This window comes from Paeniglutamicibacter terrestris (genome assembly GCF_012271785.1).
Taxonomy (GTDB): domain Bacteria; phylum Actinomycetota; class Actinomycetes; order Actinomycetales; family Micrococcaceae; genus Paeniglutamicibacter; species Paeniglutamicibacter terrestris.
Genome location: NZ_JAAWVT010000004.1, coordinates 110,758 through 226,100, shown reverse-complemented (window position 1 = coordinate 226,100; position 115,343 = coordinate 110,758). Strand labels below are relative to the sequence as shown.

Annotated in this window: 107 protein-coding genes, 2 tRNA genes, 1 other RNA gene and 3 riboswitches (1 of these 113 running past the window's edge); of the genes, 46 read left to right on the top strand and 64 right to left on the bottom strand. The window is 60.5% G+C overall.

What is annotated here, in order from left to right:
• On the top strand, positions 1 to 314 hold the end of the coding sequence (locus tag HED64_RS10830) for a carbon-nitrogen hydrolase family protein (RefSeq protein ID WP_168152010.1). Its footprint begins 466 nt before the window's first position; the window shows 314 of its 780 coding nt (coding positions 467-780); its start codon lies beyond the left edge, outside the window; the stop codon is at positions 312 to 314.
• 204 nt (positions 315 to 518) lie between these two features.
• On the top strand, positions 519 to 905 hold the full coding sequence (locus tag HED64_RS10825) for a hypothetical protein (RefSeq protein ID WP_168152009.1): 387 nt from the start codon (positions 519 to 521) through the stop codon (positions 903 to 905).
• Positions 906 to 1,056: 151 nt separating this feature from the next.
• Here HED64_RS10825 and HED64_RS10820 read toward each other — a convergent pair whose 3' ends face one another.
• The gene (locus HED64_RS10820) at positions 1,057 to 2,361 is read right to left on the bottom strand and encodes an MFS transporter (protein ID WP_168152008.1); all 1,305 of its coding nucleotides are present in this window, start codon (positions 2,359 to 2,361) and stop codon (positions 1,057 to 1,059) included.
• 80 nt (positions 2,362 to 2,441) lie between these two features.
• Here HED64_RS10820 and HED64_RS10815 point away from each other — a divergent pair, with 80 nt between their 5' ends.
• Entirely contained in the window at positions 2,442 to 3,059 is a 618-nt protein-coding gene (locus tag HED64_RS10815; RefSeq protein WP_168152007.1) for an ArsR/SmtB family transcription factor, read from the top strand.
• A gap of 94 nt (positions 3,060 to 3,153) precedes the next feature.
• Here HED64_RS10815 and HED64_RS10810 read toward each other — a convergent pair whose 3' ends face one another.
• The 3 genes from HED64_RS10810 to sfnG are packed head-to-tail and all read right to left on the bottom strand — an operon-like array spanning position 3,154 to position 6,221.
• Entirely contained in the window at positions 3,154 to 3,654 is a 501-nt protein-coding gene (locus HED64_RS10810; RefSeq protein WP_168152006.1) for a CoA-binding protein, read from the bottom strand.
• Entirely contained in the window at positions 3,655 to 5,028 is a 1,374-nt protein-coding gene (locus HED64_RS10805; RefSeq protein WP_168152005.1) for an O-acetylhomoserine aminocarboxypropyltransferase/cysteine synthase family protein, read from the bottom strand.
• Positions 5,028 to 6,221: a dimethylsulfone monooxygenase SfnG gene (gene sfnG / locus HED64_RS10800; RefSeq protein ID WP_132364217.1), complete on the bottom strand. Its 1,194-nt coding sequence runs from the start codon at positions 6,219 to 6,221 to the stop codon at positions 5,028 to 5,030. Before sfnG ends, HED64_RS10805 begins: the two co-directional genes overlap by 1 nt.
• A gap of 297 nt (positions 6,222 to 6,518) precedes the next feature.
• Here sfnG and HED64_RS10795 point away from each other — a divergent pair, with 297 nt between their 5' ends.
• Complete coding sequence (locus tag HED64_RS10795; protein ID WP_168152004.1) at positions 6,519 to 7,088, top strand: histidine phosphatase family protein; 570 nt, start codon at positions 6,519 to 6,521, stop codon at positions 7,086 to 7,088.
• Positions 7,089 to 7,178: 90 nt separating this feature from the next.
• Here the strand turns inward: HED64_RS10795 and katG are convergent, their stop codons facing one another.
• Both katG and HED64_RS10785 read right to left on the bottom strand, forming a co-directional pair.
• Positions 7,179 to 9,356, bottom strand: a complete 2,178-nt coding sequence (katG, locus tag HED64_RS10790; RefSeq protein ID WP_168152003.1) for a catalase/peroxidase HPI — start codon at positions 9,354 to 9,356, stop codon at positions 7,179 to 7,181.
• A gap of 90 nt (positions 9,357 to 9,446) precedes the next feature.
• Positions 9,447 to 9,872 (bottom strand): Fur family transcriptional regulator, encoded by a 426-nt coding sequence (locus tag HED64_RS10785; protein WP_168152002.1) that lies wholly within the window; start codon positions 9,870 to 9,872, stop codon positions 9,447 to 9,449.
• 144 nt (positions 9,873 to 10,016) lie between these two features.
• Between HED64_RS10785 and HED64_RS10780 the strand changes: the two genes are divergently transcribed.
• Positions 10,017 to 10,664 carry a class I SAM-dependent methyltransferase gene (locus HED64_RS10780; RefSeq protein WP_168152001.1) on the top strand — a complete coding sequence of 216 codons (648 nt, stop codon included), beginning with the start codon at positions 10,017 to 10,019 and terminating at the stop codon, positions 10,662 to 10,664.
• A 50-nt stretch (positions 10,665 to 10,714) separates the two neighbouring features.
• Here the strand turns inward: HED64_RS10780 and acs are convergent, their stop codons facing one another.
• Positions 10,715 to 12,682, bottom strand: a complete 1,968-nt coding sequence (gene acs, locus HED64_RS10775) for an acetate--CoA ligase (protein ID WP_168152000.1) — start codon at positions 12,680 to 12,682, stop codon at positions 10,715 to 10,717.
• Positions 12,683 to 12,687: 5 nt separating this feature from the next.
• Positions 12,688 to 12,777: riboswitch (SAM riboswitch) on the bottom strand.
• Positions 12,778 to 13,194: 417 nt separating this feature from the next.
• A riboswitch (SAM riboswitch) is annotated at positions 13,195 to 13,290 on the top strand.
• 6 nt (positions 13,291 to 13,296) lie between these two features.
• Here acs and HED64_RS10770 point away from each other — a divergent pair.
• On the top strand, positions 13,297 to 14,646 hold the full coding sequence (locus HED64_RS10770) for an acyl-CoA dehydrogenase family protein (RefSeq protein ID WP_168151999.1): 1,350 nt from the start codon (positions 13,297 to 13,299) through the stop codon (positions 14,644 to 14,646).
• 68 nt (positions 14,647 to 14,714) lie between these two features.
• Positions 14,715 to 16,118 (top strand): LLM class flavin-dependent oxidoreductase, encoded by a 1,404-nt coding sequence (locus tag HED64_RS10765; protein WP_168151998.1) that lies wholly within the window; start codon positions 14,715 to 14,717, stop codon positions 16,116 to 16,118.
• A gap of 73 nt (positions 16,119 to 16,191) precedes the next feature.
• On the opposite strand, the gene HED64_RS10760 is transcribed toward HED64_RS10765, so the two are convergent.
• Positions 16,192 to 16,842 (bottom strand): DUF1345 domain-containing protein, encoded by a 651-nt coding sequence (locus tag HED64_RS10760; RefSeq protein WP_245325908.1) that lies wholly within the window; start codon positions 16,840 to 16,842, stop codon positions 16,192 to 16,194.
• Positions 16,843 to 17,171: 329 nt separating this feature from the next.
• Positions 17,172 to 17,267: riboswitch (SAM riboswitch) on the top strand.
• Positions 17,268 to 17,373: 106 nt separating this feature from the next.
• Here HED64_RS10760 and HED64_RS10755 point away from each other — a divergent pair.
• The 13 genes from HED64_RS10755 (at position 17,374) to HED64_RS20185 (ending at position 34,795) form a co-directional block, all read left to right on the top strand.
• Entirely contained in the window at positions 17,374 to 19,032 is a 1,659-nt protein-coding gene (locus tag HED64_RS10755; RefSeq protein ID WP_168151997.1) for an ABC transporter substrate-binding protein, read from the top strand.
• 6 nt (positions 19,033 to 19,038) lie between these two features.
• A complete protein-coding gene (locus HED64_RS10750; protein ID WP_168151996.1) occupies positions 19,039 to 19,998 on the top strand; it encodes an ABC transporter permease in 960 nt (319 codons plus the stop codon).
• A gap of 19 nt (positions 19,999 to 20,017) precedes the next feature.
• Positions 20,018 to 20,923 carry an ABC transporter permease gene (locus HED64_RS10745; protein WP_245325907.1) on the top strand — a complete coding sequence of 302 codons (906 nt, stop codon included), beginning with the start codon at positions 20,018 to 20,020 and terminating at the stop codon, positions 20,921 to 20,923.
• Positions 20,924 to 20,937: 14 nt separating this feature from the next.
• The gene (locus HED64_RS10740) at positions 20,938 to 22,575 is read left to right on the top strand and encodes a dipeptide ABC transporter ATP-binding protein (RefSeq protein ID WP_168151995.1); all 1,638 of its coding nucleotides are present in this window, start codon (positions 20,938 to 20,940) and stop codon (positions 22,573 to 22,575) included.
• Positions 22,576 to 22,620: 45 nt separating this feature from the next.
• A complete protein-coding gene (locus tag HED64_RS10735) occupies positions 22,621 to 23,856 on the top strand; it encodes an acyl-CoA dehydrogenase family protein (RefSeq protein WP_168151994.1) in 1,236 nt (411 codons plus the stop codon).
• Positions 23,857 to 25,254, top strand: coding sequence for an NtaA/DmoA family FMN-dependent monooxygenase (locus tag HED64_RS10730; protein WP_168151993.1), 1,398 nt, complete (start codon positions 23,857 to 23,859; stop codon positions 25,252 to 25,254).
• Positions 25,255 to 25,350: 96 nt separating this feature from the next.
• Complete coding sequence (locus HED64_RS10725) at positions 25,351 to 25,779, top strand: CoA-binding protein (RefSeq protein WP_168152118.1); 429 nt, start codon at positions 25,351 to 25,353, stop codon at positions 25,777 to 25,779.
• A 285-nt stretch (positions 25,780 to 26,064) separates the two neighbouring features.
• The gene (locus HED64_RS10720; RefSeq protein ID WP_168152117.1) at positions 26,065 to 29,721 is read left to right on the top strand and encodes a DUF7927 domain-containing protein; all 3,657 of its coding nucleotides are present in this window, start codon (positions 26,065 to 26,067) and stop codon (positions 29,719 to 29,721) included.
• 111 nt (positions 29,722 to 29,832) lie between these two features.
• Positions 29,833 to 31,326 carry a SpaH/EbpB family LPXTG-anchored major pilin gene (locus tag HED64_RS10715; protein WP_168151992.1) on the top strand — a complete coding sequence of 498 codons (1,494 nt, stop codon included), beginning with the start codon at positions 29,833 to 29,835 and terminating at the stop codon, positions 31,324 to 31,326.
• Positions 31,327 to 31,464: 138 nt separating this feature from the next.
• Positions 31,465 to 32,424, top strand: a complete 960-nt coding sequence (locus HED64_RS10710) for a class C sortase (RefSeq protein ID WP_168151991.1) — start codon at positions 31,465 to 31,467, stop codon at positions 32,422 to 32,424.
• 212 nt (positions 32,425 to 32,636) lie between these two features.
• Positions 32,637 to 33,023 carry an MmcQ/YjbR family DNA-binding protein gene (locus tag HED64_RS10705; RefSeq protein WP_425351794.1) on the top strand — a complete coding sequence of 129 codons (387 nt, stop codon included), beginning with the start codon at positions 32,637 to 32,639 and terminating at the stop codon, positions 33,021 to 33,023.
• A gap of 23 nt (positions 33,024 to 33,046) precedes the next feature.
• Complete coding sequence (locus HED64_RS10700; RefSeq protein ID WP_168151989.1) at positions 33,047 to 33,367, top strand: putative quinol monooxygenase; 321 nt, start codon at positions 33,047 to 33,049, stop codon at positions 33,365 to 33,367.
• Positions 33,368 to 33,379: 12 nt separating this feature from the next.
• Positions 33,380 to 34,795 carry a DUF1990 family protein gene (locus HED64_RS20185; protein WP_168151988.1) on the top strand — a complete coding sequence of 472 codons (1,416 nt, stop codon included), beginning with the start codon at positions 33,380 to 33,382 and terminating at the stop codon, positions 34,793 to 34,795.
• Here HED64_RS20185 and HED64_RS10690 read toward each other — a convergent pair.
• Entirely contained in the window at positions 34,779 to 36,542 is a 1,764-nt protein-coding gene (locus HED64_RS10690; protein WP_168151987.1) for a lipase family protein, read from the bottom strand. The genes HED64_RS20185 and HED64_RS10690 overlap by 17 nt on opposite strands.
• Before the next feature lie 161 nt (positions 36,543 to 36,703).
• On the opposite strand from HED64_RS10690, the gene HED64_RS10685 reads away from it, so the two are divergent.
• The 3 genes from HED64_RS10685 (at position 36,704) to HED64_RS10675 (ending at position 39,853) form a co-directional block, all read left to right on the top strand.
• Complete coding sequence (locus tag HED64_RS10685) at positions 36,704 to 37,372, top strand: DNA alkylation repair protein (RefSeq protein ID WP_168151986.1); 669 nt, start codon at positions 36,704 to 36,706, stop codon at positions 37,370 to 37,372.
• Positions 37,373 to 37,462: 90 nt separating this feature from the next.
• A complete protein-coding gene (locus HED64_RS10680) occupies positions 37,463 to 38,203 on the top strand; it encodes a hypothetical protein (protein ID WP_168151985.1) in 741 nt (246 codons plus the stop codon).
• A 39-nt stretch (positions 38,204 to 38,242) separates the two neighbouring features.
• Entirely contained in the window at positions 38,243 to 39,853 is a 1,611-nt protein-coding gene (locus HED64_RS10675) for an HD domain-containing phosphohydrolase (protein WP_342590702.1), read from the top strand.
• Positions 39,854 to 39,901: 48 nt separating this feature from the next.
• Here the strand turns inward: HED64_RS10675 and HED64_RS10670 are convergent, their stop codons facing one another.
• The 5 genes from HED64_RS10670 to purS all read right to left on the bottom strand — a co-directional run bounded on the left by HED64_RS10670 (position 39,902) and on the right by purS (position 46,314).
• Positions 39,902 to 41,794: an FAD-binding monooxygenase gene (locus tag HED64_RS10670; RefSeq protein WP_168151984.1), complete on the bottom strand. Its 1,893-nt coding sequence runs from the start codon at positions 41,792 to 41,794 to the stop codon at positions 39,902 to 39,904.
• Between the two features lie 633 nt (positions 41,795 to 42,427).
• Positions 42,428 to 42,859: a DUF3592 domain-containing protein gene (locus tag HED64_RS10665; RefSeq protein WP_168151983.1), complete on the bottom strand. Its 432-nt coding sequence runs from the start codon at positions 42,857 to 42,859 to the stop codon at positions 42,428 to 42,430.
• Positions 42,860 to 42,983: 124 nt separating this feature from the next.
• Positions 42,984 to 45,269 (bottom strand): phosphoribosylformylglycinamidine synthase subunit PurL, encoded by a 2,286-nt coding sequence (purL, locus tag HED64_RS10660; protein WP_168152115.1) that lies wholly within the window; start codon positions 45,267 to 45,269, stop codon positions 42,984 to 42,986.
• A gap of 38 nt (positions 45,270 to 45,307) precedes the next feature.
• Positions 45,308 to 46,063 (bottom strand): phosphoribosylformylglycinamidine synthase subunit PurQ, encoded by a 756-nt coding sequence (gene purQ, locus HED64_RS10655; RefSeq protein WP_168151982.1) that lies wholly within the window; start codon positions 46,061 to 46,063, stop codon positions 45,308 to 45,310.
• Positions 46,063 to 46,314, bottom strand: coding sequence for a phosphoribosylformylglycinamidine synthase subunit PurS (purS, locus tag HED64_RS10650; RefSeq protein ID WP_168151981.1), 252 nt, complete (start codon positions 46,312 to 46,314; stop codon positions 46,063 to 46,065). Before purS ends, purQ begins: the two co-directional genes overlap by 1 nt.
• A 202-nt stretch (positions 46,315 to 46,516) precedes the next feature.
• On the opposite strand from purS, the gene HED64_RS10645 reads away from it, so the two are divergent.
• Positions 46,517 to 46,918 carry a YchJ family protein gene (locus HED64_RS10645; protein WP_168151980.1) on the top strand — a complete coding sequence of 134 codons (402 nt, stop codon included), beginning with the start codon at positions 46,517 to 46,519 and terminating at the stop codon, positions 46,916 to 46,918.
• A 49-nt stretch (positions 46,919 to 46,967) separates the two neighbouring features.
• On the opposite strand, the gene HED64_RS10640 is transcribed toward HED64_RS10645, so the two are convergent.
• Both HED64_RS10640 and HED64_RS10635 read right to left on the bottom strand, forming a co-directional pair.
• Positions 46,968 to 48,539, bottom strand: a complete 1,572-nt coding sequence (locus tag HED64_RS10640) for a cation:proton antiporter (RefSeq protein ID WP_168151979.1) — start codon at positions 48,537 to 48,539, stop codon at positions 46,968 to 46,970.
• Between the two features lie 156 nt (positions 48,540 to 48,695).
• Positions 48,696 to 50,117, bottom strand: coding sequence for a CitMHS family transporter (locus HED64_RS10635; RefSeq protein ID WP_168151978.1), 1,422 nt, complete (start codon positions 50,115 to 50,117; stop codon positions 48,696 to 48,698).
• Between the two features lie 214 nt (positions 50,118 to 50,331).
• On the opposite strand from HED64_RS10635, the gene HED64_RS10630 reads away from it, so the two are divergent.
• Together HED64_RS10630 and HED64_RS10625 are read left to right on the top strand one after the other, a co-directional pair.
• Positions 50,332 to 52,053: a sensor histidine kinase gene (locus HED64_RS10630; RefSeq protein WP_168151977.1), complete on the top strand. Its 1,722-nt coding sequence runs from the start codon at positions 50,332 to 50,334 to the stop codon at positions 52,051 to 52,053.
• Positions 52,050 to 52,715 carry a response regulator gene (locus tag HED64_RS10625; protein ID WP_168151976.1) on the top strand — a complete coding sequence of 222 codons (666 nt, stop codon included), beginning with the start codon at positions 52,050 to 52,052 and terminating at the stop codon, positions 52,713 to 52,715. Before HED64_RS10630 ends, HED64_RS10625 begins: the two co-directional genes overlap by 4 nt.
• A 4-nt stretch (positions 52,716 to 52,719) precedes the next feature.
• Here the strand turns inward: HED64_RS10625 and HED64_RS10620 are convergent, their stop codons facing one another.
• Together HED64_RS10620 and HED64_RS10615 are read right to left on the bottom strand one after the other, a co-directional pair.
• Entirely contained in the window at positions 52,720 to 53,181 is a 462-nt protein-coding gene (locus tag HED64_RS10620) for an SSI family serine proteinase inhibitor (protein WP_168151975.1), read from the bottom strand.
• A gap of 52 nt (positions 53,182 to 53,233) precedes the next feature.
• Positions 53,234 to 54,139 carry a 3-methyladenine DNA glycosylase gene (locus tag HED64_RS10615; RefSeq protein ID WP_168151974.1) on the bottom strand — a complete coding sequence of 302 codons (906 nt, stop codon included), beginning with the start codon at positions 54,137 to 54,139 and terminating at the stop codon, positions 53,234 to 53,236.
• 190 nt (positions 54,140 to 54,329) lie between these two features.
• Between HED64_RS10615 and HED64_RS10610 the strand changes: the two genes are divergently transcribed.
• The gene (locus HED64_RS10610; RefSeq protein ID WP_168151973.1) at positions 54,330 to 55,748 is read left to right on the top strand and encodes an HNH endonuclease; all 1,419 of its coding nucleotides are present in this window, start codon (positions 54,330 to 54,332) and stop codon (positions 55,746 to 55,748) included.
• Positions 55,749 to 55,872: 124 nt separating this feature from the next.
• Here HED64_RS10610 and HED64_RS10605 read toward each other — a convergent pair whose 3' ends face one another.
• Positions 55,873 to 57,159, bottom strand: coding sequence for an aspartate kinase (locus HED64_RS10605; protein WP_132364303.1), 1,287 nt, complete (start codon positions 57,157 to 57,159; stop codon positions 55,873 to 55,875).
• A gap of 322 nt (positions 57,160 to 57,481) precedes the next feature.
• Between HED64_RS10605 and HED64_RS10600 the strand changes: the two genes are divergently transcribed.
• Genes HED64_RS10600 through HED64_RS10590 form a run of 3 tightly spaced genes read left to right on the top strand, consistent with a single transcriptional unit; the run spans position 57,482 to position 60,462 of the window.
• Positions 57,482 to 58,462, top strand: coding sequence for an ABC transporter ATP-binding protein (locus HED64_RS10600; protein WP_342590701.1), 981 nt, complete (start codon positions 57,482 to 57,484; stop codon positions 58,460 to 58,462).
• Positions 58,459 to 59,559 (top strand): ABC transporter permease, encoded by a 1,101-nt coding sequence (locus tag HED64_RS10595; protein ID WP_168151972.1) that lies wholly within the window; start codon positions 58,459 to 58,461, stop codon positions 59,557 to 59,559. Before HED64_RS10600 ends, HED64_RS10595 begins: the two co-directional genes overlap by 4 nt.
• A gap of 42 nt (positions 59,560 to 59,601) precedes the next feature.
• On the top strand, positions 59,602 to 60,462 hold the full coding sequence (locus tag HED64_RS10590) for an IclR family transcriptional regulator (RefSeq protein ID WP_168151971.1): 861 nt from the start codon (positions 59,602 to 59,604) through the stop codon (positions 60,460 to 60,462).
• A gap of 169 nt (positions 60,463 to 60,631) precedes the next feature.
• Here the strand turns inward: HED64_RS10590 and fdhA are convergent, their stop codons facing one another.
• From fdhA to HED64_RS10575, 3 genes are all read right to left on the bottom strand, one after another.
• Complete coding sequence (gene fdhA / locus HED64_RS10585; protein WP_132364311.1) at positions 60,632 to 61,852, bottom strand: formaldehyde dehydrogenase, glutathione-independent; 1,221 nt, start codon at positions 61,850 to 61,852, stop codon at positions 60,632 to 60,634.
• 202 nt (positions 61,853 to 62,054) lie between these two features.
• The gene (locus HED64_RS10580; RefSeq protein WP_168151970.1) at positions 62,055 to 63,470 is read right to left on the bottom strand and encodes a ferredoxin reductase; all 1,416 of its coding nucleotides are present in this window, start codon (positions 63,468 to 63,470) and stop codon (positions 62,055 to 62,057) included.
• Complete coding sequence (locus HED64_RS10575; RefSeq protein WP_168151969.1) at positions 63,467 to 64,771, bottom strand: aromatic ring-hydroxylating oxygenase subunit alpha; 1,305 nt, start codon at positions 64,769 to 64,771, stop codon at positions 63,467 to 63,469. Before HED64_RS10575 ends, HED64_RS10580 begins: the two co-directional genes overlap by 4 nt.
• 161 nt (positions 64,772 to 64,932) lie before the next feature.
• On the opposite strand from HED64_RS10575, the gene HED64_RS10570 reads away from it, so the two are divergent.
• The 4 genes from HED64_RS10570 (at position 64,933) to HED64_RS10555 (ending at position 71,986) form a co-directional block, all read left to right on the top strand.
• Positions 64,933 to 65,865, top strand: coding sequence for a LysR family transcriptional regulator (locus HED64_RS10570; protein ID WP_168151968.1), 933 nt, complete (start codon positions 64,933 to 64,935; stop codon positions 65,863 to 65,865).
• 772 nt (positions 65,866 to 66,637) lie between these two features.
• Complete coding sequence (locus HED64_RS10565) at positions 66,638 to 68,518, top strand: BCCT family transporter (protein ID WP_168151967.1); 1,881 nt, start codon at positions 66,638 to 66,640, stop codon at positions 68,516 to 68,518.
• A 55-nt stretch (positions 68,519 to 68,573) separates the two neighbouring features.
• A complete protein-coding gene (gene purU, locus HED64_RS10560; RefSeq protein WP_168152113.1) occupies positions 68,574 to 69,467 on the top strand; it encodes a formyltetrahydrofolate deformylase in 894 nt (297 codons plus the stop codon).
• A gap of 26 nt (positions 69,468 to 69,493) precedes the next feature.
• The gene (locus HED64_RS10555; protein WP_168151966.1) at positions 69,494 to 71,986 is read left to right on the top strand and encodes a GcvT family protein; all 2,493 of its coding nucleotides are present in this window, start codon (positions 69,494 to 69,496) and stop codon (positions 71,984 to 71,986) included.
• A gap of 28 nt (positions 71,987 to 72,014) precedes the next feature.
• Here HED64_RS10555 and recR read toward each other — a convergent pair whose 3' ends face one another.
• From recR to HED64_RS10530, 5 genes are all read right to left on the bottom strand, one after another.
• Positions 72,015 to 72,677 (bottom strand): recombination mediator RecR, encoded by a 663-nt coding sequence (recR, locus tag HED64_RS10550; RefSeq protein ID WP_168151965.1) that lies wholly within the window; start codon positions 72,675 to 72,677, stop codon positions 72,015 to 72,017.
• 92 nt (positions 72,678 to 72,769) lie between these two features.
• Complete coding sequence (locus tag HED64_RS10545; protein ID WP_168151964.1) at positions 72,770 to 76,198, bottom strand: DNA polymerase III subunit gamma and tau; 3,429 nt, start codon at positions 76,196 to 76,198, stop codon at positions 72,770 to 72,772.
• A complete protein-coding gene (gene gluQRS, locus HED64_RS10540) occupies positions 76,195 to 77,115 on the bottom strand; it encodes a tRNA glutamyl-Q(34) synthetase GluQRS (RefSeq protein ID WP_168151963.1) in 921 nt (306 codons plus the stop codon). The genes HED64_RS10545 and gluQRS overlap by 4 nt, the downstream gene beginning before the upstream one ends.
• A 62-nt stretch (positions 77,116 to 77,177) precedes the next feature.
• Positions 77,178 to 77,274: signal recognition particle sRNA small type (ffs, locus tag HED64_RS10535), an RNA gene on the bottom strand.
• A 54-nt stretch (positions 77,275 to 77,328) separates the two neighbouring features.
• Positions 77,329 to 78,636, bottom strand: coding sequence for an HNH endonuclease signature motif containing protein (locus tag HED64_RS10530; RefSeq protein WP_168151962.1), 1,308 nt, complete (start codon positions 78,634 to 78,636; stop codon positions 77,329 to 77,331).
• A 448-nt stretch (positions 78,637 to 79,084) separates the two neighbouring features.
• Here HED64_RS10530 and HED64_RS10525 point away from each other — a divergent pair.
• The 12 genes from HED64_RS10525 to HED64_RS10470 all read left to right on the top strand — a co-directional run bounded on the left by HED64_RS10525 (position 79,085) and on the right by HED64_RS10470 (position 83,606).
• Positions 79,085 to 79,169, top strand: a tRNA-Ser gene (locus HED64_RS10525).
• Positions 79,170 to 79,460: 291 nt separating this feature from the next.
• A complete protein-coding gene (locus HED64_RS10520; RefSeq protein WP_168151961.1) occupies positions 79,461 to 79,643 on the top strand; it encodes a hypothetical protein in 183 nt (60 codons plus the stop codon).
• Positions 79,640 to 80,116, top strand: a complete 477-nt coding sequence (locus HED64_RS10515) for a hypothetical protein (protein WP_168151960.1) — start codon at positions 79,640 to 79,642, stop codon at positions 80,114 to 80,116. The genes HED64_RS10520 and HED64_RS10515 overlap by 4 nt, the downstream gene beginning before the upstream one ends.
• Positions 80,113 to 80,415, top strand: a complete 303-nt coding sequence (locus HED64_RS10510; RefSeq protein WP_168151959.1) for a hypothetical protein — start codon at positions 80,113 to 80,115, stop codon at positions 80,413 to 80,415. Before HED64_RS10515 ends, HED64_RS10510 begins: the two co-directional genes overlap by 4 nt.
• The gene (locus HED64_RS10505) at positions 80,412 to 80,648 is read left to right on the top strand and encodes a hypothetical protein (protein WP_168151958.1); all 237 of its coding nucleotides are present in this window, start codon (positions 80,412 to 80,414) and stop codon (positions 80,646 to 80,648) included. Before HED64_RS10510 ends, HED64_RS10505 begins: the two co-directional genes overlap by 4 nt.
• The gene (locus HED64_RS10500) at positions 80,645 to 80,932 is read left to right on the top strand and encodes a hypothetical protein (protein ID WP_168151957.1); all 288 of its coding nucleotides are present in this window, start codon (positions 80,645 to 80,647) and stop codon (positions 80,930 to 80,932) included. Before HED64_RS10505 ends, HED64_RS10500 begins: the two co-directional genes overlap by 4 nt.
• Positions 80,929 to 81,135 carry a hypothetical protein gene (locus HED64_RS10495; RefSeq protein ID WP_168151956.1) on the top strand — a complete coding sequence of 69 codons (207 nt, stop codon included), beginning with the start codon at positions 80,929 to 80,931 and terminating at the stop codon, positions 81,133 to 81,135. Before HED64_RS10500 ends, HED64_RS10495 begins: the two co-directional genes overlap by 4 nt.
• A gap of 23 nt (positions 81,136 to 81,158) precedes the next feature.
• A complete protein-coding gene (locus HED64_RS10490) occupies positions 81,159 to 82,349 on the top strand; it encodes a tyrosine-type recombinase/integrase (protein ID WP_168151955.1) in 1,191 nt (396 codons plus the stop codon).
• A 123-nt stretch (positions 82,350 to 82,472) separates the two neighbouring features.
• Positions 82,473 to 82,856, top strand: a complete 384-nt coding sequence (locus HED64_RS10485; RefSeq protein WP_168151954.1) for a hypothetical protein — start codon at positions 82,473 to 82,475, stop codon at positions 82,854 to 82,856.
• 146 nt (positions 82,857 to 83,002) lie between these two features.
• A complete protein-coding gene (locus HED64_RS10480) occupies positions 83,003 to 83,146 on the top strand; it encodes a hypothetical protein (RefSeq protein ID WP_168151953.1) in 144 nt (47 codons plus the stop codon).
• A gap of 11 nt (positions 83,147 to 83,157) precedes the next feature.
• The gene (locus tag HED64_RS10475; RefSeq protein WP_168151952.1) at positions 83,158 to 83,385 is read left to right on the top strand and encodes a hypothetical protein; all 228 of its coding nucleotides are present in this window, start codon (positions 83,158 to 83,160) and stop codon (positions 83,383 to 83,385) included.
• Positions 83,382 to 83,606, top strand: a complete 225-nt coding sequence (locus tag HED64_RS10470) for a hypothetical protein (RefSeq protein ID WP_168151951.1) — start codon at positions 83,382 to 83,384, stop codon at positions 83,604 to 83,606. Before HED64_RS10475 ends, HED64_RS10470 begins: the two co-directional genes overlap by 4 nt.
• A 175-nt stretch (positions 83,607 to 83,781) precedes the next feature.
• On the opposite strand, the gene HED64_RS10465 is transcribed toward HED64_RS10470, so the two are convergent.
• From HED64_RS10465 to HED64_RS10285, 37 genes are all read right to left on the bottom strand, one after another.
• Positions 83,782 to 84,012 carry a holin gene (locus HED64_RS10465; protein ID WP_245325905.1) on the bottom strand — a complete coding sequence of 77 codons (231 nt, stop codon included), beginning with the start codon at positions 84,010 to 84,012 and terminating at the stop codon, positions 83,782 to 83,784.
• 160 nt (positions 84,013 to 84,172) lie between these two features.
• Entirely contained in the window at positions 84,173 to 85,516 is a 1,344-nt protein-coding gene (locus tag HED64_RS10460) for a peptidoglycan-binding protein (protein ID WP_168151950.1), read from the bottom strand.
• Positions 85,517 to 85,567: 51 nt separating this feature from the next.
• Positions 85,568 to 85,822, bottom strand: a complete 255-nt coding sequence (locus HED64_RS10455; RefSeq protein WP_168151949.1) for a hypothetical protein — start codon at positions 85,820 to 85,822, stop codon at positions 85,568 to 85,570.
• A 4-nt stretch (positions 85,823 to 85,826) separates the two neighbouring features.
• Positions 85,827 to 86,483, bottom strand: coding sequence for a hypothetical protein (locus tag HED64_RS10450; protein ID WP_168151948.1), 657 nt, complete (start codon positions 86,481 to 86,483; stop codon positions 85,827 to 85,829).
• A 3-nt stretch (positions 86,484 to 86,486) separates the two neighbouring features.
• The gene (locus HED64_RS10445; RefSeq protein ID WP_168151947.1) at positions 86,487 to 87,371 is read right to left on the bottom strand and encodes a glycoside hydrolase family 16 protein; all 885 of its coding nucleotides are present in this window, start codon (positions 87,369 to 87,371) and stop codon (positions 86,487 to 86,489) included.
• Positions 87,368 to 89,104 (bottom strand): phage tail fiber repeat family protein, encoded by a 1,737-nt coding sequence (locus HED64_RS10440; protein WP_168151946.1) that lies wholly within the window; start codon positions 89,102 to 89,104, stop codon positions 87,368 to 87,370. Before HED64_RS10440 ends, HED64_RS10445 begins: the two co-directional genes overlap by 4 nt.
• A 6-nt stretch (positions 89,105 to 89,110) precedes the next feature.
• Positions 89,111 to 89,905, bottom strand: a complete 795-nt coding sequence (locus HED64_RS10435; protein WP_168151945.1) for a hypothetical protein — start codon at positions 89,903 to 89,905, stop codon at positions 89,111 to 89,113.
• Between the two features lie 9 nt (positions 89,906 to 89,914).
• Positions 89,915 to 90,961 carry a hypothetical protein gene (locus HED64_RS10430; protein ID WP_168151944.1) on the bottom strand — a complete coding sequence of 349 codons (1,047 nt, stop codon included), beginning with the start codon at positions 90,959 to 90,961 and terminating at the stop codon, positions 89,915 to 89,917.
• Complete coding sequence (locus HED64_RS10425) at positions 90,961 to 91,911, bottom strand: glycoside hydrolase family 16 protein (RefSeq protein ID WP_168151943.1); 951 nt, start codon at positions 91,909 to 91,911, stop codon at positions 90,961 to 90,963. Before HED64_RS10425 ends, HED64_RS10430 begins: the two co-directional genes overlap by 1 nt.
• An 83-nt stretch (positions 91,912 to 91,994) precedes the next feature.
• A complete protein-coding gene (locus HED64_RS10420; protein WP_168151942.1) occupies positions 91,995 to 92,582 on the bottom strand; it encodes a hypothetical protein in 588 nt (195 codons plus the stop codon).
• An 11-nt stretch (positions 92,583 to 92,593) separates the two neighbouring features.
• On the bottom strand, positions 92,594 to 93,757 hold the full coding sequence (locus tag HED64_RS10415) for a hypothetical protein (RefSeq protein ID WP_168151941.1): 1,164 nt from the start codon (positions 93,755 to 93,757) through the stop codon (positions 92,594 to 92,596).
• A 4-nt stretch (positions 93,758 to 93,761) separates the two neighbouring features.
• Positions 93,762 to 94,883 carry a Gp37-like protein gene (locus HED64_RS10410; RefSeq protein ID WP_168151940.1) on the bottom strand — a complete coding sequence of 374 codons (1,122 nt, stop codon included), beginning with the start codon at positions 94,881 to 94,883 and terminating at the stop codon, positions 93,762 to 93,764.
• A 2-nt stretch (positions 94,884 to 94,885) separates the two neighbouring features.
• Positions 94,886 to 95,815, bottom strand: coding sequence for a phage tail family protein (locus HED64_RS10405; RefSeq protein WP_168151939.1), 930 nt, complete (start codon positions 95,813 to 95,815; stop codon positions 94,886 to 94,888).
• Positions 95,816 to 95,824: 9 nt separating this feature from the next.
• Entirely contained in the window at positions 95,825 to 99,169 is a 3,345-nt protein-coding gene (locus tag HED64_RS10400; protein ID WP_168151938.1) for a peptidoglycan DD-metalloendopeptidase family protein, read from the bottom strand.
• A gap of 56 nt (positions 99,170 to 99,225) precedes the next feature.
• Positions 99,226 to 99,912 carry a hypothetical protein gene (locus HED64_RS10395; protein WP_168151937.1) on the bottom strand — a complete coding sequence of 229 codons (687 nt, stop codon included), beginning with the start codon at positions 99,910 to 99,912 and terminating at the stop codon, positions 99,226 to 99,228.
• Between the two features lie 12 nt (positions 99,913 to 99,924).
• Complete coding sequence (locus HED64_RS10390; protein WP_168151936.1) at positions 99,925 to 100,305, bottom strand: hypothetical protein; 381 nt, start codon at positions 100,303 to 100,305, stop codon at positions 99,925 to 99,927.
• Between the two features lie 91 nt (positions 100,306 to 100,396).
• On the bottom strand, positions 100,397 to 100,990 hold the full coding sequence (locus tag HED64_RS10385; protein ID WP_168151935.1) for a phage tail tube protein: 594 nt from the start codon (positions 100,988 to 100,990) through the stop codon (positions 100,397 to 100,399).
• A 41-nt stretch (positions 100,991 to 101,031) separates the two neighbouring features.
• Positions 101,032 to 101,208, bottom strand: coding sequence for a hypothetical protein (locus tag HED64_RS10380; protein WP_168151934.1), 177 nt, complete (start codon positions 101,206 to 101,208; stop codon positions 101,032 to 101,034).
• Positions 101,205 to 101,573 carry a hypothetical protein gene (locus HED64_RS10375; protein WP_168151933.1) on the bottom strand — a complete coding sequence of 123 codons (369 nt, stop codon included), beginning with the start codon at positions 101,571 to 101,573 and terminating at the stop codon, positions 101,205 to 101,207. Before HED64_RS10375 ends, HED64_RS10380 begins: the two co-directional genes overlap by 4 nt.
• A 4-nt stretch (positions 101,574 to 101,577) precedes the next feature.
• Positions 101,578 to 101,883, bottom strand: a complete 306-nt coding sequence (locus HED64_RS10370) for a hypothetical protein (RefSeq protein WP_168151932.1) — start codon at positions 101,881 to 101,883, stop codon at positions 101,578 to 101,580.
• A 31-nt stretch (positions 101,884 to 101,914) separates the two neighbouring features.
• Complete coding sequence (locus HED64_RS10365; RefSeq protein ID WP_168151931.1) at positions 101,915 to 102,265, bottom strand: hypothetical protein; 351 nt, start codon at positions 102,263 to 102,265, stop codon at positions 101,915 to 101,917.
• Positions 102,266 to 102,270: 5 nt separating this feature from the next.
• A complete protein-coding gene (locus HED64_RS10360) occupies positions 102,271 to 102,654 on the bottom strand; it encodes a Gp19/Gp15/Gp42 family protein (RefSeq protein ID WP_168151930.1) in 384 nt (127 codons plus the stop codon).
• A gap of 8 nt (positions 102,655 to 102,662) precedes the next feature.
• Positions 102,663 to 103,001: a hypothetical protein gene (locus tag HED64_RS10355; protein ID WP_168151929.1), complete on the bottom strand. Its 339-nt coding sequence runs from the start codon at positions 102,999 to 103,001 to the stop codon at positions 102,663 to 102,665.
• 66 nt (positions 103,002 to 103,067) lie between these two features.
• Positions 103,068 to 104,111 carry a major capsid protein gene (locus tag HED64_RS10350; protein ID WP_168151928.1) on the bottom strand — a complete coding sequence of 348 codons (1,044 nt, stop codon included), beginning with the start codon at positions 104,109 to 104,111 and terminating at the stop codon, positions 103,068 to 103,070.
• A 14-nt stretch (positions 104,112 to 104,125) separates the two neighbouring features.
• A complete protein-coding gene (locus HED64_RS10345) occupies positions 104,126 to 104,509 on the bottom strand; it encodes a head decoration protein (protein WP_168151927.1) in 384 nt (127 codons plus the stop codon).
• A 26-nt stretch (positions 104,510 to 104,535) separates the two neighbouring features.
• Entirely contained in the window at positions 104,536 to 105,177 is a 642-nt protein-coding gene (locus HED64_RS10340) for a hypothetical protein (protein WP_168151926.1), read from the bottom strand.
• Between the two features lie 119 nt (positions 105,178 to 105,296).
• Entirely contained in the window at positions 105,297 to 106,052 is a 756-nt protein-coding gene (locus tag HED64_RS10335) for a VG15 protein (RefSeq protein WP_168151925.1), read from the bottom strand.
• A gap of 8 nt (positions 106,053 to 106,060) precedes the next feature.
• On the bottom strand, positions 106,061 to 107,500 hold the full coding sequence (locus tag HED64_RS10330) for a hypothetical protein (protein ID WP_168151924.1): 1,440 nt from the start codon (positions 107,498 to 107,500) through the stop codon (positions 106,061 to 106,063).
• Positions 107,501 to 107,509: 9 nt separating this feature from the next.
• A complete protein-coding gene (locus tag HED64_RS10325) occupies positions 107,510 to 109,039 on the bottom strand; it encodes a P-loop NTPase family protein (RefSeq protein WP_168151923.1) in 1,530 nt (509 codons plus the stop codon).
• A gap of 20 nt (positions 109,040 to 109,059) precedes the next feature.
• Positions 109,060 to 109,479: a hypothetical protein gene (locus tag HED64_RS10320; RefSeq protein WP_168151922.1), complete on the bottom strand. Its 420-nt coding sequence runs from the start codon at positions 109,477 to 109,479 to the stop codon at positions 109,060 to 109,062.
• 560 nt (positions 109,480 to 110,039) lie between these two features.
• A complete protein-coding gene (locus HED64_RS10315; protein WP_168151921.1) occupies positions 110,040 to 110,408 on the bottom strand; it encodes a hypothetical protein in 369 nt (122 codons plus the stop codon).
• A gap of 14 nt (positions 110,409 to 110,422) precedes the next feature.
• Positions 110,423 to 111,064, bottom strand: a complete 642-nt coding sequence (locus HED64_RS10310; protein WP_168151920.1) for a DNA primase — start codon at positions 111,062 to 111,064, stop codon at positions 110,423 to 110,425.
• 206 nt (positions 111,065 to 111,270) lie between these two features.
• Complete coding sequence (locus tag HED64_RS10305; RefSeq protein WP_168151919.1) at positions 111,271 to 111,573, bottom strand: HNH endonuclease; 303 nt, start codon at positions 111,571 to 111,573, stop codon at positions 111,271 to 111,273.
• Between the two features lie 511 nt (positions 111,574 to 112,084).
• A complete protein-coding gene (locus HED64_RS10300; protein WP_168151918.1) occupies positions 112,085 to 112,312 on the bottom strand; it encodes a hypothetical protein in 228 nt (75 codons plus the stop codon).
• A gap of 10 nt (positions 112,313 to 112,322) precedes the next feature.
• Positions 112,323 to 113,603, bottom strand: coding sequence for a hypothetical protein (locus HED64_RS10295; protein WP_168151917.1), 1,281 nt, complete (start codon positions 113,601 to 113,603; stop codon positions 112,323 to 112,325).
• Between the two features lie 468 nt (positions 113,604 to 114,071).
• Positions 114,072 to 114,142, bottom strand: a tRNA-Trp gene (locus tag HED64_RS10290).
• A gap of 659 nt (positions 114,143 to 114,801) precedes the next feature.
• Entirely contained in the window at positions 114,802 to 115,101 is a 300-nt protein-coding gene (locus HED64_RS10285) for a hypothetical protein (RefSeq protein WP_168151916.1), read from the bottom strand.
• Positions 115,102 to 115,343: the final 242 nt, after the last annotated feature.

Here is a 115,343-nt window from a genome sequence, read left to right as displayed (position 1 = left end):
AGATTGCCCGACGCCTCGTTAACGAAGGTGCGGAACTCTTACTGGTTGCTGCCGCGTGGTTCAAAGGTGAGCACAAGATCGAGCACTGGGAAACGCTGCTGCGTGCACGTGCCATCGAAAACACTGTATGGGTAGCGGCTGCCGGAACCAGCTCGCAGCACACCATTGGACACTCCGCGATCCTTGATCCCATGGGCGTTCCCGTCGAGTACCTCGGGGACGACGATGAGGGACTTGTGACCACCGATGTCACCCGCCGCCGTATCGATGAGGTACGTGAATTCCTGCCGGTACTGGCTAACCGCCGACTCTAGTCATAATCATCGGAATCACCCGTGTCAGGATCTCTTCGAGGTCCGGACACGGGTTTTCTTTTTACCCCGGAACTCCGTTCAAGCAGTTCCTTCGGAGTAACGGCCATTGCTCAACGAACTTCACACTATTTCGGCATATACGGGTTGGGCTCGGCGCACTAATATTGGTGGTCGAAACATCTCCGAAAAGGCAGGAATAGGGTAGTGGGCAACACTGATACGCAAATGAATGAAGCCATCGTTGAGGAGTGGGCAGAGGCGACGGCGCAGGCCTACAACGACTCGCTCTCCGGACTGGATGTGGCCCGCGTGCCTCACGCCGTGCGGACATTCATTGAGCTCTATGCGCAGAGCAAGGACATGATGTTCAGCGGGGAATACTCCCCGACCGACTACTTCGAGGAACACCCTGCCTCGGCGATCGGAATGATCCTCGATACCCCCGAGGCGCTAGAACTATTGGACGATCACGAGGAAGAATCCCTCGAGGATATCCTGGGTTTTGTTGAGGCATGGGCCGAATTTGACGCTAACCAGCAGCCAGATCTGGGGATCTCAGAAGCCGACGACGAGGACGACTCCGAGTGGTAAATTGTGCCGCTTGATCCCGAGTTGCGTGACTGACTGGCACAATAGCGGGCGGGTGTAAGAATTCCCTTTCGCAGGGAGCTTGCGCACGCCCGCTGGTGCGTTCCCGATGGTTCCATCGTTTCTAGGGTCCGGGTTATGCTCGCACGGGTTTTCAAACGTCAAAGTTTGCAGCATGCCGAGACCATTCTTGTTGCTGAGGCAGGGTTCGTAGTGGCCGGTTGGCAATCGCCAGAATGGTTGCGAAAACGCAGATCCCCGCGCAAAAAAGCAACAGTCCACTCCAGCCCCAAGCGGTGTAGCCAAATCCGGCAATCAGTGGTGCCAGCGGCACCGCGGCCATGGATAACAATGCCGATGCGCTAGTGGCCCTCCCCAGCAGGGCACTGGGTATGGCGGTCATCAAGTATCCGCCCAAGCCCGCGTTGATCGTCGGCGCGCCGATAATCGATATCCCAAAGAGCGCGCAGATCCAGGGAACCGAGGTAGTGAACGGCATGAGGGACATGGCTCCGGCCGTGAAGAGCAGGCCAACGCATACCGCCACTCCGGTCGGCAGCCATTTGAGCAGGGCTGCGGCCGGCAGGCTGCCTAGCAGCATACCCACGCCAAGACTGGCCGAAACCACACCGATGATTCCTGCCGATTCCCCGCGTTGCTGCAAACCGAAAATCACCGAGGTGATCGAGGCGTTAATCCCCAGATTCAGCAGGGTCGAAATCATCAGCACTCCACGCAAATCCCTACGCCGTAGCAGCCAGGTCAGCCCGCTCAGCCCCTCGGCAAGAGACTCCTTGAGGGCACCGAGTGGCCCGTTCTTGGATTTTCCTGACGACCGTCGATCGGGTGCCGGAAGACTCAGGGGAGCGGTTGCTGGAAGGGATTTGGCGCAGGTGGCTGCAACTACGTGCGCGAGAGCCAAAGCCCCGAACGTTACGGCCTGAGAAACTGAGAGCAACAGGCCGCCTAATGGGCCACCGGCCAGTGAGATGACGGCGTCTCGGCCCTGGTTCGCGGCAAGTGCACCAGGCAGCTGGGATTCTGGGACGATGTCCTTGAGTGCGGCATCGGATGCGGACCCGAAAAGTCCGTTGCGCACTGACATCAGCAGATGCAGGATTAACAGGCTCCAAAACCCGAGGTGCCCACCGAGCGAGGTGATCATCAAGCCGACTCCACCCACCGCGCCGAGCAGCCCGCCAAGGATCATGAGTGTGCGTCGGTCTTTGCTGTCGGCGAGAATCCCTCCCGGCATGGTGCACACTACGCGACCCAGCTGGCCGATCGCGGTGATGAGGCCCGCTTGGGTGGGGGAATTGGTAACGATCAGTGCCACCAAGGGAACGGCAAACCACTGAAGGCTCATGCCAAGAGCCGATCCGGTGTCGGACCCCAGCCATAAAAGGTAGCGGCGTTGGCGCCACAGGGGAATGATCCGAGTGTTCGTTGAACTGGTCATGGCACCAACGGTAAATCCGCAAACTTATTTGCGCAATATTAGTTGTGCAACTATTTTTGTGGATTATGTAGACTGTAGGAATGAGTGAAAACGTGCCGGCGAGCGAGCAATCGCAACGTCAAACCATGACCTCGCCGATGCTCAAGGCCATGGCCAATCCGTTGCGCCGTCGCATCGTCGCGACCCTGACCGCCGTTGAGTCGGCGCGGGCCACGGATCTTGCTCAGCGCCTTGGCGTGCCAGCCAATTCACTGAGCTTTCATCTGCGCGTATTGGCTGAGGCGGGAATTATTCTGGAGGCGCCCGAACTTGCTCGTGATAAGCGGGACAGGGTCTGGAAGGTGTTACCCGGAGGGCTGAGCGTTGGATCTCCCAAGGAACCTAGTGCTATCGAAGACGCACTAGCGCTGAAGGCCTACCTCGGCCAGGAAGCAGACGATCAGATCCGGCAATTGAAGGCAGTGATCGCCTGGGGTAGCGACTACGCCACGGGCTCGGAACCGGATGCTCGTGGGCTACTAAACATCACAAGTCTGATGCTTAATGCCACGGAGACCGAAGCCTTGGAAGACGCGGTGCTAGAAGTGTTGCGGCAGGCGAAACGGGCTAGCGTCGCCGCTGCAGCGGATGGCAGTGAGCGCAAGCTCTGGAATTTTTCGATGGTCATGGCCCGCGAGGATCTGCCGGGGCTGCAATAGCTCTACGCAGCGCCCGCGCAAAAGAAGAGGGTTCGTGTTCCAAAACCACATGGTTTTTGGAACACGAACCCTCTGGCTGTCGCCGAGTTTGAAGCTAGGCGAGCAGTTGGCGCTTGGAGGAAATGACGCCGGTATTAAAGCCGGCCAAGCGCAGTCCGCCGTGGAAGCGAGCGTGTTCGATCTTCACACATCGATCCATCACGATGTTCAGGCCTGCCGCCTCGGCGCGCGCTGCAACTTCTTCGTGCCAGGATCCCAGCTGCAACCACAGCGTCTTGGCCCCAACGGCTATGGCCTCGTCCAGGACGCCGGGCAGATCGTCGTGCTTGCGGAACACCTCAACGAGGTCGGGGACCTCGGGCAGATCCGCCAGTGACTTGTAAACCGGCTCGCCAAGAATCTCGTTGAGTACCGGGTTCACGAAGTACACCTTGTACCTCGATGAAGAGAGCAGGTACGTGGCCACAAAGTAGCTGGCGCGGGAGGGCTTATTGGAGGCCCCGACGATCGCGATCGAGGTGGTGTTGCGCAAGATGTCCAGGCGCTCGGCCGCGTTGGGCCCCTCCCAGGTGCGGGCTTCTACTGCGTTGCTCATTTACTTGGCTCCCGTCACGGAGGCCGCGCGGGCGGCGTCGATGGAGCAGGCGGCCCCATCGTAGGTTTCCTCGGCCGGTGCTGCCGCGGCCTGCTGTGAGGCGGTGAGGGCCTGGTCAAGGTCCCACAGGATGTCCTCTAGGTCCTCAAGCCCCACGGAGAAGCGGATCAGGTCTTCCGGAACACCGGCTGCAACCAACTGCTCCGCGGAGAGCTGCTGGTGCGTGGTGGAGGCCGGGTGCAACACCAGGGTGCGCACATCCCCGATGTTGGCCAGGTGGCTGGCCAACTGCAGCGCCTCGATAAAGGCGTTGCCAGCGGCTCGACCGCCCTTGACGCCAAAGCTGAAGACGGAACCAACGCCGAGCGGCAACAGTTCCTTGGCACGTTCATGGTGGGGGTGCGATTCCAGACCCGCGTAGTTCACATAGGTGATGCGCTCATCCTTTTCGAGCCAAGCGGCAACGGCCTTGGCGTTGGCCAAGTGGGCGTCCATGCGCTGGGGAAGGGTCTCTACACCCTGCAGGAGCTGGAATGCGGACTGTGCCGGCAACGCCGGTCCGATGTCGCGTAGCTGTTCGGAACGCAGCTTGGTCAGGAAGCCGTATTCGCCGAAGTTATCCCACCAGGAGACGTTGCCGTAGGAGGCCACCGGCTCGGTCATCGAGGGGAACTTGCCGTTGCCCCAGTTGAAGGTGCCCGATTCCACCACAACACCACCCAAGGTGGTGCCATGGCCGCCGAGGAACTTGGTCGCCGAGTGAATCACGATGTCGGCGCCGTGCTCGATGGGACGAAGCAGGTAGGGCGGGGTGAGCGTCGAGTCGACAACCAGCGGGATGCCCGCGGCGTGGGCGACCTCGGCCAAACCCTTCAGGTCGGCGATGTCGCCGGAGGGGTTGGCCACAATCTCGGTGTACAGCGCCTTGGTGTTCTCCTGAATGGCCGCGGCGTAGGCTGCCGGGTCGGTGGAGTCAACAAACGTGGTCTCAACGCCAAAGCGACGCAGGGTCACATCTAGTTGGGTGATGGTGCCACCGTAGAGCTTGGAAGACGCCACGATGTGGTCTCCTGCGCCGGCCAATGCGGCGAAGGTGATGAATTCTGCTGCCATGCCCGAACCGGTGGCCACTGCGCCTAAGCCGCCCTCCAAGGACGCGATGCGCTCCTCGAAGGCGGCGACCGTCGGGTTGCCGATGCGTGAGTAGATGTTGCCGTACTTCTGCAGCGCAAAGAGATTTGCGGCATCGTCGGAATCCTTGAAGACAAACGAGGTGCTCTGGTAGATCGGCACGGCACGGGCACCATGCTCGGCGTCGGGGGTGCCGCCGGCGTGCAAAGCTCGCGTTCGGAATCCAAATTGGTGTTCGGCCATTAGGCGCGAGCTCCTTCGAGGTTGGTGATGGGTAGAAGATCGGTATTCAGTTCCGTGCCGTTTTTACGGGCCAAATCGGCCTCGAGCTCGCGCACCAACGGAAGCACGTCGCGGCCGAAGGCTGCAACCTCTTCCTGGAAGTGCAGGTAGCCGGTCAGCAACAGATTGACGCCGATCTTCTTGAAGTCGATGATGCGCTCGGCAATCTGTTCCGGGGTGCCGATGAGCTTGGAGCGGAAGCCGTCGTTGTACTGGACCATGTCCTCGAAGGTGGAATCGGACCACATGCCCTTGCCGTCCTTGGTGGACTGGCCGGCTTCCTTGACGGCGGCGGCGAAGCCCTCAACCGCGGGGCGGTGCGCCTTGGCAATGATCTCGCGCAGCGTCTCGGTGGCCTCGGCCTCGGTCTCCCGGGCGATGACAAAGCCATTGATGCCGAAACGCGGCTTGACCGGAGCGGTGCGGGTGCCGGCTGCTGCTGCCTTGAGCACGCCGGCGATGTTCTCCTCGAAGCCTTCCAAGCTGCGACCATTGGAAAAGTACCAATCGGCGGTGTTGCCCGCGGCGCCCTGAGCGGCCGTCGAGTTGCCACCAAAGAAGATTTCCGGGTGTGCCCGGCCCGGGATATCCAGCGGGGCGGGGGAGAGCGTGAAGTCGTTGATGTTGTAGTACTTCCCGGCGTAGGAGAAGTCCTTTTCGGTGAGCAAACCACGCAGCACGGAGATGAATTCCTCGGTGCGCACGTAGCGCTCGTCGTGCTCCAGCCAGTCCAGCCCGAAGTTCACAAATTCGTCCTTGAGCCAGCCCGAAACCACGTTCACGGCCATGCGGCCGCCGGAGATGTGGTCGGCGGTGATCAGCCATTTGGCGAGCACGCCGGGGTGCCACATGCCGGGGTGCACAGCGGCAATGACCTTCAGGCGTTCGGTCGCACCGAGCAGGGCCAGGCTAATGGCGGTGGCTTCGTGCTGTTTGTCCGCGCCATAGCTGGCCGCATAACGCGTCTGCGAGAGAGCGTATTCGAAGCCGGAGTCCTCGGCGATGCGAGCCAGCTTCTTGTTGTATTCGAAGTCCCAGCCGGTGCGCTGCTCAATGGTGGAAACAACCAGACCGCCGGAGACGTTGGGTACCCAGTAGGCAAACTTGAGGGGAGTCTCTAGATCTGCGACGGTGCTAACTGGCGTTGTGCTCATATGTTGTCCTCAGAAATGGGCGCAGTGGCGGGCGGGCGTTCGGTCATTGGCTACGGAGTGGGAGCAGCATCGATGGGCTACCGATGAGAAAACTCGCCACCAGCAGCTGCATCAGTTCCACTGGGATACGGAATAGTGCTGCTGTGTCATCGCGCGTGATCTCGCCGCCGCCCCGGGCTGGCCTTCTCTATTGTGGCAATAAATGGGCACTTCATCAAAGAATGTTGAGCCGGATTGCTTTTTGTGGGGAGTATGCCGAACGATCTGCGAATTTTTCCCCACGGCTATGCTGGAAGGATGGATGCACAGATTGCCCTGGTCCGGCATGGACAAACCGAATGGAACGCCGAGGGGCGGCTCCAGGGACAGGTCGATATTCCGCTGAACCGTCAAGGCAGGGCGCAGGCCCGCACCGCGGGCGCCGAACTCATCAGCATTCAATGGGACGTATTAGTCTCCTCTCCGCTGGGTCGGGCGGTGGAGACAGCGTCGCTGCTCGGCGCGGATCTAGGGCTAGAAATTTCTGAACGCCTCCCGGACCTGATGGAACGCAACTATGGAGCCGGCGAAGGCCGGGTGGTGTTGGGGATGTCCCGGGAGAAGATTGACGCCATTTTGGAGACTGCCGAACCCGAGGCCATGGTGGCCGCTCGTGGCATTCGGGCCTTGGGACATTTGGTGACTGCGCACCCCGGAATGAATCTGGTGGTTGTTGCCCACGGGACGCTGCTGCGGCTGACCCTTGAAGCGGTGCTTGGTCGGCCGCATCCACGCATCCGCAACTGTGAGGCAGTTTTATTAAACGTCTCCGACCTCGAAAAGGTGCTGCGTGATGCCGGGGACCAGGAGCTGGCCCCGCGCGGCTAGGCCCCTGTCATTATTGGGGTGTTTGAATTTAAAATGAAACGTGGCCGCCCCCGAGTATTCGGTGGCGGCCACGTTGTTTTCAGCCGGTGACTACTTCTTGAGTTCGAAGCGGTCGGCGTCCATGAGCTTGGCCCATGCGGCGGCGAAGTCGCGGCCGAACGTCACCTTGGCGTCGTCCGCGGCGTAGGCCTCGGCGAGGGCGCGCAGCTCGGAGTTCGAGCCGAAGACCAGATCCACGCGGCTGCCGTTGAAGCGGCCGTCCGTGGTGGCGTAGGTCTTCTCTTCGGCGTCCGGCGTCCATTCCAGACCCAGTTCCATGAGGTTCGCGAAGAAGTCATTGGTCAGCGCGCCCGGGGTGTCGGTGAAGACGCCCAGGTTCGAGCCATCCCAGTTGTTGCCCAGCACACGCAGGCCACCGAGCAACACGGTCATCTCCGGGGCGGAGAGGCCCAAGAGGTTCGCGCGGTCGATCAGCAGGTATTCGCTGGGCATCTTCAGGAAGCCCGAGTCGTAGTTGCGGAATGCGTCGGCAACCGGCTCAAGCCACGCGAACTGCTCCAGATCGGTCTGTTCCTGGGTGGCATCAACGCGACCCGGGGTGAACGGAACGGTGAGTTCCTGGCCGGCAGCCAGAGCCGCCTGCTCGACGCCCACGTTGCCTGCCAGCACCACGACATCGGCGAACGAGGTCTTGATCAGTGAGGTGGCGTTGAACTCGTTGACGATTTCCTCGAGCTTCGCGATGACCACCGCAAGCTGCTCCGGCTGGTTCACGGTCCAGGAAACCTGCGGCTCAAGGCGAATGCGGCCGCCATTGGCGCCGCCTCGCTTGTCCGAGGAACGGAAGGTCGAAGCGGCCTTCCAAGCGGTGGAGACCAACTGCGAAACGCTCAGGCCCGATGCCTTAATCAGTGCCTTCAGCGTCGCGATTTCCGCATCCCCCAAGGTCACGGCCGGAGCGGCCGGCAACGGATCCTGCCAGAGGAGGTCCTCTGCCGGAACTTCCTTACCCAGGTAGCGGGACTTCGGGCCCATATCGCGGTGGGTCAGCTTGAACCAGGCGCGGGCGTAGGCCTCGGAGAACAGCTCCTGGTTGTCCTTGAAGCGGCGGGAAATCTCGCCGTAGCTCGGGTCAAAGCGCAGGGCCAGGTCGCTGGTGAGCATGCGCGGTTCGCGGCGTGCAGCAGGGTTATGGGCCATCGGGACCAGATCTGCGCCGCCGCCGTCCTTCGGACGCCACTGCTGGGCGCCAGCCGCAGAGGTGAACAGTTCCCACTCGTAAGCGAAGAGGATATGGAAGAACTCGTTATCCCAGCGGGTCGGGTGGTAGGTCCAGGTGACCTCCAGGCCCGAGCCGATGGTGTCATCGCCGTGGCCAGTTCCGAAGCCGGACTTCCAGCCCAGACCCTGCATTTCCAGCGGAGCGGCCTCCGGCTCGCTCCCCTTGAAGGACTCGGCGTTGGCGCCGTGGGTCTTGCCGAAGGTGTGGCCGCCGGCGATCAGCGCGACGGTCTCCTCGTCGTCCATGCCCATGCGGCGGAAGGTTTCGCGGATGTCGATGGCAGAAGCGAGCGGATCGGCAAGGCCGTCCGGGCCTTCCGGGTTCACGTAGATCAGGCCCATCTGGACTGCTGCCAGTGGAGCCTCAAGATCACGGGTGCCGGTGTAGCGCTCGTTATCCAGCCACACCTTCTCCGGGCCCCAGTACACGTCGTCGTCGGCTTCCCAGACGTCCGGGCGGCCGCCGGCGTAACCGAAGGTCTTGAAGCCCATGGTCTCCATCGCCACGTTGCCGGCCAAGATCATCAGGTCGGCCCAGGAGATGGACTGGCCATACTTCTTTTTGACCGGCCATAGCAGGCGGCGAGCCTTGTCGAGGTTCACGTTATCTGGCCAGGAGTTCAACGGAGCGAAGCGCTGCTGACCAGCGCCGCCGCCTCCGCGGCCGTCGTGGCTGCGGTAGGTGCCGGCCGAGTGCCAAGCCATGCGGATGAAGAATGGGCCGTAGTGGCCAAAGTCCGCCGGCCACCAGTCGTAGGACTTGGTCATGGTCTCGGCGAGATCGGCCTTCACAGCATCCAGATCAAGTGCCTCGAAGGCTTCGGTGTAGTTGAAGTCCTCATCCAGCGGGTTGGAGACCTGGGTGTTCTTGGCCAGAATCTTCAAGTTGAGCTTATTCGGCCACCACTCGGTGTTTGCGTCTCCGCGGGTGGGGTGCGTGCGGCCACCGTGCATTACGGGGCACTTGCCGGTTACAGCTTCAGACATGACTTCCTTCGTTAAGGTGATTAGTTGGTTTAGTAAAAAGTGAGAGCTTTGGGGCGGGAGTTTCGGGTCATCGGTGCAATGGGGCGAGAATCAGCCAGCGTTTTGGCACTGAGGGCATAGTCCCCAGTACATGACCTCGGCCTCGTCGATGGCGAAGCCATGATCGTTGGAGGCGTGCAGACAGGGGGCGCCGCCCACCGCACAGTCGACGTCGAGCACCGTGCCGCACGCACGACAGACCAGATGGTGGTGGTTATCTCCAACACGGGTCTCGTAGCGGGCGTTGTGCCCATGCGGCTGGATCTTGCGCACGATGCCCAGCTGGGTCAGCAACTTGAGCGAGTCGTATACGGCCTGATGCGATACGGCGGGGTGGGCTTGGCGTACCGCGTCGCGGATCGTGTCGGTATCGGCATGAGGGTTGGCCGTCACCGCAGCGAGCACGGCGACCCGTGGGAGCGTTACGCGCATGGATGCCTGGCGCAATACGTGCTCGAGCTCGACCGGTTTTGTCATGCTTCACATTTTTCCGGTTTATTTTGAACTAGTCAAGATAGAAACTGAGCTGGGGAAAATATTTCGTGGAATCGGCCACCGACCACCCAGTCCCGATGCGGCATCACACTGGTATCGGGACGTTGCGCGAGGGACCATGAGCGTATGGGTGAAAAATTCTTCGGCAACTCAACTTTTTATGACCGACGAGCCAAAGCTTATGACGCGATGATCGCCTCTCCGATATACAACAGAGTCCTTTGGGGAACTCACCCGGCACAATATTCGGCCTTCGCGGCGCGAGCCATCGGCTCTGGTAACGGGCCATTGCTAGAGGTTGCGGTGGGCACCGCCCAGGCCACCGCGCTACTACACGTGGCCAGCCGACGTCCAACGACGCTAGTGGATATGAGTGCGCCCATGCTCGATCTGGCCAGGGAATCGATACGCCTTGCCGCGGGTGGAGATGTTCCACGCAGGATCACTCTTGAATGCCGCGACATGCTCTCGGCGCCCGAGGGGCAGCGCTACGAAACCATTCTGGGCCTCGGTCTATTGCATCTGGTCCCGGACGTTGGTGCGCTGTTGACCGGCCTGAGCGAACAGCTGCAGGACCGCGGTACCCTCTTTTTGGCCTCGCTCGTCAAAGGATCTGCCCGCTCGAATGCCTATCTGAAATTGCTCAAGGCACACGGGGACATAGCCCAGGCACGTACCGCCGTGGAACTTTACGAGCTCGCGACAAAGGCAAATATTGGTCGGGTCTCCGTGAGCCATGAGGGAGCGATGGCCTACCTGAGGATTTCATCCTAGGCGGGCCATCGCTTGTGGCAGGTCGGCATGTTTACTGACCGCCCAAGGACCTAGGCTTCGCAGATTTCCTTAATCTGCGCGATGCACGGCTCGTTTTGCAGGCTGGTGGTGTCACCAAGCGTGCCCCGCTCAAAAAGCTGTGTCAGCAATCGGCGCATGATCTTGCCCGAACGCGTCTTGGGAACATCTGGCACAAAAACGATCTCGCGTGGTTTGGCGATCGGCCCGATCTGAGTGGCCACGTGGTTGCGTAACTCGGCTGCCAACTCGCGCTGCCTCAAAAGAGCATCACCCTGCAGATCGGCGCCCACGATGCTCTTGTCCAACGGCACCACAAATGCCGTGGCAGCGTGGCCAGTTTTGGCATCACTGGTGGGGCAGACCCCGGCCTCGACCACCGCGGGATGGGTGACCAGTGCGGATTCAATTTCGATGGTGGAAAGTCGGTGACCGGAAATGTTGATCACGTCGTCGGTGCGGCCCAGGATCCAGATGTCCCCGTCCTCATCAAAGCGGGCGCCATCCCCGGCCAGGAACCAGCCCTGTGATGCGTACTTCTCCCAATAGGAGGTGTAGTAGCGCTCGGGGTTGCCCCAGACGGTGCGGGCCATCGACGGTCCGGTCTTGGTGAGCACGATGTTGCCCTGAATGTTCTTGCCCACGGTCAGTGCTTGGTCATCAACGATGTCCACGCTCACCCCGGGCAGCGCCCGGGTGCCGCAACCGGGCTTAAATGCGGGGTCGTCATGGCGCGGGGAGAGGATAGTGGCACCGGTTTCGGACTGCCACCAAGTATCAACCATCGGAATTCCGTCGGCGGTGTCACGCCCGATCTGCGCGCGCAGCCAGCGCCATGCTTCCGGATTTACTGCCTCGCCGACGGTTCCGGCCAGCCGGATCGAGGAGAGGTCGTATTCGCCCGGGATGCCTTCGGGGAACCAGCCCATCAGCGAGCGCACTAGGGTGGGCGCGGTGTAGTAGCTGGTCACCCCATAACGCTCGATGATTTCGAAATGGCGACCCGGGTGCGGGGCGTTGGGAACACCCTCGTAAATGACCTGGGTGACGCCGTTGGACAGTGGCCCATAGATCTCATAGGTGTGTGCGGTGACCCAGGCAAGGTCGGCGGTGCACCAATGGACGTCGTTGTCGCGCTGGGCCGCATCCGGATTCGAGAAGAGGAACTCATGGCTCCAGGACGTCTGGGTGAGGTAGCCGCCGGTGGTGTGAACCAGGCCCTTGGGTTGGCCCGTAGTCCCGGAGGTGTACATGATGAACAGTGGAGTCTCGGCGTCGAAGGCCTCGGAGGTGTGTTCGGTGCTCGCGGTATCGACCGTCTCGTGCCACCAAACGTCTCGGCCCTCGACCCAGTTAATGTCGGTGTGTCCGGTGCGGTTGATGACCAGCACGTGCTCGATGGCGTTCTCGCCAGCGACGGCCTCGTCGGCGTGCGCCTTGACGGGGACCGAGACGCCGCGGCGGAATTGGCCGTCGGTGGTGACCAAGAGTTTGGCCGCGGTGTCCTCAACACGGAACTTCAGGGCCTCCGCGGAGAAGCCGCCGAAGACCAGCGAGTGCACCGCGCCGATACGGGCGCAGGCCAAGGTGATGACGATGGTTTCGATAAGAACCGGAAGATATACCACCACACGGTCACCCTTGGTGATGCCCAGCGACTCCAGCGCATTGGCTGCCTGAGAAACGCGATCCTGTAGATCCTTGTACGTGACGGTGGCTCGGTCCCCGGGCTCGCCTTCGAAGTGCAGCGCCACCTTGTCTCCGCGGCCCGCTTCCACATGGCGATCCACGCAGTTGTAGGCAGCATTAAGCTTGCCGCCTTCGAACCAGCGCAGCGCGGGTCCCCGCCGGGCGGCGCTATTTACCTCAGTGCTGGTGTGGATGGTGTGCCATGGCTCTGACCAACTCAGGCGACGAGCTGCCGCATCCCAAAAGGCGAGACGTTCGGCTTCACTCCACGATGACTCGCTGGAAAGTGCTGGTGTAAGAGTTTCGGTCATGCTCTGCTCCATCGGTTCTGGCGTTAGCACCACTACGTGACAGGCGGTTGCTGCGGCGTCATAGAGCCAGATCTCTCGGCCGCTCGGGATGGGTGGTTCTTGTATCAAAGTCGATGATCGGCCATAGGGGCAAACCGGTCGTAATGTGACGGAACGTTCGACACTTGCCCCCCATTTCATTGCGCATCGAAGAAACTTCTATATATTCGATCTACCTCGAATATTTAATGCGTGTTGTGGGTGCCTGTTCGGCGGGTAGAAATCGCCGCCTCGTTCCGGAGAAGGTCCGGCCCTGCGGCGATTGTCCCACCGGTTGTCTGCAGTGAGGGTCACCAGCCAGCAGCCGATGTTGCACCAACATCGAATCGAACGAATCGACCGAAGAATGATCAGCCTCCGACTATTGGCCTGACGCAGCTAAGTCCTATGGCGCCACCGGGCTGTGATGCAGACTTCGTTTGTGACGTAGTGGGTTGTTTGCGTCGCCCGGAAGCGTGTAGAAATATGACCAACAACCATCCAGAGCGGCCGAGAGATCTGGCTCTATGACGCCGCAGCAACCCCTCCCCTTAATTGGGCGGTAGGTGCTCACGCCAGACCGATGGAGAGAATTCATGGCTGCCGATTCCTTTACGCATGCATTAGAAGTCGAGACCGACCCCAACATCTTTGGTGCCGTTAATCTCAACTCGTTCACCGGCACCACCCCCGCTCGCCACCTACTGAAGCTCACCCCTGGCGTTCCGCGCGATGAGCACTACGACGAACTCGCTGCAATCTTCCGTCCGATCTTCGCCAAGATTGCGGCTGGGGCCAGCGAGCGTGATGCCAGCCGGACCCTTCCCTTTGAGCCAGTTGGCTGGTTAAACCGGGTGCGCTTCGGCGCCCTGCGTGTCCCCGCTAACCAGGGTGGCTACGGTGCCAGTGTCTCGGACTTGTTCCGCCTGCTCATCGAGCTGGCCGAAGCCGACTCGCAGGTCGCCCACCTCTGGCGTTCCCACATTGGCTTCGTCGAGGCGGTTCTGCACCTTGAAGATGATGCCTTGCGCCACCGCTGGGTCGAGAGGATCGTTGCCGGGCAGATCGTTGGCAATGCCTACACCGAACGCGGCGGCAATCAGCTGGGAACACTCAACGCCAACGTGGCCCAACACGGTGAACGGTGGATCCTCAACGGCGAAAAGTATTACTGCACGGGCACCATCTATGCCGATTGGGTGGCCGTCGCGGTGTCCCACCCCACCCGTGCGGGGCGCCAAATCGCCGTGGTCTCCACCCAGCATTCAGGGGTGAAGATCTTTGATGATTGGGACGGTTTTGGTCAGCAGCTCACCGGCACCGGATCTACGACATTCGAAAATGTCCCGGTTGATACGTTCCTGCCGGAGGAACAGCAGATCAATGATCCGGAATCTGCGATTTTCCAGCTGGTCCTTCTTGCTGTGCAGGCCGGCATTACCCGTGCGGTGCTCAACGATGTCCGCTCCGCGGTGCAGGCGCGAACCCGCAGCTTCAGTACCGGAACCGGAGTTCCGGTACGCGATGAGCCTCAGGTGCTGCAGTTGGTGGGAGAGATTTCTGGCACCGCGTTTGCCGTTGATTCCATTGTTCTGGCCGCCGTTGCCGAGATCGAGGTGGCTCTGGCTGACCCCTCGCTAAGTGCGGCGGAGCGCTTTGCTGTCTGTGAACTCTCCGCGGACCGGGCCCAGTCCGTGGTTCAACCGCTGGTGCTCGGGGCAGCCAGCAAGCTTTTTGACGGACTGGGTGCATCAGCCACCGCGAAGAGCTGCAATTTAGACCGGCACTGGCGCAATGCCCGCACCGTGGCGACCCACAACCCGGCGATCTACAAGTCTCGCATCATTGGCGATTACGAGGTCAACGGGACGGCCCCACAGCAGCTGAATGCCATCGGCGATGTGGGACAGCACAAGGCGACCGAGATCGTACAGAACCTCGGCTAAACCCCACCAACTTTCGTCTCCGCATAGCCGCGGACCTAGACATTTCCCACACCTCGCGAAGGATCACTATGAGCACCACTCCTGCCCCTCGAAAAATCCGCTTTAACGCCTTCGACATGAACTGCGTGGGACATCAGTCCCCGGGATTGTGGAAGCACCCCAAGGACCAGTCCGCACGCTACAAGGACCTGTCCTACTGGACCGATCTGGCCAAGACGCTGGAAAAGGGCAAGTTTGACGGCATCTTCATTGCCGATGTGTTGGGCACCTACGACGTGTTCGGCGGCTCCAACGAGGTTCCGTTGCGTGCCGGCACCCAGGTCCCGGTCAACGATCCGTTCATGCTGGTCTCGGCTATGGCCTCGGTGACCGAAAACCTCAGCTTCGGTGTCACGGCAGGCACCGCCTACGAGCACCCATACCCGTTCGCTCGTCGTTTGGCGACCCTTGATCACCTGACCAAGGGCCGTGTCGGCTGGAACGTAGTCACCGGATACCTGCCCTCCGCGGCGCGTAACATGGGCCAAGAAGACCAGCTGGAGCACGACGAGCGCTACAACCACGCCGATGAGTACCTGGAAGTTGTTTACAAACTCCTCGAGGGCTCCTGGGAAGAGGACGCGGTGGTGAAGGACGTCGAGCGCGGCATCTTCACCGACCCGTCCAAGGTGCACGAGATCAAGCACGAGGGCAAGTACTTTAAGGTCCCCGGCATCGCCATCACCGAGCCCAGCCCGCAGCGCACCCCGGTCGTTTTCCAGGCCGGAACCTCATCGCGTGGCCTGAAGTTTGCCTCGGAGAACGCGGAAGCAGTCTTTGTCACCTGCCCCACCAAGGAAATGCTCAAGGCGACGGTCACCAAGATCCGTGACGCCGTTGAGGCCGCAGGACGTGGCCGCTACGACGTGCGCATCTACGCCATGCAGACCATCATCACCGACGTGGATTCTGCCGCCGCGCAGGCAAAGTTTGAAGACTACAAGTCCTACGCCGACATCGACGGCGCCCTGGCGCTGATTTCCGGCTGGATGGGCGTCGACCTCTCCACCTACGGACCCGACGACGTTATCGGCGCCAACGTGAAATCCAACGCCATCCAGTCCTCCGTCGCGATGTTCCAGAAGGCCAGCGGCGACGAAGGCAACCCGTGGACGATTCGCCAGTTGGCCGAATGGGTGGGTGTTGGCGGCTTCGGCCCCGTCACCATCGGTTCGCCCACCGAGGTGGCCGACAAGCTCATCGATTGGGTTCAAGACACCGACGTGGACGGCTTCAACCTGGCCTACGCCATCACCCCGGGCACCTTCGAAGACATTGTCGAGTTCATCGTTCCGGAGCTTCAGGCCCGCGGCGCCTACCCGACCGAATACGTTGAGGGCACACTGCGTAACAAGCTCTTCGGCAAGGGCGACCGTGTCCAGGACTCGCACCGTGCGGCGAACTACCGCTTCGACAGCGCCAAGGTTAGCTAGCTTAAAGCCGTCACGCCGTCCTAAAAGCTCCGGTGGTGGTTCATCCGCGAGGGTGTGCCACCACCGGCGTTGTTTAAGCGGCCAGACTGACCACCAGGTTGATGGTGGTCGCCACGATGCCCGTGCCAAAGAGGAACGCCAAGAGACTGTGGCGGAGCACCGCCGAGCGCATCTCTCGCGTGGTGATGTTGGTATCGGAGACCTGATAGGTCATTCCGACGCTGAAGGCCATGTAAGCGATATCCGTGTACTGCGGTGGTTCGACCTGATTAAATCCGATGCCACCGGGAACTCCGCCGTAGTAGATCTTCGCGTAGCGCAGCGTATACAGGGTGTGCACCATGAGCCACGAGGAAGCGGTGCACACCAGCGCCAGCAGGGCCAAGAGCAGCCGTGCGGATCCGGAGACGTCTTTTCCGCCAGCAATCACCATGACAACGGCGGCTAGAGAACCAATGGCCGCGGCCAAGATCAGTAGGTCGGTCGTCTGGAACCCCGGGTCTTCTTCTTGGGCGTGCTCGGCGGTTCTGACGGAGTCCATCGGGGCGATGCTGATCCACACCGAGGCGTTGTAAATCAGGGCGGCAACACTCCAGCCGATGGCCGGGGCATAGGTCCAATGACCCAGAAGGCCACTGAGCGCTGCCGCGGCGCCGCCGCCGAGGAGCATCCCCAGTACGCGCAAACGCCGATGTTTGGTTCGCAGTGTCCGTATTTCCGCCATGAGGCGATCATCCCACGTCGGCGAGCCCGCGGGCCGGCGAATTTCAGGGTGAATAGGGTCGAGAGTGCTGACTGCGGGGGTTATGATTGCAGATTTCCACGCCCCAGACTGGTTCTTCTTCGTGCATTATCCACATGACGCGGCGATGACACAAGCATTTAAAAATTGCTGCTTCACAATCGGTCTTGTGACGATTGGTGACGCATTTAAGCCATCAAGTCATGATTTTGCGTCCTTTTGTTTCACGTGTGGCGGTCAAATCTTGGTCGTATCGAAGAATCTGCGACACACTTAAATCGTTCGGGAACGACTAACGGTCAACCATGAACACACCATCCAGAGCGGCTGAGAGACCTGGCTCGTTGACGCCGCAGCAACCACTTCCTTATGACGGAGGCCGGTGCTACCGCCAGGACCGATGGAGATAGCCAACTCTGCGCCGGTCCACCGAATACCGCCACCTAACAGGTAAGGGTTCGAATGATCAGCCATGCCGCGGCATTCCTCGGGTACACCGAGAGGGAATGAACAATGGGCAACAACAATCCACCCACAAAGCACAGGATTCGCGCGCGCTTCGGCGTGAAAGTGCTAACCGTCCTTTCCGTCGCCACCTTGGCACTAAGCGCGTGTGGCTCCGGGGCGCAGACGCCGGTCAATGCCGCACCAACGGGTAGCAGCGAGCCGGTTCAGGGCGGAACCTTCGTTTACGCCGAGGTCACTCCCATCAACAACTGGCAAACACAGGCGGCCCGGTTTTACGAGAAGTCCAACGTGCTCAATAGTGTCTTGGACCGCCTGACGTACTTTGACGCGGAATCGGGGAAACTCGTTGGCTGGATAGCGTCGAAGTTCACGGCCAACAAGGACCAGACCGAGTTCACGTTCACGATTCGTGACGGCGTGAGCTTTTCGGACGGTACCCAGCTGGATGCGGCAGCGGTCAAGACTAACCTTGACGCGCTCGGCTTGGGAGTTGAGGCAGCCCAGATCGCTCCAAACGTCGACTTCTCCGCGTTCAAGTCCGCAGAGGTTGTGGGAAAGAATCAGGTCAAGGTCACACTCAAGAGTCCGGACGCGAATTTTCTGCGGGCCACCTCGTCCGTGACCTCAGGACTTGTTTCCCCAGCCACGCTCAAGCTGGACAACGCCGGGCAATCTGCAATTTCCAAGCTCGTGGGCTCGGGTCCATTCGTCTTCGAGTCGGAGAAAACCGATGAAGAAGTCACCTTCGCCAAGCGGACCGATTACAAATGGGCACCTGAGACCGCTGAAAATCAGGGCGCTGCATATCTGGACAAGCTGGTGGTGAAGTACCTGCCCGAGGTCTCAAACCGCGCCGGCGCAGTGCAGACAGGCCAAGTTGATCTGGCCCGTGGCCTGCAGCCCGTTGACGAGATAGCGCTGAAGGACAGCGGCAACCAAGTGCTGCCGGCCAAGGGCATCGATCTGACCACCAACATGGCCGCTGTGCGGATTGGGAGCGAAAAGCTCTCCGACCCCACGGTTCGCCAGGCACTCCAGGTGGGCATCGACCGCCAGTCGATCAAAGACACGGTTTTGTCCGACAGCTATGTGGTTGCCGGCTCGGTACTGAACCACGAAGCCCCCGGATTTGTTGATCTGTCGGCCGACCTCGCCTACGACCCTGAAAAGTCAAAGGCACTGCTGGACGCCGCGGGTTGGACCGTCGGTGCCGACGGCGTGCGGGAAAAGGACGGGGTCAGGCTCGAAATCACCGTCACGAGCTCGAACAATTCCGTGGTGATTAAGCCGGCCTTTGAGCTGATCGAACAGCAGTGGCGTGAAATCGGCGTCAAGCTCATCAACCGTGCCGCCGACAACACGTTCCTGGCCACCGCGATGATCGATCCGAACAACGAGCTCTTCGGAACCCGCCAGTTTGCCTACGGTGGATTGGGCCCGGTCTTCGGCCCGGCGAACAACACCCAGACTTTGAATGCCGACGCGGAGCTTAACGCGCTGTTTGCCAAGGAACGTGCCGCCACTACCGAGGCGGCACACACCAAGCTAGTTGAAGAGGAACAGCGCCAGTTGGTCAGCGAAAAGGCCTTGTCGCTTGTCCTTTGGGACGAGGTTCAGGTCTACGGCGGCAACGCCGGTGCACACGTCGAATTCACCTCTGGCACCGCCCCAATTTTCCAGGGTGCCTGGAAGACCGGAAAGTAGTCACCCATGGCCGCCTATATCGCGCGACGTATCGGACAGGCGCTTCTGGTCATCTGGCTTGCCTACACCTTGGTTTTTCTGGCCGTGCAGCTGTTGCCAAATGACCCGGTAACGATCTTCCTTTCCGCGGACGCGGCGGCCAACCCGGAAACCATTGCTGCCATGAAGGCGCAATACGGCTACGATCAGCCCCTGCTAGTGCAGTACTTCAATCAGCTGACCGGTCTTTTTCGGGGCGATTTCGGGTACTCGCTGGCGTCGGGACAGCCCGTGTCGGAACGCATCGGTTCGGTGGCCTCTTCGACCTTGGTGCTCGCGTCCAGCGCATTTGTTGCAGCTGTGGCACTCGCTGTGTTGTTGGTGGCTTCAGCCACACTGGTCCGCCAGTCGTGGCTGAAGCGCTTCATCATCAATTTGCCGCCGCTATTCGCTGCGGTTCCGGTATTTTGGCTGGGACTGGTGCTCCTACAGCTGCTCTCGATCCAGCTGGGAATCATGTCCCTCTTCCCCGATGGTTCCTTTGCCTCCATTGCGGTCCCGGTGCTTGTCCTGGCGATCCACATCTCGGCGCCAATCGCCCAAGTGCTGCTTAAGAGCGTCGACAACGTTCATGCCCAACCCTTTGTGGATGTGTTGCGTGCCAAGGGGGCCTCGCCATCGTGGATCTTCTTCCGTCACACCTTAAAAAATGCGGCTGCGCCGGCGATGACTATCAGTGGCATCACCGTGGGGACGCTTTTGGCAGGGTCGGTCATCACCGAGACCGTCTTCGCCCGTTCGGGCCTCGGTCAGGTCGTGCTGCAGGCAGTGACTGCGCAGGATGTTGCCCTGGTCCAGGGGATGGTTCTGCTGACGGCCACGGCATTCGTCCTCGTCAATCTCGTTGTTGATTTGCTCTACCCGCTATTGGATCCACGAATCCTCAAGAGTGGAACGCACGGGGCACCGCGTGCACTCGTTGCCTAGGCTTGAACGGAGAACACCCATGAGCATCAAACTAGAGGAACCGTTGCTGCAGACGCTGGGCGGCGGGGCGGATCCCGGCCCAAATAACGGAACGGCGCAAGGCCACGCAGCAAAGCCCAAGCAACGTGCCATTCGCTCGGTCTCGTTCTGGTTGACGTGCGCGCCGTTGATCGTGGTCGTCGGGTGGGCGCTCTTTCCCTCCTTGTTTAGCGGCTATGACCCGATCAGCGGTGTTCCTGCCCAAAAGTTCCAGGGGCCGGGACTCGAACACTGGTTTGGGACCGACCATCTGGGGCGCGACGTCTTCGCCCGCGTCGTGCATGGAACCAGCCAAACGTTGCTGACCGCCGGACTGGCCGTGTGCATCGGGCTGGTGGTGGGCACCGGACTGGGCCTACTGGCTGCGACGGCTGGACGCGCCGCCGATGCCGTCACTATGCGCCTGATTGATGTCCTTTTGGCCGTGCCGGGATTCTTGATTTCGCTGATTATCGTCACAGCGTATGCCCCTGGACCGATTTCCCTGGGTGTCGGCGTTGGCATTGCCTCGATTGCCTCGTTCGCCCGGGTGGTCCGGTCGGAGGTCCTGCGTGTTCGGAGCCTCGACTATGTCGAGGCAGCCTTCATGAACGGCGGAACCTACTGGTCTGTGGTCTTCAAACACATCCTGCCAAACTCCTGCGGCCCGGTTCTGGCCCTCTTGGCCGTGGACCTGGGGGTGGCCATCCTGGCAATCTCGGGGCTCGGTTTCCTGGGCTTCGGATCCCCACCACCGACCCCGGAATGGGGCCTGCTCATCGCGGAGGGTCGACAATACTTGGCCTCCGCCTGGTGGCTCACGACTCTTCCGGGCATAGTCATCGTCTTGGTGGTCGTCCTGCTGGCAGGCCTCGGGCGCCAGCTCCATAAAATCTTCCGTTTCTAGTCAAGGGGAATAGCATGAGCACCATCGCCTCGGCATCCGCGTTGCTGGACATCAGCGGACTCAGCATTACTTATGGCCACGGTGACGAAGCAGTCGTCGCGGCCCAGAACATCGATCTGACACTCAAACCCGGGGAGATCGTTGCCTTGGTCGGTGAATCCGGTTCGGGCAAATCCACGCTCTCCAAGGCCATCATCGGATTGCTACCCCAGTCCGCGCGGATCCTAGGTGGCAGCATCAATCTTGGCGGCGAGAACCTGCTGTCCCGTTCCGAGAGGGAACTGGCATCGATCCGCGGTCGACGCATCGGCATGGTCCCACAAGATCCGGGGGCTTCGCTGGACCCCGTGAAGACCGTGGGTTCTCAGATTTCCGAAGTTTTCCGCCTGCACCCGCAGGGGCACAAGCTCTCCAGAGTTGAATTGCGCGCCGAAGTCATCCGGCTACTGGAATTGGTCGGGATCGACACCCCGGAACAACGCATCTCTCAATACCCGCATGAGCTTTCCGGCGGACTGAAGCAACGGGTGCTCATTGCGATTGCCTTTGCCCTGAAACCTGAGCTGCTGATTGCCGACGAGCCCACCTCCGCCTTGGATGTAACGGTCCAACAGACCGTCTTGGAGGTCTTCACTAAGCTGGCGCGCGAGCTCGGAACCGCTGTCATTTTCGTGACCCACGACCTTGCCGTCGCCACCGACATCGCCGACCGCATTGTGGTCATGCAACACGGACAGATCCGTGAGGACCGTCCGGTGCTTGAGATTCTGCGGTCTCCCGAAGATGCTTACACGAGGATGCTGCTCACCGAGGCCACGGCCTCGGGCGACGCGTCCCGAATCGCCACTGGCATGGGCGCCATCACCGTCCCAGCCATCGAAGTGGCTGGGCTTACACAGATCTACGGCAGGGGCAAGACTGAACGCGCGGCGGTGGACGAGGTGTCATTTGCGGTGCGCCCCGGCACAACGTTCTCCTTGGTGGGGGAATCCGGATCCGGGAAATCCACGACGGCCCGGATGATCATGCGGTTGCTGGAGCCCACCGCCGGAACCGTGAAGATCCACGGACAAGACGTTACCCACGCGCGCGGGATTGACAAGCGCGAGCTGTGGCGCAGCCTGCAATTGGTGTATCAAAACCCGGATTCGGCTCTGGACCCGCGCTATTCAGTCTCCCGAATCATCAGCGAGCCGCTGGAGAACTACAAGGTGGGCAGCAAGGCCGAACGCAGGCTGCGAGTTGCCGAGCTGCTGGACGCGGTCAACCTGCCCACCCGCATGGCCGCGCTGGGCGCCAAGGAACTCTCCGGCGGACAGCGCCAACGCGTTGCCATTGCCCGGGCATTGGCCCTGGGCGCCAAGACGCTGGTGCTCGATGAGGCCCTGTCCGCGCTCGACGTGTTGACCCAGGCGCAGATCTTGGCGCTCTTGGAGGACCTGCAGGTCAATCAGGGGCTGTCCTACCTTTTCATTTCCCATGACCTACACGTGGTCGAGCGTATTTCCCATGATGTGGGAGTCATGCGCCAGGGCCGGCTGGTCGAGGTCGGGACGGCCACACAGGTTCTGAACAATCCCACCAGCGAATACACCCGGCTCCTGCTGGATTCAAACCCCGGGGCGCTGCTGCGCGAAATGGCAACGAACTAGGTCTTGGTCAATATTTTTGGATCTCATGAAGGTGGAGGAAGACAAATGACTGCAACGTACCTGAAGGAACGCACCGACGAAGCCCGTTACGCCGAGCTGAGTGCACGCTTTGCCCCAGTATTTGGGCGTATTGCCGAAGGAACCGTGGAACGGGAGAGTAACCACGTTTTGCCCTTTGAACCGGTGAAATGGCTCAAGGAAGCGGGTTTCACTACGCTGCGTGTCCCGGTGTCCCACGGTGGGGATCCGGTTAGCCACGAGCATCTTTTCCGGCTCATCGTGGAACTTTCTGCAGCCGACTCCAACGTCGGGCATTTGTTGCGCTCGCATTTTTCCTTTGTCGAAACCATCAACCTGCAGCCCGAGGAATTTCGGCTGCGTTGGTTCCCGCGGGTGCTGGCTGGGGAGATCTTTGGCAATGCGGCCACGGAAAAGGGCGGCAACGCACTGGGCACCACTAATACCAAGCTCCGTGAGGAGAACGGCCAATGGCTGCTAAAGGGGGAGAAGTACTACACCACCGGGTCGATTTTTGCCGACTGGGTAGTGGTCATGGCCAGCACCGAGGGCGTTGAAGGCCGCCAGTACGCCATCGTTCGCGCCGACGATCCACTGGTCCGGATTATTGACGACTGGGATGGTTTTGGTCAGCCGCTCACGGGAACCGGCACCGCGATCTTCGACGATGTGGTGGTCGATTTCGCCGACATCATTCAGCGCAAGGTTTCCTCCACGCTTGAGCCGGCGTTCTTCCAGCTGGCGTTGTTGAGCGTGCTGGCAGGAATCGGCCGTGCCGCACTGGCGGATGCAGCACTGTTGGTACGCGAGCGTACCCGTACCTTCAATACCGGTTCGGGGGATCTGTTCCGCAACGACCCGTTGATCCAGGAAAAAGTTGGGCGCATCGCAGCGGCCGTCTACGCCGCCGACTCGATCGTCTTCGCCGCTGCCCGAGACCTAGACGCCGCGGTGGATCCGGCCCTGGGCCTGGATCCAACCGCTGCCTTCATACGCGCCGAGATCGCTGTCCAGCAAGCGCACGTGAGTGTCCCAAAATTGGTGCTCGATGCGACCAGCGAACTGTTTGACGTTACCGGCGCATCCTCCGTTTCACGGGGCAAGTCCCTGGACCGGCACTGGCGCAACGCCCGTACCGTTGCCACCCACAATCCGGTGGCCTTCAAGGCACGCTCGGTGGGCGACTACTACATCAACGGCACCATTCCCACCGGGCTTCACTCCATCGGGGACGCCAAGGATTCGACATTGGAGAACAAATAAATGGGTACCTTTGACGTGCGGCCCCGGCTGCTGCTGAGCGCATTCCTGATGAATACCCCGAGCCACATCCTCGGTGGCCAGTGGCGCCACCCTGAGGCCCAGCAGCACCGCTTCAACGAGCTCAAGCTCTGGGTGGACTTGGCAAAGCAGCTCGAGGACGCCAAGTTCGACAACATGTTCTTTGCCGACGTGGTGGGTCTTTATGGCAACCATGAAGGTGGCTGGGCATCGATGGTTCGCAAGGGCATGCAGGTTCCCTCGCACGACCCGTTGGTGTTGCTCTCCGCCCTTGCCGCGACCACCAGCGAAATCGGACTGGCGATGACCAGCTCGGTGGTACAGGCCGCACCGTTCCAGTTCGCGCGTCAGCTCTCCACCCTTGACCACCTCTCCAACGGCCGTGTTGCGTGGAACATCGTGACCAGCGTGCTGGAGAACTCGCACCGGAATTTCGGGGCCGCGGGGCTGACCGCCCACGACGACCGCTACGACTGGGCCGAAGAATACGTGGAGGCCACCTACAAATTGTGGGAGGGCTCATGGGAAGACGATGCGGTCTTGGCCGACAAAGAATCCGGAATTTTTGCCGATCCGGCCAAGATCAACAAGATCCACCACCAGGGCAAGCGATACTCCATCGAAGGCCCGCACTTGGCCCTGCCAAGCCCGCAGCGCACGCCGTTCCTTTTCCAGGCAGGTTCCTCCGCACGCGGCAAGCAATTCGCTGCCGAGCACGCGGAGGCGACCTTCCTCTTTGCCCCGCATCCGGAGTACGTGGCCAAGCAAGTGGGCAAGATCCGCGAGCTTGAGGCGGCTGCAGGGCGTGCCGTGGGAGATGTCAAGGTCTTCGCAGGACTCTCCTTCGTCGTCGGCAGCACCGAGGAAGAAGCCAAACGCAAGGAAGCCGAGTACGACGAGTACCTCGATCTGGATGCAATCGTTGCCCACATTGGTGGCGGAATCGGAATCGACCTTGGCGGGCTGGATCTTGACACACCGCTGGGCGACGTTCAGACCGAGGGCGCTCGCGGCGTCCTCGAGGCGGCCATCGCCTCGGTGCCCGGCGGCAAGCCAACCATCGGCGACCTCGCCCGCTACCGAGCCAAGGCGCAGCAGATCTCCGGCACCCCGGAACAGATTGTGGACCAGATCGAAGACTGGCAAGATGCGGACATGGACGGGCTGAACATCATGAACCAGATCCTCCCCGGCTCATACTCCGACTTCATCGAGGGGATCTTGCCCGAACTGCACAAGCGCGGCTTGGCGCAAACCGAGTACACCCCGGGAACCCTGCGCGAAAAGGTCTTCGGGCGTGGTCCACGCCTTGAAAGTAGCCATCCGGCCGCGAAGTTTCGGGGGGCTTTTGCGGAACACTCAGCAGCAGCGGGGGATTAGGAAGGGCCATTGGCCGTTCCTAATCCCGCTGGCGTGAGGCAATACGAAGAATCCGTCGGCGGTACAGATGCAGAAGATGGCGATAGCGTAGAGACCATGAGCAACGAAACCGGCGCAGGCCACGTTAATGATCCGGCGGTGATCCGCCGTCTGCTGCAAACCCGTGGGCGGTGGGCGGTAGTCGGCCTGAGCAATAATCCACGCCGCGTTGCCCCAGGCGTTTCGCGCTTCTTGCAAGATGACTTGGGGATGGAAATCATCCCGGTATCGCTCAGTGGCGAAGATGTTTTTGGAAACCGCGGATATACACGATTGGCAGAGATCCCTGGGCAAATCGATGTTGTGGATTGTTTTGTGAACTCGCAAAAAGTGGGCGATATCGTGGATCAAGCGATTGCCATTGGGGCGGGCGCGGTGTGGCTCCAGCTCGGTGTTCGTGATGAATCGGCTGCCAAAAGAGCCAAAGCAGCGGGCCTCGAGGTTGTCATGGACACGTGCCCCAAAATTGAGTATCCCTTTCTCTAAATTCTGCTGGTAAAAAAGTAGTCCGCTCCTTTCCGTGGACGTGGCCCATTAACTGTGGTTACATGGTGCCCAGCACAAGCAATGCAAATTGGGAGCTGGGGCCCCTAGTACATGCTGGGCGAGGTTCAGACTTGGGGTTTGGACCAGACCAACGGATAGGCCAAGGCCACATCGTAAACAGCATTTATTTGAGAGGTTGCTGCACCCCTGGGGGTAATTGGGGTACTTAAAGTGTTCGGCACACTTGGGGAAAATGCTGCACGAAAACCACGGAGTCGCCGCGCCATGCGCAAGGGCTCACTTTTGGCCACGATCTGGCAGAACGGGATTGTCCGCTCCATGGTGGGAGCTAGCGCGACGACTGCGCTTGTAGCAACCATGATGTTCGGCGGCGGTGGCTTCAATCCCGCAGTAGCATCAACCGCAAACGATCAGGCCGTTCCCACTGAACAGCCGCTGGTGAAGGCCACCCAAAGCGCCGAGGCCACGCCCGAAGCGAGCGCTGCGAAGACCATCGCCATTACACCGTCAGCTGCTGCCGTGGAGTCCGAGGAACCAGTAGAGAAGAAGGCTCCCGCCACGAAGGCTCCCACGACCGCACCGGATAAGGTTTCAGACCCTTCGGAATCTGCGGCCCCGGAATCCAAAAAGCCCGTACCGGTGAAGCCTACTGAAACACTGAAGTCGGATACCGCCGTTGCCGAGGCCACCAAAAAGTCCGAAGAAGAACCGGCAGTTACGTCGGCTAGGACTGAGACCGGTGAAACGACGGGAGTATCGGCTCGAGAAGGCGTCGCTGTGGCTGCCGTTGCTGGCGTTTGTGACACAAACCTCGGGGGAGGGAAAATTGGCACCTTCATGCAGCGCTCTGACATCACAAGTTTTGCCAATGGCAATCTCTCCCAAGGGCTTTACGAAGGAGGCTACGTTCATCAACGTGTTGAGATGATCGAGATGCCACTGGGCGAGAATGAACTCGTATTCACGTATCAGGTTCGTCAGGCGGGTAAATGGGCCTACGACTTTATCGACCAATATTCGATGACCGGTGCCACGATTACCAACACCCAAGTGGACGTTGGATCAGGAAACGATCGCGTTGATACGGTCCACCTAACTTTCAATGTAACTGCCCCTTCAGTGACACTTTTGTTCAGTGCCCATATTGCCTCAGAACTTGACCACGGACCTGGAACGGGGGCATCTTCCATCAACGGTTCTCCGTACCACGTGACGTTGTCGTCGATGAATTGCGCCTCCACGGGAAGTCGTGACAATCAGATTTCGGCTAGCTCCGTCCAAGCTGGATTTGTGACGATCATCAAGGATGCTGTACCGGCAGACGGAACTGATTTCAATTTTGAGTTGAAGTCTTTGAAGACTTCGGACACCGTGGAATTTCAGCTGGATGACAGTGCCGTATCCGACACCGGTCTGACGACAATTCCAGATCGCTCCACGTACACGGTTGCGCCTGGTGGAGTAACCATCTCTGAAAAGGATCTACCCGCAGGTTGGAATCTCTCGAACCTCTCCTGTGTGGGCGTGACCTCGACAGTCGACCTCGCGGGGCGTACCGTTTCCTTCACCCTGCTGGATAATGCGGCAGTGACGTGTACCTTCACGAACAATAAGACGACGTATAAGGACCTTACGGTTTCCAAGACTGCAATCGCTAAGTTCGATCGCGACTACGACTGGACTATAGAAAAGAATCTTGCTGCGGGCCAGGAGGCCACGGTGAAATCCCCAACTGGGGCTGTGGATGTCGACTACAGCGTATTGGTAAAGGCTGGGGCCCCCAAAGACAGCAATTTTGTTGTTGACGGAGTGATAACTGTGGTCAACGCCAATACTGTCGCCATAAACGCTGTGACGTTGAGCGACACTCTGCCGGGTGCCCAATGCTCGGTCTCAACAAGTGCCGGAATATCAGTGGGCGCACCGGTCTCCATCCCGGTTGGCACTTCGACATTCAGGTACACCTGCGCCATGCCAGCAGGGACGAACGCCGCGACTCAGGGAATCAACACCGTCACTGCCACATGGAGCTCGGCTTCCTACTTCGGTACAAGCGGCCAAGCAGTTGCCACTCGGAGCTTTACCTTTGTTGGAGTCAGCCCTACTGTCACCGATGGTTCAGTCACAGTTACTGATACAGAATTTGACCTCGCGACCATTGCTGGTGGCAACGTGGTCACAGTCGCCTCCTCCCCACGCACATTCGATTACTCGATAACGTGGCCGGGTGTTGTCGGCGAATGCTCCCCATACATCAATACAGCAACCTATCTTGAGACGGACGGCGGCACCGGCAGTGATTCTGCAACGGTTGACGTCTGCTTGGGAGCAGACCTTGTCGTCACCAAAAACGTCACGGGTGCCTTCAACCGCTCGTACCCCTGGGACATCGAAAAGACAGCAGTGGACGGCGATGGACCTTACGAAACCAATGCCGACGGTGAAGTAGTTGTTGACTACCAGGTGACTGTCACCCCGGGCACGCCCACCGATAGCAATTGGGCGATGACCGGTGTCATGACCGTGGAGAATCCCAATGACTGGCAGGACATCACCGCCACGCTCAGTGACTCCGTGGATGTGGGAGGCGGAGCACAATGTGTTGTCACCGGAGTAACCGGGGATGCCACCGTCGCGGACCTAGTCCCGGGCACACCTGAATTCGATGCCGTCATAGCGAAGAATTCGACGATGGACTTCGACTACAGCTGCACCTTCACCTCGCTGCCCTCCTACACAGGAATCAATACCGCGACGGCGACGTGGGATATGGCAACTGCCTTTACGCCCACGGGAACCGCATCGGGCACTGCAGCAGTCTCGGTGGGAACCTGGACGGAAACTGCCTTGAACAAGACGGTAACCATCACCGATGATCACCACATCTTCGACCCGGCCTGGACCATTACGTGGACGCAGGGAATGCTGCCGCAGGTCAAAAACTATTCCATTACCTGGACAGTCCCGGAAAACGCCGAAGGAAAGTGCGCCGACTTCACCAACACCGCAACGGTGACAGGCAACAACGGTTTCACGGACACCGATAATGCAACTATCAGTGCCTGCTACCCGCCAAAGCTCAACGTGGAGAAGACCTCTGATCCGGTTACCGGCAGTTATGTGGAACCGGGCAGCACGGTGGAGTACACACTGAGTTTCGAGAACTCCGGTGGTCTGCCGGCCGACGTGAACTACGTTGACCATCTCGCAGACGTTTTTGACGACGCGACGTTCAACCTCGGTAGCCTGAACGCTGAAACCGGCCTGACGGCGGTACTGGTCGGCGACAAGATCGTGATCGACGGATCTGTGGCACCGGGAACTACCGTCATTGTCAGCTACTCCGTGACGGTCAAGACGGCTGAATTCGGTAATGGCGTGGCCATCAACTTCCTGCTTCCCGATGGTGAGAACCCGCCGGAGACCTGCGATCCAGAGGTTGTCGAATGTACCGAACATCCGATCCTTGGCTCGGTGCTTTGGGAGAAAGTCGATGTCCTAGGCAATGCGCTCTCAGGTTCCGAATGGGAAGTGACCGGCCCAGGCGAGACGGCACCGCAGTCTATTGAGGACTGCATCGCCGCCAGCGCGGCTGACTGCACCGATCTGGACATCGATCCAGCCGCCGGCGCATTCAAAATAAAGAGCCTCGAGTGGGGCGTTTACGCCTTGAAAGAGACCAAAGCCCCCGCCGGATTCATTCTGGATCCGACGGTAAGAACGTTCACCATCGGTGGAGCGGCCCCGGCACAAATGATCTGGGACTTCGATCCGATCGAGAACGAACAACAACCAGGTCTGGACCTGCCGTTGACCGGAGGAATGGGCTCGCAAACATTCCTCTTCGCCGGTGGGATTGCCTTACTCGCGTCCCTCGCGCTGGTCGCATGGCGTCGCCGGAAGGAGGGGGACGTGGCTTGACGAGAGGCACGAACACATGACAAAGCACTGCGATTGACGAAACAAATCCGAAATTTTAGATGTGATGCCGCTGGGGATGCGTCGTCACTATTCAAAAGGAGCACAGCTCGAATGTTTGAATTCAGGAGTACTTGGGGGAAACGGGCGCTTGCCGGTATGGGAGCACTCACTCTGGCAGCCGCGGGAATGCTTGGAGGCAGCGCAGCTGCTTCCGCGGCGCCATCATTCGGAAACATTGATGAGACTGCCGATGGCAGCATCATCATTCATAAGCACAAGCATCAGGTGGGCACGGACGCTGTGCAGAACCCGGCCGGGGACGGCGCCGCCATACCCTCGGCAGGAATCGCTGGCGTGGTCTTCACCGCATTCAGAATCACGGATCTTGATTTGACTGACCCCGCCGTTTGGGACAATTTGGATCAATTGGATCCGGCTGGCGTTTGCGACCTTCCGGATAACACCTTGGGAACCGGAATCGTTTCGGCGGCGACGGATGCGGACGGCCTGACAACCATCGACGTGCCCACCATTGGCGCCTACCTGGTCTGTGAAACCTCAGCACCGGATGATGTTGTTGAACGCGCACTTCCGTTTGTCGTCACCATTCCGTTCCCGTGGCAGGACGGCTGGCTCTACGACGTCAATGTGTACCCGAAGAACGGTACCTCCAGCATCACGAAGACCATCACACCGCAGACCGAGCTTGGCTTGGGAAGCGTTGTATCGTTCCCGGTGACCACCGAGGTTCCGGCCGTTCGTCCCGACGGATCACTGGCAAACTATGTCATCTCCGATACCTTGGATCCACGCCTGACCCCGGCGGGCATTGCCAGCATCACCGTTGACGGTGTGGCCGTTCCAGCTACGTACTACGACGTGGACACTGCGGGACAGACCATTTCGGTGACCTTCAATGCCGATGGGTTGGAATGGCTGAAGAGCCAAGCACAAAAGAAGATCATCACCACCTTCAAGGGAACTGTTGTCGAAGTTGGCAGCGGTACCATCACCAACGAAGCGGTAGTGCTGGTCAACGACCACGAACTAACGTCTAACGAGGTCACCACCAACTGGGGAGATGTGAAGGTCCTCAAGACCGATGTCTCCACTCCTGCCGTCGGCCTGGCCGGCGCGGAGTTTGAGGTCTACAACGCAGTTGCTCCGTACGGGGACTGTGCTGCTGCAGTTTCCACGGGAACCGCCTTGAGTGTTGAAACGGCTGGCGACGGCGGTCAGACCGTCTTCACCTCGAATGCTGCCGGTCTGGTCTACATTTCGGGCCTGTTCGTCAGCGATAGCGTGAACCCGGTCATCAACGCCACCGAGCGCTGCTACGTACTCAAGGAGATCAAGGCCCCGGCAGGCTTCATCACCCCCACGGGTACTGCAGCCTTCACCCCGGTCGCCGTCAAGACCGGTATGACAGCCGAGGGTACCTACGATGTGACGATCGCGAACACTCAGCAAGACGTTCCTGAATTGCCACTGACCGGTGCTAATGGTCAGATGATCATGATCGCCGGCGGATCAGCAGTCCTGCTGATCTCCGTGGGCCTCGTGCTCGTCAATCGCCGCCGCGCTTCAGCCTCTGACAAGGTCTGAATTCCAGCGTCGTAGCTAGCAGCGATGGTGGGAAGGCCAATACCTTCCCACTATCGTCGCATCACCTTCATTTCGTTCCCCCCACCCGGGGATACCTGAGAACAGCTGCAAACCTGCCACGGATAGTTAGGTTTCTCGATGACCCTCGCCACCAGCCCAGCTCCCGAAGAGGCCCCGTCCCTCGCGCTGTCGGGGAGCAAAAAACGCTGGCGCCCCGGGGTACTGACCATCATCAGCACACTCCTAGCGCTGATCGGTCTGAGCGTGGTCATTTACCCGTCCGGGTCGAGTTGGGTGGCCTCCTATAGCCAATCTCAAATCATTCGTGGCTTTTCCCATGAGGATGATGGCGACAGCGCGGCCATCGCCGAACAGCTTGAGGAAGCACGGGATTACAACGACGCGCTAAGCACCGGGGTCCGGCTTGATGCCAACACCAACGTTCCTACCGGCAGCGGTGTGCTGAGCAACAGCTCACTCATTTACAAAAACATTCTTTCCATCGGAGCCAACGAGGTGATGGCCAGAGTGCGCATCCCGAGCATCGATGTCGACCTTCCGATTTATCACGGCACCAGTGACGAGGTCCTTCTCAAGGGTGTGGGGCACCTGGAAGGATCGCACCTACCCGTTGGCGGCAATGATACGCACGCCGTGCTGACCGCCCACCGTGGTTTGGCCCAGGCCACCATGTTCTCCAACCTCGACAAGGTCAAAGTTGGGGACAGATTCACCATTCAGGTCCTTGGTGAGGTTCTGACCTATGAGGTCAAAGAGACAAAAGTCGTTGAGCCCGAGGACACCGACACCCTGTTGGCGGTAGCCGGCAAGGACCTAATTACCCTAGTGACGTGCACACCCCTGGGCATCAATAGCCACCGGATTCTTGTCACCGGCGAACGGGTCACACCGACACCCATCAAAGACATCGAAGAAGCCGGAGCCGATCCGACGATTCCAGGATTCCCATGGTGGGCGGTTGGTTACGGCGGGGGATTGCTCATCATCGGAGCCTATTTCTGGGGATCCGGGTACGGCGATGGTCGACGTTCACAGGCCAAACGTCTGCGGGTCGGATTCGCTGACACAGCGTCCTAAAGATCTGCACCCAGCATTACCGCTGCTTGGCTCTGGTCGAATCGGCAAAACTCCGAAACCACCACCCGAGCACCTTCGAGTTCTCCTGCGACCAATCGAAGATCTTCGAGGCGTCGAGGATGAGCTCCGTCAGCTGGCCGGTCCTGCCAACACCTCCCCCCCAGGTGGCGGGACCGGTCATTTTTATGCCCAGCGGAACTAGGATGGGCGATGTGGACTATGAAGCATGGCGCAATATTCTCCTGTCGATGCCCGGGGCATACGAGGACTTTCCCTTCGGCGCGGACGCGGCGGTGTTTAAAGTGGCCGGACGTCACCGTGAAAAAGCGAAGATGTTCGGACTGCTGATGCACCGCGGCGAGGTGTTAAGCCTGAACCTGAAGTGCGATCCTGCGCTCGCCGAACAGTTGCGCGCAGCCAACCCCCAAATCACCCCCGGTTATCACATGAACAAAAAGCACTGGAATACCGTCACCTCGGGCCTTCCCTTGGAGCTGATGCGGGATCTGATCGAGGACTCCTACGACCTGGTGGTTGCCTCGCTGCCGCGCCTCGATCGTGAAGCGCTCGGCTGGAAGGGCATCGTTGGGCGTGGCTGAGTGATACTCGATAGGCTTAGGGCATGTACTTCATCGTTGTGAAATTCCAGACCAAGCCCGAATACACCGCCAATTTCATGGATCTGGTGACCCCGTTCACCACCGCCACTCGCGCCGAAGCCGGGAACCTCTGGTTCGACTGGTCACGCAGTGTTGAAGATCCGGCCGAGTTTGTCCTCGTCGAGGCCTTCGCCGATGACGAAGCCGCTGGCGCCCACGTCAACTCCGAACACTTCAAGGCCGCCATGGACACCATGCGTCCGGCTCTGGTGTCCACCCCGAAAATCGTCTCGCGCAAGGTTGAGGGAAATGACTGGGGCGACATGGGCGAGTTGCAGGTCTAGGGCCCGAATATCATGTTCTCCTCGCTGCGCACCAAGCTCCAGCAAACCTTCTCCGCCCAAGAGTCCTACGACCCGGCATGGGAACGAGCGCTGGATGCTGGTGCGGATGCGGGGTACTTTACCCATGATTCTGCCGTCTGGACGGTGCACGGCGGGATGAGCCCGATCGCCGCCGGAATTCGTGCGCTGCTGACCCAGGCACTGCATCCGGGGGCACTTGCCGGTGTTGCCGAACATTCGAACTATCGAGCCGACCCGCTGTCCAGGCTGGCCGGCACCATCCGCTGGATCTTCACCATGACCTATGGCGACACGGTGGCAGCGGATGCGGCGTGCGCGTGGGTAGCCCGCCGTCACGCCCCAGTCACCGGGAAGTATCTGACGGCTTCCGGGGCGCAGCTCGACTACACGGCCTCGGATCCGGGCCTCTCCGACTGGGTTCATCTGGCCTTTGCCGATGCCTTTTTGCGCAGCCACGAGATCTTCTCCGGCCCCCTCGGACCGCGCGCCGATGAGTATGTGCGGCAATGGGCTAAAGCCGGCGAGCTCATGGGGGTGGCCAATCCGCCGCGCAGCGAGGAACAATTACGTCAGGCCATGGCCGGGTACGAAGCCCGCGGAGAGCTTTCCGGTGGACCACGAGTCGCCGAGGTCGTCTCCTTCCTGAAAAACCCGCCGCTGGACCCGGTGGTATTGCCCGGTTACAAGTTGCTTTTTGCCGCAGTCGTCGCCACCCTTCCCGCTAACCACCGAGAGATGCTGGGACTGGAGCTGCCCGTCGTGGGCCAACGAGTGGCCCGTATCGGCGGCAAGGCAGCACTGGGACTGGCCGGGCTGGCATTGGCCAAGCGCGGTCCTGCCGAACTTGCCGCACGCCGCCGGCTGTTCCGCCTGGGCGTTCTTGATGACCTCAGCTACCCCGACCGTGGTCTCACCCAGAATCCGGGAGTACCCAACGGCTACGAGCAGATTCTGCGGCGCGAATATGTGGGTCATGGTGAGGCGGTTTTCCAGTCGCTGGCTTCCGGAATCATGAGCTGGAAATTGCACGAAGGTGCCGGATTACGGGTGCTCGCCGACACCCCCGAGATGCGCGTGGCCACCCGAGTTCGCCTCGGCATCGGGGTGGGGCAGCTTCGCTGGAATATCCCGTGTCGCGTGGTGAGCCTCATCGAGGAAGAACATCGGCGCGGCTTTGCCTACGGCACGCTGGCCGGGCACCCCGAATCCGGTGAGGAATCATTCACCGCGTGTCTGGAACCCGACGGATCGGTGTATCTTCAGATCCGTGCCGTTTCCCGCCACGCCAGCCAACTTTTCCGTCTCGCCTCACCCCTCACGCACCTGGCCCAACAGCTGGCGACCGACCGTTATGTTGACGCAGCGCGCAGGATCGCCTCGAGCGCGGAGTCTACGGGCAGGTATTAATCGGGCTCTTGTTCGCTAGTCGGTCCTGGGCCCACGCAAGAAGGTCGTTGATCAGCGGAGAATCATCTGCCACCAGGGGCAGGTGATCAAGGCCCGGATATTCGCGATATTCCATGGCTTGGCCCGCAGCACAGCGCTGCGCCACCCATTGCTCCTGCATCGTGGGAAGTACCAGCTGGTCCGCCAGCCCCTGCGCCACAAAGAGCGGGTAGTCGATGTCCGCGGTGACCGAATTTTCGCGCAGTTTATCGCCCAACGGTCCGTTCAGTGCGGCCTCTGGAATCACCGCATCAAAGAGCTGGGTGCCGGCGATGATGCCGGAGAGGGCATCACGTCCATCAAAACAGCGCTCTCCAATGCGCTGAACGGTTCTGGCGTAGCCGGGAGTGATCATTGAGGCGACATCGAGCTCCGGGTAGACATCGTTCCACGCTGCGGCGATGTAGGAAGAAACCACCTTGCCGGCCGCTGCATCCTTCACCCCGAGGGCCAGGTCCACCAGATTGGTGGCCGGAGCCAGCGCCGCGACGCCCAGAACGGAGATTTCTGGTGCGTACGATTTAGCGATCGCTGCGCTGAAGAGGGCTCCGTGCCCACCCTGGGAGTGGCCCCAAATGACCGTGTCATCGCGCAGGGTGAACCCCTCGCGCAGTTGGTGTGCGGCGCGGTAAGCGTCAAGGACGTTGCGACCCTCGGCCGCACCTATCAAATACGGATGCGGCCCGGCGGTGCCCAGGCCCACATAGTCGCTGGTGACCCCCACCCAGCCCGCCGAAACCAGCTCGCGTAATGCTGCCGCAGGTCCGTCGGACAGCGGCGTCGCCGAGAGTGACGGGGCGCAACGTGGGGTAATTCCCTTGGTCCCGTGGGCAATGGACACCACCGGGAGCGCCGCGGAGCCGTGGTGGCGCGGTGCCACCACCGTACCGGAGGCCACGGCCGGGGAGTCATCGGGGTTGGTGGTGGTGTAGAGAATGCGCCAGGCATTGGCGTTTTCCGGGATGCCGTCCATCAGCGGTTCGGCGCGCAGTAGGGTGCCGGGTGCACTCGGAAGATCGCTGGGTGGGGTGTAAAACGCATCGGGGACCAGTCGTGGATCCCCGGCATGGAGCCACGAAGTCATCAACACCATGATGATGGCCAGCAGCAGGGCGAGGCTTGAGGCAGTGAATTGTGCGAAGCCACGGAGCCCGCGAGCCCGCCTTTTGGAGTTTGGACTCGCGTCGCGGGCCAGGAACTCGAGGATGAGACGCAGGCCAACAAAGAGGAGCCAGCCGCCCAGAAAAACACCGAAGGCCCACAGGCTGAGCTTGGGCCAGAGTATGACCAGTCCGCCGGTGAGCAAGGCTGCCAGTGAGCCGATCGCCGCGCGGGCTCGGTGCTTGCTTCCGCGCCTAAAGACCGCCATCAATGACACGGCGCCGGAAACCAGCAGCGTGAGTGACACCGCCAGGGCGAGCATCGGCAACGTGGATTCGCGCCACAGCAGCGTCGCGATTCCGGCGCCGACCAGAAGGAATCCGCTGACGTAGGCGATCCATGGCCAGGCATCATCCGCGGCGGAGGTGGGTGTGAACGCGTCGACGATGCGGGCACCGCCGGCAAAGACCAAGCCACCACCGATCAGCAGCACAAAAAGTTCGATGGAGGTGGCCGCATGCAGTGCAAGAACGGAGCCGAGGATCACCAGAAAAATGCCCAACAGTGGGCGCACCCACCGTGGGATTCGGGTGATGAATTTTTTCATGCGGTTCCTCAATCAATGGCAGCACTTCGCGTACCTGCCCTTGGAAGCATTCTGCCGCATGGTTTTCCCCGGAACCAATCCACCGCTGCGCTCGGTGAAACGCGGGAGTCCCTCCGTAGACTGAGTCGGGAGAGCACAACAAACACTTGCAGGAGGTTGGGATGAGCGAAACAACGTTAACCGAGGTGCTGGCGGAACTGGCAACGCTTGATGATCCGAAGGTACGCGCGGTCAATGCGAAGCACGGCGATGACCACGGGGTGAACCTTGGAAAGCTGCGCGCTCTGGCCAAGCGGCTGAAGACTCAGGAACCGCTGGCCCTGGAACTGTGGGCCACCAAGGACACCGCCGCCCAGCTGCTGGCACTGCTGATTTGCCGGCCCAAGGATTTCAGCCGCGATCAGCTCGATGCCATGCTGCGCCAGGCCCGCGCCCCCAAGACTCATGACTGGCTGGTGAACTATGTGGTGAAGAAGAGCGCGCACGTTGAGGAGTTACGCGTGGCCTGGAAGGCAGCCGCCGATCCCGTGGTGGCCAGTGCCGGATGGGCGCTGACCAGCGAACGAATCGCCAAATCGCCGCAGGGCCTGGACTTGCCTGGCCTGCTCGATGTCATCGAGGCCCAGATGAAGGAAGCACCCGATCGCCTGCAGTGGGCGATGAACCAGGCGCTGGCCACCATCGGCATTGAACATCCGGAGCATCGAGCACGCGCGCTGGAGATCGGCGAACGCCTCGAGGTGCTGAAGGACTACCCCACACCGCCGAATTGCACCTCCCCGTTCGCGCCGGCCTGGATCAACGAAATAGTACGGCGGAAGGAAGGCTAAGCGCGGGCCTCGGCAAGACATGGGGCACCTGCCCCATGCCCGATCGCACTTTCGCTCCTAGTCTCAAATCATGAGGCAAAGGAGCCGATCATGAACACGATGACACCACAGAAATGCGCCAGCGAATCCGAGGCCACGGCGGTAGTGCCTCCGGGCACCGCGGAACGGTTTTCCGGGTATGCGCTGATGGGCATGGCCTTTGAAACCGGCTACTACCTTGCCTACCGCCGATTCCCCGCCAGCTCCATTGGCCCGGGATACCACGCGGTCTGGTTGCGTCGTCCCGACGGGCACTGGAGCATCTATTCCGATGTTCCGCCGGAGTTTAATTGTGCGCGGTACTTCGGTGCGGCTTTCGGTGCGAAAATTGCTGCTCCCGTCACCTCAACCTTTATCGGCGCCTTTGACCTCACGATCACGGTTCCGGGAATCCTGGCCTGGAAAATTCGGCTTGAGTCCTCCATGGCCACGGCCGGGCTGGGTGCAATGGCCAGAAAAATGCCCGCCGCCATGTGGAGCAGCGACAAGATGCTCGGCGCCATGGGGCTGATGATGGGGCCAATGCTGGGTTCCGGGAAAATGGCACTGGCCGGGCTGGTTCCCAACGGGCAGTCCTTCCGGGCGCACCCGCGACGGGTGTGGATGGTGGAATCCGCCCAAGCGACCATTAACGGCCACGATGCAGGGATTCCGCAGGCTCTCCCGATACAGGAGCACTTGGCCGACTTCTGGCTCCCGCAACGCGGCGTTTTTGTGGCAGATCTGGACATCGAATTTCCGTCAACGGCGTCCACGGTGGTGGCCGGCGCTCGGTCCGGTGACGGCTTCTGAACCCTCCACGACCGAGGTGTACGGTCGTAGACTACAAGGGTGGCGAACTCGGGATCGGGTACCTTCGAACGTTCTGGACCGGCCGGTGGACCGACTGGTCCACAACCGCGGCTCAGTGAACTTCTGGCGGCACTCTCGTTGGCCATCGATCTGGGGCTCGGCCAGAAAATGGAGCACATGTTGCGCGCCACCGTGTTGGGGCTGCGCATCGCCGCGCTTCTGGCGCTGGAGCAGAAGGTGCGTGAGCGGATCCACCACGCCAACCTGTTGGCCTGGATTGGCTGCCACGCCGACTCCTTCGAATTGGCCGCACAGTTCGGTGATGACATCTCCTTCCGCTCCGACTACTACTTGATCGATGCCAAGGGCTTGCCGATGCTCTCCATGATGCTGCGGCACACCGGAAATGACATGCCGCAGGTGCCGCGCCTTGCCTCCCGCGCGGTGTTCAGTCTGCGGGCCCAGACGGTCATGGCGGAGTTGATCTCTTCGCATTGCAGCTCTGCCGGACAGCTGGCGGCGCGGGTGGGCCTTGACGCGCAGCTGCCCGGGATTTTGGCTCATACCTTTGAACGTTGGGACGGGCGCGGACTGCCCGCCGGGATTTCCGGAACACAGATTCCCCTTGAAATGCGCATTACACAGCTGGCCGACGCTGCCGAAGTGCACCTGCGCCGGCACGGCCTGGCGGGGGCCGTGAGCATGGTGCACGCCAGACGGGGCACCCAATTTGATCCGCAATTGGCCGACCTCTTCTGTGCTCGGGCCCAGGACCTGGTGCGCGGATTATTGGAGGATGACCCGTGGGCGTCCATGCTGGCTCTGGCACCCAAAGATTTCCCGCTTGAAGCGGAGGATGTTGATGCGGTTTTGGAAGCGATGGGCGATTTTGCCGACCTGAAGTCGCCGTGGACCGTGGGGCACTCCAGGGGCGTGTCGGTCCTGGCCGTTCACGCCGCCGGCCAGTTATGGCTTGGTACTGCCGAAACACAGGTGCTGCGCCGGGCAGGCTGGGTTCATGATCTGGGACGGATGGGGGTATCCAACGCTGTATGGGACAAGGCGGAGCCGCTCAGTGCCTTGGAGTCCGAGCGACTGTCCCTCTACCCGTTTTTGACCGAGCGGATACTTTCGAGGGTGCCGGGGCTGCGCCGAGTGGCCCAGGTGGCCGGGGCGCACCGGGAAAGGTTAGATGGCTCCGGGTATCCGCACGGGCGTAATGCTTCGGAGCTTGATCCCAGCCAACGCCTTCTTGCCGCAGCAGATGCCTATCAAAGTTACCTGGAGCCGCGGCCGCACCGGGCGGCGTTGCTCCCGCGAGCCGCGGGGGAGCGGTTGCGTGCCGAGGCGGCGGCCGGGCGCCTGGATGCCTCGGTGGTTGATGCCGTGCTCGCGGCCGCTGGACCCATGGGGCCCGCGCGACGCTCCGGCGGTCCGGCCGGTTTGACCGGGCGGGAGCTTGAGGTGCTGGCCCTGATCTGCCGCGGGATGAACAACAAAGACATTGCCGCAGCACTGGTGATTGCCCCAAAAACCGCGCGCAACCATGTGGAACACATTTATCTGAAGATCGGTGCGACGAATCGGGTGACGGCAACGCTCTTTGCGCTCGAGAACGGATTGTGGGATCGCGGCACCTCCCGGGCATGAGGCGGGCCCCGGAGCGCATGCTCCGAGGCCGGCCTCACCAGAGGCGTCTTAGACGTGCGCTCCCGAGTGGATCTGCGCGAAGAACTCGCCGAGTTCGGCCGTCGCACCAAGCGGCAGCACATTGGCCACGTACTGGTCGGGGCGGACCACCACCATCACACCGTCACGGGACAGTCCGCGCACATCAAAGATGTCGTTGCCTTCAACCGTTCCGTAGACCTTCTCGTACTCGGTGAGCTTGAACGGCCCGACCTCCGGCTTGAAGATGGTGGGCACGGCGTTGATATCGATGTCCTCGTGCTTCTGCTGGTAAATGACCTTCACATCGAACCAAGCATCAATGTCGAGCCCCGCCGGGGTGGCGGCGATAGGCGATTCGGGTGCGGTGGCGAGCCACTGCGCCAGTTCGCTCACCGCGGACTGCTCGCCGGGGAGCGCGCGATCGGCGAAGACATAGATGCGCCAGCGGCCATCTGCCGTTGCGTGATGGCCGAGCTGCTTCGGGTTGGTGTCGCAGACCCGTGAGGCCATGGCCGACTTAAAACGCTTGCCCAGCGGGAAGCCGGTGGCCAGTTCCTGATGCACCGCGGAACCGGTGAGCACGGAGGGAGCGTACTCGGTCATGAATCCGGCCGGGAATTCGGCGGTGCGCACGTAGAAGTCCTCAAGATCCGAGGGGTTCTCGAACTCCTCGGGCTTCTTGGCCATCAGTGTTGACCATTCCTTGTCGAAGTCGATGAGGTTTTTGGCGACCACCTGGCGCTCGGCCGAGTAGGTGCCCAGCAGTGTTTCGGGGCTGCGGCCCTGAAGCACGTGGGCCAGCTTCCAGCCGATGTTGAAGCCGTCCTGCATGGACACGTTCATGCCCTGGCCGGCCTTGGCACTGTGGGTGTGGCAGGCATCCCCGGTGATGAAGACGCGCGGGTTCTGGGTGCCGATGTTTTCGGGCAGCACGTCATCGAAGCGATCGGTGAGGCGGTGGCCGACCTCGTAGACGCTGCTCCAGGCGACGTTGCGGACATCGAGGGAGTACGGGTGGATGATCGCGTTGGCCTGCTCAATGATGTGCTCGATGCTGGTCTTGCGCACCGCTCCGTTGTCACCCTCGGGCACAACACCCAGATCGACATACATGCGGAAGAGGTGGCCGCCCTCGCGGGGGATCAACAGGATGGAGCCGCCATCGTGGGACTGGATGGCGCACTTGAGGCGAATGTCCGGGAAGTCGGTGGAGGCCAGCACGTCCATGACTCCCCAGGCGTGGTTGGCTTGGTCTCCGGCCATGGTGCAGCCGATCGATGCGCGGACCTTGGAGCGCGCACCATCGGCGCCGACGACGTACTTGGCGTGCACGATGCGTGTGGTGCCCTCATCCGCGCCGGCGCTGCGCACTAGGGTGACCTTGACCGGGTAGTCGCCGCTGGTTTCAACCTCGAGGCTCTGGAAGTCCCAACCGAAGTCCGGGGTCAGTCGGCTGGGGGAGTTGACCGCGACCTCGGCGAAGTAGTCGAGCACGCGGGCCTGATTCACGATCAGGTGCGGGAACTCGCTAATGCCAGCGGCGTCATCCAGTGCCCGGCCGCCGCGAATGATGTTCTGCGGGTTTTCGGTGTCCGGGCGCCAGAAAGCCATCTCGGAGATCGTGTAGGCCTCGGCGATGATGGCCTCGGCGAATCCGAACGCCTGGAACGTCTCGACGCTGCGGGCCTGGATGCCGTCGGCCTGGCCGATCTCTAGGCGTCCGCCGCGGCGTTCCACGATGCGGGTCGTGATGTCGGGGAACTGGGCGAGCTGTGCTGCGGTGAGCATGCCAGCGGGGCCAGATCCAACAATCAGCACGTCGATTTCGTCAGGAAGTTCCTCCGGACGGTCGATGCCAACTCCGGAGGCGGGCTTAATACGCGGATCTCCGGAAACATAACCCTGGTGGTGGAACTGCACTGGCTTTCCTCGCTTCATAGAAACTGTCGGCGGCCATCTACAAGTGTTCTATATTAGAACAGTAGATTCTATAGTAGAACTTTGGCCTGTGATGTAGAACTCTACGGCAACGTCTGCTGGGTCACAAGTACGAGTAATGGGCAGCACAAAACTATGTGAGTTTGGTCAGTCGAGAACTTACTGCGGGCATGCGGGTCTCAGAGTGCGAGCGGCTTCCCTCATGTTCCGCAAAAGAGGTTCTAAGCGGTTTTGAGAAATTACTTCATACGCCCTCACCACCTGTCGTATTCAACGCATGGAACCTGAGCTGAGTCCCTCAAACCCTGGATCTGGTGAGCCCCCCACTTTTCCTGACAGGCAGACAATTCGAAACTGAGGCTTGTGATCTTTTGGTGGCGAGGACAAAGTGGTCTCATCACGCTCGGTCGTTGATGCTCAGCGGGCCCCACGCGCACGTGTGAATTCGCAAAAGGCCTCGTTTATTCGCCCGAATACGGCGAAGTCGCTTTTACCGTCCCAGATATGGCCGATTCTATTCGGCGACGGAATCTGGAACGGTAGAGATTTTAAGTAACCTTGGGGCAGCGTCATCCCTCCTGATGCGGAGATCAGCTGGTGAGGATGTTCAGCGAATCAGTCCACTGGGAGGAAATCAATGAACCAGAACGCGGCAATACACAGCAGGACCAGAACCGGGATGATGCAACCTAGCAGGGGCTTGGACGGCGAATCCACCTGAAATGAACGGTGCGGATCCACAGGGTTGTAAGCCACCTCCAGCGCCGAGCCCGGAACCGGCGCATTCACGTAGGAAACTTCGGATTCACCGGTATAGACGGCACCATCCTCACCCACAAATTCGTAAGTAGGCCAGTGGCGTATGTTCCGTGAGGAGTTCCCTACCCCGCTGGTCCAGCCCTGTCTGCTGCCGGTGACTCGCCCCTGAGCCTTTGGCCAGCTGGCGATCAAGCGCTCCTGGGCTCGGCTCTTCTTAACGGAATGGATTATGGCCCACAAGGCAGCGACCATAAACAGTGCCCAGATGACGTATAAAACAAGCTTCACTGAGGTCTCCTCGGGGAATTTCACGAAAATTGTCTGTCCACTAACCACTGGGACGTCTTGATTAAACAACTGCGGGGTATTGGAAGGAAAGTTCCTACCAATACCCCGCAGTAAATAGAGATGCTTAGCCGAAGTACTTCGGCAGTGTGGCCTCGTGAGCCTCACGCAATTCGTTCAGATCCAGATCGAACTGGCCCTGAACCTCCAGCGAGTTACTCGCTGCGTCAACAACGCCCAGACGAACCACCGGGAACTGACGGGCGGTGGCCATGTCATTGAAGCGAACCTCTTCGGAGCGCGGAACAGCGACGACGGCGCGGGCCTGCGATTCGGAGAAGAGCGCGGTGAACGCATCCACGCCGTCGCGCTCGCACAGATCATCCAGTGCCACGCGGGCGCCAACGCCGAAGCGCAGTGCCATCTCGCCCAGAGCCGCGCCGAGGCCGCCCTCGGACAGATCGTGAGCCGAATCGATCATGCCATCGCGTGAAGCGTTGATCAGGATCGCACCCAGTGTCTTCTCCGCTGCCAAATCGACCTTCGGCGGCAGTCCACCGAGGTGACCACGAATGTTCGCGAATTCCGAGCCGTCCAGCTCGTCGAACGTGGTGCCCAGCAGGTACAGAGCCTGACCGTCGGCGTCCGCGCGCCACCCCGAGGGGGTGCGACGATCGACGTCGTCGAACTTACCAAGCATTGCCACGACCGGGGTCGGGTGGATCGGGGTGGAGCCGGTCTGGTTGTACAACGAGACGTTGCCGCCGGTGACCGGGACGCCGAGCACGAGGCAGGCATCCGAGAGGCCGCGAATGGCCTCGGCCAGCTGCCACATAACATCCGAATCCTCGGGGGAACCGAAGTTCAGGCAGTCCGAGACGGCCATCGGTACGGCGCCGGAGGTGGCGACGTTGCGGTACGCCTCGGCCAGAGCCAACTGAGCGCCGTGGTACGGATCCAGGAAGGTGTAACGGCCGTTGGCGTCGGTGGCCAGGGCCACGCCCATGCCGGTCTTCTCGTCAACGCGAATCACGCCGGCATCATCCGGTGAAGCCAGCGCGGTGTTGCCGCCGACGTAACGGTCGTACTGGTTGGTGATCCAGGACTTGTCACACATGTTCGGGGATGCCATGAGCTCCACGAGTGCGGCCTTCAGTTCAGCACCGGTGGACGGCAGATTCGCGCCGGCCTCCGAGGACTTGAAGGTATCGGCCTGTAACGCATCCTGCCATTCAGGGCGGGCGTACGGGCGGTCGTAAAGCGGGCCGTCGTGGGCCACGGTGCGCGGGTCAACATCGACGATGACTTCGCCGTCCCATTTGATGATCAGCCGTCCGGTGTCGGTGACCTCGCCGAGCCAGGAGTACTCCACGGCCCACTTGTCCATGGTCGCCTCGAAGGCTTCAATGTTCTCCGGGGAGACAACGGCCATCATGCGTTCCTGCGACTCGGACATCAGGATTTCGCCCGGGGTCAAGGTCGGATCGCGCAAAAGCACAGAAGTCAGTTCGACCTCCATGCCACCGTCACCATTGGAGGCCAGCTCCGAGGTGGCGCAGGAGATGCCAGCGGCACCGAGGTCCTGGATGCCCTCCACGAGCGAACCCTTAAAGAGTTCCAGGCAGCACTCGATGAGTACCTTTTCGGCAAACGGGTCGCCGACCTGGACTGCGGGGCGTTTGGAGGGCTTGGTGTCATCGAAGGACTCCGAGGAGAGGATCGAGGCACCGCCGATGCCGTCGCCACCGGTGCGTGCGCCGAAGAGCACCACCTTGTTGCCCTTGCCCGACGCGTTGGCCAGGCGGATGTCCTCGTGGCGCATGACGCCAACGGCCAGCGCGTTGACCAGCGGGTTGCCCTGGTACACGGAGTCAAAGACCATTTCGCCGCCGATGTTCGGCAGGCCCAGGGAGTTACCGTAGCCGCCGATGCCGGCAACGGCACCGTGGATCACTCGTGCGGTATCCGGGTGGTCGATCGCGCCGAAACGCAACGGGTCCATCACGGCGACCGGGCGGGCGCCCATGGAGATGATGTCACGAACGATGCCGCCGATGCCGGTGGCAGCACCCTGGTACGGCTCGATCATCGTGGGGGAGTTGTGCGACTCGATCTTGAAAGTCACGGCCCAGCCGTCGCCCAGGTTGGTCACGCCGGCGTTTTCGCCGATGCCAACGAGCATGTCCTTCTTCATTTCCTCGCTGACCTTGTCACCAAACTGGCGCAGGTGGTTCTTGGAGGACTTGTAGGAGCAGTGCTCGGACCACATGACCGAGTACATGGCCAGTTCCGCCGCGGTGGGGCGGCGGCCCAGGACCTTCACAACTTCGTCAAATTCGTTTTGCTTCAGGCCTAGTTCGGCCCAAGGGAGTTCAGTGTCGGGAGTGACCGCGGCGTTGGCCACGGTGTCCATGTTGAACTTCTTCTGCTGCGTGGACTGCTCTGCGGCGCTCACTTCTGGCCTCCAACAAGGTGGGTCAAGACGGAGGTGAAGAAACCCAGTCCGTCGGTTCCGGTGTGGTCGGGGCCGAAACCGGCCTCCACTGCGTGCTCCGGGTGCGGCATGAGGCCCACCACGTTGCCCGCGGCATTGGTGATGCCGGCGATGTTGCGGCGTGAACCGTTCGGGTTCCAGCCCACGTAGCTGAACGCCACACGGCCCTCGGCCTCGAGGGCGTCAAGGGTCTTCTCGTCGGCCACGTACTGGCCGTCCTGGTTCTTGAGCACGATGGTGATTTCCTCACCCTGAGCGTACTGGTTGGACCAGGCGGTGGTGTTGTTTTCTACGCGCAGCACCTGATCACGGCACAGGAACTTCAGGTGATCATTCTTGATCATCGAGCCCGGCAAAAGGTGCGATTCGGTGAGGATCTGGAAACCGTTGCAGATGCCCAGCACGGGCAGCTTGGCATCGGAATTCGCTGCATCAACGATTTTTGACATCATCGGTGCGAAGCGCGCGATGGCGCCGGCGCGTAGGTAGTCACCATAGGAGAATCCGCCGGGGATCACCACGGCGTCAACGTTGGACAGGTCGGCATCGCCGTGCCACAGGGACACCGCTTCGGCGCCGGCCATGCGGATGGCGCGTGCCGCATCGCGGTCATCAAGGGTGCCTGGGAACGTGACAACACCGATGCGAGCGCCGGAGAGTGCGGCGGCGGGCGTCGAGTAGTCGCCGATCAGGGGGAGTTCGGTTGCGCTCATTAGTCTGCGACAACCTCGACGTTAACAACGTCTTCGATGACCGGGTTGGAGAGCAGCTTTTCGGCCGCCTCGCGAGCCTGAGCCAAGATTTCCTCGGTGACCTCGCCGTCAACGGTCAATTCGAAGCGCTTGCCCTGACGGACCTGGCTAAAAGCGGTGAAACCAAGTCGGGGAAGTGCGCCAACGATGGCCTTGCCCTGCGGGTCAAGGATTTCGGGCTTGGGCATAACATCAACAACGATCCGGGGCATCCGGTGACTCCTGTGCGCGAGGGGTGGTTAATCGCCCGCGGACGTGCCGTCTCACGCCAAGGGTGGGGGCGTTCCGCGAGCTTGCTTGCCCAGTCTACCGGCACGGAAACGATCCACTGATTTTGTGTCGGGTTTCGCAGCGACTCGCAACGACGCTACTGCCGGGTATTTTGCCCTTCCGTACGACGCATAAGCTGGGTTGATGCACAAAGACACCCGCTGCCCCTGCAATTCCGGGGAAACCTATTCATCGTGCTGTGGGCGATATCACCAGGGCTTTAATGACCCGGAGGTCCCCCTATGGCCGGGCACCGCCGAGACGCTGATGCGTTCACGGTTCAGCGCGTTCGCCGCGAATCGACCCGATTATCTGCTGGCCACCTGGTTCCAGGACACCCGCCCCGCGGAGCTGGAGCTGGATACGGACATGGTGTGGCGCTCGCTGGAGATCGTGAACACCGAGGCCGGGGGGCCCTTTGATAGCACCGGTGTTGTCGAATTCATCGCGCGCTACAAGCAGGGGAAAAAAACCGGAGCCCAGCACGAGGTCAGCTCCTTTGTGCGCGCGAATGGCCGCTGGTACTACCTCGACGCCGCCGACTAACTCGCGGCGCGAGAAAGCGGGAATACGCTCCCGCCGCCTGCGTGCCCGGCTAGCGATCCAGCGTGACGGTGCGCAGATCCAGGCGACGTAGCACCCGGTCCACCAGTTCCGGGTCGTTTCCGGGTTCGTTGCGCGCCTTGAGCATGTCGCCACGGGCGGCATTTAATGCCTCGCGCTGCACATCGTCCATCGTGGTGAGGATCTGCTTGATCCGCAGCATCTTCTCCGGATCGTTTTCCAGGTCGGTTGCCAAAATGGTGTGTAGCGAGGACATTCGGCGGGCCAAGGCCTCACGGCGCTTCTGTGGCAGGGCGGAGGCGGACTTTGAGCGCTTCATGGCCTCCAGTGCGACCTTCTCCGCCCGGATGGCGAGTTTGCGCTCGGCCTTTTCCTCGGCGGCATGATCGTTGGGCAACTTCAGGGCCCGCATCAGAGCCGGCAGCGTCAGGCCGGGGACCACCAGCGTGGTGACAAGCACCGCGCAGGCGCAGGCCACCACAAAGTTGCGACCCTCCAGGGGCTGTCCATTGGTCATGGTGGTGGGCAGTGCCAGTGCTAGTGCCAGCGTTGCTAACCCGCGCATGCCGCACCAGGTGAGCACCAGGACTTCCTTCAGCGACCCCGGGGTCTTATTTTTCCGCTCGGTGCCGCCGATCTTGTACATCGCCATCATCCAGAAGAACCTGACGAGGACAACGGCGACGCAGATGGCCACGATTCCGGGGATAAAGGTGAAGAGGTTCGCGCCCTCATCCTGAATGACGTAGCGCATTTCGATGCCGACTAGGCCGAAGGCGACACCGGTGGTCAGTAGCTCCACCACGTCCCAGAATGCGGTGCGGGTGAGGCGTTCCTCGGAGTCCTGCGGGCGGGCGCGGCGGCCCAATTCTAGGGCGGTGACCACGACCGCGATCACGCCGGAGAAGTGCAGCTCTTCGGCCAGCAGATAGACGGCATAGGGCGCCACCAGTGTGGTGGCCGAACGTGCCACCAGGTTGGGGACAAAACGGTTCAGCGCCCCGACCAGCCAGGCCATCGCCAGACCCAGGACGATGGCTCCGGCAGCTCCGATGAGGAAGCGCGGGACGACCTCAAAGCCGACCTCTCCGCCACTGACCGCCGCGGCGACTGCCGCCTGGAAGATCACGATGGCCATGGCGTCGTTAAAAAGGCCCTCGGTTTGCAACACGTTGATGAGCTTGCGCCGCATCTTCACCTTGCTGGCCACCGCTTCCACGGCCACCGGGTCCGGTGGAGCAACGATGGCGCCCAGCGCGATGGCGGCCGGCAAGCCCAGTGCCGGGATCAGCGCCCAGGAGATTCCCGCCACCACGGTTGCGGTGGCCGCCACCAGCAAGACCGCCAGCAGGACCAGGGAGCGCCAACGTAAACGGAAAATTGACCAGGAACTGCGTTGTGCCGCGGCAAAAAGCAGCGGCGGCAAGAAGAGTGGGAGGATCAGCTCGGGATTGATGTGGATCTCGGGAATGAACGGCAAAAATGCCGCCGCCGCGGAGAAAACCAGCATCAATATGGGGTACGGCAACCGGATTCGTTCTCCCAGCCCGACCACCAGCACGGTCCCAAAGAGCAGGCCGACCAGTAGTAGCAGGAAATCCATGGTTGTGTCCCCTTTGTAGTTTGTGTATAACCATTTTCCCACACCCGTGTTTCGCGCAGGTTCTGTGACACCTCACGACGGCGCACAAAGCGGGGCCGTACGCTTTTGGCGTACAGCCCCGCTTGAGTGTGGTGCCTAGGTGGTGACGACCCGGATTTAGCCGATACCGATGGCACCGATGAGTACGCCCGTGGCCAGCATGACCAGGGAAACGATCAGTGCGCGCCAGAGGACCTTCTTGTGGTGATCGCCCAGGTCCACGCGGGACATCGAGACCAGCAACAGGATGGCGGGAACCAGCGGGGACTGCATGTGCACCGGCTGGCCGGTGATCGAGGCGCGGGCCATGTCCACGGCGGGGATGCCGTAGTGGGCGCCGGCCTCGGTGAGTACCGGCAGGATGCCGAAGTAGAACGCGTCGTTGCTCATGAAGAACGTGGCCGGGATCGAGATGATGCCGGTGAGGATGGCCAAGTACGGGCCCATCGAGGTCGGGATGACATCGACCAACCAGGCGCTCATCGCATCAACCATGCCGGTGCCCGAGAGCACGCCGGTGAGTACCGCTGCGGCCAACACCATGGAGACCACGGCGATGACCTCGGAGGAGTGCGAGGCAATCATCTTGGCCTGATCGGAAATGCGGGGGAAGTTCACCAGCAGGGCGACGGCGGTGCCGATCATGAACAGGTAGGACAGTGGCAGCAAGTCCAGAACCAGCAGCACCATGATGGCCACGGTCATGGCCAAGTTGAAGAAGAACAGCTTCGGACGCAGGGTCTCGCGGTTCGGATCCAGCGCGGTGCCATTCATGGTGACGGGTTCGGTGCCATCGCCGCGGACGGCAACCTTTTCCAGCAGCGCAACGCCGCGTCCACCGCTGGGGGTCTTGGTGTTGGTCGAGCCCTTTGAGCCCGACGGAGCGGTCATGACCGAGCCCGGACCCCAGCGCAGCGGATCTTCGCGCTGCAGGCGCTTGCGCTCGGAGACGCCCATGGCCCAGGCGAAGGCGAAAACGACAACAAGTCCCACGGCCAGAGCCGGGATCATCGGGACGAAGACGGCGGAAGCATCCACGTGCAGTGCGGCCGCGGCGCGGGCTGTTGGGCCACCCCACGGAACGATGTTCAGGGTGCCGTTGGTCAGACCGGCAACACAGGTCAGCACCACCGGGCTCATGCCCAAACGCTGGTAGATCGGCAGCAGTGCGGCAGTCACAACGATGAAGGTGGTGGAGCCGTCGCCGTCCAGGGAGATCAATCCGGTCAGCAGCGCGGTGCCGAGCACCACCTTGGCCGGGTCGTTGCCGACCAAGCGCAAGATGCCATCAACCAGCTTGTCGAAGAGACCCACGTCGATCATGATGCCGAAGTACATGATGGCGAACATGAGCAGGGCGGCGGTGGAGGACATCGACTTCACGGCCTCCATCACCATGTCGCCGATCCCCAGGCCGGCGCCGGCGAACAGGCCGAAGACCGTCGGCACGATGATCAGTGCCAGCAACGGTGTCATACGTTTTGTCATGATGAGGGCCATAAAGGTGGCCACCATCAGGAACCCGAGTGCTACGAGCATGGGGGGTCTCCTTCTAGGTGATGCGTTCTGCGTGAATGATGTGGGGCGATGTTTGCAGGCGGGCTACCTCGGCCACCTGTTGATCCGCGGATACTCACGTTACGTGGCGCGCATCACGGCGGTGTGGTTGTGCCCACAAAGAGGAGTTCTTCCCCTAAATCCTTTTTTGCTCATAAAGCCCAGCATGTTCGGTGGGGGTCTTACACTTGGTTTCATGCCCCACGATCACAAACCCGCGCGCGGATTCGCCTCCCGCATTATGAGCCTGCAATTCGCGGTGGTGGGTTTGATGATCCTGATCGCTGCGGGCGGCGCCATGTGGGCAACGGTCCAGCGTGTTGATGAGCAAGCTCAGGAACGTGCCCTCGCCATCGCCCGCACCCTGGCGGCGGACCCCCAGCTGCAAGCGGAGGTCCAAAAATTGGCCGCGGGCGACGGGCTTGACCCCATTGCGCTACGCACCGGCCCGGTGCAATTGGCAGCCGAGGCGGTACGGAATCGTACCGGTGCGTTCTTCGTGGTCGTGACCGAGGACCGCGGCATCCGGCTCTCCCACCCGAACCCCGCCTTGCTGGGCCAGCGGGTCTCCACGGACCCGGTGGCGCTCTCCGGTGCCGAAGATGTCTCGCGCGAACACGGAACATTGGGTGAATCGGTGCGCGCCAAGGTCCCGGTGTTCGCGCCGGGCTCCACCAACACCGTTGTTGGCGAGGTCAGCGTCGGGGTCGGCGGGCAGGAACTTGCCGCCCTGCTGCGGGTGGCGGCCCTGTGGGTGCTGGGCTTCGGACTTGGTGCCCTGGGGCTTTCGGCGTTGGCCACCCGCTGGTTGGTGCGCCGACTCAAAGCACAGACACTCGGGCTGGAACCGGCGGAAATGGCTCAGCTGCTGCGTGATCGCGATGCCGTGCTGTACGGAGTACTTGATGGGGTCATCGGGATCGGTCCGGACGGGCGCGTCAGCGTGCGCAATCGTGCCGCGCGCATCATGCTGGGGCTGCCGCATCGAAACGAGACCGGCGACATCATCGGACTGCCCTTTACCGATGCGCAACTGCCCACGGCGCTGGTGTCAGCGCTCACCGAAGCCCGGCCGCGAACCCTGCGGCTGGAAACGGAGCAAGCGGCGCTGGTGGCCACCATCCACCCGGTGCGCCGTGACGGAATTAATCTCGGACAGGTGGTGCTGTTGCGTGACGTCACGACTATCGAAACCCTTGGCTCACGACTCGATGCGGTGGAGACCATGGCGTCGGCCCTGCGCGCCCAACGCCACGAGTTCGCCAACCGGCTGCACACCATTTCCGGGCTACTGCACCACGGGGACGTGGACGAGGCGCTCGACTACCTCGGTGAGGTCATCGAGTCTGGTCCGGTGCGTGAGCCGGTGCAGAACTTGGCCGCGATCGAGGATACCTATCTGCGGGCTTTCTTGGGTGCCAAGGGTGTCCAGGCCTACGAGCGGGGCGTGGTGTTGCGCGTGGGTGATGCCAGTGCGCTGTACGGGAGCCTGCTGGATGCTCAAGACGCCACGGCGGTGCTTGGCAACCTCATTGACAATGCGCTGCGTGCGGCGGTGGAGGGTCCGGCCCCGCGCTGGGTGGAAGTGGACCTGCTCTCCGAGGGCTCCACATTGCACCTGGCAGTCGCCGATTCCGGGGCGGGTGTGGCCCCGGGACTCGATGTTTTTGCCGAGGGAGTCAGCACCGCATCGGTGCCAGATGCCCCCGAACACGGTCACGGTGTGGGGCTACCGCTGGTCCGCCGACTGGCACGCACCCGCGGCGGAGAAGTCTGGATCGCCGACCCGGGCGGAACTTCCGCACAAGAGGCGACCGCCCACCCCGCGGGCACTTCGTCGGGCGCGGTATTTGCCGCACGCCTGCCCGGGGTACTTTCCGCCGATGCGTCAACCACTTTAAGGAGTTTTGAACGATGAACCCGAGCACTGACTACAAGGTCCTGGTGGTTGACGACGACTTCCGGGTAGCAGCTCTGCACGCCGGATACGTGGATGATGTCCCCGGATTCAGTGCCTTGGCACCCGTTCACGATGCCCGCATGGTGCCCCGCGCCGTGGCGGAGGGCAAACCAGATCTCCTGCTGTTGGATGTTTACCTGCCGCAGGGTTCCGGGCTCGACTTGCTCGCTAGCCTCGACGTGGATGCGTTTGTGCTCTCCGCTGCCACCGAGGTCGACGCGGTACGCACGGCCATCAGGCGCGGTGCTCTGGGGTATCTGGTCAAGCCGTTTGATCCGAAGATGCTCGCCGCCCGGTTACGCGGTTATGCCCGCTACCGGAGGCAGTTGGAGAGCGCGACAGGTCTTGACCAGCAGGGGATTGATCGGGCGCAGCGTGCCCTGTTGGCGGGGGAAGATGCGGGTGTTGTTGCAGTGACTCCCACCGAGCAAGCGGTGCTCGCCGCGGTGGCTGCGGCAGGGGAGCCAGCCACGGTGATGCAGGTGGTCACCGCCGTGGGAATTTCTCGCGCGACGGCCCAGCGCTACCTGGCCAATCTTGTCCAAGCCGGATCGCTGCGCCTGGAATTGGCGTACGGAAGTCGTGGTCGACCCGAACACCGGTACCTCGTTCAGGGTTAGGCGTCTATTGTGACTGCCCGTTCGGCCGTTCAACCAGCAGGGGCAGGGCCGCGGTCCAGTCGGCAATTCCGCAGCCATTACTCAGATTGAATGTTCGCGCCACGGTACGTCCTTTGACGGTTCCGGTGACTTCCGCAGTGGCCGGGCCGCCGTATTGCATGGTGCAGACCCGGTTGTTGTCATCGGTAGGCAGCGTGAGCATTTGAGGTTCGGCGGCTAAGAAGAGGCAGGCTTCCGCGGCCCGCGGGTGGTCGCTGGCCTCCAGCGACGAGGAACCTGAACAGGACAAGTGGTACTGCGCGCTTTGTGTTTTACCGTCGGCCTTGATGGAAATCGACAGTTCAGTTCCGGTGCTCTGGCTGCTCGGTGTTGTCCCGGTGGGCCCGGCATCGTTGGCGCATCCTGCCAGCAATACACCGGCACCGAGTAGCAGTACCGGAACGATTAACTGTTGGTGCTGCCGCATGTTCTTCACCCATCCCAAAAAATCACCCACGGCCTGCTGTCGGCGGCCTTTTCTAAGTCTGTGCCACTGGGACGCTTTGGGCAACGTTCAGCAATCGTTGGCGCAGCAGCTCCGCGCGTTCGGCAAATTTCTTTTGCAGGCGTACATATTCGGCCTTCCCCGCCGGCGTCTCGATGCGAATGGGTTCCTGTCCCCAATCGGCGAGGTCGTAGGGTGATGCCTGCATGTCCATGGTGCGGATGTCCCACGCCAATTCAAAACAGTCCATGACCAGTTCGCTCGGAACCGCGGGAGTGAGCTTATAGGCCCACTTATAGAGGTCCATGTTGGCGTGAAGACATCCCGGCTGCTCAAGATCCCGTTGGGTTTCGCGGGTTGGGGTCAGCTCGTTAAGCGGTATTGCCTCTGGGGTGTAGAAACGGAACGCATCAAAATGCGTGCAGCGTATTTTGCTTTCTTCCACCACGGCGTCGGTTCCTGCCGCACCAAGTCGAAGGGGAAGGTACTCGTGGCGAATCCCGTTGTCACCCGACTTGTAGGCCATGGCCCATTCGTGAAGGCCAAAGCAGGCAAAGTTGGCGGCTCTGGTTGCGGTACCAGCCAAGATGATGTTGGCAAAGGTGACGGCCTCGGTGCGGGCTTGAGCAAATGACTCGAGATCCACAGTAAAGCCGCGCTCGCCGGTCAGCGGGTGAATCACCTCGCGGTAGAACTTCCAAGTTTCGCGCTCTTGGGCAGCTTGTCCACCCAGAACCACGCCGGGTCCTGGGTGCCAGCGATAAAGCTGTCCGGGCTTTTGCGTGTAATAAGTGAAGAGGAAGTCATCGATGGGATGCTTTTGCCGCTTCATTCGACGCTCGGTAAAGGGCTCACCAAAGCGTTTTGCTCTTACCTGATGCGCAGCGGCCGAGGCGAGCCATTGCTCTTCGGGCAGCCAGGTGAGCGATGAAGTGAACATTAATCCATTATCGCTGGGTGCGCGAGAAAGGCTCAATTTCTGAGCATGGTAGCCCCGGTCTCGATGGTTTTGTCGAGGGGTCAGCGCCGCACTGTGGATAAACCAAAAGCACACCTGACCTGCCATGAGAAGTTATCCACCACTGCCCAGCACCTCACAAAACGAGGGATCCCCGGCGTAGAATGGAGATATGTTCGAAGAATATCCCAGCGGAGATTCACTACACGAACCTCCCAACGAAGAAACACTCCCAACCCCTACTATTACCGCCACACTCGAGGTCGAGACTGTTGTTGAGATCCAGGGTGTGGTTGTCCCGGTCCCGGGCCGCAGCCACACCGAAGACCTCTGCTTCTTGGACTACATGCGCCGCTCCCTGGCGCTGCTTGAACTCAGCGGCAACGCCAAGGAACATCACGAGATCTTGGGAAGACTCGAAGAGATCAAGGGGGCCGCCGCTGGAGCGCAAGTCCTATCCGCGACCCTCTTCGAAGCGGACGTGATCACCCAACGCACCGACGCCGGAGTACGGGAAAACAACCCCTCCTACGGTGTCGGTTCCCAAATCGCGTTGGCACGCCGAGAATCCCCAGACCAAGGACGCTCCTTCCTCGCCTACTCCCGCCGCTTGGTCGCGCATCTGCAATTCACCCTCGCAGCCCTCCTTGCCGGGCAGATTAGCTGGGCTCAAGCCCAGATCATCGTGAAAAACACCGAGCATCTCTCCGCTGAGCACTGCGAAGCCGTTGACCAGGACCTCTTACGCGATCCGCAGGCCCTGGATGGAATCTGTTCTCGGGCCTTAGAAGATGAGGTCCGGCGGCTCTCGTTTCTCTATGACAGCTCCGATGCACTCAGCCGCATGGAACAAGCTAACGCCCAGCGCTATTGCTCGTTGTACCCTGCCCGTGATGGGATGATGCAACTCTCGGGCATGTTCTCGGTACAAGATGGTTTGGCGATCCGCCAGACACTGATGAAGGATGCCGCGAGTTTGAAGGTCGGCGGGGATCCCCGGTCCCTGAATCAGATCATGGCTGATCTGGCGGTCGATCGCCTCACCGGCAGAGACCCGGCCCAGGGCACGCAGGTGATGGTGAATCTGGTGATGACCGATCGCACGCTCTACCAGGGAAGCGGTGAACCGGCTTACCTTCAGGGGTATGGAACGGTGCCAGCGACCTGGGCACGAGCCGTCATCAAGGGTTCGGAGGCTCCGGATCATGCGTGGTATCGGGCTCAGGTATCCCTGCGGCGGCTCTATACGCATCCGCAGACGGGGGAGTTGCTGGCTATGGATTCTAGTTCCCGCTCATTCCCTAAGAACCTCAAAGAGTTCATCCGGATTCGTGACCAGTACTGTCGCACTCCCTATTGCAACGCACCGATCAAACACTTTGATCACGTGGTGCAACATGCTCGAGGGGGAGCGACCAGCGCGGTAAATGGCTCGGGGCGCTGCGGGGCATGTAATCAGACCAAGGAGCAAGAAGGGTGGGAGGAAAAAGTGATTGAGACCGGTGGTCGTCATACCATCGAAATCACCACGCCTACCGGAGCGGTTTACACCTCTACCGCACCGGCACTGCCCGGAACTCCCGCCGCATAAGCTGTGCACCAGTGCGTTCGGGGCACTGTTCTGCCTACTTAACAGAAATGGTCCATGACGCTAAGAACCGCACCTAGGTGGGAGTCCTTAGCGCCATGGACCGCGCCATGACGAAAGACTGATCTTAGCGGCCGGTTCCACCGTAGACGGTAGCTTCGTCCTCCACGTCAAGATCGAAGGCGGCGTGGATGGCCCTGACCGCGTCATCCAGCTTGTTGGCATCGGTGACGATGGAAATGCGAATTTCCGAGGTGGAAATCATGTCCACATTCACACCGGCCTGGTGAAGCGCCTCGAAGAACGTGAAGGAGACCCCCGGGTTGGAACGCATGCCTGCGCCAATGAGGGAGAGCTTGCCAACGTTTTCGTTGTAGGCAATATCCGCGAAGCCGATTTCTTCCTGGGCATCTCGCAAAGCTTCCTTCACGTGCTTGCCATCAACCATCGGAAGAGTGAAGGAAATGTCGGTGCGTCCAGAACCGGAGGTTGAGATGTTCTGGACGATCATGTCGATGTTGGCGTGTGCACCAGCAATGACGCGGAAGATCTGGGCGGCCTTGCCCGGGATGTCGGGGACGCCGACGATGGTGACCTTGGCTTCGGATCGGTCGTGAGCGACACCGGAAATGATTGGCTGTTCCAAGGGTTCTCCCTCTTGAATCTTGATTTGGTCGTCGGGACTGGGCATGACCCATGTTCCCTCATTGGTGCTAAACGAGGAGCGGACATGAAGCGGGACCCCAAAACGGCGGGCGTATTCAACGCAACGCAGGTGCAGAATCTTGGCGCCCGAAGCCGCCATCTCCAGCATTTCCTCGCTGGAGATGGTGTCGATCTTGCGGGCGGTGGAGACAACGCGGGGATCCGCGGTGTAAATCCCATCAACGTCGGTGTAAATCTCGCAGACATCCGCGCCCAATGCGGCGGCCAAAGCCACGGCGGTGGTGTCGGAACCACCGCGACCCATGGTGGTGATGTCGTTTGATTCTTTGCTGACGCCCTGGAAGCCGGCGACAATCGCCACATAGCCGCGGTCGATAGCTCGACGCACGCGTTGGGGGGAGACCTCAATAATGCGGGCCTTGCCGTGGATGGCATCGGTCACCATGCCGGCCTGCGAACCGGTGAAGGATGCGGCCTTGGCGCCCAGACCATCGATGGCCATGGCCAGCAGCGCCATGGAAATGCGCTCGCCGGCGGACAACAACATGTCCATTTCACGTGAGGGGGCATCCTCGGTCAGCTGCCCGGCAAGGTCAAGAAGCTCATCGGTGGTGTCGCCCATGGCGGATACAACCACGACGACGTCGTGGCCGGCGGACTTGGTGTCAATAATTCGACGGGCAACACGTTTGATGCCCGCGGCATCTGAAACGGAGGATCCGCCGAATTTCTGGACAATCAGGCTCATGCGTCAGCACACTCCATGGGACGGTTACGAAGATACGGAAAGATGGGCGCGGCGGAAGCCGGCGCCGTTCCCATTTTAGCCATTGTGATGAACCAAAACCCCAATGCGTGACCGTTCTAGGTCATATAGCGGACCTCGGCTGGTCTAAATGCTCGGTTTAGGGTCAGGGGAATCACAGAGCTTGGGGTAGCCGTCGCAGGTGTACCGCCCAATGCGGCTCTTTGGTAACGGATCCGCCAAAAGCGTGACTTGACCTAGGGCATTGCGTAGCTTGAGAACTATGGAACAGGTACCTGCTCAGGGGCAAGAAGCGGGAAAGCCCATGAAAACAATGACCACCGGCTCGGAACGAGAACCCGAGAAGCTTCCGGGCGGAGCCACTGGAATCACAGCGCTGGGACTGGCTCGATCATTCGGTTCCGTAAGTGCTGTGAAGAACATTGATTTTCATGCCGCTCCCGGCGAGGTGACAGCCTTAATTGGTCCCAATGGCTCGGGCAAGACCACCTTGCTCTTGATGCTGGCGTCCCTACTTCGCCCCGATGCCGGAACCATTAGGATCCACGGCATTGATCCGATAAAGGATCCACGTGCGGCCCGTGCTCGACTGGGCTGGATGCCCGACACCTTGGGCGTATGGGAAGCCTTGACCAGCCGCGAAATCCTCGTCACCATGGGCGCGCTCTACGGCCTAAACAAAGCGACGGCTCGCATCCGTGCCGGCGAACTACTGGAAATCGTGAACCTCACCGAGTTGGCTGACACGCCGGCCCGAGTGCTTTCGCGCGGACAATCGCAGCGTCTTTCACTGGCCAGAGCCTTGATCAACGATCCCGAGGTGTTGCTGCTTGACGAGCCGGCCAGCGGGCTAGACCCAGGTGCTCGGGTCCAGCTGCGCACTTTGTTGCGCCAGCTGGCCACCAGCGGAAAGACCGTGGTGATCAGCTCTCATGTGCTGGTTGAACTCGACGAGATGGCCGACTCCGCGGTGTTTTTGACCAAGGGGCGTTCGGTACGCAGCCAGCGGCTCGACGAGGCCGGGACCCAGGGACGCAATTACACGGTCACAAGCTTGGATCTCCCCGCGCTGCGACGTGCATTGGAGGCCGGCAATGTTGATGCCGTATACGTTTCGAATTTCGAAAATGTGGGTGGAGACGCCAAGGTCAAGGTGGCAGGGGAAACTCAAGCTGCGGCCTTGCTAGCAAGCCTTGTTGCGGCAGGTGTTCCGGTCACCGCCTTTGCCCCGTCATCGGGTCTGCTCGAAGAGACCTACCTGAGCCTTGAGGATGAAATGCCATGAGTATCTCCACCGACCAGCGGCCCGCGGGAAGCGCGCCTACCCTGGGATATCTTTCCGGCATTGGCACCATCTTTGGATTGGAAATCCGACAGCGGATCCGCAACCGAGGTTGGTACATCATGCTCGGAATCTGGTTCGTGGTGGTCGCCGCCGTGGTGGGCCTCGCTGCGCTGAGCGTTGGCGTGGATGAGTTCGGCCCGGGGCAAGTGATGTTTGAATTGGTCATCGCCTTTGTGCTTTTCTTTGGCATGCTCATCGCTCCGGCTCTGAGCGCCAATTCGATCACCGGCGACAGAGCCAGCGGGACGTTGGCGATTCTGCAAAATACGCTGCTAACCCCCGGTCAACTGATGTGGGGCAAATGGTTAGCATCGTGGGTGGCCTCACTGGGATTCCTGGTGGTGACGATTCCGCTGATCGGATGGGCCATGACCTATGGGGATGTGTATCTTCCGGGAGCGCCGGTGCTCCTGGGCATGCTCGCTCTCGAACTGGCCATGGTCTGCGCGCTGGGTGTAGGGGTATCGGCACTGGCTAATCGCACACTTTTTGCCGTGATGGTCACCTACCTGCTGGTGGCCCTGCTCGGCTTGGGAACACTGATCGCCTACGGGCTGAGCATGCAATTGGTGAAAACTGAGGTTCAAATCTCGAACCAAGTTTGGCCCGAGGAATACATGGGCGACGAATACTACGGCGAGTGGGACCAGGACGCTTACACCTGTGAATCTCGTGTCTACCCGCAGGAAACCTTTGCCACCGATCGCATCACATGGCTGTTGGCAGCGAACCCATTCGTGGTGGTGGCAGACGCGGCGCCAAGGGTTCCGCCACCACCGGGAGACGATGAAATGAATTCTTCGGCCGGTCCGATGGGGGCCATCAGCGATGGAGTCCGCATGTCACAGGCGGGGCCCGAATATCTCATGCCCTGCCTGAACGGAGTCAAGAGCGACATGACCCTGCCGACGTCAACACCACTGTGGCCGCTGGGCTTGGGCATCCAAGCGCTGTTTGTCGGCGGCATCGTGGCAGCGGGACGCAATAAGTTGAAGACTCCGGCGGGGAAGCTCTCCTCCGGTACTCGTATCGCCTAGTCGTAGCGGCCTGAGGCGAGAGGTCGCATCAAGTCAGCGCCTATGCTGGAAGAAAACGACGGAACAAATTTGAGCGTGAAGGACGGAACACCCGTGGCAGTCCATGAATCACATCCTCCGGAAACGGACGACGACGATGCTGCACCCGGTGTGGTCCAATCCGTGGACAGAGCCCTGGCAATCTTGGAGATTCTTGGGCGAGAAGGAAGCTCAGGTGTCGGCGACGTCGCCGAGGAACTTCAGATCCACAAGTCGACGGCGTCCCGGCTCTTGGCTTCGTTGCAGGCCCGAGGTATGGTCCAGCAGAACACCAATCGCGGAAAGTTTGAGCTGGGATTCGGTATTTTGCGGCTGGCCAGCACCATTCCCGGTCGACTCTCTCTGGTGGGTGAGGCTCGTCCGGTCCTTGAAGAGTTGGCGGTGGAATTTAAGGAGACGGTCAACCTCGCGGTGCTACGCGAGGAGTATGCGGTGAACGTAGACCAAGCCATGGGCCCCTCGACGCTTGCCACCTACGACTGGCTGGGCAGCCTCACGCCTCTGCACGCGACGTCCAGCGGCAAGGTCCTGCTGGCGGCGCTCGGCGCCGATGAACGCGGACGAATTCTGAAGGCTGCGGGGCTACCTCAGCGCACGGCCAAAACCATCCGATCGAGGACTGCCCTAGAAAAGGATCTGTTGCAGGTGGTGAAGAACGGCTACGCTCAGGCCCGCGAGGAATTCGAGGTAGGCATCAACTCGGTGGCAGTGCCGGTGCGCAATCACCTTGGCGCGGTGGTCGGAGCCATTAGCGTCTCGGGCCCGGCCTTCCGCTTTGACCCGGAAATAGAACCAGGCCTACTTGAAGGACTTCAGCAGGCTGGGCTGCGCGTCGGAGCGTCGTTGGGCTACACCGCCGGATGATTCGCCGGAGCACCGCTCCAACATTACGGTGACGATGTGTGCCCACATGGTGGGCTCTTCGTTAAAAAGAGGGGCCGCTGCACAGCCCAGATGAACTGGGTGATGCAGCGGCCGCTCCGAGCTGCCGAGCGGGGTTCGAGGGGTGCCCCCCGTGATCCTTGGCCGAGGGCTAGTTGTTGAGGTAGCCGTTTGGGTTGAGTACATACTTCGTGGCCGCACCGGCGTCGAACTCCGCATACCCGCGCGGTGCATCCTCGAGCGAAATGGCCTCGGCGTTGACCGCCTTGGCGATCTGAATCTTGTCGTGCAGGATGGCCATCATCAGCTGGCGGTTGTACTTCATGACCGGGCACTGGCCCGTCGTGAACGAGAGAGACTTGGCCCAACCGGTACCCAGAGATAGGGACAGGCTTCCCTTCCGGGCCGCTTCGTCGACGGCTCCTGGGTCGCCCGTGACATAGAGTCCGGGGATCCCCAGGGAGCCACCGGCGGCCGTGATGTCCATCAGTGAATTCAGAACGGTTGCGGGTGCTTCCTGCGCGCCGGCCCCGTGTCCGTGTCCGCGGGCCTCAAAGCCGACGGCGTCGATGCCGCAATCGACTTCGCGCACGCCGAGGATCTGCTCGATCTGGTCGGCCGGGTCGCCCTTGGCCACGTTGATGGTTTCACAGCCGAAGGACCTTGCCTGGGCGAGGCGGTCCTCGTTGAGGTCTCCCACGATGACCACCGCAGCCCCCAACAAATGGGCGCTGGCCGCCGCGGCGAGTCCCACGGGACCGGCTCCGGCAACATAAACGGTGGAGCCGACGCCTACGCCGGCGGTGACGGCTCCGTGGAATCCTGTCGGGAGAATGTCCGAGAGCATGGTCAGGTCCATGATCTTTTCCAGGGCCTGATCCCGGTCCGGGAACTTGAGTAGGTTCCAGTCCGCATATGGGACCAAAACGAACTCTGCTTGGCCTCCGACCCAGCCGCCCATGTCGACATAGCCGTAGGCGCTTCCTGGACGGTCCGGGTTCACGTTCAGGCAGATTCCGGTCTTGCCCTCTTTACAGTTTCTGCAGCGACCACAGGAAATGTTGAAGGGAACCGAGACGATGTCCCCGACCTTGATGAACTCCACGTCGGGTCCGGTCTCGATGACTTCACCGGTGATTTCGTGCCCAAGTACCAATCCGGCAGGGGCGGTGGTGCGGCCGCGGACCATGTGCTGGTCCGAGCCGCAGATGTTGGTGCTCACGGTGCGCAGGATGACTCCGTGAGGGACCTTGCGGCCGACGTTGATGGGGTTGACGCCGGGTCCGGCCTGAAGTTCAAAAGTGGGAAACGGGGTATCGATGATTTCCACGATTCCCGGCGCTTTATAGGCGACGGCTTTATTACCTGACATTGAATGGCTCCTTTGAGTGGCGATCAAACATGGTCGGTGACGCTGGTCACACTACACTACCTATGAAGGTAGTTATTGCAAGTTTCGGTGAAGTACTTTGGGTCAATTGCTCAGTGCAGTGCCGTTGGCTGCAACTGCATCATGGAGTTCACTCCGATCTGTGCGGATTCTGGATCTTTGCAGACGGGGGCGCGGGACGCGGTTAGGCATCGATGACCAAATCGGTCAGTGCGCTCGAGCAGCAGGGAAGGAACTTGCCCGCCTCGATTTCCCGGGCGCGGATACCGCCCTGATGGTTCATCTCCACGTCTCCGGAAAGCTTGACGATTTTGCAGGATCCGCACATGCCTTCCTGGCAGTTCGCTCCGATCTTGACACCTGCCCGTTTGGCCACCCCGAGAATGTGTTCCTCGGGGTCGATACGCACGTTGATGCCGGTTCGCACGAAGGACAACGTGAGGCTCCCCGTGCCAACGGAGTCGAACGTCGAGATGTCGGGCAAACCGGCGTCCGGTAGTTCTTCCGAACCACTGGAAGATGAATTGGAGTCCTCCTCGATCGAGTCAACCGTTTCGAGCGGCAGGCCCGTGGCTTCTAGGGTTCCCTCGTTGTCATAGCCCGGTTCATAGAGTCCGAACGCCACGGGCTGGCCTTCGTAGTAATCTTCTGCCGACTCCGCGATTTCTTCGGCGATTTCCTCGGCAATGTCCACTGCCAGCGCGATCTCCGCCTGGTATTCGAGGATCGTCTGGCGGTCTCCGGAGAAGAATTCCATGTGAATGGAGGTGTCATCGACGCCGACTTCATTCAAGAGTTCGGTAGCGGTGTTCAGGTACCCCTCGGGGCCGCAGGCATAGACCTGGCGTCCGTTGGCATCGGGGGCTACCTCATCGAGCATTGCCGCGGTTAGCCTTCCGGTAAGCCCTTCCCATCCTTCTGACTTGCTGCGATTGCCGAGTGAGTAGAAAACTTTCACACGCGAATCAACGGAGGCGATATATGCCAATTCCTGGTGGAAGGCGAAGCCTCCGGCCTCGGCACCGTGATAGAGGACTACGACGTCGGCTTGTCCCGGCAGGGAGTGAATGGTCCGCAGCATCGACATGATGGGAGTGATGCCGGCACCTGCGGCCAGCAAGAGGTATCGCGCCCGTCTATCGGCGTCGGGTAGGTGGAAGGCGCCGACAGGTCCGAGCATGTCGAGGATCGTGCCCGGCTTGACGTTTTCGTGAACCCACGGTGAGACCAGCCCCGCCGGATCGCGCTTGACCGTGACGCTAAAGGTCCACGGCTCGGTAGGTGAACTGGACAGCGAATAGCTGCGGTCTACCGGGTCCTGTTCCTCGCCATTCACGGGAAAGGCGATGTTCAGATACTGGCCGGCTCGAAATGCCAGTGGTGCACCGTCGGAGCGGCGGAATAAGAAGGTCTTCATTCCGCCGACTTCTGGAATCGTCTCAACACATTCTGCCGTGAATTCCTGCGGATGCCAGGGCCCCAGGGCTCGTGCGGCACCGGCAGGCCCGTCGGTGGTCCCCATGACTCTGTTCCATGGCATTTCAAGCCCACGGATGCGCTGCGGTTCCTGAACTGCGGCGATGGTCGTGCTGGAGATCATGCCAAGTGCTCCTGCACGCGCTGGATGTACCAGTTGATGAATGCCTCGACCTGGTATTCACTCTTCATGTAAGGGCCTGGCTCGTAGACCGGGCTGCTCGCGCCCTTCTGGCACAGCTCCACGAACGCCTTGTCCTGCAGGTTCGTCTGCTTCCAGGTGTGGGTGAGCTTCTCGAGGTCGTAATCCTTGCCTTCGACGGCGTCGTCGGCCACCAACCAGGTGGTGCGCACCAGGGTTTGGTGCTCATTAACGGGGAATACGGCGAACGTGACGACGTGGTCACCGAGGAAGTGGAACCAGCTATTGGGTTGCAGGTGCATTGAGCAGCGACCGAGCCGGAAGTCGCGCAGGTCCCCGAGCAGTTTCTTAGAGAGCCGGTGCCCGTCTGGCGAGAACGATTCGCCATCACCGTCGAGGGATTCGCGTGAGATACGAATCCCGGCCACGCGGGTGTCGAGCTCCTCCACGACCTCAAAGGGAAGGCCGTAGCGCCGGCAACGATCTTCGAGTGCGGCTTGGGCCGCCTTGTTGCGGTCCCACACCTCTTCAAGGTGGGGTGGGATGAGGCCCTCCGTCAGGCCCCAAGTGGGAAAGAGGGAGCAGGCGAGTTCCGGGTGCCCATCGCAGTGGTAGCACTCCCGGTTATTCTCCATGACGAGCTTCCAGTTGCCCTCTTCAATGATGTTCTGCTGGTAGGCAATCTTCGACTTCGACAGATCGTGGGGTGCAAGGTAGGGCTCAAAAATCTTCGCGGTATCGTCGAAGTCTGCCGGAGGTTCATCGGCGATGCAGACGAAGATGAGTCCGGCGTCGACGCGGCTGTGGGCGCGCTTGAGGCCGAAGCAGCTCTTGTCGAATTTGGTTTCACCGGGGGCGGAGGCATGAATCAAATCGCCATTGGGTGAGTAGGTCCAGGAGTGATAGCCGCAGACCAAGTTGCCGGTGGTCCCGGTGGACTTGGTGAGGACCCGGGCTCCGCGGTGGCGGCATACGTTGTGCATGACGTTCACTCCGCCATCGTCATTGCGCAGCACGATCAAGGAGTAGGGCCCGTAATCAAGAGTCACGTAGTCACCGGGCTCCGGGAGTTCTGCAACGCTCGCGGCAAAGATCCAGTGCTGGCCGAAGATGGCCTGCATATCGATGCTGAAGATCGTCTGATCGGTGTAGAACGGTGCGTCGAGGGAGTAGCCTTCGCGTCGGTATTCGAACAGTTCGGTGATCTCGGCGAGCTGCTGCGCAGTTAATGACGACGCGAGTTTGCCGCGTGAATTAACTGGCACGTTCACTGAAGCAGCCATGGTGTTTACTCCTCGGAGGAATGGAATAGATAGATTGCCCCGCAGCGGTGTCGAGCGTCGTTGCATTAGGAGCCGTTGAAATCGTTCTACTCCTGAGATTAGGGATCCCCGACCTGCAATAAAAGCGCAAGATTGTGGAGGTAATGGTGCACAATATGTGCATGATCGATCCACGACTCACCACGCTCAGAGTGTTCGCTCGATGCGGCACCGTTGGGGCAACCGCCGAGCTCACGGGCTACTCGCCTTCGGCGGTCTCCGCGCAGCTGCGAGAACTGCAGCGTGTGCTCGGAATGCAGTTGCTCACGAAGGACGGGCGGGGTGTACGGCTGACGGCCACCGGCCGATTCATGGTGGCGGGCTCCGACGCGTTGATCACGGAATGGGAGCAGCTGCGGGCCGCCGCTCTGGAGGCTGGAGACCAGGTGCAGTCCCATTTTGGGCTTGGCGGTTTTTCCACCGCGGCCGCTCAATTGCTCGCGCCGTTGGCGGCGGCTCTGCGGAAGTCACGTCCCTTGGTGGAAGTGCAGGTACTCGAGGCGAATCCAGATCGCTGCTTCGATTTGCTCGTTGCCGAGCGAATCGACCTAGCGGTTATTGTTGCCATGCAATCCGAGACGCACGTTGAGGAAGATCCACGCTTCGAGCAGACGACCCTGCTGAACGATCCACTGGATGTGATCCTTCCTTCCGATCATCGCTTAGCCGCACGTGAAACGGTGACGCTCGAAGAGTTGGCGACGGAGCCGTGGATTACCGAAGCTCCTGGGTCGACCTATCATTCCCTGTTCGCCGCCGCCTTCACGGCAGTCGGTGTGACTCCGCGGATTGCTCATGAAGCCGTCGAGTGGGAGACCCAGATCGCCTTTGTCGGCGCGGGAATGGGCGTGGGCCTGCTGCCCCGCTTGGCACGCATCGGAAGTGCCGAGAACGTGACTCGCCTGCGCATCTCGGGGCAGGGACAGCCCAGACGCAGGATTGTCGCGGCTGTGCGCAAGGGCAGTATCGACTCACCACTCATCAAGGAATCCCTCGGCATCTTGCAAGCCCGGGCGAAGCGAATCCTCACAGAACGGTTGGAAGAGGAAGTCTAGGGACTCGTGCCGAGAGGTTCACCCTTGCTTACTAGTCAAGTCGGGGGTGCGGTGCCCCCAGGATGAAAATCACGCGATGCTGCCGGGGGCTCGTTACCCAGTATCCGGTGTGGCTCTTTGACGTGGATGTCTCCGTCGAGAGGCACGGAATCGCATCGATAAAATCATGGCGGCCGAAGTCTCTGTGGGGCTGCTCGGAGGGGTTTACCCAGCGATTCCTGGGGCGATATCCCAGCCCCAGGTGAAGTCGCATCCCTGGTTGAGGGGTCGAGCGATTATTTTTCCAGCATGACGATCGTCTTATTTTGCACGCCCGCTTCATGGGCCAAAAAACCCTTGACTTTTGTTCGTGACGTGAGCCACGATTGTTGCTCGAGACGCATGCTGTTGATTTATGCGAAACTATTTGACCACTTTTGATGCCCCACCAGCTTTGGAAACGGACGAGACGAGTGCGAGGTAGCGGATGCAGGCTGAGTCACAGCTCACGGGCAGAAGATCTGGAGTGCAGTCGATATAGCCTCCGACTAAATGCGAGCCACGACAGTTTGCTTGCGGACCGAGGAGCTCGGGCAAAATACCGCCCCGACTTTGCCGTTCGTTTTCATCAATAAGAACCCTGCGGACGATGCAGCAATCGTGAATTGAAAAACCTCCCAACAACTGACCCCTCTGCCCGAACAACAACCCGGCGAAAGGCGCATCGCTTCCACCCCACGGCACCACCTGGCTCCAAAGACGCAACTCGCATCCCCAGTCAAAGGAAAATCCCATGGCAGTGAACACCGACGAACACATGTCCGACGAACCGGACGGCCCGGACACAGAACTGGCTGAAGACCCGGAAACGGTGCTTCCACCTCCCGATGACACCGCGATTCTGCAGGAGTTAAAGGACAGCGAATTGGAGCGGAAGGCAACTCGCATGATTCCGCGATTGCCCGAGGGTTTGGACAAAGTGACCTTTGGTGTTGCTGGGGTGTTTGCGCTCGCCTTTGTCATCTGGGGGCTAGTAAACACCGATTCTCTCTCGTCCGCCTCTAACGCGGCGCTCTCCTGGGTCACCGAAAACACTGGCTGGTTCTTTGTCTCCTTGGCCTCCTTCTTCGTAATTTTCGTGCTGTGGCTGGCGCTGGGACGATTCGGAAACATCCCATTGGGCCGCGACGGTGAGAAACCCGAATTCCGCACTATCTCCTGGATATCCATGATGTTCAGTGCCGGAATGGGCATCGGACTGGTCTTCTACGGCGTTGCCGAACCTCTTTATCACTATGTCTCCCCGCCACCGGGAACTGTAGATGGGAGCACCCCCGAGGCCATCCAGACGGCCATGGCAACCTCCATCTTCCACTGGAGTATCCACCCGTGGGCGATGTTCGCGGTGGTCGGCATAGCGATGGCGTACTCCACCTTCCGGCTCGGACGTCGTCAGCTGATCTCCTCGGCTTTCACCTCGTTATTCGGGGCTAAGGTCGACGGTCCCGCGGGCAAAATTGTCAACATCTTGGCCATCTTCGCCACGCTTTTTGGCACTGCCGCCTCACTGGGTCTCGGGGCCATGCAAATCGCCAGCGGCGTTGAATTTAATGGCTGGGTAGGAAAAGTCGGTTCGCCCGTGCTGGTCGGGGTCATCACGATACTGACCGTCGCCTTTGTGCTCTCCGCCATCTCGGGCATTTCCCGCGGCATTCAATGGCTGTCGAACATCAACATGGTCCTGGCCTTGCTGCTGGCGGTACTGGTCTTCGTGCTGGGGCCCACGTTGCTGATTCTTAATCTGATCCCTTCGGCCATTGGTGACTTTGTCCGAGATCTACCCACCATGGCTTCGCGCACCGAATCGGCCGGCGACGAAGCTGTTCGGGAATGGATGTCCAGCTGGACCATCTTCTACTGGGCATGGTGGGTATCTTGGGCGCCGTTCGTGGGCATGTTCATCGCACGAATTAGCCGCGGACGTACTATCCGCCAATTTGTTACCGGCGTGCTGTTGGTTCCGAGCCTGGTGTCGGTGATCTGGTTCTCGATCTTCGGCGGAGCAGCATTTGACGTCCAGCTCCAGGCGGAAGCTTCCAATGGGGCCACCGGTTCGATGGTGACAATGGTCGATGGGACACCTTCTATCAACTTCGAGGGCGCCATGTTCGACCTGATTCAGCACTTGGGAGTTTCTCCCGGCGTGACGTTGGCTATCGCCATCCTCGGCATGGTGTTGGTGGGCATCTTCTTCGTCACGGGTGCCGATTCGGCCTCGATCGTTATGGGCTCCCTCAGTACCAATGGACGCATGGAGCCGGCGAAGGGTGTGGTCATTTTCTGGGGCGTGTTGACCGGCGCGGTGGCAGCAATCATGCTGCTGGCCGGTGGAGATGATCCCGGGCAGGCGCTGAACGGACTAAAAAATATCACGATCGTCTCCGCACTACCCTTTGCCGTTGTCATGTTCATCCTGTGCATTGCACTGGTCAAGGACCTGCGTCGTGACCCGTTGGCTTTGCGCAAGAAGTTGGCGGACTCGGTCGTCGAACGGGCCATTCGGACCGCGGTTGACGAACATGGCGGCGTGCCCTTCGAACTGGTGACCAAACACGACTGCACGGACGCCTGTGATGTCGAGGGTCGCTGTCCGGCCCGCGGCAACGAAGCATAAAAATCAGCACAATTCACGGAACACTAGCTAACCAAGGGAGAAAAACGTGTCCACCATGACCAGCGAACCGGTAGCATCACCCGGTGCCCCACATCCGAGCACTGTCCGCTTCATCCTCACCCTCTCCTGCCCCGACAAGCCGGGAATCGTCAGGGGCGTCACTGGATTCCTCGACGACCGTGGATTCGACATCGCCGAGCACCAGCAATTCGACGACCACGTCGGCGGCAGGCTTTTTCTGCGCACCGCAATTTCCGGCGGGGAACCGGGGGAAACCCTCGAAGGGCTGCAAGCCGCGTTTTCACAGTTAGCGGGTGAGTTCGACATGGACTTCACCTTCCACGATGGGCGCGCCCAGCGCGTACTGGTCATGGTCTCGAAATTTGGGCACTGCCTCAACGACTTGATTTACCGCTGGCGCAGCGGAACGCTCGGCGCCGACCTGGTCGCGGTGGTCTCCAATCACGAGGACCTGCGCCCCATGGCCGAGGCCGCTGGGCTTCAGTTCATCCACATCCCTGTCACCGCCGCTACCAAGCCGGCCGCCGAGGAACGGCTCCGGGAAGTCATCAACGAATACCGCGCGGACGTGGTGGTGCTGGCCCGCTATATGCAGGTGCTTTCCAACCAACTGACCAACGCGTTGCATGGACGAGCCATCAACATCCATCACTCGTTCCTGCCCGGTTTTAAGGGCGCCAAGCCCTACCACCAGGCATACGCACGTGGCGTGAAGATGGTTGGCGCCACCGCGCACTACGTCACCGAGTCCCTGGATGAGGGACCAATCATCGAGCAGGAGGTGTTCCGGGTGGACCATGTTCCGGACGCCGATGCGCTGGCGCGGATCGGCCGTGACGCCGAAGCACTAGCCCTAGCCCGGGCCATCACCTGGCATTGCCAACACCGCATCTTGCTGAACAACACCCGCACCGTCGTTTTCCGCTAAACACCCCCCCGAGAAGGAGCTATTCCATGAACCAAGCACCCAGCGTCGTCATCATCGGGGCCGGCATTGTCGGAGCAAACCTGGCCGACGAGTTGGCAGTCCGCGGCTGGACAAACATCACCGTTCTCGAACAGGGGCCGCTGCACTTAGCCGGAGGATCTACCTCCCACGCCCCGGGACTGGTCTTCCAGACCAACGCCTCGAAGTCGATGACCCAGTTTGCCAGTTACACCGTTGAAAAGCTGCTGTCCCTCACGAAGGATGGCACCTCATGCTTCAACCAGGTGGGTGGGCTGGAGGTCGCGACCACCGTCGAACGCCTCGAAGAGCTGAAACGTCGGCATGGATTCGCCACCTCGTGGGGGCTTGAAGCGCGGCTGATTGATCCGGCCGAATGCAAGCGGATCTACCCCCTCATCGATGAAGCGAGCGTGCTGGGCGGTTTACTTGTCCCCTCCGATGGGTTGGCATCCGCCGCGCGGGCCGTCCAGCTGCTGATCGAGAAGTCCACGGCCGCCGGGGTGCGGTTCCTGGGCGATAGCACCGTCACCGCGATCGAGCAGGACGGCGGGAAAGTCACCGGGGTGCGGATCGGGGAGGACGAAGTGATCGCCGCGGACATCGTGGTCTCGTGCGCAGGGTTTTGGGGGCCGGCCATTGGCGAGATGATCGGGATGTCTGTGCCACTGCTGCCCTTGGCCCACCAGTACGTCACCACCGATGCGCTGCCCGAACTCGCCGGGCACAACGAGGGGCCCAACGGGGCGTCGTTGCCGATCTTGCGTCACCAGGACAAGGACCTGTACTACCGCGAACATGGGGATCGGATCGGCATCGGCTCCTACGCGCACCGCCCGATGCCGGTGGGACTCGACACGCTTGAAAAGGTGCCGGCTGAAAACATGAGCGAGCATCAGATGCCCTCACGGTTGGATTTCACCGAAGAAGACTTCACGGCCTCCTGGGCAGACTCCAAGGAGCTGTTGCCGGCCCTGAATGGCGCCTCGATCGGCGATGGCTTTAACGGGATCTTCTCCTTCACCCCGGACGGCGGCCCGCTGGTGGGCGCCGCACCTCAGCTGGAGGGTTTCTACGTGGCTGAGGCGATCTGGGTGACGCACTCCGCCGGTATTGCCCGGGCCGTGGCCGAGCTCTTGATCGATGGGCAGTCCTCGATCTCCCTGCACGAGGGCGAGGTGACGCGCTTCGAGCCGGTGCAAACCACCAAGGAATATGTCTCGGAGACCTCACAGCAGAACTTCGTGGAAATCTACGATATCCGCCACCCGCTGGAGCCGCGTAGATCACCGCGAGATCTGCGCTCGAGCCCCTTCCGCGCCCGGCAGGACGAACTAGGCGCCTTCTACCTTGAATCCGCCGGCTGGGAGCGGCCGCATTGGTTCGAGGCCAACCGGCAGCTACTGTCGAAGCTGCCCGATGAATGGCGTTCCCCGCAGCGTGATCAGTGGTCCAACCAGTTCCACTCGGAGATCTCCGCGGCCGAGGCGCATCGCACGCGCACCGCCGTGGCCATGTACGACATGACTCCGCTGAAGCGTCTGGAGATCACCGGCCCCGGAGCCCTGGCACTGCTGCAGAAACTGAGCACCGGCAACATCGCGAAGAAGCCCGGGGCCGTGACCTACTGCCTGTTGCTGAACGCGGACGGCGGGATTCGTTCGGACGTGACCGTCGCGAGGCTGGGAGAGGAACGCTTCCAACTGGGGGTGAACTCAAACATCGACTTTGACTACTTCACGATTGAAGCGCGCCGAGCGGCCGCGGCGGACCCGGGGGCGTGGGCCCACGTTGTGGACATCACCGGGGCCACCTGCTGCATCGGGCTCTGGGGGCCGCTGGCCCGCGAGGTTATGGCCAAGGTCAGTACAAACGACTTCTCCAACGACTCGTTGAAGTACTTCCGCAGCGCCGAGGTGGTCATCGGCGGGATTCCGGTCACCGCGATGCGCCTGTCCTACGTCGGTGAGCTCGGCTGGGAGCTTTACGCCAGCGCCGAGACCGGGCAGAAGCTCTGGGACGTGCTCTTCGCCGCGGGACAAGAACACGGGATCATCGCCGCCGGACGCGGCGCGTTTAATTCCCTGCGCCTAGAAAAGGGCTACCGGCTGTGGGGCACCGACGTGACCCCGGAGCATCACCCCTTCGAATCGGGTCTGGGGTTCTCCATCGCCAAGGATAAGACCGGCTTTGTGGGGGCAGAGGCCGTGGATGTCCTGCGCAACACGCCCTCAACGCGGGCGTTGCGCTGCCTGACCATCAACGATGGGACATCGATGGTGCTCGGCAAGGAGCCGGTATACCTCGACGGTGCCCCGGCCGGATACGTGACCTCGGCGGCCTACGGCTACACGGTGCGCACACCGCTGGCCTACGCCTGGCTGCCGGCTTCCACTGTGGAGGGGGACCAGGTCGAGATCGAGTACTTCGGCCGCCGGATTCCCGCGACGGTAGCGGCGGATCCGCTCTTCGACCCGAAGATGGAACGCCTGCGCGGCTAGCGAAGTAGGGCGCGCCCAGCGGGGCTGCCTAGGAAGCGGAAATCGGTTCCGAGGTGGTGCGTGGGGTGCGCACCAGGGGAGCGACGGGGGCCGTCGGAGCGGTATTGCGGCGGCCCTCGATGGCACGGGCCAGGGTGACCTCGTCGGCGTACTCGAGGTCCCCGCCCACCGGCAGGCCGGAGGCCAAGCGGGAGATCTTGATGCCCAGTGGACGCAGCGTGCGCACCAAATAGGTGGCGGTGGCCTCGCCCTCGAGGTTCGGGTCGGTGGCCAGAATGATCTCGGTGATGCGCTCGTCGCCCAAGCGGGTGATCAGTTCACGGATGTGCAGCTGCTCCGGGCCGATGCCATTAATCGGATTGATCGCTCCGCCCAGCACGTGGTACCTCCCGTTAAAGGCGCGGGAACGCTCGATGGCCACCACGTCCTTCGACTCCTCAACCACACAGATGATCTCATCACTGCGGCGTTCGTCGCGGCACAAGGTGCAGGTCTCGGCCTCCGAGACGTTGAAGCAGATGGTGCAGAACTTCACGCGTTCCTTGACCACGGAGATGGCCTCGGAGAGGCGCTTCATGTCCTCGGCGTCCGCCTCCAGGATGTGGAAGGCAATGCGCTGGGCCGACTTGGGGCCGATGCCCGGGAGCCTGCCCAATTCGTCAATCAGTTCCTGAACTGCGCCTTCGTACACTTGGATTCACACTGCCTAATCTTGCTGTTCCTTGCAATTACGTACCGTGAAGCAGACACTACACGCTCACTCCGACGCTAGACGTGGGTGGATCAGCGCGGCCGATTGGGGCGCTCGATCACCGTGCCGTGCGCATCGCGTTCCTCGATGATTCGGCCATTAAGGAGCCGTTCGATGGCCGGGACACCGATCAACGAGGAATCCTCAATCTCGATGTCGTCGTCACTGGGGACAAACTCTGTATCCTCCGATACTACCGGAGCAGCGGGTGCCGGAGCGCTGGGAGTGGGGGCCGGAGTTGTCCGCGGACGGGCGAAATCCGGGGCATCTGCGGGGTTGCCCCAGGCACCCGCGGCCGGGTCGGTGGTGATCGGGATGTGCGCCGGTCGCGGAGCGGCATCAACAACGCCGTTGGCCCGGTTCATGAGCCGCTGGTAACGCGATAACTTGCCACCATTGGCCGGTGCACCGGCACCCGAGGAGGACGCCGGAGCGGAGGTACTTACCTGTTCCGGTGCCTGTACGGGCATGCCCCACGTGGCCGCGGAGGCACCCGGAGGAGGCGCCACCGGACGGTCGGCAGCACCGTAGGACGGGGCCGGAGCCACATATCCCTTGGGCGTGACAGGTGGTGGGGCAGCCGGCAATGAAGCATTGTTAGCTGGCGGTGCGGCAGGCTCCGGGGCTGCGGCCTCGGAATTTCCGGGCACGAAGGAGCCAGCTTCTGATTCCCATTCGGGCACCGGTACCGAAGAGGCATCCCAGTCTCCGCCGCCGTCGTCCCATGGCTCCGAATCCCAACTGGGTTCCTCGCCGTAGCCCGGATCATCGGAAACGGCCTCGTTGGCGACCTGCGTGGGCGCGGGTTGCGGTGCTGGAGCTGCGGGTGCCTCGAGACGTTGCGGTGCTGGAGCTGAGGGTGCCTCGACACGTTGCGGTGCCGGCGCAGCGGGCGTCGTGACAGCTGCTGGTGCGGGAGCTACGGGCGCAGGCGCCGCAGGGACCTCGGATGCCGAGGGTGCTTGAACCGGGGCATGCACAGGCTCGGCCGCTACACGTTCGGGTCCGGCGGGCTCACTGGAAGGGGCATGGGCGGCATACTGCTGTGGTGCGTTGTGCGCTGGACCAGTGGTCACCGCCGGCTCGGGCCGGCGATCAACTTTTGGGCCAGAACCACCCGCGGGTGCGGACCCTCCCGCTGCGATGACCAGTTCAATATTGGTGCCCAGTACCTTTTGGATGCTGTGCGCCAGAACTGCGACGTTTTCCTGCCGTGCGGTGAATGCCGTCATGGCCCCCGTGTGGGCAAAGCTGACGGTTAAGGTGCGGCCGTCGAAGCCCGTCACCGAGGCATTAGGCGCCACCATCATCCAGAGGAACTTCTTGTTGGTCTTAAGTTCCTCGAGGATGTCGGGCCAGGCTCGGCGGAACATTTCCACCGATCCGGTGCCACCGGGCTGCGCGGGGCGAGCCTGCGTTGGTGCCTGTTGCTGCGGCGGCATATGGCCCTGCTGCTGAACAGGAGGTTGTTGACGCTGTACCGGGGGCTGGGCAGCCGCTGGTCGCTGACCCTGTTGCTGCATGTTCTGCTGCGCCGCGGGAGAATGCTGTTGCTGTTGCTGTTGCTGTTGCTGTTGCTGTTGCTGTTGCTGTTGCGCTGCACGCTGTTCGGCAGCAGCACGTTCTTCCGTGGCACGCTGCTCTGCTGCGGCGCGTTCCGCGGCAGCACGTTCGGCAACGGCTCGCTGTTCGGCGGCTGCCTTTTCTTGCGCTGCCCGTTCGATCGCTGCCTGTTCGGCGGCTGCGCGTTCGCGTTCTGCCTGATCTGCTCGAGCCTTCTTGGCAAAGTCGGCCATGGCCTGATTCTGCTGGATCGGCGCGGGCTCAGACGCTGGTGCTGGCGCAGCCGGGGCACTCTCAACGTCATCTTCCGGGCCGCGATCGGGCAGGATGCTAAACGGCGGAACATCAGCAGGCGGGTGCACCGGAGTGCCCTGTGCCGGTGAAACCGGTTCGGTCACTGGATTGCTGGGTCCCTCGTCCACGGGGCCCCAGGTGCCACCCCAATCGGCGGGATTCGGTGTCGAATCCTCAACGGTTGGTGCTGGTTCAACCGGTGCCGCACTGGCCACCGGTTCGGGGTCGGTAACCGCGGGTGCTGGGGCTTCCTGGGTCTGCGGAGCCGAAGCCTCGCTCGGGGCAACCGGAGCTTCTGCCGCACCGCCGACCTTCTGTGCGCGGGCAGCGCGCAGGGCTTCACGCACTGCTGCGGCACCAGCCCCGGCGTTTTCTCCCTCGTAGCCGGCGGAGGCAGCCTGTCCACCATCGCTGGAGGACATCGGCGGAATCTCGTCTCCGGCAAAGGATAGTCGGCGTTCGACGCGATCCATGCGCGCGTTAAAACCGCGTTCGGTGGCATCGGAAGCGGGCAACAGCAGGCGAGCGCAGAGTAACTCGAGGTGCAAGCGTGGTGAGGTAGCGCCGCTCATTTCGGTGAGTCCGGCGTTGGTCACATCCGCCCAGCGGCTGAGCTCGGCCTGGCCGAGTCCCGCGGCCTGGGCCTGCATGCGGTGCAGCTGATCTTCGGGTAGCCCACGAATGATCTGCGCCGCGTTTTCGGGCACTGCCCGCACAATAATCAGGTCGCGGAAGCGCTCCAGCAGGTCCTCGACGAATCGTCGCGGGTCGTGCCCGGTCTGCACCACGCGGTCAACTGCGGCAAAGACGGTGGCTGCGTCGCCCGCGCCCAGCGCGTCGACCACATCGTCAAGGAGTGTCGCGTGGGTGTAGCCCAGCAGGGAAACGGCCAACTCGTAGTCCAGGCCATTGGGTCCGGCGCCAGCAATCAGCTGGTCAAGGACGGAAAGTGAATCGCGGACGGATCCGCCACCGGCGCGGATGACCAAGGAGAGCACACCGGGTGCCGCCTCGACACCCTCGGCGGTGCACAAGTACTCGAGGTACTTGATCAGCGGTTCGGGCGGCACCAGCCGGAACGGGTAGTGGTGGGTGCGCGAACGGATCGTCCCGATGACCTTGTCGGGCTCGGTCGTCGCAAAAATAAACTTGATGTGTTCCGGCGGCTCTTCGACGATCTTCAACAGCGCGTTGAAACCCGCCGAGGTGACCATATGGGCCTCATCGATGATAAAGATCTTGTAGCGATCACGCACCGGGGCAAAGGTGGCGCGCTCGCGTAGGTCTCGGGCGTCATCAACGCCACCGTGAGAGGCCGCGTCAATCTCGATCACGTCGAGGGAACCCGGGCCGCCACTGGCTAGTTCAATGCAGCTAGGGCAGGTGCCGCACGGGGTCGGTGTCGGACCCTGGGCACAATTTAGGCAGCGGGCAAGGATGCGGGCAGAAGTGGTCTTGCCACAACCGCGCGGACCCGAGAAGAGATAGGCATGATTGACCCGGTTTTTTTCCAGGGCCGTCATCAGCGGCGTGGTGACATGTTCCTGCCCGATCACGTCCGCGAAATTGTCTGGACGGTAGCGACGGTAAAGAGCTGTACTCACGATGGCCACCCTATCGGTTTTCCGGTGCCAACGGCATTCGGATCGGTTGAGAATACCCACGGGTCGGTGGGCAATAATGCGGGGTCAAAGGCCGTCAGCGCCTCCTGAAGCGAGCCCGTGGGCAAGCCCAGTGAGGTAAGAATCATGGCCCGGGCGGATTCTACGTTGATGCCCGATGCCGCCAGCTGGGCCAGCGTGACGGCACCATCACGTTTGGCCAGACGTCTTCCCTCGGCGTTCAGTGCCAGCGGGACATGGGCATACGTTGGCGGCTGGTAGCCCAGTAGCTGCGCCAAGTACGACTGCCGTGGGGCTGAGGAAAGTAGGTCATCGCCACGGACAACCTGATCGATGTTTTGCGCCCCATCATCAACGACCACTGCCAAATTGTAGGCAGGGACCTCATCGTTGCGCAGCACCACAAAGTCATCAACGACGCCCGTATATGAACCGTGCAACTCGTCGTGGACCGTGAAGCTGTCCACCTCGGTACGCAGTCGAAGGGCGGACGGGCGCAACTCGCGCTTTGCGGCTTGATCCGCCTCAGTGAGGTTTCGGCAAGTCCCGGGGTAGGTGCCGGGGGCGCCATGCGGAGCGCTGGAAGCTTCGGCGATGTCGCGACGGGTGCAGAAACATTCATAGAGCAGGCCTCGAATGCGCAGGTCCGAGATGGCCTGGGCATAAAGCTCGGAACGTTCGGATTGCCTGACGATCTCGCCGTCCCAGGAAAGTCCCATGGCCGCGAGGTCGGCAAGCTGGAGGGATTCGGCGCCGGCGCGGGCCCGGTCAAGATCCTCGACCCGCATCAGGAACGTGCGGTGGGTTGAACGGGCGAAAAGCCAGGCCAAGATCGCCGTTCGGAGGTTACCAAGATGCAGTTCCCCTGACGGGCTGGGGGCAAACCGTCCGGCACCCATGAACTACTCCTTTTCGCCCTTCGGCTCCGCGAAGAAATCGGTCATCAATTCCCCGGGCAGATAGTAAAGGCCCCTCATGCACCTGCCAGAGCCCATCTACCCTTGCTACCTTCCGGTCCTGGGGGAGTTCAACAGGATGACACCACATGAGGGGCCGACAAGTAGTCTACCCGAGGTAGGCCCCTGCCCCGAAATCCACTTTCTTGGAGCCACTCACGGCACCTCTTCGGGGCCAGCTGGAGGCTCCGGAAATCCCGGAATATTATCTGTTTCATCCCAGCCGAGGAGGCGCCGCGTGGGGGCATCGATGCTGACTCCGGGGAGCATTAACTGGATCGGCGGCGAGTCTGGATTCAATGGACGTGGATAGAGCAAGCCGTCGGGTAGCTCCAGCTGAGTCACGCCATGGGGCGTGCGCCACTGCAGCGAACCGTTGCCAAGATGGACGACCTGCCAGCCCAACACGTGCTTGTAGATCTGATGCCTTTTGCACAAGAGCTGCGCATTGTGAACCGAGGTTTCCCCGCCCCGACTCCACTCGTCTATATGGTCAAATTCGGAGAGCGCGGGGGGACGTCGGCAACCCGGAAAGCGGCAGTGCTCGTCCCTGACACGCAAAAAATCACGCAAGGCTTTTGACGGTTTGTAGCGCTTGCGGCCCAGATCCAAGATTGAGCCGGTCCATGGGTCAGTCAGTATCGGCTTGAGCGCGGGCGCCTTCACGGCGAGCTTCATGGCAACACCGAGCGGGATCGGCCCGTAGCCCTCTAAATTGGCGATGCCCCGTTCGGGGTTGGTGAGGAGTTCCAACGCCGGAATGGTCAGTCCCACAAATAAAGCAGGTTTCCTCCTCGGCTGACCTGGCCAGCCATCGATGAGGGAATCTCGGAACACGTCGGCACGGAGCTGGCCAAGAGGGCGTTTCTGTTCGCTGGAGAGCAGCAAATTTGCATGGGTCGAGACCGTGTTGAAGATCGTCAGCACGTCCTCTGCCGGCAAGTAGGCCTGCAATACTGCCATTCCGTCTTCTTCAGGCCACCACAACAGGGACCGTCCCATTTCTGCTCGGGATCGACGATCGGCCACGGGCTGAGGATGCAAACGGTCGCGTGCCCGCTTGATGCGCAGCGCCATCGCTGCGTCCGAAGCTGTGGTTGCGGTGGGCAGCAGACTTGCCTCGATCTGTTGGGCGGTTGCTCGGGGGATGCCGCGGGTCTGTTTCACCAACGTGGCCGCCGTGCGGCCGGTAATTTTCCCTGTGTACAAGGCGAAGAGCGAGCGCTCGTGAACATAGCGCAGGCCCTGGGCCACGGCCAAGCGGTTGAACGTGGACCGCTCGGAGGTCCGGGTTGCCATCGCGGCCTCCGCGACAAAGGACGATCGGTTGAGGTCCTGATCTGCGCCCGAGACGGGATACCCGTGCTCCTCGATCTCCCGCTTGTAATCAAAAAGTGTGGGGTTCTCTTCCGACAGGGGCGTGGGCATGCCGCGTTGCACCATCTCGCTGGTGTCGGCCAGCAACGTTGATTCCAATCCGTCGAGCATCGCCCTGATCCGGCCAAGTTCTCGGAGCTGAATGAGGCCTTGGCCCGGGTTTTGGGGGCATTGCATCGATGTGAGCTTCGCAACGGCCAGCATCAGGGGATTTCGTTCTAGTTGTCCCTCGATGCAGGCTGTCCATGCACCATCCAGCCCAGCATAGTATCGAGCTCCGGGTGGTGGGGCGCCGCAATCCTCGGGCCCTGAAATGCTTTGATGTTCGGCGAACTTACCCATGTTCCAGTACAGCGCGGGGCAACTAGGTGTGATTCATTTCCGGTGCTAACTGTGGAATCGAGAACTTTCGTCTGGAGTGGTGTGGGGGAAGGTGGCGCTTTGGCCGCAAGGTTATTCGGACGGGGTGTTTTGATGCCGATTAGTTGTCACCAAAAATGTCCGCTATGCTAGAACCTGCTCTTTGGAGCAAGCTGGAGGATTCGCCTAGCGGCCTATGGCGCACGCCTGGAACGCGTGTTGGGTTAACGCCCTCAGGGGTTCAAATCCCCTATCCTCCGCAACGAACACCCCCGGAATCATCACGATTTCCGGGGGTGTTTTTTTGTTGTGCTGACTTAACCCTTGTTACTGCTGACTTTTGGTGCCACACTGTTGGTATCCAACCGAAAGTTAACCGAGAAGGGCATGACAATGAACCGACTAGAGATAGTCCTGGTAGCACTTTTCGTAGTGTGGCCCATCGTCTCCGTAGCCGCAGCGCTCTGCGTCGGCAAGCTGATCGCAGCCGGACACGCAAGCTCAGACCTTGACATTGATCTTCTGACTACCAACCTAGTGAGTGATGGTCGATGAGCGCTCAAACAACCGAATCCCAGACGACACCCGATGCAGACCAGTTGCTCATCAAGAAATTGCGTCAAGACATCGAAGCGCTCGTGGCAACCATCGAGCGGATCCGCGTTATCGCCGATACGGAAGTTCCGCCAGCCGGTCGCGCGTTCATCATCGAAGCCATTGGAGAAAACCTATGAGCACCCCACTGCCTGACCCAACCGGCAAGCCTGCCGATGCGCTAATGCTCGACAGCGCGAAGAGCACGCCAACTGGGTTTGACATCCAGATGCACGCAGGCGGGCCGAAGACTCAAGAGACGCTGATCTTCATTGCCGATTCCATGCGCGGTGCATTGGATGAATATGAAGCCCCGAACTACTTGGAAATGAAGCTACAGGCAAGCGACGGAAAGAAATATGTGATGACGCTCCAGCGCCAAGGCGATGCCGTCACGCCACATGAGGCGCGGCGGGAAGCAGAAGCCCGCGCCGACGCCGCCGAGAGGGAAATCGCACAAGTGCGACTCTCGGCAATCGGAGAAGCGAACCGTGCCGAAGCTGCCGAGCAGGCCGTGGCGCGTGTGCGGAAGGCGCTGCCGCCGTACAACCAGATGTTGGATTACGTTGTCCCAGCAATTGATATTCTCCGCGCGCTGGATGGTGCGGCATGAGTGAACGCTCCCAGCGAGTCCTAGCCGATTCCGCCCGCCGCCGTAAAGCCGGATTCTTTCAAGACCTAGGATTCAAGCCCGGTGAGCTAAGCGACGGGGAAGAGCTAGCGGTGGAAATTGAATCCCTCGAAGCCACCATTGCGCGAGTGCGCGAGCTGCACAACGCGGACGGCTACCGGACATTTGCCCGGAACCGCGCCACAGGACTACTGCCAGACCCAGACGGGGAAGCCTACTGCACCCACTGCCAGCTCGCCGCCCCCTGCCCAACCATCGAAGCCTTGGGCGGTGCCGCATGAGTACCGAAGAGCCAACCGCACTAGCTTTCTCCCGGCAGGAAATTCGCGCCGGCAAGGCGTCACCCATCACCGAATCCTTGGTGCGCATCATCGACGCCCAAGCCCGAGAGCTTGCCGACGCCAAAGCGCAGCTCGCACGGGTTGAGGCATACCGCGACCGACTGGAATCACAGACCCCGCAGGCCCGCTTCTACGCAAAGGGAATCCAGAAAGCCTTGGACGGTGCCGCATGAGCGAGATTCTGCCACCTGTCGTCCGCACGCTCACCGCCAACGTCATAGAAAAGACCGCCGAGGGCTACGACTTCACCGGATGTGACAGCCGGTCTGCAAGCCACTGCAACTGTGAATCGTGGACGCCCGTTCTCTGCTCATTGTGCGATCAGGAAATTGCAGACGGGCAACTTATCCACACGATCACCATGCCCACCAATCCCTATTTCGACATGCTCAGCATGGATCAGGAATGGGAAGAAACGACATGGCACGTCGAGTGCCCGGAGCCGGAGGAATCATGAGCGACCTTGAAGCGCGGATCGCGGAAGTGCTCGGTGAGCATGCAGTCGGCGCATTTAGTGGCGACTCCACCGGATGCCGGTGCGACCGCGTGTGGCGCAAGAATGCCGACTACCGCGCACACGTCACCACCGCACTCGCTGCCGCACTCGCCCCGGAAGTTGCCGCGGTCTTCGAGTTGTATCTCCGTAAAAACGACATCTAGAACATAGGACCAGGAGACACGTCATGGCATGGATCAAAGAAATTACCCGGAAAGATGGTGGTATTACCTACCGCGTGTCATGGCGCGAGCCAGGCGACGCCAAAGAATCCACACTCACCATCCGCGACGACAAAGGCCGCGCCGAACTAAACGTGCGCCTACTCAACGCCAACGGGCAATCCTTCACCGCAGTGCAGCGTGCCGTCGCCCAAGCCAAAGTTGGCGGCATCAGCGTCCGCGAAATGATCGAACGGCACATCGACCAGCTCACCGACCCCGCCGAGGGCACCATCAATAAATACCGCAAAGCGGTGCCGCTCTACTTCAATGGGCACATCGGCAACATCCCCGTGCAAGCCCTCACCCAGCAAGACGTGAAGGCTTGGATCAAAGAGATGATCAAACGCCCGAGCTGCCGCGGTGGCACCATCTCATCTAAAACCATCAGCAACCAACACGGCCTCCTGAGCGCCGCCATGAATACCGCCGTCAACACACCCGGCATCAAGCTGAAACGGAACCCCTGCCAGGGCGTGAAAATGCCAAGCGACAATCGCACCGAGGAAGTCATGCGATTCATGAGCGCCGCCGAGATAACTGCAATGGCGGACGCCATCAGTCCCGCCCGGTATCGCACCTTTATCCTTTTCCTGCTGGTCACCGGAATGCGATTCAATGAGGCCACCGCGCTACGTCCGGGCGACATCCGCATGGAAGCGGGCCAATGGGTTGCACGCGTAGAGCGAGCATGGAAGAACAAGGGCGACGGCGCGTACTATATCGGCAAACCGAAAACGAAGAAATCCCGCCGTTCGGTATCCCTGCCGCCGTCGATGATGGCGCTCTTGCAGCCGCTCTTGGACAGCTCAGACCCATTCCAGTGCGTGTTCCGCACCAGCACCGGGTCGCCCATCCGGCACTCAACATTCTTCAAATACTGGCGTCGCGCACTCGACGCCCTCAACTACCCAGCCGGCGCGGGTAACCGTCCCCGTATCCACGACATCCGTCACTCGCACGCATCAATCATGCTGGCTAACGGGATGAACATTTACGAGCTGTCGCGCCGCCTGGGCCATGAGTCGATCCAGACGACCATCGACCGGTACTCGCACCTGTCACCAGACGCGAATTTCCGCAGTGCGAATATTGCCGAGGAAGCGATGTCGATCAAGGCGGCACCGATGATCGAGGGCGAGACGACCGCCGCTTAAGTGAATACACCAATGCCTCAATGGGGGTAGGGGCATTGGTGTATCCGCAAATCACCTTACCTCAGCTATTGCAATACCTCACTTCCGAGCGCACGATACAACACACAGACAAGGGGAAAAATCATGAAACATTCGTTAGGTATCGTGCTTGGGGTCGCATTGATGCTGGTCTTGAGTGCGTGCGGTGGCACGGCGAAGGATGCCGCCAAAGAGTCGAGGGACGCGGAGTATGCTGCGTGCATTCAGGAATGGGCGCAGGACATCGCCAACTACGAAGGCGGGACGGCGGCGGATCATACGAGCGATCCGGGCGTGATTGCGACGTGCGAGGGCTTCCGTGATCTTGACGAAGCGATTGATGACGGCCCCGTGTACACGCCCGCGCCTGCTGTCGAACTGGACCAAGAGTGCCTGCGCGAGTGGGCCGAAAATAGCAAGGGTCTATTCGAGGGAATGACCACCGAGGAAATCATGGAAGATCCGATGGCGCGTATGAATTGTGAATAGTCGTTAGGCATAAAAAATGACCCCACCTTTATGAGGTGGGGTCTTTTTTGTGTCAAACTTTTTGCTAAAATGGGTTGCGTACTAAACCGGGTTGGGCTATGCTTATTATATCAACAAGGAACACCAACCCCAAAGGACAACATGCAATGCGTACCGAAACCCAGGCCACCCTAACCGGACTCGCCAGCCTCAGCGCCGCAGAATTCGCCGCAGCATTTGACGAAGCCATCGAATGCGGAGACAACATGCGAGACTTTCATATTGAACAACGCCGCCGCCGCAACCACTAAAGGAGTGCACGATGACCGACCAAACCGCCCCACCGCTTGACCTGACCGAACTAAAGGGCTGGGTTGAATCTGGAATCCGAATCGACGTAGAGCACGCCCTACAAGTGATTGCCCGCGCTGAATCCGCCGAAGCGAAGGTGGCTCGCGTAGAACACCTTGCAGCTTTCATGGATGAACATGACGGCGGAGACTCACGAGTAGTAAAAGCTATCCGTGAAGCACTAGGCGGTGCGGCATGAGCGACCGCAAAGAAGTCGATGACGACGACACGCTCAACCTCGCTGGCCTCGCCGATGCCGTGCGGCAAGCCGAGACGATCCTCGCCGAACACCGCGCACGCCGCGATCGAAGAATCGTAGATGCCGTCAATAACCACGGCTTCACCATGTACGCCGTCGCCAAAATCACCGGCCTGTCTCAGCCCATGATCAAAAAGATCATCACCGAGAAACAGACTTAACGCACGAAAGCCCCCGACCAGTGAAGGTCGGGGGCTTTGTGGCTAGCGGCGGTACAGGTCGATGTGGCCCGCGACGGCAGCGCCGGCACTCGCATAGGTAGCGATCGCGATAGTAATCGCAGCGGTCAGGGAAACGATGAGCTTGCGCATAATGAGCGCCTTTCTGTAGGGGGAACTACTTGTGAAGGTCGATGTGCCCGCGGTCGGTGCCAGCGGTGAATTCAGCGTTACCAACGGACGTAAGCAGGGACGCGAGACCGACCAGCCCCGCGACGCTCAGGGCGTTGCCCCAATCGACATCGAGGATGCCGAGGGTGCCAGCGGTGAGCATGCCCGCGAGGGTCTGCGCGAAGGTCTTGATGGCGCGCTCAGACGCGCCCTTGAGGAATGCCAAAGTGAAAATCATAGGAGTACCTTTCATTGGTTGCGCGTGTGATACCACGCCGTTAGGGGACGTTCTGCGGCGGCGGAGATACCGTGAACGAAGAGGAAGCCGGACGCGATGCCGAGCAGCGTCGCTGCGGACAACATCAGCGTTCCCGATAGGGCTGGTCTGCGATACATCATTAGAGGCCAAGGCTTTTCCGAGTCTTGTCGCCAGCGATACCGTCTACGAAGAGACCGTTACGGCGCTGGTAATCCTTGATGTTCGCCACGGACTGTGCGCCGAGGAAACCATCTACGATCTGCTTCGTGTAGCCCTTACTCTTGAGCGCTTTCTGGATCCGCTCGTTTAGATCGAAGACAGCCTGCGTCTTGGCACCCCACACGCCATCGTCCTTTAGACCGTGGGCACGCTGGAAGACCTTGACGCCTGCCTTCATCAGGTCGCCATCCACGCCATCCTGACGCCCTACGTTGATGCCCATCTCGGTGAGGGCGGTCTGAATGGCGGTGTTGTCTGCGCGAGTGTTGCCACCGGTGGAAGGCTTCGGCTTCGGCTTGGTGGTCGGCGTGATGACGGCGACGGGCACAACATCGATCGCCGGGGCGGATCCGGGCCGCACGTGATGAGCGTCGAATGCCAGGCGCGGGTTATAGTCGGAGAAAGGATCTTCCCAGTCGCTCCACATCTCGAAGTGAAGGTGCGGGCCAGACTGATTGCCGGAACTGTCGTTGTAGCCGATCAGCTCACCAGCCGCCACCTTGTCACCGACCTTCAAGCCGCCGACCGGGCGCACGTGGTTGTACCCGTTGCCCTCACCGTCTGGATTCGAGATGAGCATGCCGTTGCCCGTGCGCTGCGGTGCCCACGTCGAATTGCGGTTGCCGTGCGCCGCCGTGCGGTAGATCCGACGCACGACGCCGGCGAACGCGGCATAGACCGGGCATCCAGTCTGCCCCGGCTTCGGCGGTGCAATATCCATGCCGCGATGCCCAGCATAACCACCCGCCGTATGATGGTTGGCGGTGAGTCGCCCCTCGAACGGGCTTACCATCGTCTGCATATGGGCCTCCTGTGGGTCTGTGAGTTTGAGAAATTCTTGCCAGCGCTCAGCGGCTCGCATGGTGGATGGGCAGTTCTTGCCAGTCCAGTGGTTGTGCTGCACGACCGCACTACGCCCCAGCCCGTGGGCCGCGCGTAGGTCGGCGACGACTGCCGCGGCGTTCTTGAATGCCTTGTCATAGTCGCCGTCCGCATTCACGCAAATCTCCACGGCGATGGAATCCGCACCCTTGGTGCCGGCGTGCCAGCAGCGCGCGGTATCCGGGTATGACCGGATAGCTTCGGCGTCGTCAACAGTGATATGCCAAGACGCCTGCCGCACGTTTCCGTTGGCTTGCAGATTGGCATGCGCTTGAGCGTCGGCACCGATGCCAGGGTTTGCGGTTTCGTGGATCGTGATGCTCGCGCATCGACTAACCCCGCCATACGTTTGCGTGGCGCTCGTGACTAGTTGTTCCCTCATAGCGATCCTTTCGGGCATAAAAAAGACCGCCACAAGGGACGGCATAAATAGTTATTTGTCGAGTAGATCCGGTAGCCACGGGGGTGGCTCGCGGGGTGGTGGCGGTTCGCGGTTGATCACCTGGGCTTGCAATCCGATATTCCAGATCCACATGCCCCGATTGACCAGCTCGGCCTTTTCTAGACGGTCTTCAAGGTGCGTCATGCGCGTGTTTTGCACACCTCGACGTGGTGCCAAGAATGCCAGCAGTGCGGTGACGATGACGCCGAGCGAGGCAATGATCGCTGCGATCACAATTGGATCCACGGGATCACGCCCCCAACTTGACGCGCATCGGAACCCACGCTGAGCCAGTCCACCGGAAGTTCGTAAAGACTTCTGTCACGCTCGGCACCCATGCAGTGACCGTATGTGCACCGTTGGACCCCAGCGCCCACGATGGACCAGACGTGCCATCTGCGGCAATCGCCTGATATGCCAAGCCGTTGAAGTTGTTCCCTCGAATGCCGGTGTCAATGCCGGTCCATCCAGCAGGGAAAGGTGCTGCGGCGGTGGCGGCAGTCTTGAAGTAGAAGCAACCCGACAGCACCATGTCGCCAGCGACCACCGATGTGGTTGCCGCTGTGCTGGTGCCGGTGTTCATTGCGCCGCCACGGTAAGACGCGACCCCGGAAAGCTCGGTCACGATCGCCACATAGTTCTGTGAGGCCGCGTGCGTCAGGGTCAAGCTCGTGATCGCACTCGCATTCAGGCAGTAGTAAACCTGCCCCAAGCGCTGCGAAGTGGATCCGATAGTGCTGGTGTTCAGGGCGAGGGTCCACGTGTTCCCCGCGGTGTCGGTCGGCGTCAGAACGTTGCCAACCGACACGTGCACCACGAGTAGATTTCCCGCGGTCGAAGCGTAGGGGATGTCCAGCGTGGTGCCGAATCCGTCTAGCTTCGTTGTGCCAACAATTGCGATAGTCATCCGCTACCCCCCGTAATCCCAGAATCGTATGTAGTCCACCAGAAACTCAGAATTCGCTTGCGTCTGCGCACTCGGCACCGGCGCTTGCGTCCAATACGCGTCGCCCATCTGCACTTGCAAGCGCATGTGCCAGGGCTGCTGGTGGTTCGGTCCCCAAATCCAAGGATGGCTAGCGGGCGTGACCCGGACGGCTTGCGTGCCGTCATGGAATAGCGCTGCATAGTTTGGTGTTCGCTCGAAAGTCCACACATGGAAAGCGCCGGCGTTCGCGGGCCGCGTGGTCCCGTCCACCTTGTTGGCTTCCGTTTCCGTCCAATACCCTGCCTTCGCGAGACCGCCGTTGGTGGACTCGTGGAAGGTGAATTGTGAGTAGCCGCTCTTGTAGGAGCTGACGCGGGCGGTATCTACCGGTGTGCCCCATTCCTCCATGAGGTCAATTTCGCCGACGCTACTATTCCGCAGCCAGAAGGCGGGCCAGATCCCGCGCGACGTGCCCACGGGCGTATTGTTTTTGCATCGGATTTCCCAGCGCCCGTAGAGCGCCGAATGCATCCCGGCCCCGCGCGTATCGATGTATGGTGTATCCCACCAGCGATCGCGCCCGTCTGCGCTGTATGGTGTCGCTCGCTGAGTGACCGCCATGCGCAAGTATCCACCGGACACGCTGACCTGCCCCGCCTGAATGTTGCCCCAGTCGTAAGACAGGTTCCCGAATGTGGAGCGGTCATTGACCCGCCACGCATCAGTGTCCAGTTCGTTGCCCTCGAAATTGTCTTGGAATGACGGAAAGCCCCAGCCCTCCACGTATCCCACATCCTGCGTGCCAACGATTCGCCCTCCGTCGAAGGACCGCCACCCATCGGACGCATAGTGGAATGTTTCTGTCATGCCACGTTCACCGTCCAAATGTCATTCGTGATCATCCCAGATGGTGGCGTTCCTTCGGTGCCGCCGATCCAGTACACGGTGATGTCAGTTCGGGACGTGGGCCGCGCTGCCCATCCTGCGCTGTAGACGACACTCAGGAGTACGCCCGCGGGCAGGTCGGCGATCGGTGGCGTGTAGTTGCCCGCCTTCGCCGTGGATCCGGTAGTGCCGATGGCGAGGTTTGACGTTCCGTTGCCCGTACCCGCGCCGATGGCGGAACGCGCCGCAGCCGCATCCGTGGCTACAACCACGGCTCGACCTACGGTTGTGCTATCGCTGATCTGCGAGGCAGTGTGGGAATGGGTCAGGGGCGTACGCGCATCAGACAGCCGCGAGTCGTTACCGGCTGCGGCTGTCGTGCTACTCGTGCCCAAGGCCAGGTTGGAAGTACCGGCACCGATGGCAGTCCGAACCGCCGCGGCGTCGGTGGCGGTCAGGACAGCGCGACCCACCGTAGTGGAATCACTGACCTGTGACGCCGTGTGCGTGTGCGAGGTTGCAGCCTTGCCAGACAGTGCGGTATCCAAACCGGTCACGTCGCTGGTGGCGTGCGCGTGAGACGTTGCCGCCTTGGTCGCCAGCCCAGACGTGAGCGCTGTATTGGTAGCAAAGTCGCCCGATGCCTGCTTGGCATCCAGTGCACCTTGCAGCCCCGTCACGTTCGCAATGGTGTGCGTATGTGAGGTCGCAGCCTTCCCGCTCAGCGCCGTATCCAACCCAGTGACATCGCTCGTGGCATGTGAATGGGTGGTGCCCGCCTTGGTAGCCAGGCCCGCGGTGAGTGCCGTGTTCGTGGCGTAATCGCCCGTCGCCTGCTTCGCATCGATGGCCGCTTGTAGACCGGTGACATTGGCAATCGCGTGGGAGTGTGCCAAGGGCGTGCGTGAATCGGTCAGGCGTGGATCATTGCCCGCCACAGCGGTGGTGCTGGTGGCTCCAATAGTCGGCGTGAAGGTCAGCGGCTTGTCGGCAACATCGTCCCAGTCTGGTGTGCCACCCGCGGCGTCGATAGCTGCCTGTAGCCCGGTGACATTCGCGATGGTGTGCGTATGCACGGTATCCGCTTTGCCTGCCAGCGCGGTATTTGTCGCGTAGTCACCCGATGCTTGCTTGGCGTCCAGAGCGCCCTGCAACCCAGTGACATTCGCGATCGTATGCGTGTGCACGGTGGCAGCCTTGGCGTTTAGGGCAGCTTGCAAGCCTGTGGTGTCGGCGATCGTATGCGTGTGCGCTTCGAGGGTGGTGTCAATGACAATCGCTCCACTAGCGCCATTGATGGAAGACACGAAAGGTACGGTGCCTACGACCGGGGGAACCGACACAACAGACGGCACCAGATCCAGATCGACAAGTACCTGACCCACAGCAAGCGAAATATTCAAATCACGTTTGGGGAGCATTGGACCCGCCTTGGAAATGCGACGCTCCACCGTGACGGTGTACCCCCAACCGGTCACAGAATGCCCGGCAGCGTCCACGAAGCCCGCCTGCGAATCATTCGCCAGCACCATTACTGCGCCATCCGCGCTCCAGTCAGTCACCACCAGACCAGACAAGAACGGGGTGCCGGTCGGCTCATGCGTGACCGGCTGCGCCAACGATGCCCAAATGCGCACCTCGACCGCACGACCATCAGCGATAACACCACCGGACGCGGTAAGCGTCGAAGTCAGAATTCCACTAGGAAAGCTCATTAGCCCTCACTTCCATGCCCCGCTTTTGCGGACATAAGATCGAATGCGCAACCACTTGCCACCCCGGCGAATCATGTAGGGCGTAATGAGCGCGCTCACGGATGCACTATGCACTCGCAGGTTTTTGACTGGTGCGACAAAGGCACGAATGTGCGCTTCGTGAAGCCGCAAGTTATTGACTTCCGGGGTGACGGGCCATCCGATTGTCATCGTCAGCGACGTGACAGCCGCGGCAGTCGTCAGGTTCAACGCGCCGGTTGGCCCGGTTTCAGCCGGTCCGTACGTGATGCCCGTAGCCGCCGAGAATGATGCAGGCACGGATCCGAAGTTGCCCAGGGTCCACCCGGACGGGACGCCCATTGTCGAAGGCGGGGATCCCGAGCGGTGCCCAAAGAGTCCGAATGGAAGGATAGTTCCGGTGCCACCCGCGGGCAGCGGGTGCGTGGTTGCCGCGGGTGAGGTGGTGGTCGAATTGACCGAGGGCACGCCGGATAGCCCGCCCCAGACCTCCAGCACCATCGGCGCACGCTGAGCCGTCGCGAAGGTAATTTCCACATCGCTGCCCGGATCGGGGCCGGTGAGCGTGCGCCGGAAAGCGACCAGCCGATAATCGCCCAGCACTGATTCATCAATCAGCGTCCACCCCGCAAGGGTCAACGCCGCCGCGCCCGTGGTCGGCTGGTAGTAGGCCATCGCGATGAGGCCCACGTCGCCAGTTTGCGCCGTCAGTGGGATCGTTACCCGCCGAACGGTAACCGAATCGGTATTTGAAAGACTTCCGCCGCGGCGAATAGCTGACATGTCGCCCCCTTAGATGATTCCGCCGACGACAATGCGCAGATCGGCCCGGTTGGTGATGAGCGCCTGCTGGGCTGAGGTCAGCGTGAACGTGTATGCGGTCGTTGAAGCGGGAACGTTATTCACGATCCATGAGGCAATCGTCGTCGCGCCCTGCCGCAAGCTCACGCTTGCCGTGGGCAAAGCATCACCCGAGAGGCGCACGGACACGCTAATATCCCCGGCACCGACCTGCCCCATACCAACCATCATGTTGACGTACGTCGAGGTGAGCGCCGGCGATTCCATGTAAGTAGTGTCGAAGTCATCCGACACCGCATCAACAAATGAAGGGCTACCGCTAACCGTCCACGTGTTTTGCGTGAGCAGTGAGACCGGCCCGGCTTCCTCAAGGGCTACCGGACCAATCCACGTAGTGCCATAAGCGATGTCATCGAGGTAAGCATTCAGCGTTACCGCTGTGCCCTCGACGCCGTACCGCAGGAACGTGAACCCTGCCGCCATGCCCGAGGTAGCGCCGGATCCTTCCAGCTCCGAAAAGTACGGATTGTAGGAGTCGCCCGCATAGACGCGCACACCCCACACACCGGACTGGGAGAATTTCGCCTCAATCCGATACCACGTATTCACGAGCAGGGCTTTAGTCGCCAGCCCCAGGACAACGCCCGCCGTGCCTTGGTATGCCTGAATGATGCCCGTCGAGGTCAGGCGCACCGAGAATCCGGTGCCGCCACCCTCAGCGCCGCGCGCCTGCATAAGGAAGACGTTGCCGGTGTGAAACGCGGTGAATCGGAAGTAGCCGCGCATAGCCACGGTGGTATTCGTCGCCGCCGCATCATCCCAGCCGAGGGTCGTACTGTTGCCGCCCGCGAGCGTCATCGTGCAACCCTGTAGGCCATGCATGCGCGTGGTCCCAAATTGGATCGTGTTGCCCGCAGATCCGAAGACGGAATTCAGGTAGTCGCCAGCGAGACCGCCCGAATTACCAGATGCCGTATTGGTGATCGTTGTTCCGGCAGTCCATCCAGACTCAAACGTATTTTCCTTGACAATTGCCATTAGTACCCCAAATCCCACACCTTGACGTAATCGACTTCCATAGTTGCCGGGAAGTTCGCGAAGTAAAGACCGGTCATATCGCACGTGGTCGCATCGCCAGACGGTAGCGCCTGGCTGCGCGAGCACCGGTTAGGGATCGGCAGGAATCCAAGCTGCTGATCCGGGCAACCTACCCACTTGCCACCCACCGCAAGGTTGATAGCCAAATCCCACACTTGCGACTTGCCTGCCGCGGGGGCCACGCCCGTGGTGCGGTCAATCATGTGCAAATCGCGAATGGTCTGCTCATTGGTCAGCTTGTAGTAAGACGACTGCACGCCGTCGAGCTTCGCCATGAAAATGACCGGATCCTTTAGGGGATTGGCATTCTCAAGCGCGGGGCGAATCTCCATAGACCACGTGTGGAATCCCGAGGATCCCGAGGTGGGAGTCTCGAAGAATTTCCGCTGCTGTGAAGCATTGGTGCCGATGGAATTCGGGAAGTGCAGTGAGGTCTTAGTTTCGCCGGGCCGGTAGTTGAAGAAATATTCCATGATGTCTACCTCAGCCCATGAGGCACCGCCCTTGCGCCGCAGCCAGAAGGCAGGCAGTAGACCTTGCCCGTGGGGGATGGTGGCCCGCATCTCAAATTTTGAGAAGAGAGGGAAATATGTTGGAATGCCCGCATTGCGGGTGTCGATTAGGCCCGAGGTGTACGCGCGGGATCCAGCCGGCAAGCCGGTGCGCGGCGATGCATGATTGACGCCATCAGCCGAAACGAAGCTCATAGCCGGGGCAGCGCCCGAGGAACCGGTCTTCGTCTCATGCTTAGCAATCAGCTTCATCGTGCCGCCACTGATGACGACATTATCTGGGTCGTACCAGTGTTCCTCGACGTTGCCCGACCCGTAGGTCGTGTCATCGATATACCAGCGGTTCGGATCCAGCGGCGCGGAGAATTGCTCATCCAAGAGCAGATTATCTTCGGGCACGATGACTAGCGGTGTTCCGCCGTACCGTTCCCACTTCAATCCCTTTTTTACGAATCGTGTGCTCAATCTAGACGCTCCCAACGATCATTTTCTAGGGCCACGGTTCCGGGGTCGGCGGTGCCGGTGAAGACGTACCGAATGGTGGGATCCGAGGTTGGGCGCGTGTAACCGGACCCGACTTGCTGGACAGTGACCATGACCCCGGCACCGTAGACAGCGCCACCCGAAGACGGCGTGACCCATGCGGTGTCGTAGCTCGTGCTGGTGACCTTCGACAGGACTTGACCGGCAGAACCGCCCGAGGGGATGCCCTCAGCTGCCGACCCCGCCGCTTCGGCAGCAATGCGAGATAGATTCGCCGATGACGCCGCCGCCTCCGCGTCTTCCTTCAATCCCGTATATGAGTGCAGCAGGCCCGACATGGTGCCGCCGTACCAAGCCACGGATGGGATTTCAGCTTGGAACGCCGGGCCGAAGCCCAGCGAATTGACAAGCACGGGGTTAGGTAGTGGAAGACCGGTAAGGTCTGTCAGCGGGATCGGGGTTTGTGTTTCGTCGCCCGGTGCCGCGATCGTTACCTCTGCGTCTGCCGCTACCCGGCTCGGATCCTGTGGATCAATTGCCGAAATGGCATCAAATGGATATGACATAGTGGGCACCCCTAATCTGCGGCATTTACAGCGATCCAGGTCACGCCAGTTGTGGACGTGTTATTGCGGGCTACCCAAATTCGGCAGCCGGTTAGCGTCACGTCTGTTGCGGACACGGACCGCACGCGGCCCGGAACTTCCGTATTCTCGGAACAAGTGACGCGTGGAATGGACGTGAACCGCCCCGCGGGGAAGGTGATGAGCTGAGACCCGCGGTAGTAGGTTTCGCCATCATCGGTCACGAACGTGTTTGGTTGTACGGAGACAGCGCCCGCGGCGATATTGCCGCCCATGCGTGTATTCACTTTTGAATCCACGTAGTCGCGGCGGGCCGCGTAGTTCGGCCCCACGTTGGCGGTTCCAAGCGTGATACCACCGTCAAAGAAGACGGCGACTAGCGCCCCGTTATTGCGACCCACAACCTCGTTGTTATCGACGGCAATATTGAAACTATTTGTCGCGCCAACCTGGAATCCATGCGTGGTCGAGGTTGCCGACGCATCACCGGTGCCAGTGATGCGAACAGAAGGCGTGGTGACAGCATTTGCCTTGATCCATTCTTCAACCGGGCGAACCCACTCAGGCGCGCCGGTCGTCGCGTTGTAGCGGCGCTGCCAAAGCACACCCTTGATTTCAATGCTCGCGCCAGGCCATCCGACATACTGCCGAACCAAGTCATCGACAGCAGTCATGCCGCCCGGTGCCACCCAGATACGCAGGTCCACAACTTCGAGCACGTTGGAGGATCCCGAGGCGACGCGGATCAACGCGAGGGGCTGATCATCGAGCACACCATAATTGGCGTTGCGCGAAGGGATGACCTTGCTTGCGCCACCCTGCACATACGTGAAACGGGTTCGACCCTTGCCGTTGCTACCCGTCGCGCTCCCGGTCACGTCCGCCCAGTCGCGGCGCGCCACGATCAAATCCCAGCGCGTACCCGACGAAATGACCGGAACCTGCACCGACTCAACTGCCGTAGAGATGTCCACAACACCAGACCCGGCACCGGTGCCCGCGGCAATGTTTACCGTGCGATCGGTGCCCGTCTTGATGGTCACCTTCCACGCGTCGTAGTTGGCTACGGAGTACCGAGCCGAACCCACGGTTGCCAGACCCTTGGCCCATTCTGAGACCGTCCACGGTCCGTCATACCAGCTACTAGTAATCGCCATTGCGCTACCTCCGTTGGATTGTGTTCAATGCGCGGCGCAATGCCTGCGTGATCTTGGCTTGTTTCAAAGCCGGGGTGTCTTCCATGTCGCCAACCTGCGGCGTCGCGGTCAAACCGTTGTCAGGGGTGTAATCGATCGTCGCCGACCGAATGATGTCCGTGATCGTGAAGGCCCGTGCGTTCACCGTCACGCGCGTACCGACTGGAGCCTTCGCGTATCCGAAGTGCTCCGTCTCGGCTAGCTCCACGTTCAAGCCCTCTTTGGTGGCACCCTCAAGCAGAATCTCGCTTCGGCGCTGCGCAATTTCGTCGGCGTCGTCGCTATCGCGGGCATCGACAAAGCCCTCCAGCTTGTAACCCCAAAGGGTTTCGCGTGCGGTGCTGATCTGCTGGCCTAGGGCGCGTGCTGTGCCCTCACCCTGCCCGCCGCTGACGACGCGGGTCACGGTGGGAGCGGATCGGGTGTAACCCCATGACCGCAGCGTGCCCGCCGCTTCCGACAGTGCCACCGGGTACGTCGCCGGCTCGTAAACATCGAAGCGCAAACCGTTCGTGCCGTCTTGGTAGCACCGCATCCCCAGCCCGGCTTGCTCCAGCGCGGGAATGAGCTTGTCGCGGGTTGGATGGAATCGGAACGCCAGCCCGCCCGCAATGGTCGTGCCACGGTTCAGGTTCGGGGCCACCGTCAAAGGGATGCCCAGCCGAGTTTTATTCTCGGTGACCATATCCTTGACGATTTTTTCGGCACTGCCCGTATACACGCGATAGGCGGTGGTCTGTGAACCAATCGCCGCGCCAGGCACGGGCCACCCGACGATGCCAAAGATGTGCATAAGGTCATCACGAATCGTGACCTCAGCCCGGTTGGCGGCACCAGCCGCCCGCCCCGCCTTCACGCTCATAATCGGGCCAGACATCAACGGCAGGGACAACCCGTAGCCCTCAATCACCAAGCGGGTGCCCTCGGTAAGAAGGGCACCCATCATTGGGTGATCATCGTCTACCGCGACCGTCATCTCGCCCACCTCATTGAAGATGATTGTGCCGCCCACCGAAGTGGCGCGACCGATCCACCCGAGACGCACGAAGGCTTTGCTGTAGACCGTGATTTTTAGATCATCCGCCATGCTCACCAAGCCCTTCGGAAACGTGGTCGAAGCTCTACGGCAACCGCACCGGTGCCAACCAAGGAAAGCTGTAGCTTGCGATTTTCACCCGCGGGGATCGGCGCGAAATTCGCGGTCCCCAAACTGGATGTCACATCGACGCCGTTCTTCCACGCCATCTGCACGGTCGGATCCGTATCAATCACCAGCACATCATTAGACGTAGCTAGCGTGATGGGTGCCGTCACCGTGCGGCCCGCAACACCCACCGTTGCGGATGTCATCGGACCATGAATCGTCCATACGGGCCACGCCTCAAGGTCACCCGTATTCGTGATCGTGGCATCTTCCAACCGGTTCGCCGACGACAGGAAGCCAAGCTGTGAACCGGCAGTCCACGCATTCAGGTCTTGCGAGGTGGACGCCTCCCATTCCTGGGTGATCGATTCCCCATACCAGAAGGGATCGTCAGCGGTCAGCGCCACACCATAAGCGGTCCAACCGCGCCGCCCAGGGTCGTAATCGAATTTATGGTTGCCGTCACCTTCAAAGCGACAGGTGAGCCGACGCGTACCGCTCGGCGTCTGCACTTCCCAGACCCCGTAAACATCCGGCACCATGCTGCGCCAGAAGTCGGTATCCTCAGCGAACCAAGCGGTAGTGCTCACCCGCGAGTAGACCATCACCGGCCAGAAGCACGGGCGCGGCTCGTAGCGACCGCCACGAAACCGCTGCCCATGCTGTGCGGGGGACTGGGAAAGCCAAGGCGTGTAGCCCGTATTTCCCAGCCCCTCGATACCTTCTGGCATCACGAAGACACCAGATTCAGGGTCGGTAAGCTCGCGGCGTTCGCCGTCCGCTCCCGTCCACCACATGCGCGTCTTGATCCACGGAGACGGGCGAGATGACTCGCCCGCCGCAGATCCAAAGACGACCCGAGTCGTCATGCTCATGGGCACCCCTTAGTTATTGAGACCGGCGATGACTTGCGCGCGCCGCTCTGCCTGCTCCATACGACGAATCACTTCGTCGGGGTCATACCCGAACTGTGAACCGCTCATGTCGATGGACTTGCCACCCTTTGCCGCGAGTTCGATCGCCTTTTCAGCCGCATCCCACTCACTAGGCGTAAGAATCGCTTCGGGAACCTTGAGCTGATTCATGCTCAACGTGCCCGGTGCGTGCCAACCGCCCTTGTCGTGCAGGTACGTCATCGGATTCAGCGCCCGACCGTTTTGCAGCGTCTCGAAGTGAAGGTGCGTACCGGTTACATTGCCGGTGTGGCCCTGTGTACCGATTCGCTGACCAGCCCTCACGTGATCGCCGACCTTGACCTTCACACCGTCATACGGGTTGTGCCCGTAGTAGGTTTGGAAGCCGCCGCCGTGATCCAGTCGAATGCCGTAGCCCGTGCGCCCTGGCAATCCGCCACCGGTGCCGATGTACTTTACGAGACCGTTTAGGGCCGCAAAGGTAGGACCGCCACCGGCGATGTCAACGCCCGCGTGGAATGCTCCCCAGCGCGGACCAAACATCGACGTGTACGGACCCTGTGACGGACGATGGAACGCACCCTTCGGACCACTGAACACGGCCCCAGTGCCACCACCACCGCCCCCAGTGTCGGGTGCGGTGTCGTTGCCCTTGATCCACTTGATAACCCGATCAATGGCATTCATGCCCAGATCCTTGCCCAAGCGAGCCATGCCGCTATCCGGCAGGGACTTGTTAAGCAGGCTCCGAACTGGAGACAGAACAACCTCAGCGGCCTTCGCCAGACCGCCACGGATCCACTCGGTTGATTTCTTCCAAGCGCCGGCCAGTGCCCCGCCGAGTTTCCCGCCGAGACTGCCGAGCCAGCCGCCCTGTGGAAGCATGCCCTTGCCGTTCTTATCGAACTGCCGCACAGCACCCGTGGGTGCCTGCTGCTGGCCGGCTTGCATCAGCTTTGTTTGAGCTGCGGTGTAGACCATCCCAGGGCTGGCAAAGTTCACCAGCTCCGGTCCCTCTTCACCAACTAGGGTCCAGCCGCGCGGGGTGTGTCCACCCTTTGCGCGAGCATTGAACTTGGTCCCGCCGCCGCCAAACTTCTGAGCGGAGTTACTAGAACCGCCACCACCACCGACGCCGAGCTTGCCCAGCGTCTTGAGGCGGGCCTTCGACCCGATAGCCTCAGCTACCTTGTTGAAGGTGCCGACGATGCCCTTGTTATATACAGTTTCAATAATGAAATTGATAGGCGCAAGTGCAATCTTTTTCAGCTTATCCCAGAATCCAGCAATAATATCGACGCCCTTTTTAAATGCAGGGCCTACAACATCTTTGATGAAATTACCGAGCGCTCTAAAAATGGGCTTGATTTTATCATTCCACGTATCTTTGATGACCTTACTTAGCGCATCCCAGACAGGCTTCACGATTTTGTTGTAAAGCCACTTGAAAATCGGCCCGAGCACGTCACGCACAAAATCACGGATAACGTAGAAGACGGCCTTCATGAGCGCCCAGCTATCCTTGATCTGCTTGACGATGCTCGCGAAATACGGCTTGATAATCTTGTCGTAAAGCCATTTGAAAATCGGGCCAACAACATTTTTGACCGTCCATGCGATCAGATCGAAAATCAGAACCATAATGTTCCATGCCGCGTCGATCGCAAAAGCAATCAGATCCCAAACGGGCTTGATAATTTTGTCGTACAGCCACGAGAAAATCGGACCTAGCGTGTTCTTGATGAACCCGACTATCGCCTTGAAGACCGGCTGGATGACCTTCTGCCATGCCCACCGAACCGCGCTATAAACCGCCTCCCAGACAGGCTTGATAATTTTCTCGTACAGCCACTTGAAGATCGGGCCTAGAACGTTTTTCACGAATCCAGACACGGCATCAAATACCGGCTTGATGACCCGCTCCCACGCGAACTTCACAGCATTCTTGATGCCGATCCACGCGCCGTCGATAATCTTCCGCGCCGTCTCATTGGTGTTGTAGAGATACACCAGCGCCGCGATCAGCGAGATAATCACGCCGATGATCATCATGATGGGGTGCGCCTTGAAGGCCGCGTTCAATGCGAGCTGTGCCGCCGTCTGCCCTTGAATCAGCTTCGTGACAATCGCGGCAATCTTCTTATAGCCGGTCGTTGCGATGTTGTAGAGCTTCCAAAGGACAGTGCCCGTACCAACAGCGATACCGAGCGCCACAATCCAGTCACGATTCTGAATAACCCAGCCAACAAGCTCTTTCAGCATCGGGATGACCTTGTTTTTCAGGATGTCCCAGGCAACCGCCGCAGCGTAGCCGAGACGTTCCATGAATCCGGGGAAGCCCGACGAAGTGATGTCACCATCTGCATACTTGAATGCCTGCCGGAACGCCTCGAAACCGCCCGTGATTTCCTTGAGCACACCCGGCAGCTTCGCCGAGAATGCAGCGACAAGCGGCTTCATCGCATTTGTCACATTGTCGATAATCGGAATGGCTTTGTTGAACCCATCCCGCAGCAAATCCAAAACCGGCTTGATGACCGTCTCGCCACCACGACCAAGAGCCGCCATGACGTTGGCCCAGGCACCACGGAAAGTCTTGCCCGACTTTAGAGCGGCACCGCCCATGCCCGACTCGATAGCATCCTGCAAGTTGGCGAAACTGATCGTGCCATCCTTGGAAGCATCGTAAATTTCGCTGGCAGTCTTACCCATCGATTCGCCCAAGAGCTGCACGATCGGAATGCCCATATCGCCGAGCTGCGCGAGGATGTCACCCTGCACCTTGTTCGATGCCGCAGCCTTGTTCATGATTGCCGACATGTCGCCGAACCCGACGCCGGCGATAGTCGCCGCGTCACCGGTGAGCTTTAAGGTGCGCTGCAAATCCTTACCCGGCTTCACACCGGATGCGACAGCCGAAGCCGCAGCGGATGCCGCGTCTCCCAAGCCGAACGCCGTACCCTTGACCGACGCCAAAGCGTCCGCCATGATCTTGTCCACGGTCTTGGTGTCGTGCCCCAGTCCGTCAAGCTTCGCGCGCGCATCCTCGATAGCCAGCGCACGCGAAATGCCACCAGCCGCCGCCAGACCGCCGACCGTTGCCGCGAGACCACCAATGCCTAATATGCCAGCTTTAGTGACCTTGCCGATCGCGCCGCCGATGCCCGACAGCAGTTTGCTACCCGACTTCTTAACGGCACCGTCAGTCTGTTGCCCCAGCTCACGCATCGCGTCTTTGACAGACGCCTTCATATCCCTTGTGCTGGCTAGCAGCGAGAGGTAAGCCTTACCCAGCTCCACGGACTCTTCGGCCATGACACCACCTCCCGGCGATAGCCCGCGGGGCACCGTAGTGCCCCGCGGATATGTTGTTACTCAGGTGCCGGGGCGAATCTGGCCCGGATCTTGGCGTATGCCTCATCGAAATCTTCAACGTTCTCGAAGCCTTCGGATTCGCCGATGTTTTCCGTCTCGCCGTTACTGACGCCCGGACGCTCAATCTGTTTAGGCTTAGTCGCCGAGTTCGCGCCGGCAAGCTTCGCAGCCTCGTAGCGGCGCATGTTCTGCACGTCGATCATCGCCGCCATCAGTTGCTCGTTTAGGCTCCATTCATGATCGGGATTGAGCTTGCGATGCACCGCGCCCTCACTGGGCAGAGACACCGCGTAGTCGCTCAAATCGCGCGGCGATAGCTCAACCAACGCCGCATCCAGACCCAATGAATAGAACCGCCGAAAGTCTGCCTTTAGCTCGGCTCGGCACGTCGCGAGCATGTGCAGGAAGATCATCAACCCGCGCGCTTCCTGCTCCAGAATGACCCGCGTAAACGCCATGACATTCTGACTCGAAGACGTACCCGTGGCGGCGCGCATCAGAGACCGCAAATCGTCGTGGCATTCCGGCTCCAGCAAAAACCACAACAGCCGCAACCGACCACCCAACGAAATGTCGCTCATCAGAATCAGCAGTCTCGGATCATCGAACGCGTCAAGACGAACCGGCAGCGACCATTCGCCAGCGTGTATGCAGGAGTCGTAATACTGAACTGTCAGATCCACGACCACGGCGGGTTAGCCCCGCGCTTGCAGTTCCGTTTGGAACTGCTTCATCACTTCGTAGAAGAACATGATCATCGGTTCAACGCGGATCCGCCCATCATCTCCGCGGAACTTCGCCTTCACTTCCTCGTGCACGTCAGGGCCGAGCATGCTACGCAGCACCAGCACAACACGCTCACGCTCCCCGTCATCGACGCGGGCGATGTTTTCCATCAGGTCGTAGTCGTCCAGCTTGTCGGCATCCAAGGTCACCTCGAAGCCATCAACCGTGATGGTGACCTGTGCCGGTGCCTCATCCTGCTTGGGCTTGCGGTCCTGCGGTGCCTTACGTGCGGCAGTCTTCGCGGGAGTCTTGGTGCTGGTCTTTGCGGTGGTTGCTCGTGTGGTGGTCATTGGTGTGCCTCCATGTTTAGGGGTGTGTGGTGTGCGGGGGAAAAGAAAGGTGGGGCGCGGGCACACCAGCAGCGCGCCCCACCTGGTCTAGCTAGACGCTGAAAATTCCATCGTCTGAATACTCGTAGAAGAAGTTCCCGAGCGCATCCGGGAAGCAGGTAAGCTGCACCGGAATCTCAATGGCAGATTCGCCCGAATACGTCTGGGTGAAGTCCTCGTTGGTGACCTGCGCATTGGCTGCGATCACGCGGCGCAATGCGTTGGTGGACGGGTTCACCATGTCGAAGGCCCACACGCCATTCGGAAGCTCATCACCCTTGTAGGCAAGGGCAATCTTCGTACCGGTCGAAGACGTTGCCGGGGTGACCGTGACGGCACTAGCGCCGAATACGGTCTTGGCAACCACGCCACCGGTGACGCCCACAACCTCGATAAGCTTGAAGTTGATATTCACGCCGACCTCAGTCTGCGGACGCAGAACGGTCTTACCGCCCCATTCCTTGATTTCGGTAAAAGCCTTGGTAATGGCCTTCGTCAGACCTTCCGAAGACGCGTAACCGTGATCGACGTAAGCCGCAGCCAGCGCCGTGGTTTCGTTGACCGGCAGCGCAGTTCCGAGCGGTGCCTTGAAAATCGCGCCGGTAGCCTTCGGCTTACCGACCTGGACATTTAGTGCATTACCCATTTGGGCCTCGCATTCGTTTTAGGTACAAGAAAGGCGGCAGGCTATTCGCCTACCGCCTTGAACTTCATGAGTGCCGAATCGCTCGGCGTCGGAAAACCATCACCCGCGCCCGGTGAACTTGTCAGCCACCCGGCATTTAGCCATTCCGAAATATCACCGCCGATTACCTGCTTGAGACCTACAATGGTCGGATGGTAAAGCGTGGTTACTTGGTTCATGCTGGGATCCCTCCGCTCATGATGTGCACAGTGAATTGGTATCGGGGCGCGTGCGTGATCGGATCGGGGAACCAGATGATCGATGAGACTTCATCTTCGTTTCCGATCCACGCGCCCGTCTCGGTCATCTGCTCAAGCCAAGACACCGCATCCGCGGCAAGGTCGAAAGCGCCCGTCTTAGACCCCGTATCCCACGCCTGCACGGCTAGAAATACCCGCTCGTGCATGACGTTGCGCTTTGTTCCGCCGATGCGCTCAATGGTCACCTCGCGCGCGGCACTGGTGCGATTAGTGCGCGCCTGCACCCCACCCAGCTTCGACGTGAGGTACATCGCGACGATGCCCTCTACGTCTTGCCGCACCATGCGGTTACCCACTACGACTCCGGTAGTTGTTCGCCTGCTTGTTTGAAATCAGGCTTGTGCGCCCCTGCTTCGAGCGGTACACGGTGTAGTCACTGCCACCAAGCGCCTTGAGCAAAACATTCTGCTCAAAGTTCGCGCGGCGAGCTTCGGGCGTGCTCGCGGAAACCTGCACGCGTGCACGCGACTTAGCGCGACTGCCACGCGTGACCATTGCCGTGACCTTATGCCCCGGCCCTGCGCTGTTTGCGATACGTTCGCCCTGACGCTTCAACTCATCGAAGACCATAGGCGAGGTGCGCAGATTCATCATAAAATCTCGCTTCCAAACAAACTTAGGAACCTTAGCCAATGTCCACCGCCCTCTTCACTTGGATTGCATAGCCAGGCGCGAAATTGAACGGCCCATGCGTGAAATCACGCGGCCCCCCGTGCACCTCGTACTCGACGCCGGCCAGCACGATACGATCGCGTGGATCCAGCCAATCCGCATCCGGTGAAAGCACCATCTGAGATTCAATGATCACGTCACGGTCATTCCTAATTTCGTCCTCCGGTGCCGGTGGACCCCAACCGAAAACCATCCGCGGCACAGCAGCCGCCCAAGTCTCAATCGGGTTATTCTGCGTATCGACCGAACCCTCAACAAAGGCACGATGACCAATGGGCTGATTCGCTTGAACAAGAAATTTCATCCACCTCAACCCCCGTACATTGGAGCCGTGAACATTCCCCCGCGCGGGGGGGCGAGGTCGCGGCGGTCATCCTTGCCCAGATACACACGGCCATCAGTACGCGCGAAGGTCAGATTCTGCGTGAACATTCCCGCGGTCATGCTGGCATTCGTAACGTCCTGTAGCTCTTTCGGTGCCTCCAAAGCACGATTGACCATCCGGCACACCACATCCGCAACAAGTTCCGGATCTAGTTCGTCGGAAGCCATGCGCGCGTCGAGGGTACGAAACTGATTCCGCACTTTCCGCGACGCCTGCCCTAGCTTCGATTCCACGTCCGCGGTGTCGGCCTCTAGGACTTCACCGTGACGCTCGACGTACTGCGCAAGGGTCGCCAATGGCTCAGCCATGAGCGCCCCTACTCGGCAGGCTTAGCCGTAGCGGGCTTGGCTGCGGTAGCCTTCCCACGCCGGGCCTTGGGTGCATCAGGAGCACCCGTGAAGTTCAGTGCACGCGCGGGCGCTTCGATCTTTGGGGCATCTTTAGACGCATCACCAGCGGCAGGCCGCGGCGGCATACCCTCCGATTCAGCGTCCGATTCAGCCGTAGATTCAGCCTCAATATCCGAACGGGCACCTTCGATGCAGTGGTCGCCGACCAGGCCAATTGCCCAATCGGGCACATTGTCGCCCGGATTGAACCACGTATGGTCACCGTCATCATGATGAACGGCAACGCGAGCTGTAAATTTAGGCAAAGTATCCTCCTGGGGGAACCGCTGGGGCGGGGCGCGAGAATGCGCCCCGCCCGAGCATGGCTACTGCTAGTAAGCGCGGCCCACGAAGAGCAGCTTGGGGTTAGTCAGGACCGGCATGCCTACCGCATCAACGAAGGTGTTTTCGCGGTACGGGGGGTGTGCGCTCTTGTCAACTACGCCGACAATGCCCGGTGCTTCCGAGAACGCGAAATCGACCTTGGCCGAATTCACCAGCTCCAGCGCGGTCGCAGAAACGCCCCACGCGGTGTAGCCGAGGTCGCTCGGATTGGCAGGCGTGAAGATGACCGCGTTCTCAGGAAGAACGCGAGTATCAACATCGTCCACATCGACACGAGTGTCATAGACCCACTTGATCGGCGGCAGGCTGAAAGCGTCCAGAACCGCATCCAAAGCCGGGCGCGTAACCAAGCTCGGCGCACCGGAAAGCGAAGCGGCCAGTGAGCGGATTTCAGCATTCCGCAGCATGTAGCCCAGAACCTTGTCCGAGATTGCCATGCCGCCGGGGCGCTGACCATTCGTGACCACATAGGTACTGACCCAAGTAGTCAGATCCTCGATGATCTTCGCGGTAGCCGGGGTGGACCAAGCCGCGGCGGTGGTAACAAGGTGGTTGGACGGAACGCCGAAATCGGCTTCCAAGGTCAACCCGTTCTCGCCGGCCAGGGTGAACTTTCCGTCTGCCAGGACATCGCCGCGAGCCAGCTCCATACGGGTGAGGATTTCACCAGTCAAGAGGGTGGCATCGTCGTAGATCTGATCGATCAGCGCGGAATTGGAGCTTCCACCCTGACGGGCATGCTCCAGCTCCAAACGCTCACGCTCGCCAACGCCGTTCATCGAAGACAGCGGCGGCAGCTTGACCGTAGAGCTGGTCAGCGTATCGCGCTTGGTCGGCACGATAGAACCGTCATAGGCGCGGAACTTCGCGGCACGGTTGGTGCGAGTCAGCTCCGAGAAATCGATCTGATTCTTGGTGAAGGTGCGGTTCGGCAGAAGCTGATCCAGCACATAGTTCGCCGGCGTCGGAACGGACCGGACAAAAGCGGTTAGGGCGTCAGGTGTGACATCCCCGTCAAAAACAATAGCCATTAGTCAGGCCCTTCCTAGACGAATCGGATCCACGCGGCAAGGTCAGCCTTGCCCGCGGTGTCGATAGTGATTGGCAGCTTGGACGCCTTGATAACGCCAGCGAAGAAGAGTGCCGCGCCCGCGTCCCGGCCCCCAGCAGGTACGGGCGTGAACGCCGCAAGCACGCCAGCGCAAACTTCGCGTCCATCGGAAGCGGCGTTATCGTATGGGCCGAAGAGGCCGGTCGCGGTGATCTTTCCCAGCGGGGTGCCGGACCGAACGTAACCATTCGGGTAGTGCGTTCCGGCAGTGAAAGCCGAGATGTCGAGCGTGATCGATTCCGCATCGTATCCGCCGTCCTGGTGCCGCCACGAAAGGTTTTCCACCTGACGTGCGTTCTGGGTAACTCCAATATCCATGAGTAAGCTCCTAAGCTTTGTGAAATTTATTCGGTGATGAATCCGCGCTTGCGCGCCTGGTCAAGCCCGGCATCGCGAGCCGAAATGACTACCCCTAGGCCCGTGCCAGATCCCGGCACGACCTCCTGTGTTTTCGTCTTGCCTGCTGCTGCGGCTTCGAGCTTGCTGATTCGCTCAGCGGATGCGAGGAAACTCGCTGCATCCGTACCGACGACAAGATCTTGGTTTTCTTTGGAGACGGAATGTGTCGCCAGAGCGGTGAGCCGCATATTCTCGGTGGCAAGTCGGGCATTTTCGGCCTTGGTGTCATCCGTGACTTTCTGCGCCTTTTCCAAATCGGAAAGCTTGGCCTCTTCGGCTGCGTCCACGATTGCCTTGAGCCGGGCGCTCTCCGCGGCCTGCGCGTTTGCGCGGGCTTCGGCTTCGCGAGCTTTAGCACGCTCGCCCTTGATGGCGTTCTTTCCGGCGTCGCCCAGACCCTCGATCTTGTCTAGGTCTGTATCGTCGGCATTTCCGCCCGCCGCCCCAGCCGCTCCAGCATCCCCGGCAGGCGCTCCGTTACCGCCAGCACCACCGGAAGGATCGTCTACGAATCGTGCCCACTTCATGCCAATCGCTGACATATACGGCGGCATCGGTTCGCTAAATACGCGTGGCTTCAAAGCCATAACCAACCTCCAATTGATAAGCCGCATCGCGCGGCAAAACCCCGCGCGCACCGAGCGTGCAGGGGGTACAAAAAAACCCGCGCCGACTCGGCACGGGTAAGAATTAGTGATGTGTGGAATTAGTGGATGTGCTCAATGACGCCATCGGTGAGCAAGTCGGGGAATAGGCGGCGCATCTGATAAGTGACCTCGCTGCCCGAAGACCCCGAGCCGCCCGCGGCCTTCCAAGCTTCCCGATACATCGAGTAGGCACCTTGAGGGTCGATACTGCCTTCGGGATAATCGCCGATCGTGTTGACCACCACGGCCTCACAATTGCAATCGCCGTGATATTCCTCGCCGCCTTGCCGCTTGTCACCAGCGGACTGCGCCGACTCATAGAGCCAACCCATCGAACGGCTTGCCAGCATCAGGCAGAAAGCGCACGTCTTAGCGCCCTTCGGCACCCGCGCCCACCGCTGCCCGAAAGCCTCCGCATTCGAGATGATGGTGTTCCGGCCCGACTGCCGAACATACTTTCCGAGCGCCTGACTGATACCAGCCAAAGCCAGATCCGGGGCCGCGGTATCGCCAAATAGGTGCCCCGCAAAGAAACGCACCTTCGCGTCAGTAACGCCCACGGGATAGACGGCGGGCGCGGCCACAGCAGCCCGCGACCCGCCCACCACATCGTCGTACCATTCGGCGGCAATCTGCGCCGACATCGACCCGTACTGATCCACCAGCAACGGCACGAATTCCAGTAGCGCATCACGCACCCGCGCCGGATCCGTCATCGTCATAGACCAAAACATGCTGTCCAGCAGGTCTTGCACCATTGACACGACCTCAGCCTGGGCATCACGCAATTGCGCCAATTCGCGAGCACTAGCCACGACGCCCCCTACTCAGTTGCGGGCGACTCAACAGCCGCATTAGACGTACCCGGTGGCACATCCGCAGCTCGCGCACGCTTCGATTCAAGAGCCAACTCAATCAATGAACGACTCTGCGTTTTAGCGACATGCGCCTCAGCCTCAGTCATTTCCTTCTCAGTCAACCCAGACCTACGCCACGCCAAACGCGACCCCGCCAACTCCGGATGAGCGGTCACGAACTTTTGACCACTGTCGGCAAGCTGTGAACTAGTCGTATTCGCTGGATCCCCAAAGTTCGCCCGCATCTTCCGAATATCAGCCAACATCGCGGGCGTCTCGCCACCGTGGAAAACTGACAAAATGTTGCGCGCCAAGTCCAGCCGCATCCGCTCAAAGAAAAGCAATTGATGCTGAACCAAAGACACCAAACCATGCTCAGAAGCGCGGATAGCCTCAGCCGAAGACGGGTTATCCTGCACGACACCAAGCTGACCCATAGGAATATCGGTAGCTGCATGGAAAGCGGCGGCGATGTCACGATTGGATTCCGTGAACGGCTGGAAGGATGCCTGCGTAAGCTGCTGCATCTTTGGCACGCGCATATCGCCGGTCTCTTCATCCCGATAGCCCGGAATGCCCAAAAGGCTACCCATCATCGCCTTCAACGGATTGATGCGATTGCCCCGCGAGTCGAGGAACATAGATTCGTCGGCGTCCATCAGCGCGACCAGTGGGGCCGCGTAGAAGTCCGACGCCACATCCTGCCGCAACATGCCCAGCACCATCCGGTCAATCAAGCCCATGACAGTACGCGACACACGAGATGAACCAAGCGGGCGCTGCAACGTACGACCCCACACGTAAGGCGTGCACATCACACGACCGACGACAGCCTTGTATTCCTCCACGACGACCCAATCACCGGACGGCGCTTGCTGAATATCCAACGTGAGGCCCGTATTCAGATAGAGAAGAGACTTTTTAGGCTCCACTAGCTCAAGGGCGGACACCACACGACCTGTACGCGAATCAATATCCGCAGTAGCCTCCGTAGCATCACGCACAGCCACAATGACCCGCGGCTCACCCTTCGCAGTCTCCCCAGGCGTCACGAAAATGAAAGAACACGACTGACCAAGCGCCGACTCCGTGGCGAGCATTTCAAGCTCGCGCACATGCGACTCAAAATAGACGCCATCCAAATCATCAAGCAGGGTAGAGCCGCCCGGAATCGTGAAATCTTCCGGGTTGATACGAGACGAAGGCACATACACAGCCTTGTGCGCCCAGCCCAACGGCACCGCCAGGCGATACATCTCTTCGGGGATGGAATACGAAATGCGCTGGAATTTAGCCTGCATCGCAATGTAGTCATGCTTCAAGCGGTTGCGCTGCTTTTTCTGACCAATCCGGCCATACAGGCGATTGAAAATCACACGCTCAGCGTCAGTCAACTTGCGAATCATGCGCACCCCCTAATTGGCGACAATCGCCGATCGCTTACCACTAGAATCCGAGCCACCCGGACGAACCTGCCGCGCAAACTTGATAGCCCCAAAATGTGCGCAAGTCGCACTGACACCGGGGGACATGTCCACCGTCAGATCGACGCGGCCAAACTTGAAAATCCCGGTTTCCTTATTCACGATGTCGCGCGTGAACCCAGCAAACGACGCATCCACGCGAGGTTCACCAAAGTGCACGATGGTCTTGTTTACCGTCACATCGTCGTAGAAGTTCATGCACGCCTCGACCCACTCACCACCGGATAGAACGCGCACCATCATCTTTTTCTTGAGAAGGTGCGGCACCAATGTCTTAGCCTGCGAGAAACCCTGAATGACCACCGGGCGATTGCGCTTAGCGTGCGTCCACAGGAAGTCCACGAGCGCCTGTGTGCCGCCGTCATTGAAAGGCTCCTGCGCGACCAGCTCAAGACAGACACCGGTCTCCGTGAATGACGAAAAGTGAATCGACACCTGTGTGCGCTCAATGTTCATATCCACGCCGATAGCTGCCAGCGGCCAGTCGCCCGTATCCTCCGGATCAATCCCCAAATCTGACCAACGGCCAGGCGGGAAAATTGTTGGCTTACCATTCGCCCGCGGCCACATATTCAGCCGCTCGCGCGCGAAAGACCGAGCCGAGAATTGCACCAGCTCACCATCGATAGTCGAAGGCAAAATGCGGATGTTGTAGGCAGGGTTAGCGTCGGCGTGATGCTTCGGCATGCGCACGAAGGCTTCCAGCTCAATGTCGGTCATATCCTCGACGTACGCGCGCGCGGAGAATTCCACCCACGCCACAGCGCCGATACCCTCGATCGCGTTCTTACGAACACGCACGAACGGTTCCCCGATACCCTTTTCCAGCTCCGCAGCATCAGGCGGGGTGCCCATGTAGATGGTCACCGGATTACCAGACGGGGCAGCGGAAATAGTGGGGAGCAATGCCTCTAGCTGCTCGTCTTGCAATTCCTGGGCCTCATCGAGTACCAGCACATCGACGGTGAAACCACGCGCCGAGCCTTTCGACCGGGCCACGAATTCAATCTGTCCACCGTTGTGCAAAACGATGGCCTCTTGACCATTCGTAGACCGAACCTCACGCACCATCGCGTTGAGTTCAGGGAATCGGGGGTTTGCCTCATTCGGCTTGTCACCGAAGAAATATTTCAGACGTACGAACGCCTTGCGCGCGGTCTTGACCTCATGCGCAGTATGCAAGAATTTGAGGCCCAACTCGGCCATGCCGTACAGCTCAACAATTTCGAGTGCACCATTCTTACCGTTCTGACGCGGCACCGTTACCACCCAAGTAGGGGCACACCAACGCCCATCCTTGCAACGGCGCATCCACGCTTCACACGTGGTCTCCTGCCACGGATCCGCAATCAGACCAAACTTGCTGGCATAGAAAACCGCGTCCTGTCCATCATCAATATTGAATCCAGCAGGAGACGGGGCGGTGTTGAAGCGGGGAACCTGATTGCCACGGACAGCCATAAGACCACCCCCGGCACCATCTACTGAGCTTTGCGCCGCTTCTCACGTGCGCGCCGGCGCGCGGCCAGCTCGTCGGTTGCGGTCTTTGTCTTGGTTTCCGGTGCCGCTACTACGGCGGGCACGGCGGGACTCAGCGCTTCGACCGCGCGATACAGCTCGGTGTACCGCTGTTGCTGTTGGCGGGCTTCTGCCAATGGGGCACCAAACTTAACTTCCACATTGATATTTGTATCCGTGCTCGTCTCGACATGGGACAACACCCGAAATTGCATCAAGTTCAGAACACCCTTGCCCTGAATGATGTTATCCAGCTCATCGAGACGATCAGCCGTCCGCGCCAACTCCACGACCAGACCAAGCGCCGCGGGATCCGTGACCCCCGGTGCCTTAGCCTGAAAAATCAGCGAACCACGCTCACCCAACCCAGGCGGCTCAATCATGACGACCCCCTAGTGCGCTAGCGCGTAATCCGACTGCCGATCCTCACGCCCACCGAAGACCACCTGAACAAGCGTGCGGATGACCCGTGATAATTGCGACTCAGGTGCAGGCGGGCGCAAATTCAATCCACCGTGCGGGGCAAATAGCCCCTCCAAAAAACGATCCTGCGGAACCATGACGCCCCCTAGAAACTATGCAACGGACCACCGGACGTAGCCAGCGTAGGCAACACGCACTCAAGTACGCGCTCAGTATGTGAACCTTTCGCAAGGTACACATGGCCGGCACTCCACCCGCGGAGACTATTCGGTGAACCGGCTGTGAAGAACACAACCTGCCCACCAGACGGCAGCCCGATTGCCTCACTACCTTTCGTAGCGCGAAAATTCACGCCGACCCACTTCTTCGGCTCAGCCTTGGAAGCCGCCTGCAAATGCCCGAAAGCTGACCGTGCCTCAAAACCCGACTCGGCAACAAACAAGACCAGCGCCCCAGCAGTGGCATGCACTAACGCACCCTCGACGGCACGCTGCAAATTCGATGCAATCACGGGCACCCCCTAGAAAGTGATGATGCGAGAATTGCCGACAAAAGCCGCCAAGATTTCCGCGCCCTGATGCCCATGCAAAAGGTGATCCGCAATAAACAGGACATCCGCCGACACCGCGCGCCCGCCAGTAGCGGAAGCCGCGATGAAATACAGCTCCCCGCCGTCTGTGGTCGTGATGCGCTCATCACCGTTAACCGCGCGCACCTCTCGGATCCAGACCTCAGAACCGGCAATGGCCTTCCTCGCTGCGTGGAATCCATCGCGCTTATCCGCATGACAAGCGGCCACGAAAACCACGCGGCCCGAGTGCTCCAGAAGCTCATGTACCGCCGCCGCCGCCGCGCGCGACACCCGATTATCAAACTCGTGCACACTCATAGACATGGGGACTCCTAGGGAATAATTAGCGGCTCCAACCTCAAGGGCGAACCACGATAACGACTACCAAGCGCGATATACCGCCCGGTTGAATAAAACTCCAGATTGCGACCGTCGCGGATCCGGCACCCCGGCCCCGCGTCCCGCAAACCCCAGATATGAATGCCCGTGCCCGACTCGGAAAGCTCGGTGAACGTAGCCGGATTCAGCGCCAAGATTTCCTGCGCCCAATCCGCCACCACGCCAGCGCTCACGCAATCGTCTAAGTCGATGCAACCGATACCATCACCAGCGAGCACAAAACCAATACCATCGCCCTGCCGAGACGCACGCGCGACTGCCATAGATGACCAATGCGCGGGATTCGTCACCGACGCCGGATAGCCACCGACCGCAAATGGGCGCTTCTGCTTGCCGTCGCGAATCCACCGGATCCACCGATGCATGCCCGCCATAGTCGCCGGCACCGCCAGGGACTTACGCGCACGATGGGCCGCGACCCGGCACTTGCCAGAGCAGAATTCGGCCTGCGCATTCTTGAAGCCTAAATCGGCCCCGCAATGTGAACATGTCCTAGTCATACCCAATTTTACCACCGTTTCATGATTTGTAACGGTTTTTACCCCAGAATCATGCGGATGTGCCAACAGGGGCACAGTTGAGCGGCTAAGGCACTTTTAGATAACGCCTAGTCAGCGCGATTTGAGGGGGCTAGAAATTGTTGTTGAACAATCGGGGGGGGATGACGCTATCACCTTGGGGGGCGACCTGCGGGTGTAGGGGGAGGGTATACCCCCACCCCTTTATTTTTTTCCGCCGCCCTCTTGACATTCTTGCGGGACTGGTATTCGTTTCCCATTCATTACAACCATCGGCCTGAGTTTCGGATTGGTGCATGAAACTCTTGCTTTTTGGGTTTATCGCGATTTCCTCGTGATTCATTGCAATGAAGGCAAATGATTCGACAGTTACTAATCGTGTCTTTGCCACCATGCGAATGAGGAATGATGTGATCACCACTAGCACCATTAGGCCTTGTGCAGTCGTCGTAGTCCAGTACGACACCACATAGCGGGCATCGATAGATACCAGCCTGTTGGGCCTCGTACTTGGCCTGCCTAACGACCTTCTTCCATTGCGCTGTCCCTGTGCGTGAGGTTGCCATGTCATCACCTCATGCATGCGTGTACCCATGCGTACACATAGGCGTATGTGTATGCATGGGTACATCATTGTGTCTATTGCGTGTGTTGTTCCCTATGTGTGGTGCATGGTGTATCCCTCACTACTACCTTGCAATCATTGGGGTCATACACTGCATCCCATGCTGCATACACCCCCTGCTCTACGACTACCCCCTCAGCGTTGGTGCTGATGGTGAGGGTGCCATTGTCAGCGAACCCCCACCCTGTTGCGTTGGGGTACTGGTATGTGGTGTCGCCTAGGGTTACGTGTACGCTCATGCGGATGCGCCTGGGGGTAGGGCATCATTCACGGGGGCGTGTATCTCTTCCTCTAGGTATGCCGCGATGGCTGCCTTGTTGGCGTCTCGGCAGTGCCCACACATCAGCAGAATGCCGCCGCTCTTGAGGATGTAGGTTACCTTGGGTCGCGCTGTCGGGCAGCGGTCGCAAAAGTCGGTAGCCCACCAATTCGCCTTGATTACCTCGGCCATGTCAATGCCCTGCGGCAATCTCTGCGTCTATCTCGTCGGCCCATGTACGCATCGCTTTGGCGAGTGCTGGCATGAATGATTCCGCGATCAGTTCGACGCGTTGCTCTTTATGGGCTTGGATAATGACATTGACGGGCAATTCGAGGTCCATGCACGCTACGGCTGGTCCGCCGCATTGCTTCATGGTTAGCTCTAGTGCCACCTTCACTGTTCCGGCTGATGCTGCCATGACGTGCCTCCTACGCTGCTATTTCTTGTCCGCCGATAAGGGCGCGTCCGTTGCGGATGCGGTATACGAAGGGCCAGGATTCGGTGTCGTTGTAATACGCCATTCCGAAGCCTTGCTGCCAGTCCTCTACGATGCGCGCGGCGGTTCCGTCTGCTCCGATTGCGCCGTGCACGGATGGCACTGCGCCATCGGTGCGGCATAGGCATCCGGGGTTCGCTGAGTAGGATTCAACTGTTTCGCCTCTTGCGCCGAGCACGCTTTTATACGTGATTTCGGTGCGGTGCGTGTGGCCTGCCCATGTGTTGATGTGGGGTAGGTCGGTCACGTATTGCGCTGTGGTTGAGCCTTTGGAGTTGGCTTTGGTGCCGTGGATGTTGCGTGTGAGGTCGTTATCCCAGTCGGTTGCGGCTGGGTAGGCATCGACGTATTGGATGTTCAGTTCATCGAGGCGTAGCAGGTAGGGCAGCGACATGACGGGCCATGATTCGGGTAGGCCGGCGCGCTTGAGTCCGAACGCTGCCAATGCGTTGGCTTCGACAAAGTTTTGCATGCGCTTGTCGTGGTTGCCTTCGATGATGACGATGCGTGCGTTCGGGCATGCCGCGCGAAGGATAGCGAGGAATAGGTGCCCGCGGTCGAGGGATGCTTGGGTGGTGAGCGCGAACCCGGCTTCCTGTGCGAATCGGCCCTGTGAGGCGAAGTCTAGGAAGTCGCCTAGGATCTGGATTACGTCAGGCTGAAAGTGTGCGCATGCCTCAACGAAGACGGCCATTGCGGCGTCGTCGTGAAATGGGTCCATTGTGCCATCTGCTAGGCGGCGGAAGCCGATTTGCGTATCAGCGCCCTTCATTGCGAGCTTCATAGTGCGGACCGGTTGGACGGTGGGCCGCTTGATCTTCACGATGACGGGTTGCGCGGGCTGGATAACGGGCCACAATGGGTCGCCGCTATCCTTCGCGGTCTTGGGACGTACGCCCCAGATTTTATTCCAGAACCCTCCGTGTGGGTTCGACGTGACGCCCCATGCGAAGGTAAGTGTTTCGGGGTCTTGGCCCTTGTCTGCAATGAACTTGCAGAAGTCTTCATAACCCCACGGCTTTTCGCTCATGGTGGTGTATTGATTGGTGCCTTCGTTGGTGCCTGCCTCGTAGGGGGCGAGGGCCGCGGTGGTTGGGTCCATCGGGTTTGCCGTGTCGGTCGTGTTGGCGCATGCGCATTGTCCTGCGCGGTGGCGGCGGGCGCTGCGTCCGGATGCCTGTGCGGGATTGCTCGCGGCGATACATGTAGCCATTTGGTCCTCCTGGGCACGTTGGTGCCTGCGGCATCCACGTGGTTGATGGATGCCGTTGGACGGCAAGATGTGTAGCTTTTTTCTTATACGGGGTTAGAGGTTGTTATATTTGCCCGGTTTCGGCGTTTGGGTGCCGGTCAGTCTTGACAGGTGCACCCTTCGATGAAGTACGGGCAGGGTATGGGTTCCTCGGCGGCGATGCTAAACAGGATCGCGGCGCGTGCCTTTTGGCGTTCGGCTTTATGCTCTTGCCGCTTGATTGCGCGCTTGATGCCGTTGCAGCAGTATCCGCAGCCGCATTCCCCGGTATATGCGGGACTACGGGTGAAGCCTGCAAGTAGGATCCACGGGTTGTGTTTTTCACTGCGTGACAACGTGACCTCCTGTGAAGTATGCAGCGCTATATCGGGCGCTTCCCGCCCACCCTTGTAGCAATCGGGGTGGGTACTGATAGCAACTTGTCTATCGCAGGAAATACCGGAATCGAACCGGTGCATTCGGGTTTGGAGTCCGACGCTCTACCACTAAGCTAATTCCCCCAGATTATTTTGATCCCCTCCGTAGATCGCCGACAGGGTGGCGTCGGTGATGTGATCACGGTCTTTGCCGTGGCGTCATTCGCGATGCACCGCGAAGGGTGTTGTCCGGCTCTAGACACCGGGCGGGTGTTGCTGGTGCGTCATGATGGCTTCCCGCGGGTATGAATCATCCGAGGTGCTTGAAAGCCCGTGTCATGCCGCGCGGTGGGTCGCTACCCTGTGATGCGTGTTGAGCATGTGCCGCCGCACTGTTTCCCGTGGGATGCCGCGGGGTCGAACCGCGTCTGTGATCGCCATGCACGGGGTTAGCCGCCGATCCATCCCTCCAGACGGCTCTTATCTCGCCTGGCTATTCAGTTATGTCGCACCATGCCCCGGACTTTCACCGGCTTGACGTTGCTCGGCACACCGTCTAGCGGCGTGCAGCTCAACATGGTGTCGTGGGGTGGTTCGGATTTGAACCGATGCACCGAGTAGGTGCCTACACTTTGTGCAGTAGGTCGCGCCTGGTTACTAAGACCTACATTCCGCACCCCGGTCCTATTTCGTACGCGTCCGTACGTCCGGTCATAGGTGACCGCCCTTTGCCATGATTGCTTCCACCTCATAGAAGTGGGCATTTGTTCCGCAATCAGCGGGCGCGAAGGGAAGTGTTGGTTTTAGTTGGGCGGTTGCGCTAGGTTACGCCCGATGTATCCCTTGTCGGTGCGTACGCCGAAGCCGGTGGCGACGAATTTCGCGTGCGCGTCTTCGGCTTTGCCCGTGGGTTCGTCTGGGAATGTCGCATTGGGCACGGGGTCGGCGGATTGGTAGACTTTCGCCCAAGCTCCTGCCGCGTACGATGCGAGGTTGCCTTGTTCGCCGGTCACGTGAAGTTGGTTGTCTGTATCGATAACCCATATCTTGCCGGACGGGTATGTTTGGTCGTCGTATTGCATGTCAATTACTGTGATTGCCATGTTGCCTCCATGATGATGATTATTATGATGGGGGCCGGTGTGTCTAACGACTAGCGGCAATGCGCTTTGACCCTGCGCGGGAGATGAGCCACCTGAACCTTTCGAGTCAGACTAACTTCCTATTGATCCGCGTTCGGGGCGGGAGCGCGGTCGCCATCACGGCGCTTGTTTGCTCGACCACCCCCGAACGGGGCTTGTGGTGCCCTGATTTTGGGCATAAAAATAAGCCCCAATCTGAGAAA

Coding starts and splice junctions, on each gene's coding strand:
- HED64_RS10725 (WP_168152118.1), top strand. CDS start 25,351: ATGAGCAACGAAACCGGCGCAGGCCACGTTAATGATCCGGCGGTGATC.
- HED64_RS10755 (WP_168151997.1), top strand. CDS start 17,374: ATGGGCAACAACAATCCACCCACAAAGCACAGGATTCGCGCGCGCTTC.
- HED64_RS10360 (WP_168151930.1), bottom strand. CDS start 102,654: ATGGCTGAGCCATTGGCGACCCTTGCGCAGTACGTCGAGCGTCACGGT.
- HED64_RS10610 (WP_168151973.1), top strand. CDS start 54,330: ATGTTCGAAGAATATCCCAGCGGAGATTCACTACACGAACCTCCCAAC.
- purL (WP_168152115.1), bottom strand. CDS start 45,269: ATGGACACCGTGGCCAACGCCGCGGTCACTCCCGACACTGAACTCCCT.
- HED64_RS10780 (WP_168152001.1), top strand. CDS start 10,017: ATGGGTGAAAAATTCTTCGGCAACTCAACTTTTTATGACCGACGAGCC.
- HED64_RS10285 (WP_168151916.1), bottom strand. CDS start 115,101: ATGGCAATCACAGTAATTGACATGCAATACGACGACCAAACATACCCG.
- HED64_RS10475 (WP_168151952.1), top strand. CDS start 83,158: ATGACCGACCAAACCGCCCCACCGCTTGACCTGACCGAACTAAAGGGC.
- HED64_RS10345 (WP_168151927.1), bottom strand. CDS start 104,509: ATGGATATTGGAGTTACCCAGAACGCACGTCAGGTGGAAAACCTTTCG.
- HED64_RS10715 (WP_168151992.1), top strand. CDS start 29,833: ATGTTTGAATTCAGGAGTACTTGGGGGAAACGGGCGCTTGCCGGTATG.
- HED64_RS10325 (WP_168151923.1), bottom strand. CDS start 109,039: ATGGCTGTCCGTGGCAATCAGGTTCCCCGCTTCAACACCGCCCCGTCT.
- HED64_RS10700 (WP_168151989.1), top strand. CDS start 33,047: ATGTACTTCATCGTTGTGAAATTCCAGACCAAGCCCGAATACACCGCC.
- HED64_RS10370 (WP_168151932.1), bottom strand. CDS start 101,883: ATGATGAATCTGCGCACCTCGCCTATGGTCTTCGATGAGTTGAAGCGT.
- HED64_RS10735 (WP_168151994.1), top strand. CDS start 22,621: ATGACTGCAACGTACCTGAAGGAACGCACCGACGAAGCCCGTTACGCC.
- HED64_RS10595 (WP_168151972.1), top strand. CDS start 58,459: ATGAGTATCTCCACCGACCAGCGGCCCGCGGGAAGCGCGCCTACCCTG.
- HED64_RS10450 (WP_168151948.1), bottom strand. CDS start 86,483: ATGACTATCGCAATTGTTGGCACAACGAAGCTAGACGGATTCGGCACC.
- HED64_RS10730 (WP_168151993.1), top strand. CDS start 23,857: ATGGGTACCTTTGACGTGCGGCCCCGGCTGCTGCTGAGCGCATTCCTG.
- HED64_RS10785 (WP_168152002.1), bottom strand. CDS start 9,872: ATGACAAAACCGGTCGAGCTCGAGCACGTATTGCGCCAGGCATCCATG.
- HED64_RS10615 (WP_168151974.1), bottom strand. CDS start 54,139: ATGTTCACTTCATCGCTCACCTGGCTGCCCGAAGAGCAATGGCTCGCC.
- HED64_RS10415 (WP_168151941.1), bottom strand. CDS start 93,757: ATGGCGATTACTAGTAGCTGGTATGACGGACCGTGGACGGTCTCAGAA.
- HED64_RS10495 (WP_168151956.1), top strand. CDS start 80,929: ATGAGCGACCTTGAAGCGCGGATCGCGGAAGTGCTCGGTGAGCATGCA.
- HED64_RS10300 (WP_168151918.1), bottom strand. CDS start 112,312: ATGGCAGCATCAGCCGGAACAGTGAAGGTGGCACTAGAGCTAACCATG.
- HED64_RS10385 (WP_168151935.1), bottom strand. CDS start 100,990: ATGGGTAATGCACTAAATGTCCAGGTCGGTAAGCCGAAGGCTACCGGC.
- HED64_RS10365 (WP_168151931.1), bottom strand. CDS start 102,265: ATGAAATTTCTTGTTCAAGCGAATCAGCCCATTGGTCATCGTGCCTTT.
- HED64_RS10760 (WP_245325908.1), bottom strand. CDS start 16,842: ATGGCGGAAATACGGACACTGCGAACCAAACATCGGCGTTTGCGCGTA.
- HED64_RS10470 (WP_168151951.1), top strand. CDS start 83,382: ATGAGCGACCGCAAAGAAGTCGATGACGACGACACGCTCAACCTCGCT.
- HED64_RS10750 (WP_168151996.1), top strand. CDS start 19,039: ATGGCCGCCTATATCGCGCGACGTATCGGACAGGCGCTTCTGGTCATC.
- HED64_RS10680 (WP_168151985.1), top strand. CDS start 37,463: ATGAACACGATGACACCACAGAAATGCGCCAGCGAATCCGAGGCCACG.
- HED64_RS10575 (WP_168151969.1), bottom strand. CDS start 64,771: ATGGCTGCTTCAGTGAACGTGCCAGTTAATTCACGCGGCAAACTCGCG.
- HED64_RS10505 (WP_168151958.1), top strand. CDS start 80,412: ATGAGTACCGAAGAGCCAACCGCACTAGCTTTCTCCCGGCAGGAAATT.
- HED64_RS10295 (WP_168151917.1), bottom strand. CDS start 113,603: ATGGCTACATGTATCGCCGCGAGCAATCCCGCACAGGCATCCGGACGC.
- HED64_RS10740 (WP_168151995.1), top strand. CDS start 20,938: ATGAGCACCATCGCCTCGGCATCCGCGTTGCTGGACATCAGCGGACTC.
- katG (WP_168152003.1), bottom strand. CDS start 9,356: ATGTCTGAAGCTGTAACCGGCAAGTGCCCCGTAATGCACGGTGGCCGC.
- HED64_RS20185 (WP_168151988.1), top strand. CDS start 33,380: ATGTTCTCCTCGCTGCGCACCAAGCTCCAGCAAACCTTCTCCGCCCAA.
- HED64_RS10410 (WP_168151940.1), bottom strand. CDS start 94,883: ATGGCGGATGATCTAAAAATCACGGTCTACAGCAAAGCCTTCGTGCGT.
- purQ (WP_168151982.1), bottom strand. CDS start 46,063: ATGAGCGCAACCGAACTCCCCCTGATCGGCGACTACTCGACGCCCGCC.
- HED64_RS10620 (WP_168151975.1), bottom strand. CDS start 53,181: ATGCGGCAGCACCAACAGTTAATCGTTCCGGTACTGCTACTCGGTGCC.
- HED64_RS10590 (WP_168151971.1), top strand. CDS start 59,602: ATGCTGGAAGAAAACGACGGAACAAATTTGAGCGTGAAGGACGGAACA.
- HED64_RS10720 (WP_168152117.1), top strand. CDS start 26,065: ATGCGCAAGGGCTCACTTTTGGCCACGATCTGGCAGAACGGGATTGTC.
- HED64_RS10685 (WP_168151986.1), top strand. CDS start 36,704: ATGAGCGAAACAACGTTAACCGAGGTGCTGGCGGAACTGGCAACGCTT.
- HED64_RS10380 (WP_168151934.1), bottom strand. CDS start 101,208: ATGAACCAAGTAACCACGCTTTACCATCCGACCATTGTAGGTCTCAAG.
- HED64_RS10635 (WP_168151978.1), bottom strand. CDS start 50,117: ATGCTCGTAGCACTCGGGTTCCTGATGGTGGCCACCTTTATGGCCCTC.
- HED64_RS10490 (WP_168151955.1), top strand. CDS start 81,159: ATGGCATGGATCAAAGAAATTACCCGGAAAGATGGTGGTATTACCTAC.
- HED64_RS10430 (WP_168151944.1), bottom strand. CDS start 90,961: ATGGCAATTGTCAAGGAAAATACGTTTGAGTCTGGATGGACTGCCGGA.
- HED64_RS10405 (WP_168151939.1), bottom strand. CDS start 95,815: ATGAGCATGACGACTCGGGTCGTCTTTGGATCTGCGGCGGGCGAGTCA.
- HED64_RS10710 (WP_168151991.1), top strand. CDS start 31,465: ATGACCCTCGCCACCAGCCCAGCTCCCGAAGAGGCCCCGTCCCTCGCG.
- HED64_RS10400 (WP_168151938.1), bottom strand. CDS start 99,169: ATGGCCGAAGAGTCCGTGGAGCTGGGTAAGGCTTACCTCTCGCTGCTA.
- acs (WP_168152000.1), bottom strand. CDS start 12,682: ATGACCGAAACTCTTACACCAGCACTTTCCAGCGAGTCATCGTGGAGT.
- fdhA (WP_132364311.1), bottom strand. CDS start 61,852: ATGTCAGGTAATAAAGCCGTCGCCTATAAAGCGCCGGGAATCGTGGAA.
- HED64_RS10765 (WP_168151998.1), top strand. CDS start 14,715: ATGAGCACCACTCCTGCCCCTCGAAAAATCCGCTTTAACGCCTTCGAC.
- HED64_RS10340 (WP_168151926.1), bottom strand. CDS start 105,177: ATGGCTTTGAAGCCACGCGTATTTAGCGAACCGATGCCGCCGTATATG.
- HED64_RS10690 (WP_168151987.1), bottom strand. CDS start 36,542: ATGAAAAAATTCATCACCCGAATCCCACGGTGGGTGCGCCCACTGTTG.
- purS (WP_168151981.1), bottom strand. CDS start 46,314: ATGCCCCGGATCGTTGTTGATGTTATGCCCAAGCCCGAAATCCTTGAC.
- HED64_RS10445 (WP_168151947.1), bottom strand. CDS start 87,371: ATGACAGAAACATTCCACTATGCGTCCGATGGGTGGCGGTCCTTCGAC.
- HED64_RS10465 (WP_245325905.1), bottom strand. CDS start 84,012: ATGATTTTCACTTTGGCATTCCTCAAGGGCGCGTCTGAGCGCGCCATC.
- HED64_RS10600 (WP_342590701.1), top strand. CDS start 57,482: ATGAAAACAATGACCACCGGCTCGGAACGAGAACCCGAGAAGCTTCCG.
- HED64_RS10435 (WP_168151945.1), bottom strand. CDS start 89,905: ATGTCAGCTATTCGCCGCGGCGGAAGTCTTTCAAATACCGATTCGGTT.
- HED64_RS10580 (WP_168151970.1), bottom strand. CDS start 63,470: ATGATCTCCAGCACGACCATCGCCGCAGTTCAGGAACCGCAGCGCATC.
- gluQRS (WP_168151963.1), bottom strand. CDS start 77,115: ATGGGTGCCGGACGGTTTGCCCCCAGCCCGTCAGGGGAACTGCATCTT.
- HED64_RS10390 (WP_168151936.1), bottom strand. CDS start 100,305: ATGACCACCACACGAGCAACCACCGCAAAGACCAGCACCAAGACTCCC.
- purU (WP_168152113.1), top strand. CDS start 68,574: ATGACCAGCGAACCGGTAGCATCACCCGGTGCCCCACATCCGAGCACT.
- HED64_RS10745 (WP_245325907.1), top strand. CDS start 20,018: ATGAGCATCAAACTAGAGGAACCGTTGCTGCAGACGCTGGGCGGCGGG.
- HED64_RS10770 (WP_168151999.1), top strand. CDS start 13,297: ATGGCTGCCGATTCCTTTACGCATGCATTAGAAGTCGAGACCGACCCC.
- HED64_RS10375 (WP_168151933.1), bottom strand. CDS start 101,573: ATGGTGCGGCAAGACGTAGAGGGCATCGTCGCGATGTACCTCACGTCG.
- HED64_RS10320 (WP_168151922.1), bottom strand. CDS start 109,479: ATGATTGAGCCGCCTGGGTTGGGTGAGCGTGGTTCGCTGATTTTTCAG.
- HED64_RS10520 (WP_168151961.1), top strand. CDS start 79,461: ATGAGCGCTCAAACAACCGAATCCCAGACGACACCCGATGCAGACCAG.
- HED64_RS10305 (WP_168151919.1), bottom strand. CDS start 111,573: ATGGCAACCTCACGCACAGGGACAGCGCAATGGAAGAAGGTCGTTAGG.
- HED64_RS10350 (WP_168151928.1), bottom strand. CDS start 104,111: ATGGCTATTGTTTTTGACGGGGATGTCACACCTGACGCCCTAACCGCT.
- HED64_RS10640 (WP_168151979.1), bottom strand. CDS start 48,539: ATGGATTTCCTGCTACTACTGGTCGGCCTGCTCTTTGGGACCGTGCTG.
- HED64_RS10815 (WP_168152007.1), top strand. CDS start 2,442: ATGAGTGAAAACGTGCCGGCGAGCGAGCAATCGCAACGTCAAACCATG.
- HED64_RS10625 (WP_168151976.1), top strand. CDS start 52,050: ATGAACCCGAGCACTGACTACAAGGTCCTGGTGGTTGACGACGACTTC.
- HED64_RS10515 (WP_168151960.1), top strand. CDS start 79,640: ATGAGCACCCCACTGCCTGACCCAACCGGCAAGCCTGCCGATGCGCTA.
- HED64_RS10315 (WP_168151921.1), bottom strand. CDS start 110,408: ATGAGTGTGCACGAGTTTGATAATCGGGTGTCGCGCGCGGCGGCGGCG.
- HED64_RS10440 (WP_168151946.1), bottom strand. CDS start 89,104: ATGAGCTTTCCTAGTGGAATTCTGACTTCGACGCTTACCGCGTCCGGT.
- HED64_RS10570 (WP_168151968.1), top strand. CDS start 64,933: ATGATCGATCCACGACTCACCACGCTCAGAGTGTTCGCTCGATGCGGC.
- sfnG (WP_132364217.1), bottom strand. CDS start 6,221: ATGAGCACAACGCCAGTTAGCACCGTCGCAGATCTAGAGACTCCCCTC.
- HED64_RS10630 (WP_168151977.1), top strand. CDS start 50,332: ATGCCCCACGATCACAAACCCGCGCGCGGATTCGCCTCCCGCATTATG.
- HED64_RS10510 (WP_168151959.1), top strand. CDS start 80,113: ATGAGTGAACGCTCCCAGCGAGTCCTAGCCGATTCCGCCCGCCGCCGT.
- HED64_RS10420 (WP_168151942.1), bottom strand. CDS start 92,582: ATGTCATATCCATTTGATGCCATTTCGGCAATTGATCCACAGGATCCG.
- HED64_RS10485 (WP_168151954.1), top strand. CDS start 82,473: ATGAAACATTCGTTAGGTATCGTGCTTGGGGTCGCATTGATGCTGGTC.
- HED64_RS10805 (WP_168152005.1), bottom strand. CDS start 5,028: ATGGCCGAACACCAATTTGGATTCCGAACGCGAGCTTTGCACGCCGGC.
- HED64_RS10555 (WP_168151966.1), top strand. CDS start 69,494: ATGAACCAAGCACCCAGCGTCGTCATCATCGGGGCCGGCATTGTCGGA.
- HED64_RS10645 (WP_168151980.1), top strand. CDS start 46,517: ATGCACAAAGACACCCGCTGCCCCTGCAATTCCGGGGAAACCTATTCA.
- HED64_RS10565 (WP_168151967.1), top strand. CDS start 66,638: ATGGCAGTGAACACCGACGAACACATGTCCGACGAACCGGACGGCCCG.
- HED64_RS10795 (WP_168152004.1), top strand. CDS start 6,519: ATGGATGCACAGATTGCCCTGGTCCGGCATGGACAAACCGAATGGAAC.
- HED64_RS10820 (WP_168152008.1), bottom strand. CDS start 2,361: ATGACCAGTTCAACGAACACTCGGATCATTCCCCTGTGGCGCCAACGC.
- HED64_RS10330 (WP_168151924.1), bottom strand. CDS start 107,500: ATGATTCGCAAGTTGACTGACGCTGAGCGTGTGATTTTCAATCGCCTG.
- HED64_RS10605 (WP_132364303.1), bottom strand. CDS start 57,159: ATGAGCCTGATTGTCCAGAAATTCGGCGGATCCTCCGTTTCAGATGCC.
- HED64_RS10460 (WP_168151950.1), bottom strand. CDS start 85,516: ATGAGGGAACAACTAGTCACGAGCGCCACGCAAACGTATGGCGGGGTT.
- HED64_RS10480 (WP_168151953.1), top strand. CDS start 83,003: ATGCGTACCGAAACCCAGGCCACCCTAACCGGACTCGCCAGCCTCAGC.
- HED64_RS10810 (WP_168152006.1), bottom strand. CDS start 3,654: ATGAGCAACGCAGTAGAAGCCCGCACCTGGGAGGGGCCCAACGCGGCC.
- HED64_RS10500 (WP_168151957.1), top strand. CDS start 80,645: ATGAGCGAGATTCTGCCACCTGTCGTCCGCACGCTCACCGCCAACGTC.